Annotated in this window: 82 protein-coding genes, 1 other RNA gene and 2 riboswitches; of the genes, 64 read left to right on the top strand and 19 right to left on the bottom strand. The window is 36.5% G+C overall.

What is annotated here, in order from left to right; all coding sequences use genetic code 11:
• Positions 1–211 precede the first annotated feature (211 nt).
• From AC6HVZ_RS13785 to AC6HVZ_RS13740, 10 genes are all read left to right on the top strand, one after another.
• On the top strand, positions 212–817 hold the full coding sequence (locus AC6HVZ_RS13785) for an RNA polymerase factor sigma-54 (protein ID WP_497558753.1): 606 nt from the start codon (positions 212–214) through the stop codon (positions 815–817).
• An 8-nt stretch (positions 818–825) separates the two neighbouring features.
• Positions 826–1,068, top strand: coding sequence for a glutaredoxin family protein (locus AC6HVZ_RS13780; protein WP_497558746.1), 243 nt, complete (start codon positions 826–828; stop codon positions 1,066–1,068).
• A 195-nt stretch (positions 1,069–1,263) separates the two neighbouring features.
• Complete coding sequence (locus AC6HVZ_RS13775; RefSeq protein WP_497558745.1) at positions 1,264–2,289, top strand: sugar-binding transcriptional regulator; 1,026 nt, start codon at positions 1,264–1,266, stop codon at positions 2,287–2,289.
• 32 nt (positions 2,290–2,321) lie between these two features.
• Positions 2,322–3,329: a type I glyceraldehyde-3-phosphate dehydrogenase gene (gene gap, locus AC6HVZ_RS13770; protein ID WP_497558744.1), complete on the top strand. Its 1,008-nt coding sequence runs from the start codon at positions 2,322–2,324 to the stop codon at positions 3,327–3,329.
• Positions 3,330–3,503: 174 nt separating this feature from the next.
• The gene (locus tag AC6HVZ_RS13765; protein ID WP_497558743.1) at positions 3,504–4,685 is read left to right on the top strand and encodes a phosphoglycerate kinase; all 1,182 of its coding nucleotides are present in this window, start codon (positions 3,504–3,506) and stop codon (positions 4,683–4,685) included.
• A gap of 29 nt (positions 4,686–4,714) precedes the next feature.
• Complete coding sequence (gene tpiA, locus AC6HVZ_RS13760) at positions 4,715–5,473, top strand: triose-phosphate isomerase (protein ID WP_497558752.1); 759 nt, start codon at positions 4,715–4,717, stop codon at positions 5,471–5,473.
• The gene (gpmI, locus tag AC6HVZ_RS13755) at positions 5,470–7,014 is read left to right on the top strand and encodes a 2,3-bisphosphoglycerate-independent phosphoglycerate mutase (RefSeq protein WP_497558742.1); all 1,545 of its coding nucleotides are present in this window, start codon (positions 5,470–5,472) and stop codon (positions 7,012–7,014) included. The genes tpiA and gpmI overlap by 4 nt, the downstream gene beginning before the upstream one ends.
• A gap of 243 nt (positions 7,015–7,257) precedes the next feature.
• The gene (gene eno / locus AC6HVZ_RS13750; protein ID WP_497558741.1) at positions 7,258–8,544 is read left to right on the top strand and encodes a phosphopyruvate hydratase; all 1,287 of its coding nucleotides are present in this window, start codon (positions 7,258–7,260) and stop codon (positions 8,542–8,544) included.
• A gap of 385 nt (positions 8,545–8,929) precedes the next feature.
• Positions 8,930–9,904 carry a nucleoside hydrolase gene (locus AC6HVZ_RS13745; RefSeq protein WP_497558740.1) on the top strand — a complete coding sequence of 325 codons (975 nt, stop codon included), beginning with the start codon at positions 8,930–8,932 and terminating at the stop codon, positions 9,902–9,904.
• 84 nt (positions 9,905–9,988) lie between these two features.
• Entirely contained in the window at positions 9,989–10,576 is a 588-nt protein-coding gene (locus AC6HVZ_RS13740; protein ID WP_497558739.1) for a nitroreductase family protein, read from the top strand.
• 239 nt (positions 10,577–10,815) lie between these two features.
• Here the strand turns inward: AC6HVZ_RS13740 and ptsP are convergent, their stop codons facing one another.
• The gene (gene ptsP / locus AC6HVZ_RS13735) at positions 10,816–12,528 is read right to left on the bottom strand and encodes a phosphoenolpyruvate--protein phosphotransferase (RefSeq protein ID WP_497558738.1); all 1,713 of its coding nucleotides are present in this window, start codon (positions 12,526–12,528) and stop codon (positions 10,816–10,818) included.
• A 108-nt stretch (positions 12,529–12,636) separates the two neighbouring features.
• The gene (locus AC6HVZ_RS13730) at positions 12,637–13,551 is read right to left on the bottom strand and encodes an alpha/beta hydrolase (protein ID WP_497558737.1); all 915 of its coding nucleotides are present in this window, start codon (positions 13,549–13,551) and stop codon (positions 12,637–12,639) included.
• A gap of 172 nt (positions 13,552–13,723) precedes the next feature.
• Between AC6HVZ_RS13730 and AC6HVZ_RS13725 the strand changes: the two genes are divergently transcribed.
• From AC6HVZ_RS13725 to AC6HVZ_RS13680, 10 genes are all read left to right on the top strand, one after another.
• Positions 13,724–13,933, top strand: coding sequence for an Rpn/YhgA-type helix-turn-helix domain-containing protein (locus AC6HVZ_RS13725; protein ID WP_497558736.1), 210 nt, complete (start codon positions 13,724–13,726; stop codon positions 13,931–13,933).
• A gap of 247 nt (positions 13,934–14,180) precedes the next feature.
• Positions 14,181–14,411, top strand: a complete 231-nt coding sequence (gene secG, locus AC6HVZ_RS13720) for a preprotein translocase subunit SecG (RefSeq protein ID WP_497558735.1) — start codon at positions 14,181–14,183, stop codon at positions 14,409–14,411.
• 122 nt (positions 14,412–14,533) lie between these two features.
• Complete coding sequence (locus AC6HVZ_RS13715; RefSeq protein WP_497558734.1) at positions 14,534–15,280, top strand: alpha/beta hydrolase; 747 nt, start codon at positions 14,534–14,536, stop codon at positions 15,278–15,280.
• 48 nt (positions 15,281–15,328) lie between these two features.
• The gene (rnr, locus tag AC6HVZ_RS13710) at positions 15,329–17,497 is read left to right on the top strand and encodes a ribonuclease R (RefSeq protein ID WP_497558733.1); all 2,169 of its coding nucleotides are present in this window, start codon (positions 15,329–15,331) and stop codon (positions 17,495–17,497) included.
• A 375-nt stretch (positions 17,498–17,872) separates the two neighbouring features.
• Positions 17,873–18,682: a zinc transporter ZupT gene (gene zupT / locus AC6HVZ_RS13705; protein ID WP_497558732.1), complete on the top strand. Its 810-nt coding sequence runs from the start codon at positions 17,873–17,875 to the stop codon at positions 18,680–18,682.
• Positions 18,683–18,764: 82 nt separating this feature from the next.
• Positions 18,765–19,229 carry an SsrA-binding protein SmpB gene (gene smpB / locus AC6HVZ_RS13700; protein WP_497558731.1) on the top strand — a complete coding sequence of 155 codons (465 nt, stop codon included), beginning with the start codon at positions 18,765–18,767 and terminating at the stop codon, positions 19,227–19,229.
• Positions 19,230–19,346: 117 nt separating this feature from the next.
• Positions 19,347–19,713: a transfer-messenger RNA gene (gene ssrA / locus AC6HVZ_RS13695) on the top strand.
• Positions 19,714–19,964: 251 nt separating this feature from the next.
• A complete protein-coding gene (locus AC6HVZ_RS13690; RefSeq protein ID WP_497558730.1) occupies positions 19,965–21,008 on the top strand; it encodes an ArsR/SmtB family transcription factor in 1,044 nt (347 codons plus the stop codon).
• Positions 21,009–21,022: 14 nt separating this feature from the next.
• Positions 21,023–22,246, top strand: a complete 1,224-nt coding sequence (locus AC6HVZ_RS13685; RefSeq protein ID WP_497558751.1) for an MFS transporter — start codon at positions 21,023–21,025, stop codon at positions 22,244–22,246.
• An 87-nt stretch (positions 22,247–22,333) separates the two neighbouring features.
• Positions 22,334–22,789 carry a ClpX C4-type zinc finger protein gene (locus AC6HVZ_RS13680; RefSeq protein ID WP_497558729.1) on the top strand — a complete coding sequence of 152 codons (456 nt, stop codon included), beginning with the start codon at positions 22,334–22,336 and terminating at the stop codon, positions 22,787–22,789.
• A gap of 60 nt (positions 22,790–22,849) precedes the next feature.
• Here AC6HVZ_RS13680 and AC6HVZ_RS13675 read toward each other — a convergent pair whose 3' ends face one another.
• Both AC6HVZ_RS13675 and AC6HVZ_RS13670 read right to left on the bottom strand, forming a co-directional pair.
• The gene (locus AC6HVZ_RS13675; RefSeq protein ID WP_497558728.1) at positions 22,850–23,614 is read right to left on the bottom strand and encodes a hypothetical protein; all 765 of its coding nucleotides are present in this window, start codon (positions 23,612–23,614) and stop codon (positions 22,850–22,852) included.
• Between the two features lie 131 nt (positions 23,615–23,745).
• On the bottom strand, positions 23,746–24,297 hold the full coding sequence (locus tag AC6HVZ_RS13670; protein WP_497558727.1) for a DUF3967 domain-containing protein: 552 nt from the start codon (positions 24,295–24,297) through the stop codon (positions 23,746–23,748).
• A gap of 373 nt (positions 24,298–24,670) precedes the next feature.
• Between AC6HVZ_RS13670 and AC6HVZ_RS13665 the strand changes: the two genes are divergently transcribed.
• Positions 24,671–24,850 carry a YjzC family protein gene (locus tag AC6HVZ_RS13665; RefSeq protein WP_497558726.1) on the top strand — a complete coding sequence of 60 codons (180 nt, stop codon included), beginning with the start codon at positions 24,671–24,673 and terminating at the stop codon, positions 24,848–24,850.
• Positions 24,851–25,022: 172 nt separating this feature from the next.
• Positions 25,023–26,081 (top strand): M42 family metallopeptidase, encoded by a 1,059-nt coding sequence (locus AC6HVZ_RS13660; RefSeq protein ID WP_497558725.1) that lies wholly within the window; start codon positions 25,023–25,025, stop codon positions 26,079–26,081.
• A gap of 42 nt (positions 26,082–26,123) precedes the next feature.
• On the opposite strand, the gene trhA is transcribed toward AC6HVZ_RS13660, so the two are convergent.
• Entirely contained in the window at positions 26,124–26,771 is a 648-nt protein-coding gene (gene trhA, locus AC6HVZ_RS13655; protein WP_497558724.1) for a PAQR family membrane homeostasis protein TrhA, read from the bottom strand.
• A gap of 134 nt (positions 26,772–26,905) precedes the next feature.
• Between trhA and AC6HVZ_RS13650 the strand changes: the two genes are divergently transcribed.
• The 4 genes from AC6HVZ_RS13650 to AC6HVZ_RS13635 all read left to right on the top strand — a co-directional run bounded on the left by AC6HVZ_RS13650 (position 26,906) and on the right by AC6HVZ_RS13635 (position 30,032).
• Entirely contained in the window at positions 26,906–27,487 is a 582-nt protein-coding gene (locus AC6HVZ_RS13650) for a DUF1836 domain-containing protein (RefSeq protein WP_497558723.1), read from the top strand.
• A gap of 19 nt (positions 27,488–27,506) precedes the next feature.
• Positions 27,507–28,490 carry an LLM class flavin-dependent oxidoreductase gene (locus AC6HVZ_RS13645; protein ID WP_497558722.1) on the top strand — a complete coding sequence of 328 codons (984 nt, stop codon included), beginning with the start codon at positions 27,507–27,509 and terminating at the stop codon, positions 28,488–28,490.
• 39 nt (positions 28,491–28,529) lie between these two features.
• Positions 28,530–29,354, top strand: coding sequence for an aldo/keto reductase (locus AC6HVZ_RS13640; RefSeq protein ID WP_497558721.1), 825 nt, complete (start codon positions 28,530–28,532; stop codon positions 29,352–29,354).
• A gap of 543 nt (positions 29,355–29,897) precedes the next feature.
• Positions 29,898–30,032, top strand: a complete 135-nt coding sequence (locus AC6HVZ_RS13635; RefSeq protein WP_497558720.1) for a DUF6290 family protein — start codon at positions 29,898–29,900, stop codon at positions 30,030–30,032.
• Positions 30,033–30,109: 77 nt separating this feature from the next.
• Here AC6HVZ_RS13635 and AC6HVZ_RS13630 read toward each other — a convergent pair whose 3' ends face one another.
• Together AC6HVZ_RS13630 and AC6HVZ_RS13625 are read right to left on the bottom strand one after the other, a co-directional pair.
• Positions 30,110–30,271, bottom strand: coding sequence for a Spo0E family sporulation regulatory protein-aspartic acid phosphatase (locus AC6HVZ_RS13630; RefSeq protein WP_497558719.1), 162 nt, complete (start codon positions 30,269–30,271; stop codon positions 30,110–30,112).
• 247 nt (positions 30,272–30,518) lie between these two features.
• Positions 30,519–31,043: an isochorismatase family protein gene (locus tag AC6HVZ_RS13625; protein ID WP_497558750.1), complete on the bottom strand. Its 525-nt coding sequence runs from the start codon at positions 31,041–31,043 to the stop codon at positions 30,519–30,521.
• A 351-nt stretch (positions 31,044–31,394) separates the two neighbouring features.
• Between AC6HVZ_RS13625 and AC6HVZ_RS13620 the strand changes: the two genes are divergently transcribed.
• The 5 genes from AC6HVZ_RS13620 to AC6HVZ_RS13600 all read left to right on the top strand — a co-directional run bounded on the left by AC6HVZ_RS13620 (position 31,395) and on the right by AC6HVZ_RS13600 (position 34,980).
• Entirely contained in the window at positions 31,395–31,748 is a 354-nt protein-coding gene (locus tag AC6HVZ_RS13620; protein WP_497558718.1) for a lmo0954 family membrane protein, read from the top strand.
• Between the two features lie 18 nt (positions 31,749–31,766).
• Positions 31,767–32,402, top strand: a complete 636-nt coding sequence (locus tag AC6HVZ_RS13615; RefSeq protein ID WP_497558717.1) for a PspA/IM30 family protein — start codon at positions 31,767–31,769, stop codon at positions 32,400–32,402.
• Positions 32,403–32,583: 181 nt separating this feature from the next.
• The gene (gene liaF / locus AC6HVZ_RS13610) at positions 32,584–33,315 is read left to right on the top strand and encodes a cell wall-active antibiotics response protein LiaF (RefSeq protein WP_497558716.1); all 732 of its coding nucleotides are present in this window, start codon (positions 32,584–32,586) and stop codon (positions 33,313–33,315) included.
• Entirely contained in the window at positions 33,312–34,355 is a 1,044-nt protein-coding gene (locus tag AC6HVZ_RS13605) for a sensor histidine kinase (RefSeq protein ID WP_497558715.1), read from the top strand. Before liaF ends, AC6HVZ_RS13605 begins: the two co-directional genes overlap by 4 nt.
• Positions 34,348–34,980: a response regulator transcription factor gene (locus tag AC6HVZ_RS13600; RefSeq protein WP_497558714.1), complete on the top strand. Its 633-nt coding sequence runs from the start codon at positions 34,348–34,350 to the stop codon at positions 34,978–34,980. Before AC6HVZ_RS13605 ends, AC6HVZ_RS13600 begins: the two co-directional genes overlap by 8 nt.
• A gap of 42 nt (positions 34,981–35,022) precedes the next feature.
• On the opposite strand, the gene AC6HVZ_RS13595 is transcribed toward AC6HVZ_RS13600, so the two are convergent.
• Complete coding sequence (locus tag AC6HVZ_RS13595) at positions 35,023–36,042, bottom strand: aromatic acid exporter family protein (protein ID WP_497558713.1); 1,020 nt, start codon at positions 36,040–36,042, stop codon at positions 35,023–35,025.
• A gap of 717 nt (positions 36,043–36,759) precedes the next feature.
• Between AC6HVZ_RS13595 and aceB the strand changes: the two genes are divergently transcribed.
• The 3 genes from aceB to AC6HVZ_RS13580 all read left to right on the top strand — a co-directional run bounded on the left by aceB (position 36,760) and on the right by AC6HVZ_RS13580 (position 41,252).
• Complete coding sequence (aceB, locus tag AC6HVZ_RS13590) at positions 36,760–38,361, top strand: malate synthase A (protein ID WP_497558712.1); 1,602 nt, start codon at positions 36,760–36,762, stop codon at positions 38,359–38,361.
• Entirely contained in the window at positions 38,361–39,641 is a 1,281-nt protein-coding gene (gene aceA, locus AC6HVZ_RS13585) for an isocitrate lyase (RefSeq protein WP_497558711.1), read from the top strand. The genes aceB and aceA overlap by 1 nt, the downstream gene beginning before the upstream one ends.
• Positions 39,642–40,016: 375 nt before the next feature.
• On the top strand, positions 40,017–41,252 hold the full coding sequence (locus AC6HVZ_RS13580; RefSeq protein WP_497558710.1) for a murein hydrolase activator EnvC family protein: 1,236 nt from the start codon (positions 40,017–40,019) through the stop codon (positions 41,250–41,252).
• 77 nt (positions 41,253–41,329) lie between these two features.
• Here the strand turns inward: AC6HVZ_RS13580 and AC6HVZ_RS13575 are convergent, their stop codons facing one another.
• A complete protein-coding gene (locus tag AC6HVZ_RS13575) occupies positions 41,330–41,908 on the bottom strand; it encodes a YitT family protein (RefSeq protein ID WP_497558709.1) in 579 nt (192 codons plus the stop codon).
• Between the two features lie 371 nt (positions 41,909–42,279).
• Between AC6HVZ_RS13575 and AC6HVZ_RS13570 the strand changes: the two genes are divergently transcribed.
• The 9 genes from AC6HVZ_RS13570 (at position 42,280) to AC6HVZ_RS13530 (ending at position 49,327) form a co-directional block, all read left to right on the top strand.
• Positions 42,280–42,492, top strand: a complete 213-nt coding sequence (locus AC6HVZ_RS13570) for a CNNM domain-containing protein (RefSeq protein WP_497558707.1) — start codon at positions 42,280–42,282, stop codon at positions 42,490–42,492.
• A 50-nt stretch (positions 42,493–42,542) separates the two neighbouring features.
• Positions 42,543–42,881 (top strand): CNNM domain-containing protein, encoded by a 339-nt coding sequence (locus AC6HVZ_RS13565; RefSeq protein ID WP_497558706.1) that lies wholly within the window; start codon positions 42,543–42,545, stop codon positions 42,879–42,881.
• Between the two features lie 50 nt (positions 42,882–42,931).
• Positions 42,932–43,783, top strand: a complete 852-nt coding sequence (locus AC6HVZ_RS13560) for a methyltransferase domain-containing protein (protein ID WP_497558705.1) — start codon at positions 42,932–42,934, stop codon at positions 43,781–43,783.
• Positions 43,784–43,994: 211 nt separating this feature from the next.
• Positions 43,995–44,939 carry an AAA family ATPase gene (locus tag AC6HVZ_RS13555; protein ID WP_497558704.1) on the top strand — a complete coding sequence of 315 codons (945 nt, stop codon included), beginning with the start codon at positions 43,995–43,997 and terminating at the stop codon, positions 44,937–44,939.
• Complete coding sequence (locus tag AC6HVZ_RS13550; RefSeq protein ID WP_497558703.1) at positions 44,936–46,153, top strand: DUF58 domain-containing protein; 1,218 nt, start codon at positions 44,936–44,938, stop codon at positions 46,151–46,153. Before AC6HVZ_RS13555 ends, AC6HVZ_RS13550 begins: the two co-directional genes overlap by 4 nt.
• On the top strand, positions 46,143–47,342 hold the full coding sequence (locus tag AC6HVZ_RS13545) for a hypothetical protein (protein ID WP_497558702.1): 1,200 nt from the start codon (positions 46,143–46,145) through the stop codon (positions 47,340–47,342). Before AC6HVZ_RS13550 ends, AC6HVZ_RS13545 begins: the two co-directional genes overlap by 11 nt.
• A gap of 53 nt (positions 47,343–47,395) precedes the next feature.
• Positions 47,396–47,496: riboswitch (guanidine-I (ykkC/yxkD leader) on the top strand.
• 70 nt (positions 47,497–47,566) lie between these two features.
• Positions 47,567–47,908: a DMT family transporter gene (locus AC6HVZ_RS13540; RefSeq protein ID WP_497558701.1), complete on the top strand. Its 342-nt coding sequence runs from the start codon at positions 47,567–47,569 to the stop codon at positions 47,906–47,908.
• Entirely contained in the window at positions 47,908–48,222 is a 315-nt protein-coding gene (locus tag AC6HVZ_RS13535; protein ID WP_497558700.1) for a DMT family transporter, read from the top strand. The genes AC6HVZ_RS13540 and AC6HVZ_RS13535 overlap by 1 nt, the downstream gene beginning before the upstream one ends.
• Before the next feature lie 301 nt (positions 48,223–48,523).
• Positions 48,524–49,327 carry a VLRF1 family aeRF1-type release factor gene (locus AC6HVZ_RS13530; RefSeq protein ID WP_497558699.1) on the top strand — a complete coding sequence of 268 codons (804 nt, stop codon included), beginning with the start codon at positions 48,524–48,526 and terminating at the stop codon, positions 49,325–49,327.
• A 148-nt stretch (positions 49,328–49,475) separates the two neighbouring features.
• Here AC6HVZ_RS13530 and AC6HVZ_RS13525 read toward each other — a convergent pair whose 3' ends face one another.
• The 7 genes from AC6HVZ_RS13525 to AC6HVZ_RS13495 form a co-directional block, all read right to left on the bottom strand.
• A complete protein-coding gene (locus AC6HVZ_RS13525) occupies positions 49,476–49,925 on the bottom strand; it encodes an SH3 domain-containing protein (protein ID WP_497558698.1) in 450 nt (149 codons plus the stop codon).
• Positions 49,926–49,989: 64 nt separating this feature from the next.
• A complete protein-coding gene (locus tag AC6HVZ_RS13520; RefSeq protein WP_497558697.1) occupies positions 49,990–50,337 on the bottom strand; it encodes a fluoride efflux transporter FluC in 348 nt (115 codons plus the stop codon).
• A complete protein-coding gene (locus tag AC6HVZ_RS13515; protein ID WP_497558696.1) occupies positions 50,334–50,717 on the bottom strand; it encodes a fluoride efflux transporter FluC in 384 nt (127 codons plus the stop codon). Before AC6HVZ_RS13515 ends, AC6HVZ_RS13520 begins: the two co-directional genes overlap by 4 nt.
• Complete coding sequence (locus AC6HVZ_RS13510; RefSeq protein WP_497558695.1) at positions 50,714–51,127, bottom strand: Fur family transcriptional regulator; 414 nt, start codon at positions 51,125–51,127, stop codon at positions 50,714–50,716. The genes AC6HVZ_RS13515 and AC6HVZ_RS13510 overlap by 4 nt, the downstream gene beginning before the upstream one ends.
• Positions 51,128–51,201: 74 nt before the next feature.
• On the bottom strand, positions 51,202–52,035 hold the full coding sequence (locus tag AC6HVZ_RS13505) for a metal ABC transporter permease (RefSeq protein WP_497558694.1): 834 nt from the start codon (positions 52,033–52,035) through the stop codon (positions 51,202–51,204).
• A 17-nt stretch (positions 52,036–52,052) separates the two neighbouring features.
• Positions 52,053–52,808 (bottom strand): metal ABC transporter ATP-binding protein, encoded by a 756-nt coding sequence (locus tag AC6HVZ_RS13500; RefSeq protein WP_497558693.1) that lies wholly within the window; start codon positions 52,806–52,808, stop codon positions 52,053–52,055.
• A gap of 80 nt (positions 52,809–52,888) precedes the next feature.
• Positions 52,889–53,845 carry a metal ABC transporter solute-binding protein, Zn/Mn family gene (locus AC6HVZ_RS13495; protein WP_497558692.1) on the bottom strand — a complete coding sequence of 319 codons (957 nt, stop codon included), beginning with the start codon at positions 53,843–53,845 and terminating at the stop codon, positions 52,889–52,891.
• A gap of 561 nt (positions 53,846–54,406) precedes the next feature.
• On the opposite strand from AC6HVZ_RS13495, the gene AC6HVZ_RS13490 reads away from it, so the two are divergent.
• The 3 genes from AC6HVZ_RS13490 (at position 54,407) to AC6HVZ_RS13480 (ending at position 59,984) form a co-directional block, all read left to right on the top strand.
• Positions 54,407–56,806, top strand: coding sequence for a 3-hydroxyacyl-CoA dehydrogenase/enoyl-CoA hydratase family protein (locus AC6HVZ_RS13490; RefSeq protein ID WP_497558691.1), 2,400 nt, complete (start codon positions 54,407–54,409; stop codon positions 56,804–56,806).
• Positions 56,807–56,825: 19 nt separating this feature from the next.
• The gene (locus tag AC6HVZ_RS13485) at positions 56,826–58,001 is read left to right on the top strand and encodes an acetyl-CoA C-acetyltransferase (RefSeq protein ID WP_497558690.1); all 1,176 of its coding nucleotides are present in this window, start codon (positions 56,826–56,828) and stop codon (positions 57,999–58,001) included.
• Positions 58,002–58,199: 198 nt separating this feature from the next.
• The gene (locus tag AC6HVZ_RS13480) at positions 58,200–59,984 is read left to right on the top strand and encodes an acyl-CoA dehydrogenase FadE (protein ID WP_497558689.1); all 1,785 of its coding nucleotides are present in this window, start codon (positions 58,200–58,202) and stop codon (positions 59,982–59,984) included.
• A gap of 83 nt (positions 59,985–60,067) precedes the next feature.
• Here AC6HVZ_RS13480 and AC6HVZ_RS13475 read toward each other — a convergent pair whose 3' ends face one another.
• Positions 60,068–60,673: a Uma2 family endonuclease gene (locus AC6HVZ_RS13475; RefSeq protein ID WP_497558688.1), complete on the bottom strand. Its 606-nt coding sequence runs from the start codon at positions 60,671–60,673 to the stop codon at positions 60,068–60,070.
• A 317-nt stretch (positions 60,674–60,990) separates the two neighbouring features.
• Between AC6HVZ_RS13475 and AC6HVZ_RS13470 the strand changes: the two genes are divergently transcribed.
• The 14 genes from AC6HVZ_RS13470 to AC6HVZ_RS13405 all read left to right on the top strand — a co-directional run bounded on the left by AC6HVZ_RS13470 (position 60,991) and on the right by AC6HVZ_RS13405 (position 72,300).
• Positions 60,991–61,347: an arsenate reductase family protein gene (locus tag AC6HVZ_RS13470; protein WP_497558687.1), complete on the top strand. Its 357-nt coding sequence runs from the start codon at positions 60,991–60,993 to the stop codon at positions 61,345–61,347.
• Between the two features lie 63 nt (positions 61,348–61,410).
• A complete protein-coding gene (gene gcvH, locus AC6HVZ_RS13465; RefSeq protein ID WP_497558686.1) occupies positions 61,411–61,794 on the top strand; it encodes a glycine cleavage system protein GcvH in 384 nt (127 codons plus the stop codon).
• Positions 61,795–62,085: 291 nt separating this feature from the next.
• On the top strand, positions 62,086–62,442 hold the full coding sequence (locus tag AC6HVZ_RS13460; protein WP_497558685.1) for a toprim domain-containing protein: 357 nt from the start codon (positions 62,086–62,088) through the stop codon (positions 62,440–62,442).
• A gap of 12 nt (positions 62,443–62,454) precedes the next feature.
• The gene (locus tag AC6HVZ_RS13455) at positions 62,455–62,775 is read left to right on the top strand and encodes a thioredoxin family protein (RefSeq protein WP_497558684.1); all 321 of its coding nucleotides are present in this window, start codon (positions 62,455–62,457) and stop codon (positions 62,773–62,775) included.
• Between the two features lie 228 nt (positions 62,776–63,003).
• Positions 63,004–63,116: riboswitch (SAM riboswitch) on the top strand.
• A 116-nt stretch (positions 63,117–63,232) separates the two neighbouring features.
• Positions 63,233–64,261: a methionine ABC transporter ATP-binding protein gene (locus tag AC6HVZ_RS13450; protein WP_497558683.1), complete on the top strand. Its 1,029-nt coding sequence runs from the start codon at positions 63,233–63,235 to the stop codon at positions 64,259–64,261.
• On the top strand, positions 64,251–64,919 hold the full coding sequence (locus tag AC6HVZ_RS13445; protein WP_497558749.1) for a methionine ABC transporter permease: 669 nt from the start codon (positions 64,251–64,253) through the stop codon (positions 64,917–64,919). Before AC6HVZ_RS13450 ends, AC6HVZ_RS13445 begins: the two co-directional genes overlap by 11 nt.
• 202 nt (positions 64,920–65,121) lie before the next feature.
• Positions 65,122–65,991, top strand: a complete 870-nt coding sequence (locus AC6HVZ_RS13440; protein WP_497558682.1) for a MetQ/NlpA family ABC transporter substrate-binding protein — start codon at positions 65,122–65,124, stop codon at positions 65,989–65,991.
• A 240-nt stretch (positions 65,992–66,231) separates the two neighbouring features.
• On the top strand, positions 66,232–66,375 hold the full coding sequence (locus tag AC6HVZ_RS13435; RefSeq protein ID WP_497558681.1) for a YuzK family famiily protein: 144 nt from the start codon (positions 66,232–66,234) through the stop codon (positions 66,373–66,375).
• 428 nt (positions 66,376–66,803) lie between these two features.
• The gene (sufC, locus tag AC6HVZ_RS13430) at positions 66,804–67,586 is read left to right on the top strand and encodes a Fe-S cluster assembly ATPase SufC (RefSeq protein WP_497558680.1); all 783 of its coding nucleotides are present in this window, start codon (positions 66,804–66,806) and stop codon (positions 67,584–67,586) included.
• Positions 67,587–67,603: 17 nt separating this feature from the next.
• A complete protein-coding gene (gene sufD / locus AC6HVZ_RS13425; RefSeq protein ID WP_497558679.1) occupies positions 67,604–68,917 on the top strand; it encodes a Fe-S cluster assembly protein SufD in 1,314 nt (437 codons plus the stop codon).
• On the top strand, positions 68,917–70,137 hold the full coding sequence (locus AC6HVZ_RS13420) for a cysteine desulfurase (RefSeq protein ID WP_497558678.1): 1,221 nt from the start codon (positions 68,917–68,919) through the stop codon (positions 70,135–70,137). The genes sufD and AC6HVZ_RS13420 overlap by 1 nt, the downstream gene beginning before the upstream one ends.
• The gene (sufU, locus tag AC6HVZ_RS13415; RefSeq protein ID WP_497558677.1) at positions 70,127–70,561 is read left to right on the top strand and encodes a Fe-S cluster assembly sulfur transfer protein SufU; all 435 of its coding nucleotides are present in this window, start codon (positions 70,127–70,129) and stop codon (positions 70,559–70,561) included. Before AC6HVZ_RS13420 ends, sufU begins: the two co-directional genes overlap by 11 nt.
• Positions 70,562–70,626: 65 nt before the next feature.
• Positions 70,627–72,024, top strand: a complete 1,398-nt coding sequence (sufB, locus tag AC6HVZ_RS13410) for a Fe-S cluster assembly protein SufB (RefSeq protein ID WP_497558676.1) — start codon at positions 70,627–70,629, stop codon at positions 72,022–72,024.
• Between the two features lie 201 nt (positions 72,025–72,225).
• Positions 72,226–72,300 (top strand): universal stress protein, encoded by a 75-nt coding sequence (locus tag AC6HVZ_RS13405; protein ID WP_497558748.1) that lies wholly within the window; start codon positions 72,226–72,228, stop codon positions 72,298–72,300.
• 412 nt (positions 72,301–72,712) lie between these two features.
• Here the strand turns inward: AC6HVZ_RS13405 and AC6HVZ_RS13400 are convergent, their stop codons facing one another.
• Positions 72,713–74,299 (bottom strand): peptide chain release factor 3, encoded by a 1,587-nt coding sequence (locus AC6HVZ_RS13400; protein WP_497558675.1) that lies wholly within the window; start codon positions 74,297–74,299, stop codon positions 72,713–72,715.
• Positions 74,300–74,804: 505 nt separating this feature from the next.
• On the opposite strand from AC6HVZ_RS13400, the gene AC6HVZ_RS13395 reads away from it, so the two are divergent.
• A complete protein-coding gene (locus AC6HVZ_RS13395; protein WP_497558674.1) occupies positions 74,805–76,076 on the top strand; it encodes an MFS transporter in 1,272 nt (423 codons plus the stop codon).
• Positions 76,077–76,259: 183 nt separating this feature from the next.
• Here the strand turns inward: AC6HVZ_RS13395 and helD are convergent, their stop codons facing one another.
• Entirely contained in the window at positions 76,260–78,551 is a 2,292-nt protein-coding gene (helD, locus tag AC6HVZ_RS13390) for an RNA polymerase recycling motor HelD (protein ID WP_497558673.1), read from the bottom strand.
• A 325-nt stretch (positions 78,552–78,876) separates the two neighbouring features.
• On the opposite strand from helD, the gene AC6HVZ_RS13385 reads away from it, so the two are divergent.
• The 3 genes from AC6HVZ_RS13385 to AC6HVZ_RS13375 all read left to right on the top strand — a co-directional run bounded on the left by AC6HVZ_RS13385 (position 78,877) and on the right by AC6HVZ_RS13375 (position 81,028).
• Entirely contained in the window at positions 78,877–79,494 is a 618-nt protein-coding gene (locus AC6HVZ_RS13385; RefSeq protein ID WP_497558747.1) for a class I SAM-dependent methyltransferase, read from the top strand.
• Positions 79,495–79,666: 172 nt separating this feature from the next.
• The gene (locus AC6HVZ_RS13380) at positions 79,667–80,773 is read left to right on the top strand and encodes an Rpn family recombination-promoting nuclease/putative transposase (protein WP_497558672.1); all 1,107 of its coding nucleotides are present in this window, start codon (positions 79,667–79,669) and stop codon (positions 80,771–80,773) included.
• 78 nt (positions 80,774–80,851) lie between these two features.
• Positions 80,852–81,028: a hypothetical protein gene (locus AC6HVZ_RS13375; RefSeq protein WP_497558671.1), complete on the top strand. Its 177-nt coding sequence runs from the start codon at positions 80,852–80,854 to the stop codon at positions 81,026–81,028.
• Positions 81,029–81,177: the final 149 nt, after the last annotated feature.

The following is an 81,177-nucleotide window of genomic DNA, read 5'->3' as shown; positions in this document are numbered from 1 at the left end:
TGCGGGAAATCTGCACGTACGGTTTGATGAGAGGTCGGAGGGCGAAATCCCTCCTCCTACTCTACTTTTGATCGGACGTGATAAAAGCGATTAACATGCCGAAAGAAATCATCAGCGTTAATACATCATTCATATCCATAGGCTACACCACCCCCTTCCATAGGAAAGTCCTGGAAGGCAAATTGGTGTACCCAATCCCTCATGAGAATACATCTTACCAGAGGCAACTATTTATAAGGAAGAAGGAAAGTGGAAGATTTCCTTTTATAAGTGGAATTCGCCAACGATTGAAATTAATCAAGCATATATCGGCATCAAAGATTTTGAAAAAGAGGCAGCAGCTTATTTAAAGGAAAAATATAAGCAAATCAACTGGCTAAATCAGGCTATTTCCTATCGTACTAATACCCTGGAGCTGGTTATAAGGAAAATACTTGAAAAGCAATATATGTTTTTTGAGTATGGAATCTTTATGCTGCAGCCATTGACTTTACGGGAAATTGCTGTGGATCTTGATTTGCATATTTCCACAATCAGCCGAGCAATTAACCATAAATATGTACAGACAAAAAATGGCGTCTTGCCACTCAATTTTTTCCTGCAATCAGGAATTAGACAGAAAGATGGCAAGCAGACAGCAGCTTTTGCCATAAAGCAGCTGATACTTGAAATGATTCAACATGAAGAAGCCCCCTTATCAGATGAAGCAATAAAAGAGAAATTAAATGATGAGTTCGGGATTACAATTGCTCGACGTACTGTCATGAAATACCGTGAACAATTAAATATTCCCTCATCCTGGAAAAGAAAGAAGTGAAGGTAGCCATGTTAAAAGTTATTTTTTATACAAAAGAGATTTGTTCATTATGTGATGAGGCAAAGGCGTTATTATTAATGCTTCAGCATGAATATCCATTTGAACTGGTAGAAAGGAATATTTATACAAATGATGCCTGGCTTGAGGAATATCAGTTATTGATCCCGTTTGTCAAAATAAATGATACAACACTGGATTGTGAGCAGGTTAATGTAGATTCACTTGAACAGGCTTTGAAGGAGAATGTGTAAAAAAATTGGTGATGCTATAATTTTCTTATACGATAAAGAGAAGTTGTCTCTTATACAGAAACAATCATGCAAATAAATTGAATAATATTTGTACTGTGCTATAATGAATTTGTAAGAAAGCTTATTTTTTTATCCTTACCGGGACATAATATAACCATCTGGGACTTTTTATGTCCATCGAATAGGAGTATTTCCATGAGAGCTTTAATTGATTTACAGAAAAAACTATTACCTGATCTCTTGGAGGTTATGCACCAAAGGTATTCCATTTTGCATAGTGTTGATCTTTTTCAACCAATTGGTAGAAGGGGGCTTGCGGAGAATACAAATTTGACGGAACGTAGTGTAAGAAGTGAGATCGATTTCCTAAACGAACAAGGTCTTATCTTCGTTACATCAAAAGGAATGTATATTACAAAAGAGGGTAAAATAATTCTTGATCAGTTAGCACAATTTATGAGTGAAGTAGCAGGATTAAATGTTTTAGAAAAGCAAATCAAGGATAAATTACAGGTGAAGGATATTATTATTGTACCTGGAAACAGTGATAAGTATGAATGGGTAAAACAGGAAATGGGAAAAGCATGTATAGCTTTCCTAAAAAAAATTATCAAGCCAAACCATACAATTGCTGTAACGGGTGGTACTACAATGGCTGCTGTAGCTGAAGCGATGACACCATTAACGAATAACAGCTATTTATTTGTGCCCGCACGTGGAGGGATTGGTGAGAAAGTAGAAAACCAAGCAAATACAATTGTTGCTGAAATGGCTAGAAAAGCAAATGGAGAGTATCGTTTGTTATATGTACCGGATCCACTAAGTGAATCTACTTACCAAACGATTATCAACGAGCCATCCATTAACGAAACGTTAAACCAAATAAAAGGTTCTAATGTGATTTTGCACGGGATTGGTGATGCTTTTACAATGGCCGAAAGAAGAAAAACACCAGAGTCTATCGCACAGAAATTGATAGAAAATAAAGCGGTTAGTGAAGCATTTGGTTATTATTTTGATTCTGTGGGAAATATTGTTCATAAGGTTAGAACAGTTGGAATTCAGCTGGAGGACTTAGCCTCAATTGAATACGTCATTACAGTAGCAGGTGGAGAATCCAAAGGAAAAGCAATAGCTTCTTATTTTCAGCAAGGTAAAAGCGATTTGCTTATTACAGACGAAGCGGCAGCAAAACAGATTTTAAGGGAAAATCCCTTTTAAATAAATTTAAAGTAAAATTAGGAGGAATATTCATGGCAGTAAAAGTTGGCATTAACGGTTTTGGTAGAATTGGACGTAACGTATTTCGTCAAGCACTTAAAAATAATGATGTAGAAGTTGTGGCAGTAAATGATTTAACAGATGCAAATATGCTTGCACACTTGTTAAAATATGATTCCGTTCATGGAATATTAGAAGAAGAAGTATCTGTAAATGGAGCGAGCATCGTCGTTGGTGGTAATGAAATCAAAGTACTATCAGAACGTGATCCGGCAAACCTTGGCTGGGGAGATCTTGGAGTAGAAGTAGTTATTGAATCTACTGGTCGTTTTACAAAAGGTGAGGATGCCCAAAAACACATTGATGCTGGAGCGAAAAAAGTAATTATTTCAGCACCTGCAAGTGATGAAGATTTAACAATTGTTATGGGTGTTAATGAAGATCAATATGATTCAAGCAAACATAATATTATTTCCAATGCTTCTTGTACAACAAACTGTTTAGCACCATTTGCTAAAGTTTTGCATGATACTTTTGGACTTAAACGTGGACTAATGACAACAATCCATTCCTATACAAACGATCAGCAAATTTTGGATTTACCACATAAAGACTATCGCCGGGCACGTGCAGCAGCAGTAAACATTATTCCTACAACGACTGGTGCGGCAAAAGTAGTTGGGTTAGTGTTACCAGAATTAGACGGTAAACTTGATGGTATGGCTGTTCGCGTACCAACACCAGATGGCTCATTAGTAGATTTAGTGGCAGAATTAGATACAAATGTAACAGCTGAAGAAGTAAATAAAGCTCTTAAAGATGCTGCTGAAGGTCATTTGAAAGATGTTCTTGAATATAGTGAAGCGCCGCTAGTTTCAACTGATATTGTTGGAAATCCACATTCATCTATTGTTGATGGTTTATCTACAATGGTGATGGAAGATAATATGGTTAAAGTTGTTTCATGGTACGATAACGAAATGGGTTATTCCTCTCGTTGTGTAGACTTAGCTATATTTATGAAAGAAAAAGGACTATAAGGAATTACAATAAGCGGAGGGGGATAGCATTCCTTCTTCGCTTTATTTATGTTATGTTCAGATATAAAAAGTACTTGAGTTCATGTTAGGTTATAATGATTAAAAGAATACAATTAGGGGAAAACCTAATGTGGTATCTAGTTACATAAGTCTAAGATTTGGGAGGGTGTACAAATGAATAAGAAAACACTTCAAGACATTGACGTAAAAGGGAAAAAGGTCTTTTGTCGCGTTGATTTTAATGTGCCAATGAAAGACGGAGAAGTTACAGATGATACGAGAATCAAAGCAGCATTACCAACGATCAACTATCTGTCTGAGGAAGGTGCAATCATCATTTTGGCAAGCCATCTCGGTCGGCCTAAAGGTCAAGTGGTTGAAAAATTACGTCTGGATCCCGTTGCTGAGCGATTAAGTGAATTAATTGGAAAAGATGTTGTAAAAACGGATGATGTATATGGTGCAGAAGTAAATGAAGCTTTATCTCAACTGAGTGATGGCGATATTCTATTAATTGAAAATGTCCGTTTTGCAGCGGGCGAGGAAAAAAATGATCCGGAATTAGCTCAGAGCTTTGCGGATATGGCTGATTTTTATGTAAATGATGCATTTGGTGCGGCACATCGTGCACATGCTTCCACAACGGGCATTGCAGAAAAATTACCTGCAGTGGCGGGCTATTTGATGGAAAAGGAAATCGATATATTAGGGAAAGCTTTGGAAAATCCAGTGCGTCCATTTACTGCAATTATTGGTGGTGCAAAGGTTAAGGATAAAATAAATGTAATTGATAACTTATTGGATAAAGTAGATAACTTAATAATTGGCGGCGGTTTAGCGTATACCTTCATTAAAGCACAGGGGTATGAAATTGGAAAATCATTATTGGAAGAAGATAAGATTGATCTGGCCAAAGAGTTCATGAAAAAGGCGAAGGATAAAGGTGTTAATTTTGTACTTCCCGTTGATGCCGTTGTAGCAGATGACTTTTCAGAAACAGCGAACACGAAAGTAGTTGCTATTGATCAAATTCCTGCTGACTGGGAAGCATTAGATATTGGTCCTGAAACACGTGAGCAATTTAGTCGGATGGTAGCTGATTCAAAGCTTGTCATTTGGAATGGACCAATGGGCGTTTTTGAAATAAGTGCATTTGCTGGTGGTACAAAAGCAGTTGCTGAAAGCTTAGCAACCACAGAAGGATATACGATCATTGGTGGAGGAGATTCGGCGTCAGCTGTTGAGAAATTCGGCTTTGCAGAGGATATGGGTCATGTTTCCACAGGGGGCGGTGCTTCGTTAGAGTTTATGGAAGGTAAGATTTTACCAGGTGTTCAAGCTTTAAATGACAAATAAAAAATAGACTAAATTGGAGAGGTGATATGATGCGTAAAAAAGTAATTGCTGGAAATTGGAAAATGAACAAGATTTTATCTGAAGCAAATGATTTCGTGGAAGAGGTGGTTAATAAAACACCTAAAAGTGATAATGTAGAAGCAATTGTATGTGCTCCCTATCCCTATTTAGCATCACTCGTTGAAAAAACGAATGGATCAGATGTAAAAGTCAGTGCACAAAATATGCATTATGAAGATAATGGTGCGTTTACTGGAGAAGTAAGTCCGGTAATGCTCAAAGATCTTGGTGTCACACATGTTGTGTTAGGACATTCTGAGCGACGTGAATATTTTGCAGAAACCGATGGAACAGTAAATAAGAAAACACATGCTGCATTTAACCATGGATTAACACCGATTGTATGTGTAGGTGAAACACTTGAGCAGCGTGAAGCAAATGAAACGATGAATCATGTGGAAGATCAGGTGAAAAAAGCATTAGAAGGACTGTCCAATGAGCAAGTGGCAGAGACAATTATTGCTTATGAACCAATTTGGGCAATTGGAACAGGGAAAACAGCATCCAGTGAAGATGCTAATGAAGTATGTACGTATATTCGTAATGTGGTAAAAGGGGTAACATCTGAAGATACGGCTGAAAAAGTAATTATTCAGTATGGTGGTAGTGTGAAACCAGCGAATGTAGAAGAATTACTAATGCAATCTGATATCGATGGTGCACTTGTTGGTGGTGCAAGTTTAGAAGTAGATTCCTTTTTACAGCTTGTGGAGGCAGGTACAAAATGAATCAGAATAAATTAGCTGCATTAATTATTTTAGATGGATTTGCTATCCGTGATGAAGTGATTGGAAATGCAGTCAAGCAAGCAAACACACCCAATTTTGATCGTTACTGGAATAAATATGCTCATAATCAATTGACGGCAAGTGGTGAAGCGGTTGGACTTCCTAAAGGCCAAATGGGTAATTCAGAAGTTGGTCATTTAAATATTGGTGCAGGGCGTATTGTATATCAAAGCTTGACTCGTGTGAATTTATCGATCAAAGAAGGCGATTTTTTTGAAGTGGACGCTTTTCTGAAATCGATCCATCATGCAAAAACGCATGATAAAGCATTACACCTTTTTGGTTTATTATCAGACGGTGGTGTCCACAGTCATATTAATCATTTGTTTGCATTATTAAAATTAGCAAAAGATAGCGGACTGGAAAATGTATATGTACATGCATTTTTAGACGGACGTGATGTTGGACCACAAACGGCAGGTGACTACATTAAACAAACAGAAGATAAAATGAAGGAACTAGGCGTGGGCGAATTTGCTACAATTTCCGGACGATATTACTCAATGGACCGTGATAAACGTTGGGATCGTGTAAAGAAGGCCTATGATGCTATGGTTTATGGTGCTGGTCCAAAATACCGGGAACCGATGGAAGTTATTCATGATTCCTATGAAAATGGAATTTACGATGAGTTCGTTATTCCTTCTGTGATTACAGATGAAAATGGTGATCCAGTAGGAAAAGTACAGAGTAATGATTCGATTATTTTTTATAACTTCCGCCCAGATCGTGCCATTCAAATCTCTCGTACGTTTGCAAATGCGGATTTTCGGGATTTTGACCGGGGAGAAAATGCTCCTAAGGATTTAGATTTTGTTATGCTGACAAGTTTTAGTGAAACCGTTGATGGTTATGTTGCATATGAGCCTGTAAACCTTGATAATACGGTTGGTGAAGTGCTTTCACAAAATGGAATGAAGCAATTACGCATCGCTGAAACGGAAAAATATCCGCATGTAACCTTTTTTATGAGTGGTGGCCGTGAACAAGCGTTTCCCGGTGAAAAAAGGATTTTAATCGACTCACCTAGGGTGGCAACATATGACTTGAAGCCAGAGATGAGTGTATATGAAGTTACAGATGCATTGCTGGAAGAGCTTGATTCAGGTCAGCAAAATGCAATTATTTTAAATTTTGCAAACCCAGATATGGTTGGCCATTCCGGTAAATTACAACCAACAATCGACGCAATTGAGGCAGTGGATGAATGTCTTGGGAAAATTGTTGATAAGATTTCAACACTAGGTGGGACTGCAATTATCACGGCAGATCACGGAAATTCCGATGAAGTTATTACCCTTGAAGGAGATCCAATGACTGCACATACGACGAATCCCGTTCCTGTTATCGTGACAAAAGAAGGAATTGAATTACGTGATGGGGGAATTTTAGCAGATTTATCTCCAACATTGCTGGATTTATTACAAATAGAAAAGCCAATGGAAATGACTGGCAAATCATTAATTAAATCAAAAAGTTGACGTGGTGGAATTCTACGCTTTTCTTATCGGTTAAATAACTGTACAATTGTCTTACTTAAAGTAAAAGAGTGACTTCAAAAAGAAGGATAAAATGACCGAGAAGTTCGAGGCGGCGTAGTTTTTCAGTATCGGAACGTATGCAATTGATACGTGAGGAACGAAAAAGCAAGCCAACGAAGAAATTCGATGTGTCATTTTTACCGGACTTTTTTGAAAATCCACTAAAACAAAGGAGAGATTTTAATGCCATATATTACAGACATATACGCTCGTGAAGTATTGGATTCTCGTGGTAACCCAACAGTAGAGGTTGAAGTATTTACAGAATCGGGTGCATTTGGAGCAGCATTAGTTCCAAGTGGTGCTTCAACAGGTGAGTATGAAGCGGTTGAATTGCGTGATGGAGATAAAGAGCGTTATTTAGGAAAAGGTGTCTTAAAAGCTGTTCAGAATGTAAATGAAGTGATTGCACCAGAATTAATTGGAATTGATGTAACACGCCAAAATATCATTGATTCCCTAATGATTGAACTTGATGGCACAGAAAACAAAGCCAATTTGGGGGCCAATGCAATTTTGGGTGTTTCCATGGCGGTTGCTCACGCTGCAGCAAGTTATCTGGAAATTCCTTTGTATAACTATTTAGGTGGATTTAATGCAAAAACACTCCCAACACCAATGATGAACATTTTAAATGGAGGAGAACATGCTGACAACAACGTAGATATCCAGGAATTCATGGTAATGCCGGTTGCAGCACCAACATTCCAGGAAGCATTGCGTACAGGTGCAGAAATTTTCCATTCATTGAAGAATGTACTAAAATCAAAAGGCTATAATACTGCAGTTGGTGATGAAGGTGGTTTTGCCCCAAACTTAGGTTCAAATGAAGAGGCACTTCAAACCATTGTAGAAGCAATTGAAGCAGCCGGCTATAAACCAGGTGAGGAAGTTAAACTGGCGATGGATGTAGCTGCATCTGAAATTTTTGCGGATGGGAAATACAACCTTAAAGGAGAAGGGGTTGTCCGCACATCGGTGGAAATGGTGGATTGGTATGCGGAAATGGTAGAAAAATATCCAATCATTTCTATTGAAGACGGACTGGATGAAAACGACTGGGAAGGGTTTAAATTATTGACAGAACGCCTTGGAGACAAAGTCCAATTAGTAGGGGACGACTTATTTGTAACAAATACAGCAAAACTTTCTCAAGGAATTGAGCAAGGCGTAGGAAATTCTATTCTGGTTAAAGTGAATCAAATTGGTACACTTACAGAAACCTTTGAAGCAATTGAAATGGCAAAACGAGCTGGCTATACAGCAGTTATTTCCCATCGTTCCGGTGAGACAGAAGATGCCACAATTGCCGATATCGCAGTAGCAACGAATGCAGGTCAAATCAAAACAGGTGCGCCATCACGGACAGATCGTGTAGCGAAATACAACCAGTTATTGCGTATTGAAGATGAACTGGCAGGCATGGGTGAATATGCAGGTTTGAGTGCATTTTATAACTTAAAAAAATAAATAGTTGAATTTGATGGAGAAGAGGCAGAGTGATCTGTCTCTTTATTTTTTTGCTCTTATAGTAAAGTGTTGCAGTGGATATAAAGTGTGACGTAATATTGCGCTCGGAAAATACACTGCGTCGGCTTCTCTACCCCCGAACGCGGCTGAAACGGCTGCAACCAGTCGAATAGAACACCCTCATCGGTGAGATGAGCAAACACTTAACGTTCCGATCTTTTAGAGAACAGCTTTTTTAAAAGAAAATAAAAAGCGAAATAAAGCGATGATATTACTTTACATACCGCTTAAATCAAGCAGTACACAGCCAACTCTCTCCACAATCGGCATAGGACGAATTGATGGTGTAATACAATAAATAAGTACAAAAATTGGAGGGATCATATTGGTACAAAAGGTGCTGTTATTTGGTGATATTGGAATTGATGATACGATAGCACTGATCTATGCCTATTTAAATGACGAAATCGATATTGTTGGTGTAGTAGCAGACTATGGAAATGTTTCGAGGGAGAATGCGATCGCTAATATTAATTACGTCAGAAGTTTATTTGATTCAGTAGAGATAGAAGAAGTAAAGATAATCGTTGGTGCTGAAGTGCCGATGACAGGCGAGCTTCCTGAATATGTTCCGGAAATACACGGGGAGTATGGATTGGGCCCCATTATCCCCCCTATCAATAACCAGGGCATTATCAGTGAAAATTTTCTTGATGTTGTAGATATCATTAAAGAGCACCAGGATGAATTAATTATTGTTAATATTGGAAGATTAACCTCCCTGGCTACATTATTTATTTTATACCGTGAGTTAATGAGTAAAATTAAAGGAATTTATATGATGGGTGGAGCATTTTGGGTTCCTGGCAATGTAACAGCAGTATCTGAAGCAAACTTTCACGGAGATCCTGTAGCGGCACAGGTTGTATTAACCTATGCCGAAAACATCACCATCATCCCCCTGAATGTAACAGAACGGGCAATTGCTACACCACAAATGGTGGATTATATTGACAGTGTTGGTGAAATAGACATTGTGAAGCCATTAATCGATTATTACTATGATTTTTATAAGGAAAGAAATCCCAATGTTCAAGGAAGTCCACTTCATGATGTTTTGACATTAATGGCAACGATCCTTGAAGAAATGTTCACATTCCAAGAACTCCCTGTCCATGTGGTCCAAGCACAGCAAGGAACGGAACGCGGACAGAGCATTGCTGATATCAGACCGTTTGTAACGATTGATGATACGATGGAGCATGAAGAAGGAGTAAGAAGACATCGTATCGCTTTTAAATTAAACTATCAGAGGTTTTATATTAATTTTATGACGATTATGACAGGACAGCAGTTTTAATAAAATATTAGAAGCGAAAGAGTGATGCCATCATTGTTATCACTCTTTCTGTTGTGCTAAGCTAATACTATATTAGATGAAGAGGTGAGTTCCATAGATATTTTTAAAGCAATTAAAGAACGAAGATCCATCCATGCATTTAAAGAACAAGAAGTCGATCATAGGATATTAAGCGAAATTTTCACCTATGGATCTTACGCACCCACACATTATATGAAAGAGCCCTGGAATATTAAATTGTATCAGGAAAAGGGGAAGCAGGCATTGATTGATGCAATTATTAGGAGTTACCAGCGAATTGGCATGATAAAAAAAGATAATGATCCAAAAACTTTGAAAATGATTGAATCGATGAAAAAGTTCCTATTAGCAATTCCACATCATGCTGTTATTTATTTGAAGAGAGAAGATAATCCGGTTCACTATGAAGAGGAGTACGCTGCTGTTTGTGCGTTTATTCAAAATGCTCAGTTGGCGGCATGGGAGTATGGGGTTGGAATGCTTTGGACAATCACCCCCTATATGCATGACCCAGAATTTCTGCAGGCAATTGGATTGGACTCTGATGAAATGAAAATTGCAGCTGTTATGCAGATAGGTTATCCGGAAAGGGTGCCACGTGATAAGGGCAGAACTCCAATTGATGAAAAGATGGAAATTATAGTGGAATAAGCTGAAGCCTGTCTGCTAATGACAGGTTTCACTCTAAGTAGTGCAGTACATCCTCGAAGTCGTGCACTGCACCCACTTAAAGTCGCGCGCCACATCCCAAAAGTCGCACACCGCATCCGTAAAGTCATGTACCACCACTCTCAAGTCGTACGCACCCGACCAAACTCGTACACAATATCCCCCCCACCAAGCCACAAAAAAGCACCCGGCCCAATCTCGGACTAAGCGCTCAGGTACTGTTATTCTATTAAATCCTTTACAAATTCCACCACTTCTTCTGCCGTTCCCATTGCCAGTATTCTATCCTTATTCGCTGCCAAATTTTTCTTGGAAAGTTCACGTATTTGTGTTCGTGCAGGTAAAACAGATGTAGCACTCATACTAAATTCGTCTAATCCAAGTCCCAATAATATTGGAATGGCAATAGGATCGCCGGCCATTTCGCCACACATACCAGCCCATTTATTTTCACTATGTGCTGCTTCAATAACATTGTTTACAAGGTTCAATATAGCTGGATGATACGGTTGATAAAGGTAAGAAACCTGTTCATTCATACGATCCGCAGCCATTGTATACTGGATTAAATCGTTTGTTCCTATACTAAAGAAGTCAACCTCTTTTGCAAATTGTTTTGCGATTACTGCAGTTGATGGAATTTCGACCATAATTCCAACCTCTATATGATCCGAAACCTTCACACCTTCATTTTTTAGTGCTTCTTTTTCATCCAATAAAAGTGCTTTCGCTTGACGAAATTCTTCAAGTGTAGCAATCATAGGGAACATTATTTTTAGATTTCCATGTACACTTGCACGTAGTAGTGCACGCAGTTGCGGACGAAAGACATGTTCATTTTCTAAACAGAAACGAATTGCACGATAGCCTAAAAATGGATTAAGTTCTTTCGGCATGTCCAAATAATTTAATTCCTTATCACCACCAACATCCAATGTACGAACAACTACAGGCATGTCACCCATTTGCTCCAGTACGGATTTGTATGCATCATATTGCTCATCTTCAGTTGGTAATTCATTTTTCCCCATGTATAAAAACTCTGTACGATACAGGCCGACTCCTTCGCCCCCATTGTTTATTACACCTTCAACATCATTGGGTGTACCAATGTTTGCGGCTAGTTCTACCTGTTCCCCATCTGCTGAGAAGGTTGGCTCTTCTTTTAATTTAGCCCATTCTTCTTTTTGCTTAGCAAATGCTTCTTGCTTTTCGTGATATGCTGCAAGTTCTTCGTCCGATGGATTGATAAGTATGATACCTTCGTTTCCGTCAACAATTACCAGATCATTTTGCGAAACTGCCGCTGTGATTTCTTTTGTTCCGACAACTGCAGGAATTTCAAGCGAACGTGCCATAATTGCTGAATGTGATGTACGACCACCAATATCTGTTGCAAACCCTTTTACAAATTGCCGATTTAGCTGTGCTGTGTCAGATGGGGTCAAATCATTTGCAAGTACAATTACCTCTTCATCTATTAATGCAGGATTGGGAAAAGATACACCGAGCAAATGTGCCATCACACGTTTTGTCACATCCTGAATATCGGCAGCACGCTCACGCATATATTCATTTTCCATGTTTTTAAACATGTCAATAAACATGTTAGTAACTTCCTCTAAAGCTTCTTCTGCCATCACGTTATCAGATGAAATCTTGTCGTTCATCGGATTGATAAGCTCTGGGTCACTTAAAACCAGAAGATGTGCTGAGAAAATTTCCGCATGCTCGTCACCAAGTTCATCTTTAGTATGTTCCTTGATCTTTTCGAGCTCCTGCTTTGAAATTTCCAGTGCTTTATCTAGTCGCTCTATTTCAACGTTTGGATTATCTATGGATTTCTTTTCAAAAGATAAATCTGGTGATTCCAGATGGTATGCCTTTGCAATTGCAATACCGGACGAGGCTGCAATTCCCTGGATGTTTTTCATATCTATTTCCGCCTTTCAAATTATCAGATAAGCTGTACGCACTCTTACTCTATTTTAAACTTATTCATCGTCTTGTTCAAGGAATCTATCCAAGTCGTGCTCAATCGTTCACAATAGTTGTTTTTCCACCCATCCATAAATTGACGTATATACTTCATCTTTATTCAATTCATTTAATAATTCATGCCGGCGACCCTCAAAAAGCATCGTTGTAATCTTTTCAAGGCCGATCTTTTCGTAGAGATGTGCTGTTTTCCAAGTTCCTTTTGAATAATTGCCAACCGGATCAGCATCCCCGCTTATTATTAATAGTGGGAGGTCTTTTCGAATGGATCGATTTCGCTTTTGGTCATACATTGTTATTAATCCTGACATTAGATCATAGAAAAATCGTGATGTGGGAATAAATCCCGTGTGAGGATCAGCTATATAGGTTTGAACAGCCTTTTCATCACCGGAAAGCCAGTCAAATCCTGTGTTTTTAGGTTTTATTTTTTTATTATATTTGCCAAATGCAAGTGAATTCATAAGTTTGGATTCTTCTTTTGCAGGTAGCATTTCTGCTAATTTCCTACCAGCACGGGATTTTAGTGTTGGAAAATGACCAGTTCCAGACAAAATAGCACCATCAATTTCCGCGCTATATTCCTGCAGGTAATTTCTTATTAAAAAAGATCCCATACTATGTCCCAAGAGAAATATAGGGGTGTGTGGATAATCTAATTTAATTTGTCTTGTTATGGCATACAAATCCTCCGTTGTTTTTGCGAAACCATCCTCTTCGGCAAAATAACCAAGTACCCCCTGCTTTTCACCAGTATTGCCATGTCCCCGTTGATCATTACCATATACAAAAATATTTTTACTGAGCAAATACTCCGCAACCTGATTGTAACGATTTATATGTTCAACCATCCCATGAGAAAGCTGTACAATTGCTTTTGGCTTTTCTCCTTGAGTGAACCATTTTTTTACATAAATTTCGACATTGTCATCCATCTTCATCCAAAACGTTTTTTCCATTAGAGCAACCTTCCTATCCCTGTTGATAGCTTTATTTATAATGATAAAATTAATTAGGAGAAACGTCCAGTTTGTACCACTGGAAGTTTAAAAGCTCTAGCAATTCCCAATAGAACAACAAGAAGAAATGGAAAAAATAATAGATCGTGCAAATCCAAAGGAGGCGAAACTAATGATTTCAAACTTAGGCGAAAGTGTGCAAAGGCATTTGGAAAGATTGGAGAAAAGAAGCAGCGAGAGCAAAAAAGAAGGGATAAAAGAGGGTGAGATGGACAAAGCATTGAAAGTCGCAAAAAGGCTTTTAATGAAGGGAATGCCTATTGATGAAATTGCTGAAATAACTGAACTAAGCAGGGATGAAATCAGGAAATTAGTAACATGAAATTCTTGTACTCTGGAGTGAATAAGAAACTATTTTGGAGCTTGGGTCAAAAAAGGAAAAACTACCCTAAGAAACATAGCACAGGAATTATACGAAAAAATAACTTGCTTTATAAATCAGTATTATGCTAAAGTATTCAATAGGTATTGGTATGTCTGGTTTCTCAAGTGAATCTCCCATGTGGTAGAATTTGTAGGGATGGAACAGACATGTGCTTTTCTACGTATCAGGGGGTGTCTTAGTAATCATGGCTAGTTTAGTAAACATATTATTAGTGGTTGATGCAATTATCATGATTGTACTAATCTTATTACAGTCAGGAGCAAGTGCCGGTCTTTCAGGAGCGATTTCCGGAGGAGCGGAACAATTATTCGGTAAACAAAAAGCACGAGGTTTAGATTTGGTGTTACACCGAAGTACAATAGTTACCGGTGTCTTATTCTTCATACTGGCTTTTCTAAGTGGATATATTGTTTAATAGAAACTAAAAACCCTTATCACAAAAAAAGCGTGATAAGGGTTTTTAGTTTCACGAATGATGTACAATCTATTATAAAGGGTAATATAACTAGTAGGTAACAGCTAAGGAGATGAACTTTAATGAAAGTAGTGCAACCAAAACCTTTTACGTTTGAAGCAGGTCCACGTGCGGTATTGTTATTACACGGGTTTACAGGGCATTCCGCAGACGTAAGAATGCTGGGAAGATTTTTGCAAAAGAAAGGCTATACAAGTCACGCACCTATCTATAGGGGACATGGACTGCCACCAGAGGAATTAATAAAAGCGGGTTCTGAAGAGTGGTGGCAGGATGTGCTAACAGCATTTCAGCATCTTCAGGAACTTGGCTATAAGGAAATTGCTGTAGCAGGACTTTCGCTTGGCGGTGTTTTGGGTTTAAAGCTTGCGTATTCAAAGGGAATAAAAGCAATCATTACCATGTGCTCACCAATGTTTTTTGATAATGAAACACAATTAACGAAGGGCTTTCAATCATTTTCAACAGAGTATAAACAGCTGGAAGGGAAAAATGAAAAAGCAATTCAAGCTGAAGTAGCAGAACTTATGGAAAATTCAACAGACATGTTTAAACAATTAGGTGTGTTTATTACCGATGTGAAAAATGAAATTGATATGATTTATGCTCCAACTATGGTGGCCCAGGCCTGTAAGGATGAAATGATTAATCCAAAAAGCGCCAATTATATTTATGACAATGTTGAATCTGTTGTGAAAGAAATCAAGTGGTATGAAAATTCCGGGCATGTGATTACATTGGATAAAGAAAAGGAACAGTTACATGAGGATATTTATCAGTTCCTGGAAACACTTCATTGGAATGAATGATTATTTTTGGAAAAAAAGGAAAGAATAGGAAGGAAAGAAGGTGAACGAATGAAAGATAAAATACGAGATTTTTTTAAAGAAAATGGAACAAAGCCATTAGCCGTGGATGAACTGGAAGAGGTACTTGAGATAGAAGACGCAGTTGATTTTAAAGAATTAGTAAAAGCATTGAACGAACTTGAAGATACGGGTGAACTTGTACGAACAAGAAAAAATCGCTTCGGTCTACCTGAGAAGATGAATTTGGTTCGTGGCAGAATTCAGGTGCATGCAAAGGGTTTTGCATTTTTGATTCCTGATAATGAGGAACAAACAGATGTATATATACACCATTCTGATCTGGCTTCAGCAATGAATAAGGATAAAGTACTGGTACGTCTGGAGAAGAAGGATGATAATGGGAATCGCCCAGAAGGTACGGTGATTCGAATACTGGAACGTGCCACGCTGCAAGTTGTTGGTACATTTGAAGATAATCGTTCATTCGGCTTTGTGATAGCAGATGACAAACGAATTCCAAATGATATTTTCATCCCTAAAAATAGGGCAAATGGGGCTGTAAGCGGCCATAAGGTTATTGCGCATATTACCAAATATCCAGAGGGTAGAAAAAGTGCTGAAGGAGAAATTATTCACATTCTTGGTCATAAAAATGATCCTGGCATTGATATTATTTCTATTATTCATAAGCATGGAATCAAAATAGACTTTCCTGATGAAGTGCTTGATCAGGCAAAGAATACGTCAGAGATTATTTCCGAAGAAGAACTGGTTGGTCGTCGGGATTTGCGAAACGAGGTTATCGTTACCATTGATGGTGCAGATGCCAAAGATCTGGATGATGCTATAATGGTGAAAAAGCTTGGGAATGGAAATTACAAGCTTGGTGTATACATTGCAGACGTAAGTTATTATGTAGAAAAAGACTCCGCCATGGATAAGGAGGCATATGAGCGTGGAACAAGTGTGTATTTAGTAGATAGAGTTATACCAATGATTCCACACCGTCTCTCCAATGGAATTTGTTCATTGAATCCTAAAATGGATCGGCTGACTCTTGGTTGTGAAATGGAAATTACCGCTTCTGGTGAGGTTGTGAATCATGATATTTTTCAAAGTGTAATTAAAACCGCCGAAAGAATGACCTATACAGATGTAAATAAAATTCTGGTAGATAAAGATGAGGAAATACGAGATAAATATAAAGCACTTGTTTCCATGTTTGAACAAATGGAAAAACTCGCTTCGATTTTAAATGAAAAACGAATGGGAAGAGGAGCGATTGACTTTGAATTTAAAGAGGCACAAGTGCTTGTTGATGAAAATGGGAAGGCAAATGATGTGATTTTGCGTGAGCGATCGGTTGGTGAACGCTTAATTGAAGAATTTATGCTGGTCGCCAACGAAACCGTTGCTGAACATGTTCACTGGATGGATGTTCCATTTATTCATCGTATTCATGAAGATCCAGATCAAGGAAAACTTCAAAGCTTTTTTGAATTTTTAGCAGGACTAGGATATACAGTGAAAGGAACGGCAAATGAGATACATCCACAAGCTTTGCAAAAGGTTATCGAACAAGTGCAAGGTAAACCGGAGGAAATGATTGTATCCAAGCTGATGCTGCGTTCAATGAAACAGGCAAAATATGATCCGCAAAGTATTGGGCACTTTGGTTTGGCAACAGAATTTTATACGCATTTTACTTCACCAATACGCAGATATCCTGATTTAATTGTCCACCGATTAATTCGAACATATCTGATCAACAAACAAATGGATAAAAAAACAATCAATCACTGGAAGGATAATTTGCCTGAGATTGCTAGACATACATCTGAAATGGAGCGAGCTGCCGTAGATGCAGAACGGGAAACAGATGACTTAAAAAAAGCAGAATATATGCAGGGTAAAATCGGCGAGGAATACACTGGTGTGATTAGTTCTGTCACTAACTTTGGTCTATTTGTAGAATTGGAAAATACGATTGAAGGGCTTGTCCACGTCAGCTATCTAACCGATGATTACTATCATCATGATGAAAAAAGCCATGCCATGATCGGTGAGAGAACAGGCAATATTTACCGGATTGGTGATGAGGTAGAAGTCAGAGTAGTTAGTGTAAACACAGATGAGCGCACCGTTGATTTCGAAATGATTCGTGCTGAAAAGCCGAAGAGAAAACGTAAAAAAGGAAAAACAAAGCAGCGTAAATAAAATGAAAGTGAAATACAGAAACCGCTGATCAGTTTTTATAACTGGTTAGTGGTTTTTTTGTACGGGATTTATTTATAATTTTACTTAGGAAATTAGTAAAAGCTATTTTTAAGACTTTCGTCACTTATTGGTAATAAGCGTAAGCCGAAAATAAAACATGCATCATCCTAAGAAATAATGCATATGATTACATTAACTAAATTTGCCTCAGGTAAACTTTATTGTTGACATCAAATTGTTTGTTGTCTATACTACAAGTTAGCTGATATACAATAAAACTTAAATAAACAAGTTGCATTTTGTACAGCACATAAATAATATAGAAATAAATTTACTTCAAACAATCCGATCGATGGATACCGAAGGAGGATTTTCATGACAGAGGAAGTTATGCTTGCATTTTTATTTACCTTGTTTGCAGGTCTTGCTACAGGGATAGGGAGTTTATTGGCATTTTTTGCAAAAACAACAAATACGAAATTTTTATCTGTTGCATTAGGCTTTTCAGCAGGAGTAATGATCTATGTCTCGTTCATTGATATTTTTCCGAAGGCTCAAGAAGCATTAGTTGGGGATCTTGGTGATGAACGAGGTTACTGGGTAACAGTTATTGCGTTTTTTGCAGGGATGCTGTTAATTGCGCTCATTGATAAGTTTATTCCTAAAAATAAAAACCCTCATGAGCTTAAAAAGGTAGAGGATATGCAAAAATCCGGAGCAACAGCAAAGGATCCAGAACTATTAAAAATGGGTGTCTTTACAGCTCTGGCAATTGGTATCCATAATTTTCCTGAAGGTATCGCAACATTTGTTTCAACCCTGCAGGATCCAGCACTAGGATTGGCAATAGCAATAGCGGTGGCAATTCATAATATACCAGAGGGAATCGCAGTTTCTGTACCGATTTACTATGCAACAAATGATAAGAAGAAAGCTTTTCGCCTATCCTTTTTATCCGGATTGGCTGAACCAGTAGGGGCGATTGTAGCGTTCTTGATCTTGATGCCATTTTTGAATGATGTTGTGTTTGGCGTAATATTTGCGATGGTGGCAGGTATTATGGTATTTATCTCCTTGGATGAATTGCTGCCAGCGGCAAAAAAATATGACGAGACACATCTTTCCATCTATGGCGTTATTGGTGGGATGGCAGTTATGGCATTAAGTCTATTATTAATTATTTAGATGACGCATGTTCTAATTTAAATTGGAATAGCAGCGGGAATTTTGGTAAAATGGAGTTCCATGTAAGCAAGGAGGAAGTCTTATGCCAAGAGGACAAGGAAAAACAATCGCACAAAATAAAAAAGCATCCCATGATTATTTTATAGAAGAGACCTATGAAGCTGGAATTGTATTACAGGGAACGGAGATTAAATCACTTAGAAATGGGCGTGTTAATATAAAAGATTCCCATGCGAGAATTGATCGTGGGGAAGTGAAATTGATCAATCTGCATATTGCGGAATACGAACAGGGAAATCGTTATAATCATGATCCAACCCGTACCCGTAAACTTCTCCTGCATCGAAAGGAAATTGATAAATTAATCGGATTGACACAACAACAGGGTTTTGCACTTATCCCACTTAAAATCTATATAAAAAATGGATATGCCAAAATTTTGCTAGGACTTGGAAGAGGGAAAAAGAAATACGATAAGCGGGAAGATCTCAAACGCAAGCAAATGAAGCGTGATGTGGATCGTGCGTTAAAGGATCATATGAGATAGTTCTTGTAATTCCTTCCAGCGCTTGATTTAAGTGAGATTTCTGATATAATAAGAAGTGTTCGATAAGATATAATTAAATAAATGCTCAGCTACTACCGAGCGTTTCTCATTCTAAATGGGGGCGTTACGGATTCGACAGGGGTAGATTGAGCTCAAGGTTGCGCGTCGAGGTTACGGCTCGTAAAACGTTACTCGCCTAAATATAACTGGCAAAACTAATAATCAACCTGCTTTAGCAGCTGCGTAAGTAGCCTAAAGCGATCCTTCCTGCACTTGCCCGTGGTGCAGATCGAAGGGTCTCAAATGAAGCGGGCTATATTAGCATCCACCGTCTGAGGATGTTAATCGAATCCAATCAGACTAGCTACTTTGAAGCGTGTTGGTAGGCTGAAAAGGTTAGCGAATGATAATATACCAACTATGCGTGTAGAAGCCTGAGTGGCGATATCTCTGGACGTGGGTTCGATTCCCACCGTCTCCACCAATACATATGTTGGTGGTTTTTTTGTGCTTATTGTAATGTAAAGCGTCAGACCTGATGCAGAAAAATTGAAAGAACTAATAAAAGACGTTCTTTGATTTCATTTATTATCAAAGTGCGTTTTTTTATGCTTTCAAAAAGTTCTAATTTATATATTCAATATTTTTGAAACCTTATATTCAATAATTATTGAATTATTCATTCAGTTAACTTATAATAATTTCAAACAAGAAAATACTCTAAGAGGTGATTTTATGGAAATAATACATGCGACAAGTAGAAAAAGAGAAACGTATGATGTTCAGTTAGCTTATTCTCCACTATGGGAATGTGCTCTTGGGATTGCAGCAGTAACGAATTCCCGGTTAATTAACACATTAGAAAAACCAGCAACTTACTGGGAAGAACTTAAAGGAACACTTTCAACAGACCTTTTAAATCTTTTGGATTATGTGGAGAAGAACAATACTTGGAAAGCACTATTACAATTACTTCATCAAAATGAAGGTAATAACTTAAGTGAGTTTTGTTCCAGTGTCAAATTGTTGCAGGCTACTGATTTAAAATTCATTTGTCTACCTTTTATCGGGGATAAATTTCAACATTTAAGGGAAAGTGCTGCTCATGGAGAAGAGGGTGCTATCTTAGAACTGAAAAGAATAACATGTGAAAATCCCTTTTTTCCTCAGTACATAGAATTCATTAGTAAAGCTGATGCAAATGAGCTTAAATCTCATCTGATTGAGGTTATGACAGGATGGTACGAATCAGTAATTACTCCCAATCTAGAACAGACGCAACAAATATTACAAACCGATTATCAATCTAAAAATCAAATGAAAGAAAAAATGTCTCCCGAAGAACTTGTTCAATGGGCAACTGGGGGAGTCAACTATCTACCTGAACCAAGTGTTCATAAAGTTTTACTTATTCCACAGTATGTCTATCGTCCTTGGAACATTGAAGCAGATCTTGAAGAGACAAAAGTATTTTACTACCCAGTAGCAAACGATAGTTTATCACCAAATGATAAATATATGCCAAGCAATTTCTTAGTACAAAAGCATAAGGCACTGGGAGATGAGGTTAGGCTTCGGCTAGTAAAATTGTTATCGGAAAATGATCGTTCATTACAAAATCTAACAGAACAGTTAAATATGGGTAAAACGACAATTCATCATCACTTAAAAATATTACGGGCAGCTAAACTTGTTGAGATGAGCGGATCGAAATATTCCCTTAAAGCTAATGTATTGGGACTGCTTTTCAAGGAATTAGACCAGTACATCAAACAATGATTAAAGGAGAGCTTATGAATTCATCTATATTTAAAAACCGTTCGTTTGTTTCAACATGGTTAGGAAATGGAATATCCGAATTAGGCGGTGCCTTTGGAACATTTTGTAATTCTATTCTAATATACCAAATTACCGGTTCTACTTTAGCATTAGGAAGTATGTGGCTTTTGTATTTTATCCCATCACTAATTCTTCAACTATTCATCGGTCCCTATATAGACCGTTGGAGCAGAAAATGGATTATGGTTCTCTCACAATGGACAAGGGGAATTATATTTATCATCCCTCTTGCTGCCTTACTATCAGGCTATCTTGAGGTTTGGCATATTTATGCTGTTCAAGGGATAATTGGATTATTCACACCTTTCTATGTCCCAGCAAATCATGCGATTACTCCGACTATTGTAACAAAAGAACAATTACAGTCAGCGAACGCATACATTGATGGAACTGTCCGTTTAATGACCTTTTTATCTCCAATAATGGCTGGAGTAATAATCGAGTATATTGGTGTTCCATTTACCTTAATGCTCGTAAGTTTGCTACTTATTATGAGTGGGATTACATTACTTTTCATTCAGGAACAGAAAAACCAACTGCAAGTACGAAAAACTTGGGTTTCTGATTTTAGAGAAGGAATTTCTTTTTTCTTTACACAGGCGATTATTGTATGGTTGGGGGTTTTTCTAGCATTTGTTCAATTTGGAGTGGGAGTGACTATGGTTACAACACTTCCATATATTACGGAAGTTTTAGGAGGGACCTATGCTGAATATGGGTATTTTATGGCGGGCTTTCCCATTGGCTACATAATAGGTGCTATACTGGTATCAAAAATAAAATATAAAAGCCGCAGATTTCTCATGCTCGGTTCTCTTTTCATAGGTGGCATGACATTCATGGCACTTTGTATTATCCATAGTATCCCTTTAGCAATAACAACAGAAGTTATTGGTGGAATTGTAATGGCTATTTTTAATATTCATAATACGACTATCTGCCAACAAACCGTACCAAATCGCCTCATGGGAAAAGTATTTTCAGTTCGTTTATTAATTATAAGAGGAGCCATGCCAATGGGGGTGCTTATAGGTGGGATATTTAGTGAAATGTTGGGAGTAAGGCCATTGTATCTCTTAATCGGTCTAATCATTATTGTTGTATCAGGAGTAGGAATGTGTTTACCATATTTTAAATTCATTGATGAAGAAAATAGTCAAGAAAAAATAGTTTCTTAGTGGGGAAAGGTCTGTTGCTTTGAGGTTAATGGGTAGAGTTTCCCTAAACAAGAGATTGCACCCTTGCTCAATTAATGGTAAAGGATATTGAATAAGAATTTTTTTTTAAAGGTGTATACAAATGTATACAAAAGAGAGGTGATTGAATGGATAAAGATTTTCGTAACAAAACATTTCGGGGGGGCAAAAATTGAAGATGTTATTTTAGAGTTAGAAAAACTAAGTTTGATGTGTGAAGAAAAAGTTAAAAGTAGCGAACAGCTAGATAGACAACGCTTCTATGAAGGAATGGCGATTGCTTATACAACTATTGTGTTGAAGTTAAAAGGGGATTTTGACTATATTGAGCCAACTGTAATTGATGAATTATATAGTGCAGTTGAAAAAACATCACAACCAAATAACACTGAACATCTCGATACTTGTTCTTTCTGTCTCAGGAACAAGGAAGAAGTTGGAGAATTGGCAATGGGACCTGGAGTTTCTATATGTGGTGAATGTCTACAATTTGGAGCCGATGTTATTCATACAAAGATAAAGTGATTAAACAAACGAGGCATTACTGGAAGAATGGTAACATAAAAAAAGACGCTCAAGGCATCTTTAACGTTCACGTTCCTTTAATTTTTCATTTTGTTTCTCCCAAAAGTCTGGTGGAATGTACGAAATAAGGGAATAGTCTATTTCATTGCCCTTTTGTGTTGATAATTGAACAAGTAAATTTTCCTCTTTATCTAAAGGATTTATATCTGCTGTGGTAATTGTAATTACTTGTACACCATTTCTTTTTGGATTACCGACAACCACAACTTGATTTCCTTTTGTAAATACAGCGGTTACTTCCGTTTGAAAAGCGACAATATACAAATCGAGTGCCTTTTCATCCTGGAACATTGGAATGGAAAGGCCAATATTATGCTCAAAGTCATACAAGGAAGACATACCAATATCATATGTGGTAAACAATCGGTGAAGCGCATAGTGTATCCGGTCAGGAACATAGCTCCATCTTCCACCACTAACCGAACTGTGCCAATGTTCTTCATATACGGGTCTTTCATAATCAGGCTTATTCACTGTTACATCAAAAGGAATTTGATTTCCGTTATGAAGTACCTCTGCAGTTGATTCTATTTTTGATGGGAAAGGCAGCTCTTGCCACGGTGGGTCTTGAATAGTTACCGGATCAGGAGGTTCCAGGTTGTCAATTTGTTGCCTAAGTTTCTTTATTAGTTCTTTTAACTCCTCATTTGCCTTTTTTAAATCATGTGGAGTAACAGATGCTTCCACATTCGACAATGGAGTTATAACACAACTTACCATTAATAAACTAAGGATAATAACGAAACAACTTCGAAAAAAGTTCATTTTAGCACCTCAAAAGTATTATTTGATCTTGAGATAAAAAAATACATATTCATTGTTCAACTATTGTTCAATAAAGCAGCAAAAGCAAAAATAAAATTCGCCCCATAAACGGAAGCGAAAAGAGGCACTCGTTATTTTTTGAATAATCTATTGAAAAATGATTTCTTTTCATTTGCTTTTTCTTCTGCCTCAGCAGCGGCAATTTGTTTCTGTGTTTCCAAGCGTTCACTAATTGTTTTCATTAAAATTTTGTCCCGTTCATTGAGACGGAATTCAATATATTCATGCTGTTTGTCCATTTTTTTATGCAATGCTTCAATTTGTTCATTTTGATAAATGATTAACCCTTTTAACTCATCATATTGCTTACTGTATCGTTCAATATCAGGTGTGACGCTTGGCGCTTCGGTCTGTATTGGATCCTTATCAAACCGCTTCAATACAATGTTTGCGGCTTGTTCCACTGTAACGTTTGACTTATCTCGTAATTCTTTTAGATACCTTAACACCATAATGTCTTTTTCAACGAACAGTCTGGAATTGCTTTTCGATTTTAAAATGTCATAACCAACTGCTTCTAATTGCCGTGCATATTTTCTGACAGTAGGAACAGCTATTCCTAGCATTGCGGCAATCTCACTTGTTGAATAGGCCTTTTCGGTCGTTACGGCTTCACTACCCAAATTATCACCCCCATTTAATTAATTCAACATCTGCATGTGATTTTCCTCTAAATTTATTAGGAATTTAGCAACACAGTTCTTTGTATAACTTATTTTTATCGCACTGTAACTGGTTGTAAGACTTCCACTTCAAGAATTAAGGAAACATTAAAATTCTAAGTGGGAGATTCAACAGCTAGTAACGGCCCGATTGGTTCAAGGGCCTTTAGGTCATACCGTGCGGTGCTAACATTCAGTGGGGGAGAAAAGTAAACCCCCACTGAATGAAGTTTCACTTTATAAAAAAACATTTTACATAATTACTTTAAATAAGAAGAAAATAATTCAGGAGAAATCTTTTGCAGCATCAATTAATGAATAAGGAGGGTTTCCAGTGGGTGAATATAGTCACTTTCGTGTTGGGCAAAAAGCACCGAATAATGGTGTTTATATGGAAATTGGAGAAACAGGCAGTAATGTAAATGACCCCAAAATAATCGAGCTTAAAGCAGGAGAAAAGTTTCCACAAACCAAGAATCATAATAGGGTTTGGACATATGATAAAAATCATTAATTTTTATCCGTTACTCAGTAATATAAGTTTAATAACTGCGCTAGGAGAAAATTCCAATCTCTTAGTGCAGTTATTTATGTTTCCATATTTTCATAATAAATCATCATTATACTATTAATCCCTGTTTATAAGCGTTAAAATAGACATGTCCAAGATATAGAAAGGAGTAATTATGGTGAGTACATATCCAAATGTGAATGAAACGAAGGAGCTTATAAAGCAATTAGTTTTGATACCAAGTCCTACAGGCAATACTGGAAAAGTAATTCAATTTGTAGAGGATTATTTGAAAGAATTAAAAGTGGAAACAAAGCGTAATCGCAAAGGCGGGTTAATCGCAACATTGCCTGGTGCAAATAATCATGAACATCGAATGCTAACTGCACATGTAGATACACTTGCTGCCATGGTGAAGGAAGTAAAATCGAATGGTCGACTTCGCCTCGATTTGATTGGTGGGTTTAAATATAATGCGATTGAAGGGGAGTACTGTGAAATCCACACGACCAGTGGCAAGGTGTACACGGGAACTATTTTGATGCATCAAACATCTGTTCATGTATATAAAAATGCCGGTGAAGCAAAACGCAATCAGGAAAATATGGAAGTTCGTATTGATGCGAAGGTAGAAAATGCAGATGAAATTCGGGAGCTAGGCATTGAGGTAGGAGATTTTGTTTCCTTTGATCCTCGTATGCAACAGACAGATAAAGGTTTCATTAAATCCCGCCATTTAGATGATAAAGCGAGTGTTGGCATCCTGCTGCAGCTGATAAAAAGATTGAAACATGAAAATATTACCTTGCCATACACGACTCATTTTCTGATTTCGAATAATGAGGAAATTGGTTATGGTGGAAATTCGAATATTACACCTGAAACAGTTGAGTATCTGGCAGTTGACATGGGGGCAATGGGGGACGGCCAGTCAACGGATGAATATACCGTTTCCATTTGTGTGAAAGATGCAAGTGGGCCATATCATTACGAGCTCAGAAAACATCTCACCAAACTTGCAGAAACAAATGAGATTGGTTATAAATTGGATATTTATCCTTATTACGGATCAGATGCTTCTGCAGCTATCCGGGCAGGCCATGATATCATTCATGGATTGATTGGACCTGGGATTGATTCATCACATGCCTATGAAAGAACGCATGAAACTTCATTGAATAATACGGAACAATTATTGTATCATTATGTTCTGTCAGATATGGTTTCTTATTAAATAGAAAAACGAACTTACCAAACTGCTGGTAAGTTCGTTTTATTAAAGTACGTACAAATAAACACATAAAAAATGAAACAGGCTTCCAATTAATATAAATATATGAAATATCTCGTGAAAGCCGAAGTGTTTAAATGATAAAAATTTTGGTTTTAACCAATAAATAAGTGCACCAACTGTATACACTAACCCACCAATAATTAGCATAAGCATTCCATTGGTTCCTAAAACTGGTGCAAGGGAAGAGCTGAAGAAAACAACGATCCAACCCATCGCAACATATAAGGCTGTTGATAACCATCTGGGTGCATGGAACCAGACCAATTTAAAGGTAACCCCGATTAAAGCAATGCTGCTTATCACCGAAAATAAAACCCAGCCTGTTACTCCATTTAGGCTGATCAGACATAATGGTGTATATGTTCCAGCAATTAGCACGAAAATCATCGAGTGATCAATTCTGCGTAGAAACGCAATTATATGATCTTTTGCAACAACCATATGATATGTAGCTGAAGCAGCGTACAACAGGATCATACTTATACCAAAAATAGCGACAGCAGTAATAGCTAGTGCAGATTCTGTTACAGTTGATGCTTTCATTACCATGGCTATTAATCCCAGCGCAGATAGAACTGCTCCAAACAAATGAGTAAATCCATTAATAGGTTCCCGAATATAAGCTCCCAATTTATCAACACCTTTATATTATGTAGTTATTAAAACTATATGATCATGATATACTCATTTCAACATGTAGTCAATGTTTACCAAAAAAAGAATTTATCGTATAATAGACTCAAATAACTAATTGGAGTTTTAACATGAAAAATATGAATGAATTAATTGAAGAATTACACCTTGATACCCGATTATCCTTAGAAGATATACCGGATCTGGATTTGTATATGGATCAGGTAATTCAACTATTTGAAAAAAAGTTTTCAGCAACTAAACGCAAAGAGGATGATAAAGTTTTAACAAAAACAATGATCAATAACTATGCAAAAGGGAAATTATTTTTTTCAATCAAAAACAAAAAATATTCTAAAGACCATTTAATACTGATAAGCATGATTTATCAGTTGAAAGGTGCTTTGTCGATCAATGATGTAAAACAGACATTGGATAAACTGAATACAAAAATGATGAATCATGAATTTGATCTGCAAAGCCTCTATAACTGTTATCTTCAGTTGCTTGATATCAATATTGAAATGTTTAAAAAGGATCTTCATGAACATAAAAAAGAAGTAACTAACAAAGTCGTTAAACTGGAAGATAATGATGAACAGTATTTGGAACAGTTCTTACTTGCAGCAACGTTTACAAGCATGAGTAATTTTTACCGAAGGGCAGCAGAGAATATCATTGATGAACTGGGAACAACAAAAAAGGATGATTAATAGAAAGAAGGTATATGAGATGAAATTGAGTATTCTTGATCAGGCACCGATATCTACTGGAGCAACTCCTAAGGAAGCTCTGACTGCTACCATTGAGCTTGCAAAGCTTGCTGATGAATTAGGATATACGAGGTACTGGGTTGCTGAGCATCATGATTTACCAGGGTTGGCAAGTCCCGCACCTGATATCATTCTAGGTATCATTGGTGCCCAAACTGAAAACATCCGGATTGGTTCAGGTGCTGTATTACTGCCACATTATAAAGCTTTTAACATTGCAGAAAGATATAATATGCTGGCAACTTTATTTCCAGGAAGGGTAGATTTAGGGATAGGGCGTGCACCTGGTGGTTCTGCGGAAGTAACGATGGCTTTATCGGATAATTTTCTTGAGCAGGTACGTAAAATGCCGGAAACACTGGATGATTTATTAGCCTTTTTAGATCATCGTTTCCCGGCTGAGCATATGTTTTCAAAAATAAAACCGACACCTATTCCAGAAACTTCACCGGTTCCCTGGCTGCTCGGAACAAGTGAAAAGAGTGCGATTTTAGCAGCGGAAAAAGGAATAGCTTATGCGTTTGGTGATTTTATGACCGATCAGGATGGACCTTCCATTGTCAGAAAATACTTGGAAGATTCTCAGGCAAAACAATCACTTATCGCAGTTTCGGTTATTTGTGCTGAAACAACCGGGGAAGCCGAAGAACTCAGCACCAGCAGTCAGTTATGGAAGGCTCAACAAGCAAAAGGAGAAGGAAAAGGTGGCGTTCCTTCTATAAAAGAAGCTAAAGCATTTGATTACTCCAATGAGGAAAAATCAATGATACAGAACATGAAGAAAAACATGATAATAGGTAATCCAAGCGAGGTAAAGGATCAGCTTGAAGAACTCCAGGAAAAATACCAAACAGATGAGTTTATGATTGTTACGATAACACATAGCTATGAGGCCAGAAGAAAATCCTATGAATTGGTTGCCAGAGAATTTAAACTATTTTAGATTTTATGATAGAATAAAATCAAGAAGGGAAGCGATCTTATGCAATATAAAACACTAAATAATGAACTTAGAATCCCACAGTTGGGCTATGGTGTATGGAAAGTACCTAATGATGCGGCAACTACTGCGGTGGAACAGGCGCTGGAAGCCGGCTATCGATTGATTGATACTGCAAAAATTTACGGGAATGAACATGGAGTTGGAAAAGCAATTGCAAGTAGTAACCTGCCTCGTGCGGAGCTTTTCATTACAACAAAATTATGGAATAGTGATCAAGGTTATGAAAATACTCTGGAAGCATTTGACGCAAGCCTTGAAAAACTGGGTCTCGATTATGTAGACCTATATTTGATTCACTGGCCAACACCAAAGTTTGACACGTACGTAGAAACATATAAGGCAATGGAAAAATTATATAAGGATGGGCGCACAAAAGCAATCGGCGTCTGTAATTTTGATATCGAACACTTAGAGCGAATCATGGATGAGTGTGAAGTGAAACCAGCTATCAACCAGGTCGAGTGCCATCCATACCTGCAACAAAAAGAACTCAAGGCATTTTGTAGGGAACATGACATTGAAGTAGAAGCTTACAGTCCATTAATGAACGGTACCAAGGTGATGGAAAATAGCCTGATAAAGGAAATAGCAGAACAATCCGGAAAAACACCAGCTCAAGTCATTCTTCGCTGGCATCTTCAATCAGATGTTGTTGTAATTCCGAAAACAGTAACACCATCACGCATGGAAGAAAATTTAAATGTATTTGATTTTGAACTTAGTGAAGCAGACATGGAAAAAATAGCTTCCCTGGATCGTAACGAAAGACATAATGCTATTCCCAGTGAAAATCATGACCGCTGACCGTAAAAGTTGTTAGATTGTCTTTGAGTCTCAAACGAGTATTGAGGCTTTTGCTTTGACTTAGTGAATAGCTATAGCTTTGGAATAAAGGTTTGATAAGAATCCTGTTAAACGCAGGATTTTTTATTAGAAAACCAAATTTAAGAAAGTCCTCAAAAGGATTTTCTTAAATTAATGGTTTCGTGTAACTGAATTTATAGAAATGATTGAAATTGAAAATTATTTATAAAGAATCAAGCGAAAAACATTTTACAACACTATTAAGTACTCGGGCGTATCCCATCACTTACATGTAACCAAAAAGGAACTATTTTCTAATGTATTCGCACATTAAATGTACGAATACATTAGTGTAACACTATTTTAAAGGAAAACTCCTGCACTCCTGCTCAGTCTTTGTTTGTAAATGTATAATTGCATATTTAAAAGTAATAATAAACTGTATATTTAAATTAATATCACAATTTAACTGTAATGAGGGCAATATTTTAGATGATTTTTTCAGTTATGTGTATTGTAATGTAATACGAAGAAGGTAATTTAATGTCTATAATTTCATTACATTTGAATGATCAGGAAGAAAAATTAGTTAAAGAATATGCAAAAGTAAATAATGTTAGCATATCGGAATTATTCCGTTCCTCCGTTTTACAAGTAGAAGATGCCTGTTATTTATGATAGAACAAGTTCGTGAATAGGTAATTGGGTTAGAACCAAAATAATACGCTCTATTTTATGTGCTATTTTGTATCGCTCTATTTTTTCTGTTTTAAATTCATATACTCATTCAATAACCCATCTAGTTTTTGACTCACTTGGACAGTTAATGGATGATTAATGCCGTTTTCTTTTCCAGATTGAATCATTTTTGCCTTCAAAGATTCAATTTTATAGAGTAGTTCCTTTTTCGATTTCATAGTTAATAACCTCTTCTTTATTTTGTCACACAATTACAGAGGTTACTCCAATCTATCAAAATTTTCAATGGTAAGTTAAAAAGAAAATTAATTTTCGGTAAATCATAAGATATCTTTTCTTTGCTACAAAAGCATGTGAGCACCTGGCTGGTGATAATCAAAAAACATAAAAAAATCGGCAGAGTATAAGGGTTTTTTAAGAAAGCAAAACAGGCTTTCAGGATTCCTTTAGCGAATATTAAGTTTTCTAATATTCCTCTTCATATTCCTCAAAATCCAATACTTCAATCACATCAGACCAATGCAGTACGGTGCCAACAAAGTCTCTAATATCCAATCCCTTCATCTCATATGTTTCATCATTATTAACGGTTCCGGTTGCATCTTCAATAAATGTTACTTTAAAGCTACGGTCATATGCCGCAATTGCAGTGAACTGGCAGCAGAATTCCGTATTAAATCCTATTATAAATAGATGATCCACTTCCAATTCTTCAAGTCTCGCTGCAAGGTCTGTCTTGAAAAAAGCACTTGGTGTCTGCTTTTCAATTACATGATCAGCATATTGACGAAGTGAATTATGCAGTTCTGAGCCATCACCATTTTTATATAGTGGGCTTTCTTTCTGATCCTCCAAATGCCGAATGAAAATCACTGGCTCATCATTTTCCTTAAAATCCTGAATTACATTCTCCATTAATGATATTTCTTCATTAAAATCACCCAATTCAACTATTCCATTTTGCACATCAATAACAAGTAATGCTTTCATTTTCTCACCTCTATTTTTAACGTTCGACATAAATCATCTGTTTCCTGCTAAGTGTTAATAAATATTTAAGGCTCTTTTTATAATGAAGGCACAATCGTAATTTATGTTGCTTTAGATAAACATTACATTGAATATAAATTGCGATATAAGATACCGCTCCGGTAATTCACGTAGAACTTAGAAATCTCAAGGACAAAACTGTTTAAAATCAAGCATAAACCGGCTAATCAAAGATACATACCTACACCCCAATAAGTCCTGAGACCTAGTCCGAAATATTACTCAGGCTCATTACAGAGGCTTGGTTTTCCAGGTAAGATGGAATCAAGATAAAGAAAGGAGGCGGAATAAATGAAAAAATTCATGTTGTTTGTTGGAGGGTTAATTGCCCTATTCATTTTGTTGGCCAACCTCGGACCAATGATCCTGTTAGGCCTCAGCATCTGGTTACTGTATGTGATTTTCAAGAAATTCATAAAAAGTGATTCAACTTCAGGGAAAATCGGCTGGGTCATATTAGGATTGATTGTTCTCAGCATTACCTTTTCTAACATATTTGCCGTGATTGGCGTTGCTGCAGCATATGTATTGTATTTAATTTTTACAAGCTGGAAAAAGGATGATAGTGATCCAGTTGTATATGAAATGGATGATGATGATCCATTTAAAAACTTTGAGCGTCAATGGGCAGAAATAAATAATTAATTAAAAGGAGAGATACAAATGACTAATATATTTACACGTATGAAAGAATCCATTGCAGGTGATCTTCATGACATGATGGATAGAAAAGAACAAAAAAACCCGATTGCAGCATTAAATCACTATTTACGACAAAGTGAGCAGGAAAAAGAAAAAGTAAGAAAGCTGGTTGACCGTCAGTATAAACTAAAAGATGAATTTACGAGAGAATACCATAAAGCACAGGATCTTGCTGACAAACGGTTGAAACAAGCTGAAATTGCAGAAAAAGCTGGAGAAGAGCAAATGCATGAATTTGCTGTGAAGGAACATGAGGAATATCAGCTTCGGGCAGATCGGATGAAGACTTCTCGTGAAGAAGCAGTGGAGCAACTTGAATTGCTGGAGCAAAAATATGAGGATATGAAACATAAATTGAAGGACATGCACCTGCGTCGGATGGAATTAATGGGACGTGAAAACATTGCCCATGCCAATCATCAAATTAATAAAGTAGTAGAGGAAGCATCTGACAAGCCATTCTCTAAATTTGCCGAAATGGAGCAATATATCGAAGGATTGGAGTATAAAGTGAACAGCTCTTTTTACCGCAGCACCTTTGATAGCAAAATTGCCAAACTGGAAAAAGAAATGAATGAAAAGACAAACCAGGCTTAACTCGTCAAAAACCTATAGAAAAAAATTAAATAATGTTATATTTATTTACAGGCGCATTTAATTGCGTCTGTTTTACATAAAAAGTGGAGGCTACTTCTCCCGGGAGCCGACAATAGCGAATATAGCATTTTCTTGACTTCAGGAGCTTATGTTAACCAAAGAAGAAAGGTGGATCACCCATATGTTCAAGCGATTAGATACAGATACATTAAATTGGATATTGATCATTGGCGTGATCCTCTTTGTTATTGAGCTTGCATTTTTCCATGGTGGTATGATTGCATCGGCCTTATTTTCAGGTGCGCTTATTTATGTTGGCTGGAAAAAATTTAATCGCCTGTGGGGTAAAATTGTATTCTGGCTTGGTATAGTTGGTGCGGTATTTGCTGTCTTAAATATGCTTGCAGTACGTTTTCTAATTATTGCAGCGATTGTTCTATTTATCATTAATTACTCAAAATCAAAAAAAGAAGCAGAATTTATAAAACCAAATCTCTCAACCGGCCAGGAGATTATTATTGATCCAGTTGTAAAGGTGAAACCATTATTTGATCATAAATTCTTTGCTGATCAAACAACGGAAGATACAGCCTATCAATGGAGAGATATTAATATACATGGAGCATTTGGCGATCGGGTAATAGATTTGAGTAATACGGTTCTTCCAAATGATACAACTGTGATCTCCATTCGCCATCTTGTTGGGAATATTGATATTTATGTACCATACGAGGTGGAAGTGAGTATTCATCACAGTTCTATTTTTGGCCGTGCCCATATTTTAGGACAGCATAACTGGAAATTGATGAATCAATCACTCTTTTACCAAACTGAAAAATATGATTCGACTTTGCCTCGGGTAAAAATAATTACATCATTGTTATCCGGAGATATCGAGGTGAAGCGAATATGAATACCATTTTGCGTCAGGTTTTTACCGCAGTATTATTCAGCATCATAATTTCAATAACTATGGTAGGTATAACATTAGCCTTATTCATAGGGGATGACTGGTCAAGCGTATTGGCGTATAAAATTGGAGAAATTCCTTTTTTATTAGTGGTTTTAATTGTCCCCCTATCCGCCGGTCTCATCGTTGGCATCGTCACAGGAGTTTATTGGCGGCAGCGATTGCATCGAATTGAAAAACAAATGGGTGAAATCATGAAAGGGCAAAAATTAACAACAGATGATGAAACATATAAAGAACTGGATAATATTCAAAACTATCTGGAGCAAATACAGGAAAAAATTAGATTACAAACAGAAAATGCGCAACGGTTAGCTACAGAAAGAGCAAATGAACGGGAAAAAAGTCTTCAGGAAATTGTCGTTCAGGAAAGAAATAGACTGGCACGGGAATTACATGACTCTGTTAGCCAGCAGTTATTTGCTGCATCCATGATGATGTCAGCCATTAATGAATCAAATCCACCAAAGGATGCAGGTATGAAAAAGCAGCTGTTCATGGTGGAAAAAATGATTCATCAGTCACAGCTTGAAATGCGTGCATTACTGCTCCACCTTCGCCCTGTCGCACTAAAAGGAAAGTCACTGCAAGAGGGTGTCCAGGAATTATTGGTTGAGCTTACCCAAAAAGTGCCAATGGATATTGACTGGAAGGTTGAGCCTTTTACGGTTGATAAAGGAGTAGAAGATCAGCTGTTTCGTATCTTGCAGGAATCTGTCTCAAATACACTGAGACATGCTGAAGCAACCTCCTTTCATGTGATGTTAATCGAACGGGATGATACAGTGATTTTGAGAACGGTCGATAATGGAATTGGGTTTAATATTGAAAAAGTTAAAACCAGTTCCTACGGGATGCAAAATATGCGAGAAAGGGCATATGAAGTAGGTGGAAACTTTAAGGTAATCAGTTTACCAAATGAAGGTACACGTATAGAAGTTAAGATACCTAACCTGAAGAAAGAGGATGAGGCGAGTGATTAAAGTGTTATTTGCAGATGATCATGAAATGGTGCGAATCGGTGTTTCTTCTTATTTGTCAGCCCAACCTGATATTGATGTGATAGGAGAAGCGGATGATGGAGGACCTGCTGTTGACATGGCATTATCATTAAAGCCGGATATCATACTAATGGATCTGGTAATGAAAAAAATGGACGGAATTGAAGCAACCAGGCAAATTATTGAACAATGGCCTGAAGCTAAGATCATCATAGTTACAAGCTTTTTGGATGATGAAAAAGTATATCCAGCCCTGGAAGCTGGTGCAACGAGCTATATGCTGAAAACGTCCAAAGCCAGTGAAATAGCAAAAGCAATTCGTTCCACCCATAAAGGACAATCCATTTTAGAGCCTGAAGTAACAGGGAAAATAATGAATCGAATGCGCAGTCAACCAGAAGTAAACCTGCATGATCAATTAACAGAAAGAGAAATGGAAATTTTATTGCTTGTGGCACAGGGGAAAACAAATCAGGAAATTGCAGATATATTATTCATTGCACTTAAAACGGTGAAGGTCCATGTGAGCAATATTTTAGGAAAATTGGAAGTACAGGATCGAACACAAGCTGTTATTTATGCATTTAAGCATGATCTGATAAAATAAAACTTGCCTATAGATGATGGTCAAATGTCTATGAGACCAGATTTATATTGATTTCCCATAAAACTTTGCAACTAGATTATAAATTGACAATAACTCATATAAAACGATCAATTCGGGTGTGAAATTGGTTGGATGCTTCTCATTATTTTTTGTAATACTCTCATTATCCTCCCAAAAAATCTCCGTTAATTGATTTAATTGGTTTTTATGTTTTTCGGGGTTATAGAATGCAGGCTTTTGCAAACTATCCGCTAAATCCTTGACAGCTAGTAAGATGATATCTTTTTCACTTTTTGTCCATGAAATCGTTTGTAGTGGCGTGTTAATTAAATTGCCAATATGATAATTAATTAAACGTAAATTCATCAATTGATCCTGAGCATAGCTGAATTTTTCCTTTTCACTTCCAACAAGCGGATGATATTTTGCTTCGTCTTTTTGAAAACGAATCAAGGTTTCCGTTTGATAAATTTTTGTATCCAGTTGTTCCATCATTTCTTTTTCTGCGACATCTTGCTCGTGATTATTCTTGAGAATATCACGAAAAACTTTTTCAACAGCTGTGCCTGTTTTTTTCCCTATACCTTGAATGTTCTTTATGATATCGGCAGTATAATCGGGTGGTAAGACAAACATATTGACACCTGTTGAGACAAGAAGTCCAACAGTTGTTGTTCCTAATCGAATAAAAAATGAAATTAAATAATTACTGTGTATCACTTCTACCATTGCAACAGCAGTAAGTGTAGCGACAAGCAGCCCTGCATGTAGTTTTAGTCGAAAGCATGTTGCAATTGTTAACACAGCTGCAAGTGTGTACGTGAGTGGAGAGTTTCCGAAAATAGAAATAAAGAAAACAGCATAAGCTGAGCCGATGGCGGATGCTGGAAAACGGATCAATCCTTTTTTAATCGAATCAGCAACTGTGGGCTCCAATGTGACAATTGCAGTGATGACAGCAAATACCGGTGGCCAATTCAGTAGCTCACAAATCCATGCCGTGAGAAAAATGGCAACCCCTGTTTTTATAACACGTCCCCCAATAAAATCAAACTTCTTCAAGAAAACAGCACCTCCCACTCAATACTTTAAGTCTAATCAGCTATATTTTCCAGAAATAATCATTATTATATAAAAAGGCACGTATTGTAAAAGATCTTTTTTCGTCAGTATTGGGACTGCAGTTCGTTCTGTCCACCAAAATACTGTTGTACCATAATCTTCACAGTGGATTTAACTGCCATAGATCTGCAGGATGCTTTCTACTGCGAACCGTTGCTTTTTAAGCGGCACAGCTTCAGCCTGGGGCTAGCAGGGTCAAAGCTCTTTCGACAATGGCTCTCGATGGGACGAGCAGAGCACATACTCATTTTTTTAGAAAACAGCCTATATAAAGCTTTATGGAAAATAGTATAACAAAATAATTTACTAAATTAGTGGTAATTGCTGCTGGATCGTTATTAGACCATAATTCTGACTATTCAATTTAGGATATTTTTAAATATTTCTTAAAAAAAGGGTTGCAATTTTTTAAAAAGTCGCATAAACTGTTTTATAACAATAATATATATTATTATTCTGTTATATAAAAGGTGGTGAAGATATTGGCTGATACTCTAGTAACTTGTCCTGAATGTGGTAAAGAAGTAGATGCAGGGGATTATTTAATGGAATGTGAGTATTGCTTGTCAAAGAAGGAAGACTAATTTTTTTGTCTGGATTGTTATATAACAAATGATTAAATTATTTTCTGAAATATAACAGAGGGGAGCTGAGGTTATGCTTATGAAGAATACTGAATTACAAATTGAAAATGAAGAGCGGTTTGAAGAAATTTTAACACCTGAAGCATTGGAATTTTTGGAAAAATTACATGTTCACTTTGATGAACGACGTAGAAGTGTATTAGAAATAAGGACACAATTACAGCAAAAATTTAATGATGGAAAACAACTGGAATTTTTGGAAGAAACGAAAGCTATTCGTGATGGAGTTTGGGAGATAGATCCTATTCCGAAAGATTTGCAGGATCGCAGAGTTGAGATTACAGGACCTGTTGACAGAAAAATGATAATAAATGCTTTAAATTCCGGTGCTAAAACGTTTATGGCTGATTTTGAAGATGCAACATCCCCAACCTGGAAAAATATAATCCAAGGACAAATCAATTTAAAAGATGCAATCCGGGGGCAAATTGACTTTGAAGGAGAAAACGGAAAAAAATATTCTCTCCATGAAGAAACGGCTGTATTAATGGTAAGACCAAGGGGATTGCATCTTGAGGAAAAGAATATGACTGTAAATAGACGACCGATGTCAGCGAGTATTGTCGATTTTGGATTATATCTTTACCATAATGCAAAGGAATTAATCCAGAAAGGTACAGGTCCATACTTTTATGTACCAAAGCTTGAAAACCACTTAGAGGCCCGTCTTTGGAATGACCTGTTTGTTTTTGCGCAAAATGATCTTGGCATCCCGCAAGGAACGATTAAAGCAACTGTTTTAATTGAAACAATAACAGCTGCCTTTGAAATGGATGAAATTTTATATGAATTAAAGGAGCACTCTGCCGGGTTGAATTGTGGAAGATGGGACTATATTTTCAGTTTTATCAAAAAGTTCCAAAGTGATCCCAACGTAATTTTACCAGATCGTTCTCTAGTGACAATGGAAGTTCCGTTTATGCGAGCGTACTCACTATTGGCAATTAAAACATGTCACAAAAGAAATGCTCCTGCAATTGGTGGGATGGCTGCGCAAATTCCGGTAAAAAACGATGACAAAGCAAATAAAGAAGCGTTTGCTAAAGTTCGTGCGGATAAAGTAAGAGAAGTAAAAGACGGTCATGATGGTACGTGGGTGGCTCATCCGGGCATGGTGCAGCTTGTAAAAGATATATTTGATAAAGAAATGCCAACACCAAACCAAATTTCGAGAAAACGAAAAGACGTAAAAGTAACAGCAGCTGATTTAGTGCAAGTTCCAAAAGGAGTTATTACAGAGCGGGGGTTGAGGACAAATATCTATGTTGGAATAATATATGTTGCCGCATGGTTAGCGGGGCGTGGAGCAGTTCCAATTAATAATTTAATGGAGGATGCGGCAACAGCAGAAATATCCCGTGCTCAAGTGTGGCAATGGATCCGTCATCCAAAAGGAAAGCTGGAGGACGGAAGAAATATCGATTTAAAACTGGTTGAAGAACTATTGGATGAAGAACTGAAAAAAATAGAAATACAAATTGGGGAAGATGCTTTTGCTTATGGGAATTTTCAAAAAGCAGCCTCATTGTTCGATAACTTGATCAGGCAAGATGTGTTTACAGATTTTTTGACATTGCCGGCTTATCAACAATTATTAAAAGGAGGAAAAGAATAATGATTATGGATCGTGTCGAAAAGTTAAGAAATGAGTGGAAAAATCAGGATCGTTGGAGTGGTGTTAAACGTCCATACACTGCGGAGGAAGTCATTCGACTGCGTGGATCGCTGGATATCGAATACACACTTGCAACAAGGGGGGCAAATAAATTATGGAATCTTATTAATGGGGGGACTTATGTGAATGCATTAGGTGCCCTAACTGGAAATCAGGCTGTGCAACAAGTGAAAGCGGGACTGAAAGCAATATACTTAAGTGGCTGGCAAGTTGCGGCAGATGCTAATATGGCAGGACAAATGTATCCTGATCAAAGCTTATATCCAGCAAATAGTGTTCCAAATGTAGTTAAAAGGATTAACCAGGCATTACAACGAGCAGATCAGGTACATTATTCAGAAGGAAATGAAGAAATTGATTGGTTTGCACCAATTGTTGCCGATGCTGAAGCCGGCTTTGGTGGACAATTAAATGTATTTGAATTAATGAAATCGATGATAGAATCAGGTGCGGCTGCTGTACATTTTGAGGATCAGCTTTCATCTGAGAAGAAATGTGGTCACTTAGGTGGTAAAGTTTTATTGCCAACACAAACAGCAGTAAGAAATCTAATAGCAGCCCGGTTTGCAGCAGATGTTATGGGAACGCCAACTTTAATTATCGCTAGAACAGATGCGAATGCAGCTGATTTGATTACAAGTGATTTTGATCCATACGACGCCCCTTTTATAATTGGAGAAAGAACCGGTGATGGATTTTTCAAAACGAAGTCAGGAATGAAGCAGGCGATTGCACGTGGATTAGCCTATGCACCATATACAGATTTAGTCTGGTGTGAAACTGCCGAGCCGAATGTTGAGGAAGCGAGGCAATTTGCTGAAGCAATTCATGCAAAATATCCAAATAAATTATTAGCTTATAATTGTTCCCCATCTTTTAATTGGAAGCAAAAATTATCAAATGCCGAAATTACTAACTTCCAAAATAAATTAGGTGAAATGGGTTATAAATTTCAATTTGTTACATTGGCGGGTTTCCATGCGTTAAATCATAGTATGTTTGAACTAGCCAGAAATTATAAACAAGAAGGTATGACCGCATATTCGAGATTACAACAGGCTGAATTTGAAAGTGAAAAATATGGTTATAGTGCTACAAGACATCAACGTGAGGTTGGAACGGGCTATTTTGATGAAGTAGCCAAGGTTATCTCAGGTGGAACTTCATCAACTACTGCCCTAAAGGGATCGACAGAGATGGAGCAGTTTATCACGCATTAACGGGCTGTAATACCCCCACCTCCAAGCGTGAGAAATCCCAAACGTGAAGGTGGGGAATAAACAGCCCGTAAATTTCCTAATCACTTCATAAGGTAATATAAGAATACGATTTTCAACAAAAAGTGTTTTATCTTCTAGTGAGATAAAGCACTTTTTTAATGAAAGATGAAGTTTAATGTCAAAATTGAAATATAATTGTAATATTACTATAACACGCATGAAAATTTTCAATGTTATACTACAATTGTCCTAGATTAATAGAGTACATAGTATAAAATATATATCATCGACCTGCTAATTATTGAAACAATTAATGAAGTATACATACATAGAAAAAAATTGCAGTCGTGAAAAATGAAAGCGGGGAATAGAAAGTTGAAAAAAACATTAGTTGCGGTCACCACCGTTACAATTGTTGGTTTAGGTAGTGCTTTTTTTGGAACTACGACCCATGCGGATACGTTAGAAGATTTACATAATAAGCAAACTGAAATTCAAGATGAGCGCTCAAGCATTAAAGCAAATCTATCAGAAGCTGAGAGCGAAATTGCAGATATTTTAATAGACTTGGAAGAATTGAGTAAAGAAATTAATCGTGTAAATGAAGCATTAAAAGAAAATGAAAAAATGATGTCAGATACAGAAAGCGATATTGCTGATACTCAAAATGAAGTTGATTTACTGGAAGAAGATATTGTTAAATTAGAAGAAGCTATTAAAAAACGGTACGAAATTTTAAAAGATCGAATTGTTTCCTATCAAAAAAGTGGAGGAAATATAAGTTATTTAGAAGTGGTCTTTGATGCCAAGAGTTTTGGCGACTTTATCAGTCGTGTAACAGCAGTGAATAAAATTGCTGAATCTGATACAGCACTAATGGAAAAGCAAGAAGAAGATAAAAAAGAAGTAGAAGAAAAACAGAATAAAGTAATTAAGAAACTTGATGAATTGAAAGTCATGAAAATAGAACTTGAAAGCATGCAAGCAACAATTATAAAACAAAAAGAATTAAATGAAGAAAAGAAATCAACCTTAAAAGCAAAAGAAAAAGATTTACTGGCATTAAAAGAAGAATTACAAATTGAAGATAATAAACTGGCATCCCTTGAATCATCGGTAAAACAGAGTATTGCTGATGCGACTAGACCAGCACCGCCTGTTGCTCAAGCATCTTCAACTAATTCAGATGGCAATCTTACAACATTAAGTGAAAAGGATACAAAAGCGGTTGCTTCAAGTGGTTCTGGTGAGCTGTCTTGGCCGGCGGTTGGTGGTTACATTTCTAGTCATGTTGGTCAACGCTGGGGAAGGATGCATAAAGGTATTGATATTGCCCGCCCAAGCGACCGTACGATAAAGGCTGCGGATAGTGGAGTAGTAGTATCTGCAGGTTATGATGGCAGTTTTGGAAATAAAGTCGTAATCGATCATAATAATGGAATGAAAACAATTTATGCTCACTTATCATACATTAGCGTACAATCTGGACAATCAGTTGAAAAAGGGAGTAAATTAGGAGTTATGGGCGCCACAGGTAACTCAACAGGAGTTCATTTACATTTTGAAGTTTATAAAAATGGTGCATTGCAAAATCCGATGGACTACTTATAATAAGAAGGAAACGATTGATTCACTAAAAAAGTCTCCTGAATTTTAAAAAGATATAATTCCCACGTGTTTTAAGGGAATTATATCTTTTTTAATGTGAACTTATTAATGATAGTCGATGTGGTTACACCTATCACCCCAACCATAATACAGGAGTAGATAAACGTAACCTCCGGGATAAAGAACCAGCCTATTAATAAAATAATACAATCAATGATAAAAATATAAATTTCTGCGTTAACTGCAGTTAGTTGGGATAACATTAACGCAATTAAGTCGGTTCCGCCTGTACTGGTTTCAGCCAGCAGCATAATGCCGATTCCTGTTCCAATGAAAATGCCGCCAATGATTGAACTGACTACTATTGGTGCTGGATACCAAAAGGACATTGGATGAAATAAGTCGATTAAAAAAGAAGATACCAAGAGTCCATGGATGCCATTGTAAAAATAGGTTCGATTAAAATAGAAGGCAATCATATATAAAGGAATACTTAACACTATAATTGTAAGTCCCGCTTTAAGCCCAAATGCATATTTAGCTATCAGTCCTATCCCTATGATCCCGCCATCCAATAAATGATTTGGTATAACAAAATAATTGACCCCTGCTGCAATTAACAAACTTCCACCTAATATCGAACATATTTTTTTGATCACCAAATACCCACCTTGTCCAAATATCTTACATATAATAATATGATGATAATTTCAGATTCATGAGCGACAATCATAATTATTCAAAATATTTATAAACTCAAGTTTTTATATATAATATAATTAGGTTAGGGAAGTGAGTGGTTCTAATGGGAAGGTAAAACTATATAGTCGATTCAATTTTGATTCGTGCGTTTATTTTTACCATAGAGGTAGAATCATCAACGAACAGAGCGTATATTTTGATGTTTAGTTTTCAGAAAAACAGGAGGTGAAATCCTTGTGTCGATGCATAAGGATCTTAATTGGACATAAGTACCATAATTAATTTATTCGCAGTAGCTGTACTAATTATGTTAACCGCTTTCTTCGTAATGGCAGAATTTGCGATCGTGAAAGTGCGGAGTACACAGCTTGAACCCCTTATAGAAAATGGAAAAAAGTCAGCCATTCATGCCAAGCAGGTTGTAACACATCTTGATGAATACTTATCAGCATGTCAGTTGGGAATAACAATTACAGCACTTGGGATTGGACATCTGGCAGAGCCAATCTTTGAAAAAATGCTTCATCCGATTATCGGATAATTGGATTTAGCAATGCAATTGTAACAACCCTTTCAATTGTTATATCATTCATGTTTGCAACTTTTCTGCATGTTGTTATCGGAGAACTTGCTCCCAAGATTTTGGCAATTAAAAAGGCAGAACAGGTTACACTTTGGACAGCACGACCTCTCATGTGGTTTTATCGATTGCTTTTCCCGTTTATCTGTTTTTTAAATGGTTCTGCACGACTATTATCACGTTCTGTTGGGTTAAAGCCGGTGAGCGGACATGAGGAATCACACAGTGAAGAAGAGTTGCGTTTGATTTTAGCTGATAGCTCTCTTAATTGCTATGTGTTTTCGAATGTTTCTCCACCACATCAGAACTACTTATATTATATTTTTACAATCTTAACTTTCTTTATTTGATATCCATCCATTTCATCAATAATGTACTGATGGCGAAAGGGGGAGTTTAAATGAAAAATGAAATTATTGATTCAATTATTGAGTCAATGGCTACAGTTAAAGAGCTGTCATCCATTCAAAGAGTACAAACGAAACATCGACTTAAACTGGCTGAATTTTGGAATATAGAGGAAGGTAGCAGGGTGCTTGAAATAGGGTGTGGGCAAGGAGATACAACAGCAGTATTAGCACATATCGTGGGAGAAAAAGGATCGGTTCGAGGAATTGATATTGGGTCTCCGACTTATGGTAGCCCAATATCATTAGGTGATTCAGCTACGTTTTTGATGAAATCTAAATTAGGAAAGAGAATTAACATGGAGTTTGAGATAGATGTACTTTCTCAAGAAGTAGAATATCCAGACAACTTCTTTGACTATATCGTATTTTCACATTGTGCTTTGTACCTAGCATCTCATGAAGAGCTCTATGAAATAATGAAAAAAGTAAGGAAATGGGGGAGACAGCTTCTTTTTGCGGAATGGGATACAGGGCTTAAATCTTTAGAACAGTATCCTCATTTGTTATCTATTCTTATCCAAGCCCAATATGAATCATTTAAACAAAATAGTGACTCAAATATTAGGACGCTGCTTACGCCGAATGATATTAAATCAATCATAACAAAAGCAGATTGGAAAATTTTAAAAGATAAACGTATCTCTTCTGATGAACTCCAGGATGGAAAGTGGGAAGTTGATAAGGTGCTAACTGAAATAGAAACCGAACTTAAAGAATTAAAAAATCTGCCAAAGAAGTTTAAGAAACTAATACAATCTGAAGTAATGATGTTGGAAGACGTTGTAAATTCAACTGAGATAAAACCATTGTCCATATATGTTTTAAAAGCAATAAAAAATTAACTATACATAAACGCTTGGACAAAAACAAGCGTTTTTTTCTGCTGTTCTGCTATTAACCCCTTAATTATTTATAAAGTATAGGATTCACTTAAAAGCTGGATAGCTTTTTTTAAGTAATGATAAATATATAATTGTTAACAGTCGAAATATATGTAATAATAATTATAATTGTCCGAAAATTAATGGTTATTATCATGGGGGTTTTACAGAAATGGAACAGGTGAAACAAGCGAAAGAGACGCTAAACAATGTTATTTTTGGTAAGGAGGAAGTTGTTGATTTATTATTTATAGCACTGCTGGCACAGGGGCATGTTCTATTGGAAAGTGTTCCAGGAACAGGGAAAACTAAATTGGCTAAAAGCTTTGCAAAAGTAATGGAGGGTGACTTTAATCGTGTCCAGTTTACACCGGATGTTCTGCCAAGTGATGTGACAGGGATACGCTTTTTTAATCCGAAAACGCAGGAATTTGAGCTTCGAGTGGGTCCAGTGGTTTCAAACGTTCTGCTTGCTGATGAAATAAATCGGGCGACACCGAAAACACAGTCCAGCTTACTTGAAGTGATGGAAGAATATCAATCTACCATTGATGGGGAAACGATTAAAGTGGAAGCCCCTTTTATCGTGCTTGCAACACAAAATCCGGTGGAAAGCAATTATGGAACTTTTCCATTGCCGGAAGCTCAATTAGACCGTTTCCTCTTTAAAATTGATCTCGGCTATCCTTCCCATGAAGAGGAAAAAAGAATTTTACATACCTACCGGACTAATGACCCGTATGATCAAATAACTTCTTCACTGACACTTGATAAGATCCGCTTGCTGCAGAAGGAGATTAAACAAATAAGTCTGTCTGAGGAAGTTACCGATTATTTGTTAAGTCTCATACACGAGTCAAGGTCACATCCTGATGTAGAACTTGGTATCAGCCCACGGGGAATGCTTGCATTGATGCGTGCATCGCAAGCACGTTCCTTTCTGCAAAACCGTAAATATGTTACTCCAGAGGATATAAAGGATTTAGTTCCATATATCTTTGAGCATCGGCTCATTTTATCAATGGAAGGTTCCATAAAAAAAACTGCCCGACAAGTAGTAAACGAAATTATTCAACATGTTTCTGTACCAGTAGAAGCAGGAGCGGTTAGCGAATGATGTGGCTAAAGGAATTTGGGTCAGAATATTTGAAGAGTTTCGACTACATGCTTAGTGCTGTGTTATTACTCTTTTTGGTTGGGATTATCTTCCAGAATAAATTAGCTTTCATTGTTGCAGGGGTATTTGCAGCCTATCTGTTTATCCATAAAATGTATAATAAAAAAATCGGCACAAAACTGGAATTAAGCAATCCTAGAACAACTGTAAAACTATTTCCTGGTGAAGAAGCTAAAATAAAGTTTGAACTCCAAAATAAATCTACCTTTCCATTAATAAATGGTGAATTCCAATTTCAAACAGGGTCGGCAATAAACCCTTGTGAACATGTTGAAACGCTAGATGATTACGGGAATCAGATTAAAGTTCCATTATCCATATTCAGAAAAAGAAAAATAATGGTAGAATTCCCTGTTTTAGCTGTACAACGAGGAGTGTCAAAGGTTAATAATATTAAGTTGATTCTTCCACATCTATTTAATTTTGATATGCTTACATTAAAGTATAATTCATTCTATCGGACAGAATTTGTTGTTTTTCCCAAGCCATTGCCTGTACAGAATGTAGAGACCGTTTATCATCTGATTCCTGGAGAAAGAAGGACAAATATATCACCATTTGAAGATGTACAAAGCCCGTTAGGTACAAGGGATTACAGTTATAGTGATCCGTTTCATCGAATCAACTGGAATGCTTCGGTTAAAGTGCAAGCGCTGCAGACAAACGTATACGAAAAAATTGTGGATATGGCTTATGTTTTCATTGTAAACCTTGGAAATAAAGGTAATTTAACTATGGCAACGTTTAATAATAATTTGGAAAACATATTATCATATACAGCATATTTATGTGAACATGCTTCACGAAAAGGGCTTCCATATGAAATGTTTATAAATGCACGTAAACCAGGGAAGACTCCATATGTTCATCTACAAGAAGCCGAAGGAAACAATCAATATGCTCTAGCATTGGAGATGCTGGCGAGAATTCATAAACAATCAATGATTATGCCATTTAATCAAATGCTGCATCATTTAGGGAAGCAATTTTTTAAACCAAAAACAATTATTGTAATCGGAGAAATACCTTCAGGAGCTGCGCAAATTATGAATTCATGGAAAATGCCACAACAATCGGTGTTTTATGTCAATCAGGAAGAGGATGGAGCAATAATAAAGCCTTTAGAAAAGGATGCGAACACAAATGCGAAATAACCATCCAACGATTTCATTTGCCTATCATTTTATTAGTGAAGCAATCATCCTATTTTTATTCCTAGTACCAATAATGCATCATCAATTTTTCTCAATTCCTTATTGGAGTTATTTAGCAATTACCATGGTAATTACAATTCTATTTACTATGATTACAAGGTTTACAGTAAATTACATTTGGTATGCGCTAACCGCTCCTTTGATCTATGGCTTGTTTTATTTTTGGGACTATCCAATAGAAGCGGCAGTATTATTTCCGATATTATTTATCTGGAGATATATTGATATTCGAAAAGAAGAAATAATCAGCAGAGAAAATCAGTATATTATAATTACACTTGTGTTATCAGCAATTGTGAGCTTTATGATTAGAGATAGTCGAATCATGTTAGTTCCATTTTTACAAATTGTTATTTTAATTATTGGATACATCAGTAGTCAGCTGGCAGTCGTACCAAAACAAGAACGTAAGGATTTTAATGTTAAATTACCTTTTTATTTTATCAGTTTTTTTACTTTAAGTGCTGGACTGTTCTTTTTGATCTTCGATGGTACTCGTAGTGTATTTTTAACAATATGGCATGGTTTGCTGAAATTAGTGACTATTGCACTTAGTGGACTTTCAGGTCTGCTCGGCATTATAGAACTAAAGCAACAAGAAATGCCTGAACAGGATTCTTCGGGAAAGATCGGTTATCTGGGGGAATATCGGAATGAGTTTCAGGAAGGTTCTGTTATAGAGAATATGACTATCTTTGTGATCATCGGTGTTGCTATTGTACTTTTGGTGGCTACTGTTCTTTTGTTGAAAAGGCGTTTTCGCAGCTCACTAAAAACAAAAGAGCAAAACGTATTCATTTCACACAGTGAATTGGATAATGATTCGAATCAAAATAATCAATCGATAAAAAATAGATTAACAGGTTTATTTAGAAAACCCAAGCATCCTGTCCGAAAAATGGTTTTGCAATTTGAACGCTTCGCAGCAAAGAATAATAAGGGAAGAAAGCCGTTTGAAACGATAGAGGATTGGTTTTTGCGAATTGGCATGAACCCAGATATGACTGTTTATCAAAAGGTGAGATATGGTGAAGTGGATGTGAGCAATCAAGAAAAAGAACTGTTAAAAGATCAATTAGAGCAGATGGAAAAACAAATAAGTGATAGCGAAGCAGAGTCTGAAAGGTAATTTCTGTAAAGTTGACCATTTTAGAAACCAATGTTATTATTTGAGTAATTAAATGAAAAGTTTTCTAGGGTTCCGCAGTATTGAACGAAGTGCTGGTCTGGTCCAAGAGAAAACGCACGGTTCGTGTACACGGAGGGATAAAAGCCCGGGAGGATATCGATATAATGATATCTTCCCGGGCTTTATATATTTTTGGGAAGAATAGTATTGGAGGTATAATTTGAATGAATATAAACTGGATTAAAGTATTTATTGCAGCTTTTTTTGAAGTATTTTGGGTTATTGGTTTAAAACACGCTGAAGGCTTTTGGGAGTGGACCGGGACTGTGATTGCTATTTTCATTAGCTTTTACTTAATGATTATGGCTGGCAAAAAACTTCCTGTTGGAACCGTATATGCTGTTTTTGTAGGATTAGGTACTGCTGGAACTGTTTTTTCAGATATCGTATTGTTTGGTGAACCATTCAAAGTAGCAAAGGTTATTTTGATTTTGGTTTTATTGGCAGGAGTCATTGGTTTGAAATTAGTAACGAAAGACACCGTTAAAGAAGGAGCTGAATCTTAATGGCATGGGTTTCTTTGATTATTGCAGGTTTATTTGAAATGTTTGGTGTTTTTATGATAAATAAGTTGCATAAAGATAAAAATTGGCAATCGCTGGTACTACTAATTCTTGGATTTGGAACAAGTTTTCTATTTCTTGCATATGCAATGAAAACATTGCCTATGGGTACCGCATATGCAATTTGGACAGGAATTGGCGCATCTGGTGGGGCAATATTAGGAATGGCTTTATATGGTGAATCAAAAGATTGGAAAAGAATTGTTTTTATAGCAATGGTATTAGGAGCTGCTATCGGTTTAAAGCTAATTTCATAAAGCAAGGATTTAGTATTGAAGCATAGAAGTGACAGCATTTTAAATTTATGGTTCATTCACATTTTGCGGGGTAAGTTGGATCAGTTGGTTTATTCGGAATCGGTACAATGTGTATTTAAAGAAACAAACCTATTATCTTCCCCGTCATTTGTGAAAGATCCAGATTTATTATCTTACTTTTATTTTGTATGTAAAACAAAAAATAAATATGATCTTCATGTGATAAGTATGTTTATACCAACAGGATATAGGATAAACACTATTAAGAAATCGAATATGTCAGAAGGAGTGCCTATATCTAATGGATTTGAGTAAAGAACTAAAACGATTAGAAGGTGTAAGAAGAGAAGGTGCAAATAAAGTCTTTACGATGTACTTAAATACTGATCCATCAGATCCGGATCAACAGGGAGGTGAATGGAGAATTCACTTCAAAAATGGCCTACGGAATTTTGAGCAGTATTTAGAGGAAGATAATAACAAGGAAGAACTGAAGAACTTTCAATTAATTAAGCAGAAGGTAGATAAATTTGTTAAAGGAAATGAACTAAACTTCTTAAAAGGAATTGTAGTATTAGCTACAGCAGACGAGGAAGTGTGGTTTGCACACCGGGTGCAAATGCATGTGGAAACGGAATTTTATTGGCAAGAAACACCTGAATTGGCACAACTGCAGCAGCTAAAGGATAAATTTCCGAAATCCGGAATTATCCTTGTACAGCAAAGTGAAATTAAAGTGATAGAATCACATTTAAATGAAATAGAAGATACAATTTCGTATGAATTGGATATAAAAACGGATGATTGGCGACAGAAGCTTGGACCTCGCAAAGCGAATACTGCAATGGGACCAGGAACTACCAATCTGCAAAAAGGTAATTTTGAAGCACGCTATGAAGCAAATCAGCAGCGCTGGTATAAAAAAATCGCACCTAAATTGGACAAGCGCGCAAAAGAACAAAACTGGGAAAAAATCTATATTGTTGGTGAATCCGATTCTTCTAATGAATTAAAAGCACAGATGAATAAACCAGTTGATGAAATAATTCAAAAAAATATGCTGGATCATGAGGAATCTAAAGTACTCCAGGAAGTATTTGGATAGAGAAAAGTGGATCTTTCATAAAGTACGGGGAATTTAATGGGTTTGATTCTTCAAATACACATTATATCGGTTTCCAATAAAGCAACTGAACCAAACCTCCCAGCAAAATGTGATTGAACCAAAACAGTAAAAGAGCCAGTAGGTTCTTTTACTGTTCTTCAGATAAATATTTTTCATTCACATAACCGGTAAAATCCTCCGTCGTAACTTTTACCCATTCATCACCTGTATCTTCCACTTCCAGCTCCTGATCGACCGTAACAACACCAGCAATGTCATAGTCAACACCTGGACCACTGCGGACGTTTAATGTTTCAACTATAACAAATCTTGTGGAATGAGAGGTAGCTTCTAAAATTTCCTCCGATTTATTAATGGTTGATTCAGTAGTATCGGTATGATTTATTTCATCGGAATTATTTTCTTCGCTAGTATTATCACTGGTTTCCATTTCCAAAGAACTGTATTCGTTTCCCGATTTATTTTGAACAAAGTCCGGATTATTATTAAAGTTATATTGCATAATCACTACGAAAACTATAAAAACAGCGATTAAAATCGTTAATATTCCAATTATAAGTCCTTTACCTCTTTCCATGCTCATTTCTCCTAACCTTGATTATCTACAATGTAGTATACACGAAATAGATGGGAATTGGGAACTATATAAAGAAATATAAGATACTAAAAACAACAATTAACGACATGGATAAAGAGCTAATCACATAGCTCAATGCAACTTTATATTTTTTTGCGAAAAGCAGCTGTAACGTTTCATTTCCAAACGTAGAAAAGGTTGTAAATGCCCCACTGAAACCCACTCCCATAAAGATCCATACCCATTCAGGAATAACTTCAGAGATGAAAAGTACAAGCAAAATGGCTAAGAGAATGGATCCTGAAAAGTTAGCTATCCATGTGCCAATTAAATGCCTGTTTGCTTTTGCTGAGATATAAAACCGAAAAATGCTTCCTGCAAAGCCACCGAGTGCTACGAGTAATATATTCATGATGCCACTCGCTTTATTTTAGCAACTTTAAAGCCAGCATAACAAAATGCTATTCCACCAATTAGACTAAGGAAAACATAACTAATGGCTACTAGTAAATTGGAATTCCACAGCCCAATTGTTTCAATGGAGAATGTTGAAAAAGTAGTAAAGGAACTAACCAACCCAATGCTAGTTGCCGCAAATATTTCAGGTGAGAGCCGTTGTTTAATAGAATGATTATTTAATATGAAGCTAAGCAAAAAGCAGCCAATTAAATTAACTGTCAGGGTTGCATAAGGAAACCCATTCACAGCACCAAATAGGATGGAAACGCCATAGCGACCCACAGCACCTATCATCCCGCCAATGCCAACCGCTACATAAAGCCTGATATTCATGCACTTACACAGCCAGGGCATAATCCATAAATTTCAAATTTATGTCCCTCTATTTCATAATTACTCAGGGATTTGTGCACATCATCCATTGGACAAACCTTGATTTCCTTTGTTTTTCCGCATTCATTGCAAATAAAGTGATGATGGTGGTGATGTGTACAATTCATACGGAAATGTTTTTCCCCATTTAATTCAGTTGTTTCCAAAATACCCATTTCCTTATATAAATGCAGGTTACGATAAATCGTATCAAAGCTAATTCCTTCATGGATTTCTTCCAACTGCTTAATTAAATCCTTTGCAGTACGATAGCCATCTGCCTCCTCAAAAAACATAAGGATATCTTTTCGTTTGCCAGTAGCTTTGTAACCATTTTCTTTTAATAGATCGATTGCTTCATTTATATTCATTCCGCTTCCCTCACCTTTCTTACAGCATAAGTGCAACTAAGGCATACGCCTAACCTAATGCGTATGACAAGTTTTCAAAAAGTAAAAGTAAATCGCTTCAGACTGATTGACATTAGTAAAATAATAATGGATACCATTACAATTGTTCCCCCAGGAGGGATACTTAAATAATAACCTGATATTAACCCTATAATAACAGCTAACTCACCAAATACAATGGATAAAAACATCATTTGTTTGAATCCTTTAGCAAGGCGCATGCTTGCTGCAACAGGGAGTGTCATCAATGCAGATACGAGGAGAACCCCAACAATTCGAATCGATGCAGCAATTACCAATGCTGTTAAGACGATAAATAGTAAATGAATTCTTTTTGCATGTATTCCCGAAATCGTTGCATGTTCTTCATCAAATGAAAGGGTGAAAAGCTCCTTATAAAATAATCCGACAACAAGGATGATAAAGATGGAAATTCCTAGGATCGTATAGAAATCATTTTGACTAACGGCTGAAACTGACCCGAATAGATAATTAAATAATTCCGTGTTGAACCCATCTGCAATTGAAATAAATATAACACTTAATCCGACTCCGCCAGATAAGATAATTGGAATTGCAATTTCTTGATAAGCCTTGTAAACGCTACGGAGCTTTTCAATAAACATAGAACCGATAACAGAAAAAGCCATACCACTATATAAAGGGGTAACTAGAGTAAATGCAAATTTTTTTTCAAGCATTAATCCAAATGCAATTCCAGCTAAAGTGACATGGGATAGTGCATCTGCAATTAAAGAAAGTCGTCTCACAACAATGAAGGTACCGAGCAGTGGTGCAATAATTCCGATTAATAATCCTGTTAACAATGTATATTGTAAAAAATCATATTTTAAAAAGTCCGTTAGCATAACTGTTCCCCCAAGAGTTAGTGATTGTGAGTGACTTTATTTACTGGATGCCCATAAAAATTTGATAAATCTTTCTCAGCTAATGAAGCATATTCTTCGGGTTTGCCGTGGAAATGCAATGTTTTATTCAAGCATACGATATCTGTTGCATATTTTGTCATCGTACCTGTGTCATGGGTTACCAACAGTAAAGTAATCCTCTGTTCCTCGTTTAATTGATGTAATAACTCGTAAAACCGCTTTACATTTTCATAGTCTACACCAACAGTAGGTTCATCGAGAATTAATAACTCCGGATCATTTACTAAGGCGCGGGCTATGAAAATCCGTTGTTGCTGACCGCCTGATAGATTGCCAATATTTTCATAAGCATAATCAAGCATACCTACCTGTTCCATTGCCTGAAGTATTTTTGCTTTATGTTTTCGGTTGAAAAATTTCAAGTAACCTACCTTTGCTGTCAGACCCATCGAAACCACTTCAAATACTGTTGCCGGAAACCCTTTGTTAAAGGAGTTGGCCTTTTGTGAAACAAACCCAATTTTATTCCACTCTTTAAATTTGCCATTTGGCTGATCAATAAGTTGGACGGTTCCGCTATCTGGTTTTAGAAGGCCAAGAATGATTTTAATCAATGTAGTTTTTCCGCCACCATTTGGCCCAATCAGCCCCATAAACGCTCCACGAGGAATTTCAAAATTTATCTGATCAAGTACTGTTTTCTGGTCATAGGCATAACTTATATTTTTCATAGAAACGGCAGATTCACCCATCATCCTAAAGCTCCTTTCCACTTGTTTGTTACATAAATAAAGTGGTCTATTTTCTTAAAATTGGAGTATCTACATCAATTTTACTCCATTGCTTTATCTAGTACAGTCAGATTATCTTTCATTAATGAAAGATAATCCTTTTCCTTCTCGGTATCATTATCTGTTAAGACGGATAGATTATGAATGGTTAACGCTTCTGCGCCAATTTGATCCTGAATAATTTCCGAAACACGATTGGAGCTATTCTGTTCAAAAATAATATAATCCAAATCATATTCTTTTGCTTGATCAACAATTGCCACCAATTCTTTTTGTGATGGTTCACTGCTAGAGGATAGTCCATTAATGGCAATTTGCTTGATACCATAGCGTTCTTCCCAATACCCGTAGGCTGCGTGAGAGACTAATATTTCCTTTTTTTCTTTTGCCTGAAGTACTTTTGTGTATTGTTTGTCAAGTGCAATTAAATCTTCTTTCAGTGTATTAAAATTATCATTATATAATTGTTCGAACTCAGGGTTTAATTTGATTAATTCATCCTTAATAATCGCAGACATTTCCAGCATGCGAAGTGGATCTATCCAAACATGTGGATCATGATCGCCATGATTATGTCCGTCATGTGCGTGATCATCGTGATCTTCTTCTTGATGATTTTCATTAGTAGTATTAGTATGAAATAGTTCTTCATGTTGTCCCAATTCAATTAGGCTAACATTTTGCGAAGCTAGTGCATTGGCAGCACTTTGGGCAAAACCTTCCATGCCAGCACCCATATAAAAGAATGCATCACTGTTTGCAATTGATGTTATATCTTTTGAAGTAGGTTCAAAGGTGTGCGCATCTACCCCTGGGGGATATATGGATTTCACCGAAACCATTTCACCACCAATTACTTCAACAGCATATTGAATTGGATAAATCGAAGTATAAACATGAAATTCTGCATCGTTATTCGTTTCCTCATTTGTGGACGTACAGCCAGTTGTAATTATTCCTGCAATAAGTAATATCATAATTGCTTGTAAAATTTTCATACGCTTATTCCTTCCAGTTTTTTTGGGTTTTGGTTTTTGTACTTTTTCTATAATACCGTAATGATTACGATTTGTAAATAGGAATGGTTACGATTAATAAAAAAATATGGATCTGATTTTTCCCGATGAATAAAGGTATGTTTAATTGTATAATTGTGGAAATTTAATGAAGGGAATTTCTAAAATTTTCCTTTGAGTAACATGTATATCATGCGGGTATAGTTATGTAACAACTAAATATCATTTGTATCTTGCAAATATAAAAGATAAATTTAAATATATTTCGAAAAGGAATCGTTAGTGTAGTGTGTTTTCAGAGCAGTATATTACACCGCATTTTCTATCAACTGTAAAGATTAAAGAACAACATATTTAAGTCAGAAACACCCCTTTTACCATTACGGATTGATGATAAGTCAAGTTTTAAAAAAAGTTTCGTCATTGTTATTGCGAAATGTCAGAATTTAATTTATAGTAGTATTTAGAAGATAGGTGACTATCTATTTATTTTAACAATAAAATGAATGAGTATTCATTCAAATTATGATTGGGGGATAAAATATGAAGCAATCAATTAGACGTGTGGCTGTTTTAGGCTCGGGGGTTATGGGTTCAGGAATTGCTGCTCACTTGGCTAATGTGGGAATTCCAACAATAATGCTTGATATTGTGCCACGTGAATTAACAAAGAGTGAAGAAAAACAAGGGTTAACATTACAGGATGATGCTGTACGTAATCGTTTGGCAGCACAAAGTAAAAATGCACTATTAAAACAAAAACCATCGCCAATTACAACGAAGAAAAGTCTTGATTTAATTGAAGTTGGTAATATGGAAGATGACCTTGAAAAATTAACTGATGTGGACTGGATAATTGAAGTAGTAGTTGAGAATCTTGCTATTAAGAAAAAGGTTTTTGCCAATGTGGATAAATATCGTAGAACTGGATCGATCGTTAGTTCAAACACATCAGGAATTTCGGTGGAAGCTATGGCAGCAGACTTTTCAGAGGATTTCCGCAAGCATTTTCTTGGAACGCACTTTTTCAATCCACCACGCTATTTGAAACTACTTGAGGTTATACCAACAAAGGAAACAGACCCTGAAGTACTCGGATTTATGAAAAAGTTTGGGGAAAATATTTTGGGCAAAGGGGTTGTTGAAGCTAAGGATACACCGAACTTCATTGCCAATCGAATTGGAACATATGGCCTGCTTGTGACGGTACGAGAAATGCTTAAAGGAGGATATAGTGTAGGAGAAGTTGATTCTGTAACAGGGCCTATGATTGGTCGTCCGAAAAGTGCAACCTTTCGTACATTAGATGTAGTTGGACTGGATACATTCATTCATGTAGCAAAAAATGTATATGAACAGGTTGATGGTGCGGAAAAGGAAGTATTTGATGTACCAGAATTCATGAGAAAAATGCAGGAAAAGGGCTGGCTCGGTTCAAAAAGCGGTCAAGGCTTTTTCCTGAAGAAAAAAGGGAAAGATGGAAGCATAATCTATGAATTGAATCCAGAAACACTAGAATACGAGGATCAAAAAGCGCTAAAAACAGCTGCAACTGAGATCGCAAAACAGGAAAAAGGTTCACATCGAAAATTGAAAGCGCTTCTATCGGTGGAAGGCGATAGAGCAGGCGATCTTGTTTGGTCAATTCTTAAGCCGGTGTTAATTTATGGTGCTGATCAACTTGGACAAATTGCTGATGATGTTGTTTCCATTGACCAAGCGATGAAATGGGGATTCGGCTGGGAATTTGGTCCATTTGAAACATGGGATGCAATTGGTCTCAGGAAATCTGTAGAGCGAATGCAAAAAGAAGGAGAAGCAGTACCTGAATGGGTGCTTAAGCTACTGGAAAACGGAAATGAATCCTTCTATAAAAAGGAAAATGGGAAGGTTTATTATTATGATCAGGCTGAATATAAGCAGCAAATATTTAATAAAAAAGAGATCAATCTAAGAAATTTAAAAGAAGTAAATGGCGTTATTAAGAAGAATACAGGTGCTAGTTTAATAGACTTGGGTGATGGGGTGGCAGGTCTTGAATTCCATTCAAAGAGTAATGCGATAGGGCTTGATGTTATACAAATGGTTGATTTCGCTATTGAAGAAGTTGATAAAAATTATGAAGGTCTAGTCATCGGAAACCAGGGTAAAAACTTCTGTGTTGGTGCAAATCTTGCATTGATGCTAATGGAAGCACAGGATGATAATTTCTTTGATCTGGATATGGTTATCCGGAAGTTCCAAGAGATGGCAATGAATATCAAGTATTCCAATAAACCAGTTGTAACAGCACCGTTTAATATGGCACTTGGCGGTGGGGCTGAGGTTTCATTACCAGCAGCTGCAATACAAGCATCAGCGGAAACATATATGGGACTTGTTGAATTTGGTGTGGGGCTGATCCCTGGTGGGGGTGGAACGAAGGAGCTTTATTTAAAAGAACTTCGCAATTTGCCTCATGGGGTTCATTTTGATCTGACGAAAGTAGCGAATGATGTATTTGAAAAAGTAGCAATGGCCAAAGTCTCCACATCAGCTGCTGAAGCTAGAGAGAATGGATTTTTAGACAGTAATGATGGTATTAGTGTGAATCCAGATCATCTTTTACATGATGCCAAGGAGAAAGTTCTGTCATTAGCAAAATCGGGTTATCAGGCACCAAAACGGGAGCAAATCCCAGTTGTAGGTGATGCTGGATATGCAGCAATGCTACTCGGTGCAAAAACACTTAAATTCGGTGGATATGCATCTGATTATGACGTGAAAATTGCTGAAAAATTAGCATATGTATTATCAGGTGGACGGATAAAAGAAGGTACATGGATTGATGAACAAGTCATGCTCGATCTAGAACGAGAAGCATTCCTGAGCTTAATCGGCGAACCACTGACTCAAGCCAGAATGCAACACATGTTATTAAAAGGAAAACCATTACGCAACTAAATGAAGAGGGGGAAGAAATGTGAAGGAAGCAGTAATTGTTGCAGGTGCAAGAACCCCTGTAGGCAGAGCAAATAAAGGGACTCTAGCAAATACAAGACCTGATGATTTAGCCGCACTAACGATTAAAGAAACGTTAAAACGCGCAGGAAATTATGAGGGGAATATTGATGATGTTATTATCGGGTGCGCCATGCCTGAGGCAGAACAAGGAATGAATATGGCAAGAAATATTGCCGGACTTGCAGGATTAAAACATGATGTCCCGGGAATTACGATTAACCGCTATTGTTCATCAGGCCTGCAGAGTATTGCTTATGGAGCTGAACGGATCATGATTGGAGCAAGTGAGGCAATAATCGCAGGCGGAGCAGAGTCTATGAGTCTGATTCCGATGGGCGGCCACGTGATTAAACCGAATACAAAGCTCGTTCAGGATGCGCCAGGCTACTACATGGGTATGGGTCACACGGCTGAAGAAGTTGCAAATCGCTTCAATATTTCACGTGCAGATCAGGACGCATTTGCTGTACAAAGTCATGAACGTGCAGCGAAAGCCATTCAAGCAGGGAAATTTAATGATGAGATTGTTCCGGTAGAAGTGACCGAACGTGTAATTGGGAAAAAAAACAAGATTGATGAAAAGAAATTTATGTTTGAGATGGATGAAGGTGTACGTGCTGGGACTACTGCGGAAGTATTGGCAAAACTTCGCCCCGCATTCAATGTAAACGGATCAGTAACTGCAGGAAATTCATCCCAGATGAGTGACGGAGCTGCTTCCGTCCTTCTAATGGATCGTGATAAGGCTGTAGAACAGGGGTTGACTCCACTTGTTAAATTCCGCTCCTTTGCGGTTGCAGGGGTAGAGCCGGAAATAATGGGGGTAGGACCTGTCGAAGCCATCCCAAAAGCATTGAAAATAGCTGGATTAGAATTATCTGACATCGGATTGTTTGAATTAAACGAAGCATTTGCTTCACAGTCCGTTCGTGTGATACAAGCATTAGATCTGGATACAAGCATCGTGAATGTAAATGGAGGCGCAATCGCACTTGGACATCCACTCGGTATGACGGGTACCAAATTAACATTAAGCCTGATGCATGAAATGAAACGCCGCAGCGTACAATTTGGTGTGGTAACGATGTGTATTGGTGGCGGTATGGGTGCTGCTGGAGTATTTGAACTTATGTAATTTAGTAAGGAAAGCTAGAGTAGCGGGTAAATGCTGAAGTTCACAGTGAATACGCTGAAGTTCACAAGAAACTGACGGAAGTTCACATGAACAGGCTTAGAAGTTCACAACTTAAATATTGAAGTTCACAAATAAACTTCCAATAGACTAGTTCGTTATTAATAAAATGCAAATAAACTTGCGAAAGGGACGATCAAAATGAGTGAAATAAAAGATAAGATTTTTAAAGGTGGCGCATTTTTAATTGAAGATTTAACAGGGGAAGATGTTATTACTCCTGAGGATTTCACAGATGAGCATAAAATGATTGCCAAAACAACAGAGGATTTTGTTGTTGGGGAGGTACTACCAAAGGTTGATAATCTGGAAAATCATGAATTTGAATACTCTGTAGAACTCCTGAAAAAAGCTGGGGAGTTAGGTTTACTTGGTGCAGATATACCAGAAGAATATGGTGGTCTTGCATTAGATAAAATCAGTTCTTCCTTAATTACGGAAAAATTTTCACGTGCTGGTGGTTTCTCCGTAACGCATGGAGCACATGTAGGTATAGGTTCACTTCCAATTGTGTTTTTTGGTAATGATAAGCAAAAGGAAAAGTATTTACCAAAACTGGCTACAGGTGAATTATTGGCAGCCTATGCATTAACTGAACCAAGCTCAGGTTCAGATGCACTTGGTGCAAAAGCTACAGCTAAATTAAATGAAGCAGGAACACATTATATTTTAAATGGGGAAAAACAATGGATTACTAACTCCGCATTTGCAGATGTATTTATTGTCTATGCAAAGATCGATGGAGAACACTTCTCTGCATTTATCGTTGAACGAGAATTTCCTGGAGTTTCAACAGGTACGGAAGAAAAGAAAATGGGGATAAAAAGTTCTTCTACCCGTACACTAGTTTTAGAGGATGCAGAAGTTCCTGTAGAAAATCTATTAGGTGAAAAAGGGCGCGGTCACATTATTGCCTTTAACATTCTTAATGTGGGACGATATAAGCTAGCAATAGGTGGTGTGGGTGGTTCCAAACGAGCACTTGAACTAGCTGCGAAATATGTGAATGAGCGTAAACAGTTCAACACACCAATATCCAGTTTTTCATTAACACAGGAAAAACTAGCAACAATTGCATCTGAAATTTATGCAAATGAAAGTGCTGTATATCGCACCGTAGGATTATTTGAGCAGCGTATGGGTGCTTTAACGGATGAAGAGTTAAAAGACGGTCGTGAAATAGCACGGGCAATTGCCGAATATCAAATTGAATGTTCAATGAGTAAATATATGTGTACAGAATTACTCGATTATGCAGCAGATGAAGCTCTGCAGATGCATGGTGGGTATGGTTTCATGCAGGAATATGAGGTGGAACGCATTTATCGTGACTCGCGTATAAATCGTATTTTTGAAGGAACAAATGAAATCAACCGCCTGCTTGTACCAGGAACATTACTGAAAAAAGCGATGAAGGGCGAATTGCCATTACTACAGAAAGCACAAAGCCTACAAGAAGAATTAATGATGATGATGCCTGAGGAAGTTGCTGACGAAACATTAGCTCAAGAAAAGTATTTAGTAAAAAATGCGAAAAAAATGGTATTGCTTGGTGCAGGACTGGCAGCACAAAAATACATGCAAAAGCTGGAAAAGGAGCAGGAAATTTTAGTGAATCTTGCGGATATGACGGCAGAGGTATACAATATGGAATCAGCTATTCTTCGCACAGAAAAAGCAATTAACAAAACCGGTGAAGAAAAGAACAAACAAAAGCTCCTTTATACGCAAACCTATGTACAGGAAGCATTCAATCGCATTGAAGCTGACGCAAAAGAAACGTTGATTGCAGTAGAGGAAGGGGATACATTACGAATGATGCTCTCATCATTACGTAAATTAACACGCCATACACCAACAAATGTCATTGCAAAGAAACGCAAAATTGCTGTGAAAATTATTGAGGAAGAGAAGTATTTAGTATAAAAAAAAGCCAACCTTTATAAGCTTAATAGAGGTTGGCTTTCTTGCTAGTAAAAGCGGGCATGCATATTCCTCTCAAGGGATTTTCACTCGCTAATATCAGGGATATTTTCCATGATATCTTTCATAGAAAATGAAATACAGGGAATGTTTTGGGAAAATACTTTTTCATCTTCCTGAAATATATTTATAATTTCATAACGATTTTCTTGTAATATGTATTGTTCCAAAATACCACTGGATGGTTCTACTATCCAATATTCAGGAATTTTATAAAATGCATAGGAATTTAATTTATCAATTTTATCTTGTTTTAATGATGAAGGGGATAGGATCTCTAAAACAAGATCTGGCGCACCTTCAATACCACGTTCTCTCAAAATATTCAAGCGGTTCCGATGAACAAGTACCATATCAGGTTGTCGTACTTCAGTGGAAGACAAAATAAGATCGACAGGCGCAGACATAATAATATAATCAGATTTGCAACCTCTTTTGAAATGCTCTAGTATTTCAGAACTTACAATCTGATGGGTAACTGATGGTGCTGGGCTCATCAGCTCTAATTGCCCGCTAGCCAATTCATAACGGTTATTATCATCAATTGCTGCATAATCATCGTATGTGAGCCCGGTTTCCTTTATTATAGTACCATTGATTTTAGATTTATTTTTGTCATCATTAGCAACCATATCCTGAACCTCCATATATTTTATTACTTTAATTATAGCATATTATATGATACCAATCGATTTTATACTGAAATAAATTATATAATTTATTGATTATTCAAACTACTTGTTGTAATATTAATTTGTAGAGGTATGATCAAAATAATATTAATTTACCAACCATCATAAACAAGGCATGAAAATCAAATTGTACCAAAGAAGATGTTAGTGTTCTTGGTCAATCGTATATGGTGATGGATTAAAAGGCTATCCATTGCTAGGAACATAAAATTTGTTATAATGGAATTGAATTACAGAGAGATTCGGAGGTTTTGAACATGACGCTAACTTTTTATTGGTATCCCAACTGTGGTACTTGTAAAAAAGCTAAAAAATGGTTAGAAGAAAATAATATTGATTATGAAAGCATACATATTGTAGAAAATCCACCGTCACAGGAAGAATTGAAAAGTCTGATTGCGAAAAGTGATCTGCCTGCTAAAAAGTTTTTCAACACAAATGGGAAAAAATACCGTGAATTGAATATAAAAGATAAAATTAAAGAGGCGAACACGGAAGAAATGGCGAGAATTCTTGCTTCGGATGGCATGCTGATTAAACGGCCAATTGTTACAGACGGTCAAAAAGTGACGGTTGGTTTTAAAGAAGAAAATTATCATGAAAATTGGTTATAAACACTAGTAAAATATTTATTTAACTTGTATGATTAGATTGAAATAATATATGGAGGGATATATATGAGCTTACCAAAGGATTTAGTATATTCTAAGGAACATGAATGGATAAAAAAAGAAGGCGACAAAGTAAGAATTGGTATTACTGATTTTGCCCAATCAGAGCTAGGGGATATTGTATTTGTAGAGCTTCCTGAAGTGGGGGATGAAATCGAAGCAGACGAAACTTTTGGAAGTGTAGAATCCGTGAAAACTGTTTCTGAATTATATGCACCTATCAGCGGGAAGGTTGTCGAAGTGAATGAAGAATTAGAGGACAGCCCCGAATTTGTTAACGAATCACCATTTGAAAATGCTTGGATGATCGTTGTTGAGCCAGCGAATGAATCAGAACTGGATGAATTGTTATCAGCTGAGCAATATGAAGAGTTCATTAAAGAAGATTAATTAAAGAGCGTGTTCAAAAGGAGGGTAAAAAGGACCGAGAAGTTCGAGGCGGCGTAGCTTTGAGCATCGGAACGTATGCAATTATTACGTGAGGAGCGGAAAAGCAAGCCAACGAAGAAAGATGAACATTTCGATATGTCATTTTTACCGAACTTTTTGAACATCCTATGAAATGAAACAACAATTCGGGCTGACATACAATTTTAGGAAAGATTGTATAGTCAGCCTTGTTTACATCATATACTAAAGTAATTCAATCATCTTGCTTGATTTCCTAGGGAGTGCTATGTGATGATAACAGATGAATCCGAAATAGTTATTATTGTTGAGGGCTTGACAGATAAAAGGCAAATTGAAAAGTTAATTACAGATGATGTTACGATTCTATGTACAAACGGTACACTTGGTATTGAACGTTTTGATGATCTTTTGGAAGATTACGATTTGGATTACAGAGATGTCATTATTTTAGTTGATGAGGATACATCAGGAATGAAGCTTCGAAAGCAGCTGGCTCGGGAGCTGCCACATGCTGAGCATATTCATATCAGCAGTGATTATCGCGAGGTTGCTACAACCCCTGAAAATATTCTTGCGACTGCCTTATTGAGTAAGCGTATTTCCGTTAATCCAATTTTCTTAGTTTAGGGTGGTATTTTTTTGCAGCAGATTACAGAAGAACAAATAGATAATGAGAATTATTTACTTTATATTTATACCCCATTTTGTGGTACCTGCCATTTAGCGAGAGCAATGCTGACTAAAATTGAATCGGTACACAATGAGAATATTTTTTATGAAATGAATGCATCATTACATCCTGAATTTATGCAGGAGCAGCAAATAGAAAGTGTTCCCTGTCTTTTGATAAAGAATGGGAATGACATAAAGGAAAAGGTTTATGCATTTAAATCCATATCGAATATTTACACCTATTTAATGGAATATAAACCGGAGTTATTTGTTAAACATGAAGGATAAATCTATTTTGATTGACATGATAAATGGAGCATGCTAGTATTTAGCATATGAAATTTTTATCACGCATTAACGGGCTGTAATACTCCCATCTCCAACCGTGAGAAATTCTAAATGTGAAGGCGGGGGATAAACAGCCTGTAAAATTTCTGATTCTGTTCGACTAACATTCAGTGGGGGAGGAAGGGAAACCCCCACTGAATGTAGTTTCACTTTATAAATATTATTTATCTCTTATCTTGAGCGGTGGAGGGACTGGCCCTAAGAAACTGCGGCAACCTTCAAATGAATTATTATTTGAAAGGTGCCAATTCCTGCAAAGTGTTTACTTTGACAGATGAGGGAACGTGAAGATTTTAAAGTTTAACTTACGTCTTTCTGTTCTCTTACAGAAAGGCGTTTTTTGATGGTTTTTGGGTATACTGAAAATTGCGGGATCCGTGTAAGGAGGAAATAGCCAATGATTTCGATCGAGGGTTTAAGTAAAATTTTTAAAGCAAATAAGAATGACATTACAGCGGTTGATGGTATGACACTTGATATAAAAGATGGTGAAATATTTGGTGTTATTGGCTATAGTGGTGCAGGTAAGAGTACGTTCGTTCGTTTGTTGAATCGATTGGAAGAGCCTACAGGTGGGCGTATTATTATCGATGATCAAGAAATCACAGCATTAAATTCCAAACAGCTTCGTATGGCAAGACAGGAGATTGGGATGATTTTTCAGCATTTTAATTTACTTTGGTCACGAACAGTAAAGGAAAATATAGCATTCCCTTTGGAAATAGCAGGTATATCTAAGGGTGAACGAGTTAAGCGTGTCCATGAATTAATTGAATTAGTTGGGTTATCTGGTAGAGAAAATGCGTATCCATCCCAGTTGAGTGGCGGACAGAAGCAAAGGGTGGGTATTGCTAGATCTCTGGCAAATAATCCCAAATTACTACTTTGTGATGAAGCAACGTCCGCATTGGATCCGGAAACAACTAATTCCATCCTTGATTTGCTCGTGGATATCAATCAGAAATTGGGACTTACGATTATCCTGATTACCCATGAAATGCATGTTATTCGTAAAATATGTAATCAGGTTGCGGTTATGGAAGAAGGGAAGATAGTCGAGCAAGGGGATGTGCTGGATGTATTTTTACGTCCCAAAAAGCAGGTGACAAAAAAATTCGTGGAACAAATTATGGGAACAAATGAAGATGATAGTGTGGCACAATTGATTGATACGTACGAAGAAGGTAAAATTGTTCAACTTCATTTTGTTGGTGAAATGACCAACCAGGCACTAATTAGTCAACTAGCAAAAAGATTTGCGATTGATATTAATATACTACAAGGGAAAATCACTCAAACGCAACGAGGAGCATATGGAACATTGTATGTACAGTTAACAGGAAATTATGAGGAGATTGAAAAAGCAGTGAAGTCTATCCATGATGAGACCTCAGTAGAAGTGGAGGTTATCCGTGATGCTACCTGATTTATTTGCAAGTATAGATTCACAGGATTTAATAGAAGCTACATATGAAACGTTTTATATGACGATACTAGCTTTAATTGGTACATGTGTTTTTGGGATACTGCTCGGACTGCTTTTATATTTAACGATGAAGAATGGTATTTGGCAAAATAAATATATTAACTTGATTGTAGCGGCAGTTGTAAACATTTTCCGTGCTATTCCGTTTATTATTTTAATTTTATTATTATTTCCGTTTACTGATTTTTTAATTGGAACAATTCGAGGCCCAAATGCAGCACTGCCAGCATTGATAATTGGTTCTGCACCCTTTTATGGTCGACTTGTTGAAATTGCTTTAAAAGAAGTGGACAAAGGTGTTGTGGAAGCGGCGAAGTCAATGGGGGCAAAAACAAGGACAATTATATTCCGTGTTTTACTGCCGGAATCGATGCCAGCCCTTGTTTCTGGTTTAACAGTTACAGCCATTGCTTTAATAGGTTATACAGCCATGGCAGGTATAATAGGTGCGGGCGGTCTTGGAAACTATGCATATTACTTCGGTTTTCAACGACGTGACTGGGATGTACTGCTGATATGTACAATTGTCATTGTTATTATTGTATTTATTTTTCAATTTATTGGGGATTTTATCACGAATAAGTTGGATAAAAGATAGGAAATTAGTAGAAAGTTAATTTTACACTGATAGGAAGTATAACTTTTTTAGGAAATCAGTATAAGTGCATAAGTAATACTTCGAAGCAAATTCTGGTCACAGACGAAAACATTTTCGTTGAACTAAGGATTTCGCCATGAAGGCTTGGCGATAAGCCAAGTTTTCTAAAATATAATTAGAAAATAGAAGGAGAGAATACATCATGAAGAAGTTTTTAGTCTTTTTATCCGTATTATTCGTTTTAGTTTTGGCAGCATGTGGTGGAGGAGGTTCTGAGGAAGATACTTCCAATGAGAACACTTCAGGGGATAGTAATACAGATACCGAAGAAAATGTGGAACTTATTGTTGGAGCATCCAGTGTTCCCCATTCGGAAATTTTGGAAGAAGCTAAACCACTATTAGAAGAAGAAGGTATTACATTAACGATTGAAGAATATCAGGATTATGTTTTTCCAAATGATGACTTGGCAAGCGGTGATTTGGATGCCAACTACTTCCAACACATTCCATTTTTAAAACAAACAATTGGCGATACAGGATATGAATTGGAAAATATCGGTGGCGTTCATGTAGAACCAATGGGAGTATATTCTAAAGGAATTGAAAGTGTTGATGATATCGAGAAAGGAACAGAAGTGATTTTAAGTAATTCAATACCAGATCATGGGCGTATCTTGGCATTATTTGAATCAGAGGGATTAATTACATTGGATGAAAGTGTAGAGAAATCAGAAGCTACCATTGATGATATTGTTGAAAATCCAAAAAATCTGATATTTTCACCAGATTATACTCCGGAAATTTTACCGGAATTATATCATTCAGAAGAGAATACACTTGTTGTCATCAATACAAACTTTGCTATTGGTGCTGAGTTGAATCCTTTGGAAGATGCGTTATTTATCGAAGGTGAAGATTCCGAGTATGTAAACATTGTTGCTGTTCGGGCGGAAGATAAAGATAATGAAGCATTGAATACATTAGTAGATGTTCTTCAATCTGATGAAATTCAGGATTTCATTATTGAAAATTATGAAGGTGCGATTGTTCCGGTTGGTGGAAGTAATTAATTTTTGCAAAAATGGAGCATTTATTAGTATATGTCAGCAATAAGCTAAATGTTAATGAACGAATAGAGCTATATCAATTTCAGTCATCCACATCCGGATTAATTCACGATTAAACGTTTATAGCCACTTTGTGTTGGGAATTGTCCTTATGTTAATCTTATACTTGTATTCAAATTGAAAGGATGATTCACTATCAATAGTGGAATAACGATGAATTACACTCCAGAGATGGAGAAGGGAATGCAACAAACGCATAAGATTTGTTATGCGGAGTATGAAAGAAAACTAGATAAACGGCTTGCTGTTGAAAAGAAGCGACAACAAGAATATGAACAATGTAAACATTTAATTGCTGAAATTGATAGTCACATTCAAAGAGGATAAATATAACACTGGTACTGATGCTCGATTAAGGGGCATCAGTATTTTTATGATGGTTATAGATGCACGGCTTTAATGAAATATCACATTTTTTAGTTATGTTGCTTTTAAATTGTTGAAATGGATTCATAGCGCATTTTTTTGTAGTAAAAACACTGATTCTGTTCCCATGGATGATAAACCCTAGTTCCAACTTTTAGAAACCAATTTAATGAAAAAATCCACTTTTACCTTAAATTATGTAAACCATATATAATATAGAAGAAACACAGTTATTTTATACTAAATTACATAATATTCTATACAGCGGATAAGCAACCTAAAAAAGTTGATATTAAATTCGAAATGCTTTAAGATTGTAATGAGAATAGATTGAGAATGAATGTTTCATTCATTTGACATAATATAAATTAGTATTTGGAGGTATCGAAATGGCAGGATCAGTACTAGAAATTAAGAATCTTCATGTTTCCATTGAAGACGAAGAGATATTAAAAGGTGTAGACCTTACAATAAAGGGTGGAGAGTTTCATGCGGTAATGGGACCAAATGGGACTGGTAAATCAACACTTGCATCAGCCATCATGGGACATCCTAAATTTGAAATTACAGAAGGCAGCATTCATTTAGATGGTGAAGATGTGCTTGAAATGGAAGTTGACGAACGTGCACGTGCAGGTCTGTTTCTTGGAATGCAGTACCCTAGTGAAGTCAGTGGGGTAACGACATCTGATTTCTTGCGTTCTTCGATAAATGCACGACGTAAAGAAGGCGATGAAATCCCATTGATGAAGTTTATTAAAGAAATGGATTCCGTCATGGATTACCTTGAAATTGATAAAAACATGGCACAACGTTACTTAAATGAAGGATTCTCGGGTGGAGAGAAGAAACGTAATGAAATTCTGCAATTAATGCTTTTGAAACCAGAAATCGCAATTTTGGATGAAATTGATTCCGGGTTAGATATTGATGCATTAAAAGTTGTTTCTAAAGGAATTAATAAATTACGTAATGAAAACTTCGGTTGCTTAATAATTACGCACTATCAACGTTTATTAAACTATATTACACCTGATTTTGTACACGTTATGATGCAAGGACGTGTTGTGAAAACAGGTGGTCCAGAATTAGCACAGCGCTTAGAAGCTGAAGGCTATGAATGGATTAAAGAAGAATTAGGTATTGAAGACGAAACTGTAGGTCAAGCGTAAAAGTTAGGAGGGGTAATATGGCTGTTGAAACAAAGCTTCCATACGATAAGGATTATATAACGCAATTTTCACATGATAAAAATGAACCAGAATGGATGCAGGACTTACGCCTTCAAGCTTTAGAACAAGCTGAGGTACTTGAATTGCCTAAGCCTGATAAAACAAAAATAGGTAAATGGAATTTCAGTCGATTCCAGCATGTTGCCAAGGGCGAGACTGTTTCTGTTTCATCAATAAATGAAGTACCAAGTGAAATTGAAGATTTTCTTGATAAAGAAAATGTACCTGAAAACTTACTTATTCAACGTAATCATTCTGTTGCATATGCAGCACTAAGTAATGACCTTAAAGAAAAAGGGGTTATTTTCACAGATATTTTCACTGCACTAAAAGAGCATGAAGATTTAGTGAAAAGATATTATATGAAAGATGCGGTATCAGTAGATGAGCATCGTTTAACAGCACTTCATGCGGCTTTAATGAATGGTGGGATTTTTGTATATGTTCCAAAAAATATTCAAGTAGAGGTTCCATTACAAGTAATATTCTGGCAGGAAGATCCAGAAGCTGCACTATTTAACCACGTATTGGTTGTAGCAGATGAGAATAGTTCATTAACTTATGTGGAGAATTATATTTCAAATAACGTGGATCAGGTAACGGTTGCAAATATTGTAACAGAAGTGATTGCACAAAATAATGCTCAGATTTCCTTTGGTGCAGTAGATAACTTCGCTGCAGGAACAACCGTATACAATAACCGTAGAGGTGTAGCATATCGTGATGCAACAATTGATTGGGCTTTAGGTCAAATGAATGATGGCAATACGGTTTCTGAAAATATTACACATTTAGTTGGTGATAATTCAGTATCAAATGCAAAAACAGTATCAGTAGGTCGGGGGAAACAAACGCAAAACTTTACTGCAAAAATCGTGCATTTTGGTAAAAATTCAGCAGGTCATATTTTGCAGCATGGTGTAATGAAGGATAGTGCTTCATCCATATTCAATGGAATTGGGAAAATTGAACATGGTGCGTCCAAATCAAATGCAGAGCAAGAGTCTCGCGTACTGATGCTAAGTGAAAAGGCACGTGGAGATGCGAACCCAATCCTTCTAATTGATGAAGATGACGTAACAGCAGGACATGCTGCATCAGTAGGACGTGTTGACCCACTTCAATTGTATTATTTAATGAGTCGAGGTATTTCACAGCACGAAGCAGAGCGTTTAATTATCCATGGTTTCCTTGCCCCAGTTGTAAACCAGCTGCCAATTACTTCTGTTAAAGAACAATTAACTCAAGTTATTGAAAGGAAGGTATACTAATGGATGTCAATGCCATCCGGCAGCAGTTTCCAATATTAGATCAGGAAGTCAATGGCTACCCTTTAGTATATTTAGATTCATCAGCAACTTCACAAAAGCCTAGATCTGTAATTGAAGCTGTTGATACCTACTACCGACAGAATAATTCCAACGTACATCGTGGAGTGCATACACTAGGCACAAGAGCAACCGAAAAATATGAAGGTTCACGGGAAAAGGTTCGGCGTTTCATCCATGCTGATAGCGCAGCTGAAGTGATCTTTACACGTGGAACGACAACAGCGATCAATACGGTAGCCTATAGCTATGCACGTGCTAATATGCAGGCTGGGGATGAAATTGTGATTACGCCAATGGAGCATCACAGTAATATTATCCCTTGGCAGCAGGCAGCTAAAGCCACCGGTGCAACGTTAAAATATATACCACTACAGCAAGACGGCACAATCACACTGGAGGATGCACAAAAAACAATTACTGGCAATACAAAGGTAGTTGCGATTACGCATGTATCCAATGTGCTTGGAACGATAAACCCTGTAAAGGAAATAGCAAAAATCGCCCATGAAAATGGTGCCGTTATTGTTGTTGATGGTGCACAAGGTGCTCCGCATTTAAAGATTGATGTTGTTGATCTGAACTGTGACTTCTATGCATTTTCAGGGCATAAAATGTGTGCTCCAACTGGAATAGGGGTTTTATATGGTAAAAGGAAATTGTTGGAGGAAATGGAACCGGTTGAATTTGGTGGAGAAATGATTGATTTCGTAAATTTATATGATTCAACTTGGAAAGAACTGCCATGGAAATTTGAAGCAGGAACGCCAATAATCGCTGGAGCAATCGGGTTGGGGGCAGCAATTGATTTCTTAAATGAAGTTGGCATGGATGAAATTACTGCACATGAAAAAAAATTAGCAGTCTATGCTTTAAAGCAATTAAGGACGATTGATGGCATAAAGCTATTTGGACCTGAAGAACGTGCGGCATTGGTTACATTTAACCTGGATGATGTTCATCCACATGACACTGCTACAGCCCTTGATGCTAATGGTATTGCGGTTAGAGCTGGACATCATTGTGCACAGCCATTAATGAAATGGTTAGAGGTTACTGCTACAGCCCGTGCAAGTTTTTATTTATACAACACGGAAGATGATATTGATCGTTTGGTTGAAGGACTTTTGAAAACAAAGGAGTATTTTGGTGATGTCTTTTAATAACCTAGATACACTATACCGACAAGTGATAATGGATCATTATAAAAACCCGCGTAATAAAGGGGTTCTTGATGGAGATACATTAACTGTTGATATGAACAACCCAACATGTGGGGATCGAATACAATTACAGTTAAAAGTGGAAAATGACATGGTTAAAGAAGTGAAGTTCAATGGAGAGGGCTGTTCCATCAGTCTATCCTCAGCATCGATGATGACCCAGGCAATTAAAGGGAAAAAACTTGACGAAGCATTAAACATGTCACAATTATTCTCGGATATGATGATTGGTAAAGAAGTTGACATGGAAGCATTTGATCTGGAAGACATTGAAGCATTGCAAGGGGTATCTAAATTTCCAGCACGTATTAAATGTGCAACTCTTGCATGGAAAGCGATGGAAAAAGGTGTTCAAGAAGAATAAATAGCCAGATAATCCTGAGTACTGAGTGACGACACTGTACGAATATCTATTAGGAGGTATGAATAATGGCGAAAAATATACCTGAAATGGAAGGGTATCAATATGGGTTCCATGATAAAGATGTTTCGGTTTTCAGAACGGAAAGAGGCTTAACAAAGAAAGTTGTTGAGGAAATTTCACGCATGAAAGAAGAACCGGAGTGGATGCTAAATCAACGCTTAAAAGCATTGGATGTTTTTTATAGCAAGCCAATGCCGCAATGGGGTGGGGATCTATCTGAATTGGATTTTGATGAGATCGTATATTATGTGAAACCTTCTGAAAAGCAAGGTAGAACATGGGATGAAGTTCCTGCAGAAATTAAAGAGACGTTTGATAAATTGGGGATCCCAGAAGCTGAACAAAAATATTTAGCTGGTGTATCTGCACAGTATGAATCGGAGGTAGTTTACCAAAGCTTGGAAAAAGAATTAGAAGAGCAAGGTATTATCTTTAAAGATACCGATTCAGCACTTAAGGAACATGAAGAGCTTTTCAAAGAATACTTTGGTAAAGTAATTCCTGCATCAGATAATAAATTTTCTGCCCTAAATACTGCAGTTTGGTCAGGTGGATCATTCATCTATGTACCAAAAGGGGTACAAACAACATCCCCGCTACAAGCATATTTCCGAATTAACTCGGAAAACATGGGGCAATTTGAAAGAACACTAATTATTGTTGATGAAGGAGCTTCTGTACATTACGTAGAAGGCTGTACAGCTCCTGTATTTACAACAAATTCCCTGCACAGTGCTGTAGTAGAGATTTTTGTTAAAAAGGATGCCTATTGCCGCTACACAACAATTCAAAACTGGGCTAATAATGTATATAACCTGGTAACAAAACGTGCCACAGTTAATGCCAATGGTACAATGGAATGGATTGATGGTAACATGGGCTCTAAGCTTACAATGAAATATCCATCTGTTTTATTAAGAGGTGAAGGTGCACGCGGGATGACACTGTCTATTGCATTAGCTGGAAAAGGACAACATCAGGATGCTGGAGCTAAAATGCATCATTTAGCACCAAATACATCTTCATCTATCGTTTCGAAGTCAATCTCCAAACAGGGTGGTAAAGTATCGTACCGCGGAATTGTTCACTTCGGACGTAAAGCTGATAATGCCCGTTCAAATATTGAATGTGATACGCTAATCATGGATAGTGAATCAACATCGGATACGATTCCATATAATGAAATATATAATGATAATATTTCATTGGAACACGAAGCAAAAGTATCTAAAGTTTCTGAGGAACAGCTATTTTATTTAATGAGTAGAGGACTTTCAGAACAAGATGCTACAGATATGATTGTAATGGGCTTTATTGAACCATTTACAAAAGAGCTTCCAATGGAATATGCTGTAGAGATGAATCGTTTGATTAAGCATGAGATGGAAGGTTCGATTGGATAAAATTTTCAAAACCCTTGTCGCAATAGTGTTTGTGGCGGGGGATTTTTTTTGGTACAACAGCTTGTGTGCCTAACTTGTACCTATATAGTGAAACTTTACCATTATTTTCATTTCCTTTTGCTTTCTATTTCACGTTAATTTTAACTCCAGATTAAGTTCCACGCTATACGTGAGAGAATCAAATTGGAAGTGCCTTTACGTATGTCATTTATTCTAGGCAGTGTAAGTCATAAAGTTGTAATACATGTAGATTGTCCAGTTCTTATGGTGAAATAGATAAAAGCTATTGGTGATAAAAAAAGAAAAACCTTGCGTTCGGTATGATCGAATGCAAGGCTTTTCTTTTTATGTTCTCGTCTAGGAAATTATAAAATTTGTGGGTTGTGGATAACTAAAAAAAGAGTCAGCCACGTCCGTCTCCAGCGCTAAAGTCATAGCAGACTTCCTTCACCTCCGTACGATAAAAAAGACTTGCCGATTGGGAACCAGAGGCTTAGTCGCACTTATACCCTTGTGGTGAAAGTCAATATCGGCTTCCTCCGGTCGCCTGAGCTTCCTTTATCTCCTGCGGCTCAGTCCAGTCCGTACGTCGCTAAACGAGCGCGCCTTGCGCCTTTGTTCTATCCTATACAGTGTGGTGCTTATTAGAGTATTCCTTCTTTCTTCTTGAAAAAAGAAACAGTTAAAACTAATAACCTTGCTCGTAGCTGTTCACATCAAACAAATCAATTAATCCAACAGTAGGATTTTTATCTTGAAACCATCGCAAAGCAAAATCATTCTTAAATAAAACTAAATAATTTCCTTCCCTATCCTTAACGAGTAAATTTCGGTCATCAAAGAGTTTCTTATCTATTTGGTCTGTTTTCAACCACCGAGGAATTCTTTCCCCAATAGATTCCAACATTACTTCTATATTGTATTCATTTAACATTCTATACTTAAATACTTCATATTGAAGTTCACCTACTGCTCCTAATATATTGGCATCAGTTTGATATCCTTTATATAGCTGAATCGCACCTTCTTGTACAAGTTGGTCAATTCCTTTTTTGAACTGTTTCGATTTCATAACGTTTTTTGCTGTTACCTTTTTAAATAGTTCTGGAGGGAATTGTGGTAACTCGTCATATTCAAAATGCCTTTTTCCTTCAAGTAATGTGTCCCCAATGCGATAGATATTTGGATCATAAATTCCAATAATATCCCCGGCATAACCTTCTTCAATAGTATCTCTCGATGAAGCAACGAATTGCTGCGATTGAGAAAGATTAATAATCTTATTTGTCCTTGCTAACTTTACATTCATCCCTCGCTTGAACGTACCTGAGCATATGCGTAAAAATGCTACTCTATCACGATGAAATGGATTCATGTTAGCTTGTATTTTAAAAATAAACCCGGAAAAGTCTGGATTATCTGGGTGAATCGCACCTTCTGTTGACTTTCTTGGAGCAGGTTCTGGTGCCATGGAAATAAACGAATCAAAAAATGTTTGTACCCCAAAAGGTGCTAGAGCACTTCCAAAAAATACGGGCGTTTGTTGACCAGATAAAATTGCCTCAAGTGAAAACTGATCTCCGGCTTCTTCTACTAAGAAAAGTTCATCTTTAGCTGCTTGAAAAGTTGCATTGGACACTAACTCTTTATGTTCAGGCTTTTCCAAATCCTCATATCGAATATAAGATTCGTCCTCATTTCCGTTGTATTGAATAAATTGTCTTTCATGCCGGTTAAAAATTCCAAGGAATCGCTTGCCCATACCTGCTGGCCAATTCATTGGATATGTCTCTATATCTAAAACTTCTTCAATTTCTTCTAATAATTCGAGAGGTTCTTTTCCTTCACGGTCTAATTTATTGATAAACGTAAAAATTGGAATACCTCGCATGCGGCAAACTTTAAATAATTTAATCGTTTGTGCCTCAATCCCTTTAGTCCCATCGATGATCATGACAACACTATCTACCGCTGTTAATGTCCGGTACGTATCCTCGCTAAAGTCTTCATGTCCCGGAGTATCTAAAATATTTACATGGTACCCATTGTATGGAAAATTCATCACACTTGATGTAACGGAGATGCCACGTTGTTTTTCTATCTCCATCCAGTCAGATGTAGCAAATTTACCGGATTTTTTACCTTTTACTGTGCCGGCTGAACGAATTAGATTTCCGAACAACAGTAATCTTTCTGTTAGTGTCGTTTTACCAGCATCGGGGTGTGATATGATTGCAAACGTTCTTCGTTTTTTAATTTCATTTTGAAAACTCATAAATAATCCCTTTCTTTTTGTATATAGTTCCTTTTTTTGTCTCGTTAGGAGGGACTTTATATATTACATTGGAATAATTCTCCTTCATTTTTTAGTGCTGGGACGCCATCTGTGATTTTTCTTTTCCGTTCTAATCGATGTCGTCGATCTCGAAGTAGTGTAACGAAAATTCATCATAAACTGAAAGATATACTCCATAATTATCATTACAACTATTCCTTATCCATTTTACATTAATTATAACATAATTAAACTAGATATATTTATACAGTGGAAATAATTTTGGCGTTTATTCTAGTTTAAATAATGGCATTTAATATTAAAAATCTGAATCGTATATCCCGAATTCACAAGTTAGTTTCTTTGCTTAAATTATAAATAGTGGTATATTCTTCATGTAAGTTTATTTGACTCCATTAATTTTGATGAGAACTCCTCATACTATTTTCCCAATATTTATGTTGCTAAATACTTAAATAAATTTCAACTAGGTGGGTGCGTTTTTTTGGTTAGATTTAAATTTTTTCAGAAGTTTTATTACGGCTGGTTTATCGTTTTTATTGCGGGGTTAGGGGTCTTCTTTTCTGGACCTGGGCAAACATACTCTAATTCAGCATTTATTGATGAGTACATAAGAGATTTTGGTTGGTCTCGCTCTGAAGTGTCAGGATTATATTCTGTAGCTACTTTAGTAGCAGGATTGACCATGATATTTATTGGGCGGTTTATAGACAGGTTTGGTCAGCGAGCGATGATGGTTACAGTTGGTTCCGTTTTCGCTATAGCGTGTTTTTTTAATAGTATTGTATCTAGCATGTGGATGTTTGCCATTGGTTTCTTTTTGATCCGTTTATTAGGACAGGGAAGTATGTCACTTATTCCAAATACATTAATAGCGCAGTGGTTCATTAAGAGAAGAGGCTTTGCATTTAGTATTATGACATTAGGCAGTTTTGCTAGTGCGATGGTTTTTCCTATTGTTAATACATGGTTAATTGATACATGGGATTGGCAGTTTGCGTGGAGATTCTGGGGCGTTCTGTTATTAGTAGTTTTTGTACCGTTTGCTCTTTTTGGTGTGCGAAACAAACCAGAAGAAATGGGACTGGAACCAGATGGATTTATGGAAGGAAAGCGTAAGACGGTAAAGCCGATTATGGGAACTCCGATTAAAGAATCTGAACAAGACTGGACGTTGAAAGAGGCAATGAATACAAAAGCATTCTGGGCGATTTTAATTTGTGTTGGAATTCCCGCAGCGATCAATACAGGGATTATATTTCATATTACCTCTATTTTCGGAACAAATAATCTCTCACCAGAGATGGCAGCAATGGTATTAAGCTTGATGGCTGTTGTTGGAATTCCGATGTCTTTTGTTTCTGGTTATATAACTGAAAAAGTAAAAACCAATTATTTATTATTAGCAATTTTCGTGATTGAAATCATTTTATTGTTAATTTTATTGGTAACGACCAATTTTATAATGGCTATTCTGTTTGGAGCATTATGGGGAGTAGCAAATGGTTTTGAACGAATTGGGCTTAACGTTATTTGGCCCAATTATTTTGGACGGAAATATATTGGAAGCATAAATGGGGTGGGTACAACTATGGGAGTACTAGGGTCAGCTTTTGGACCACTACCTTTTGGGGTAGGATTTGATATTTTTCAAAACTATACACCTGTACTATTAGTTACATTGATTTTTCCGATCATCGGAATATTCTGTGCATTAATTGCAAAAAAACCTGATAAAGCTCAGTTGTCTATATAAAAAAGAACCCATGGGTAATTCAAAAAATACCTTTGGGTTCTTTATATTTAGTAGATTTTTTCCTGTTTTTTTAGCTCTTCATTTTACGGTGATTTATTCAGCTATGCCGATTGAATAAAAAATGAGCTACTTCTTTATTCATAGAGACAGCTCATTTTTATTAAGGAATATACATATTATCGATTAAACACGTTCTAAAAAATCAACGAGCATTGCAGTCTCACTATCTAAATGAAAGACAGAAGGGTGTTTTCCGATTAGATTTAAACTGTGCATTGCTCTGGTTATAGCTACATATAATAACTTTATATCCAATTCACTTTTTTCAAAGATCTCATCAAATGAAACTACTATAACAGAATCAAACTCAAGTCCTTTTGATAAATAAGCTGGTACAATTATAATGTTACTATCTAAATTATCATTCTCTTGGAGAAGCTGAACATTCATTTCTGGATATTTCCTTAATTCCTTGTTAATCCACTGACACTCAACTTCAGTTTTTCCAATGATAGCAATGGAAGAATAGTTTAATTCACTTATTAATCTTAGTAGCTCATCAATCGTATCTTGTTTTGAATTCACGATAGATAATGTAGGTGTATCACCGTGTCTAACAACTGGTTCAGCTGCTGGTGGGTTATTTTTAAGTTTCTTCAATAATTTGTTTGCTAAATCCATAATCTCAATGGTTGTTCTATAGCTCTTTTGGAGTGTCAAATAGTTTGCTTTTGGAAGAGCGTGTTTAATGATAGTATCCCAATTATTAGTTCCACGAAAGGAATGGATTCCTTGGGATAAGTCTCCCAAAATAGTAAGCAAATTAGTACCAGCAGCCTTTCGTAAGGCCCTGATTTGAAAAAGACTATAATCTTGTCCCTCATCTATTACAATATTTTTCATCTTTAAATCAGCTGGAATACCAAATAGGTATGTTTGCAGAAAAAGCAATGGTGCTAAATCTTCTATTTCAAGCAAATTTTTATTTAGTAACGTTTCAGTGTTAGAAGTGATTAGGTCTATTTGTTCGCTCGTTAGATCTGTTTCTGCATACTTCTTCAGTAAATTTGGATTTGATATTAATTCCTTGTAATAATCGATTGTTTTTTTATTTGGGAAATGCTTCATATAATCTGTAATAATACGTTTTGTATGACTTTTGATCTCTGCTACACTTTTTTCTTTATTATCGATAAGTGTTACCATTTTCTGTCTTCGTTCTTCAGGTTCTTTATAATGGGAGAGAATGCGATCATACTTTTCTTCAAAATTATTCTCAATTGCCTCAACGATTTTCTTTTTTCTATTGTGAAAGTTTGCTTTTAACAGGTCGTTGATTTTTTCTTTTCTTTTGATAAAAGGTAGGTAGCGATAATCTTTGATGAATAAGGTTTTTAATTTTTTCTTGCTATATAAACGGTATTTTCCAATGAATACATCCTGTTCTGGTACATAATTATTTCGAATATCCTTTAGATACCGTTTTAAGATTGTTTCAAAAAGCAGTGATCCTTTAAACTCAGAAACCCACATAATGTTATCCTTATTCTTGGTTGCAGGATCAATTAATCGTTTCAGCTTTTCGTTTGAGTCAGTCAATTTTAACTTTTTCCCTAAACATGCACTTACATAATCGGTGAATGTTGTTTGCTTGATTTTTTCCACACCTAATTCTGGTAAAGCCTCAGCAATAAAATTAATAAACATCTTATTCGGTGCTAGAATCATCATTTGATCAGGTGACACTTTATCGGCAAACGTATAGATGAAGTACGATAATCTATGTAATGCTATCGTCGTTTTTCCACTTCCAGCTACACCTTGTACAATCATTGGTTTTTGCAGTTCAGCACGAATGACTTTATTTTGTTCCTCTTGAATGGTGGCGACGATATCGTTTAGACGCTTATCTGCTTTCTCAGAGAGTGATTTTTGTAAGAGCTCGTCTCGTGTAGTGATATCAATGTCCCTTATTTCTTGTAGATCGCCTTCTTCAATGATGTATTGGCGTTTTAGTTCTAATTTTCCTTTTTGTTCACCATCCTCAGCATGATAGGAAACTTCGCCTAATCTTCCTTCATAATAAATGTTAGCGATTGGAGATCTCCAATCGACAATAATTGGTTCCTGATTATCCTTACGATAAAGGGAAACCTTTCCAATGTAATATTTATCAGTGTTTGTAGAACCTTCGCGGATAAAATCTACTCTGCCAAAGTAGGGTTTGTCTTTTATTTTCGCTACGTTTGTAATATCACCTTGAATCATATCTAAAAGACGTGCATTTGTTAGAATGTTTATATAGCTTAAACTACTATCCAGATAATCTAAATTTACAAAAGCATCTTTAATATTATCACGATAATTGCCTTGTGCTGACTCAGCAACTTCTAAAATAGACTGGATATGATTCTTTGTAAATTCTAACCGGTCCTTTTCATTTTGATAGTCGTAATGGTGTTGTACAGAATTCAATCATTATTCTCCTTTCTTTTTTTCGACAGTTCCAGTACCCTTTTTTCCCTATGAATAATTAAATGTGGGAAGTGTTTTTCATTTTATCCAAATCCTTTGTTTCTCTATCTTCTTTATATAGGTGTTTATATTTTTCCTAATCATTTTTAGACAACCCATCAAAAAAGCCTTCCATGAAAGATACTCCTATATATAAATTTCTCCATGGATTATAAAATCCAACCATAACTATTATAATATACTATAATCGAGTAAAATCTTCACATAATGAATATAATTAGTTATACTAACTTTGTACGACAATTTTAATTAAGCGGTGAAACAGATGCTAACAGATACTGGAGAAAGAGTTATACCCGAAAAAATGAAAATCACGAATGAGTTGTTACTAGAGCATATTGCAAGATATCACTTCGCTTCCCACTATGTACATGGACGTGTTCTTGACTTTGCTAGTGGTGTTGGTTATGGAAGCCATATTATAGCAAAAAAATGTAAGCAGAAGGTAAATGAAGTTATTGGCGTGGACATCGATCAAAAGGCGGTGGAATATGCTCGTCGTACATACTATCATCCTCTTACAACGTACCTTAATGAAGATGTAACAGATGCACAATTACCTGATAAATTAGGTCAATTTGATTCCATTCTTAGTTTTGAAACAATTGAACATGTGCAAGAAGAAACACAATTTCTATCCAATATTTATCATTTGTTAAAACCAGAAGGAACATTAATCCTATCTACACCTTTTGGAAAAGGCAGGGGAAAACCTTGTGGGTCGCCTTTTCATGTTCACCAATTAACAACGGATGAATTTCAAAATTTATTTCCGGAATACTCAACGACTACTTTTTATTTTCAAAAAGGCGCATTAATTGTACCAGCATCTTATGATACTGATGAATATTATCCACTCGGGATAGTAATTTGTCAAAAGTGAATAGATATGATGAGTAATTAGAAAGAATTTCTGTGTTCCTTTGCATCAATTTAATTCCCTATTATATTGAAAAAATAATGCGAGAACACTTGTTTGTTTTTGGATTATCTGGTATGATAGTCCTAGGTATACACCTCGAAAACTCTTCATTTATCACAAAGGATGTGCTGATATGACTCCAGCCAAATTAGTTAAAGAAAAACCTGCAATTTATTCTGCATTTAACGTTGTAAGAGAGGATCCCACAGATTATAATAAGCATAAGCGCAAACAGTCGAAAAGAGAGGATAAGAGATTTAAACTGCTGAAAAATGTACCGTTAGAAAAGTTAATGGATTTAAAAATTGATTATGCTTTCAAACAGTTTTTTGGCAATGAAAAGAATAAAGCGATAACCGTTGTATTCTTGAATGCAATTTTGCAAAAGACGGGTCGAAATCGAATCAAGGATATCTCCTTTGAAAATACGGATTCTGGTGGCGAATATGAAGATGATAAACAGTCAAGACTGGATCTATTAGTGTTAACGGATGCGGATGAATGGATCAATATCGAAATTCAGTTCACTAATAAATACGATATGATTAAACGCTCCATCTATTACTGGGCAGGTGCATACAGAGACCCTTTTCAAAGAAATATGACATACAGAGAATTGCGACCAGTAATTGCCATTAACATCCTTAATTTTGATCTTTTTCCACAAACAGACCGTTTTCATACCATGTACCACCTCTATGAAGATGAGGAGAAGTTCAAGCTGACCGATGTGATGGAATTCCACTTCATCGAAATGTCCAAGTTAATAATGGATTGGAAAGAAGATAAACTGGATCCGCAGAATGATATTTTAGCCAGATGGCTATTGTTGCTTGGAATGGTTGACAGGAGAAATGGGAAATACTATGAAGAAATTTATCTTGAATTGGAGAGGATTGCTATGAAGGATGAGACAATGCGAAACGCACTCCATAATTTGAAGGAACTTAGCATGACTCACGAACAATATTTGGCATATGAGGCACGTTCAAAACTAATCATGGATGAAGAGGCTGCCCAGCGAGAGGCTGAACTTCAAGCAATGGAAGCTATTCGGAAAGGCAGAAAAGAAGGCAGAAAAGAAGGCAGAAAAGAAGGAGAAATTAAGGGAAGAGAAAAAGAAAAAGAAACAATTGCCCGAAGACTTTTAACAAAAGGCGTTGAAATTGACTTTGTTGCTGAAATCACAGGCTTGACAAAAGAAGAGCTTCTGGAGATTAATGAGAATATGAAAAATTAAATCGTATCAAGTATTAGTATCAACTGCCAGTCCCCATTCAACAGTAATAGGGACTGGCGTTAGTTTTGAGGAGAAAATATGGAATCCAATAAAGCAATATTAGAAGATAATTACATAATATTTGCGTTTCTAAGCAATTATTTGAATCATGTACCTGACTTTATTGATAAAGAAGAAATTGATGGGATCGCTAATTTTGGTGTATCTTATGAATATGCCTTTTCTGTCATCATGGCTGCGGGCCTTTGGACTTGATATTATTGATAATGCTGATGACAAGGACTTGTTCAACAAATATATATTATAACAATCCCTACTACACTAAATATATTTTCTAAGAGCTAATTGCGATGTCTCAAAGTGCAAGTGTCCCAAGGTGTTAAGGACAAGGCTAATTTTATTTT

It is taken from the genome of Oceanobacillus sp. NCCP-135, assembly GCF_059698015.1.
This window is presented reverse-complemented; position numbering and strand designations above follow the sequence as displayed.

Bases quoted from the DNA above. Each gene is read 5' to 3' on its own strand.
- AC6HVZ_RS13780 (WP_497558746.1), top strand. From the start codon at position 826: ATGTTAAAAGTTATTTTTTATACAAAAGAGATTTGTTCATTATGTGAT.
- AC6HVZ_RS13775 (WP_497558745.1), top strand. From the start codon at position 1,264: ATGAGAGCTTTAATTGATTTACAGAAAAAACTATTACCTGATCTCTTG.
- gap (WP_497558744.1), top strand. From the start codon at position 2,322: ATGGCAGTAAAAGTTGGCATTAACGGTTTTGGTAGAATTGGACGTAAC.
- AC6HVZ_RS13765 (WP_497558743.1), top strand. From the start codon at position 3,504: ATGAATAAGAAAACACTTCAAGACATTGACGTAAAAGGGAAAAAGGTC.
- tpiA (WP_497558752.1), top strand. From the start codon at position 4,715: ATGCGTAAAAAAGTAATTGCTGGAAATTGGAAAATGAACAAGATTTTA.
- gpmI (WP_497558742.1), top strand. From the start codon at position 5,470: ATGAATCAGAATAAATTAGCTGCATTAATTATTTTAGATGGATTTGCT.
- eno (WP_497558741.1), top strand. From the start codon at position 7,258: ATGCCATATATTACAGACATATACGCTCGTGAAGTATTGGATTCTCGT.
- ptsP (WP_497558738.1), bottom strand. From the start codon at position 12,528: ATGAAAAACATCCAGGGAATTGCAGCCTCGTCCGGTATTGCAATTGCA.
- AC6HVZ_RS13730 (WP_497558737.1), bottom strand. From the start codon at position 13,551: ATGGAAAAAACGTTTTGGATGAAGATGGATGACAATGTCGAAATTTAT.
- AC6HVZ_RS13725 (WP_497558736.1), top strand. From the start codon at position 13,724: ATGATTTCAAACTTAGGCGAAAGTGTGCAAAGGCATTTGGAAAGATTG.
- secG (WP_497558735.1), top strand. From the start codon at position 14,181: ATGGCTAGTTTAGTAAACATATTATTAGTGGTTGATGCAATTATCATG.
- AC6HVZ_RS13715 (WP_497558734.1), top strand. From the start codon at position 14,534: ATGAAAGTAGTGCAACCAAAACCTTTTACGTTTGAAGCAGGTCCACGT.
- rnr (WP_497558733.1), top strand. From the start codon at position 15,329: ATGAAAGATAAAATACGAGATTTTTTTAAAGAAAATGGAACAAAGCCA.
- zupT (WP_497558732.1), top strand. From the start codon at position 17,873: ATGACAGAGGAAGTTATGCTTGCATTTTTATTTACCTTGTTTGCAGGT.
- smpB (WP_497558731.1), top strand. From the start codon at position 18,765: ATGCCAAGAGGACAAGGAAAAACAATCGCACAAAATAAAAAAGCATCC.
- AC6HVZ_RS13690 (WP_497558730.1), top strand. From the start codon at position 19,965: ATGGAAATAATACATGCGACAAGTAGAAAAAGAGAAACGTATGATGTT.
- AC6HVZ_RS13685 (WP_497558751.1), top strand. From the start codon at position 21,023: ATGAATTCATCTATATTTAAAAACCGTTCGTTTGTTTCAACATGGTTA.
- AC6HVZ_RS13675 (WP_497558728.1), bottom strand. From the start codon at position 23,614: ATGAACTTTTTTCGAAGTTGTTTCGTTATTATCCTTAGTTTATTAATG.
- AC6HVZ_RS13660 (WP_497558725.1), top strand. From the start codon at position 25,023: ATGGTGAGTACATATCCAAATGTGAATGAAACGAAGGAGCTTATAAAG.
- AC6HVZ_RS13650 (WP_497558723.1), top strand. From the start codon at position 26,906: ATGAAAAATATGAATGAATTAATTGAAGAATTACACCTTGATACCCGA.
- AC6HVZ_RS13645 (WP_497558722.1), top strand. From the start codon at position 27,507: ATGAAATTGAGTATTCTTGATCAGGCACCGATATCTACTGGAGCAACT.
- AC6HVZ_RS13640 (WP_497558721.1), top strand. From the start codon at position 28,530: ATGCAATATAAAACACTAAATAATGAACTTAGAATCCCACAGTTGGGC.
- AC6HVZ_RS13635 (WP_497558720.1), top strand. From the start codon at position 29,898: ATGTCTATAATTTCATTACATTTGAATGATCAGGAAGAAAAATTAGTT.
- AC6HVZ_RS13630 (WP_497558719.1), bottom strand. From the start codon at position 30,271: ATGAAATCGAAAAAGGAACTACTCTATAAAATTGAATCTTTGAAGGCA.
- AC6HVZ_RS13625 (WP_497558750.1), bottom strand. From the start codon at position 31,043: ATGAAAGCATTACTTGTTATTGATGTGCAAAATGGAATAGTTGAATTG.
- AC6HVZ_RS13620 (WP_497558718.1), top strand. From the start codon at position 31,395: ATGAAAAAATTCATGTTGTTTGTTGGAGGGTTAATTGCCCTATTCATT.
- AC6HVZ_RS13615 (WP_497558717.1), top strand. From the start codon at position 31,767: ATGACTAATATATTTACACGTATGAAAGAATCCATTGCAGGTGATCTT.
- liaF (WP_497558716.1), top strand. From the start codon at position 32,584: ATGTTCAAGCGATTAGATACAGATACATTAAATTGGATATTGATCATT.
- AC6HVZ_RS13605 (WP_497558715.1), top strand. From the start codon at position 33,312: ATGAATACCATTTTGCGTCAGGTTTTTACCGCAGTATTATTCAGCATC.
- aceB (WP_497558712.1), top strand. From the start codon at position 36,760: ATGCTTATGAAGAATACTGAATTACAAATTGAAAATGAAGAGCGGTTT.
- aceA (WP_497558711.1), top strand. From the start codon at position 38,361: ATGATTATGGATCGTGTCGAAAAGTTAAGAAATGAGTGGAAAAATCAG.
- AC6HVZ_RS13570 (WP_497558707.1), top strand. From the start codon at position 42,280: ATGGCAGAATTTGCGATCGTGAAAGTGCGGAGTACACAGCTTGAACCC.
- AC6HVZ_RS13565 (WP_497558706.1), top strand. From the start codon at position 42,543: ATGTTTGCAACTTTTCTGCATGTTGTTATCGGAGAACTTGCTCCCAAG.
- AC6HVZ_RS13560 (WP_497558705.1), top strand. From the start codon at position 42,932: ATGAAAAATGAAATTATTGATTCAATTATTGAGTCAATGGCTACAGTT.
- AC6HVZ_RS13555 (WP_497558704.1), top strand. From the start codon at position 43,995: ATGGAACAGGTGAAACAAGCGAAAGAGACGCTAAACAATGTTATTTTT.
- AC6HVZ_RS13550 (WP_497558703.1), top strand. From the start codon at position 44,936: ATGATGTGGCTAAAGGAATTTGGGTCAGAATATTTGAAGAGTTTCGAC.
- AC6HVZ_RS13545 (WP_497558702.1), top strand. From the start codon at position 46,143: ATGCGAAATAACCATCCAACGATTTCATTTGCCTATCATTTTATTAGT.
- AC6HVZ_RS13540 (WP_497558701.1), top strand. From the start codon at position 47,567: ATGAATATAAACTGGATTAAAGTATTTATTGCAGCTTTTTTTGAAGTA.
- AC6HVZ_RS13535 (WP_497558700.1), top strand. From the start codon at position 47,908: ATGGCATGGGTTTCTTTGATTATTGCAGGTTTATTTGAAATGTTTGGT.
- AC6HVZ_RS13530 (WP_497558699.1), top strand. From the start codon at position 48,524: ATGGATTTGAGTAAAGAACTAAAACGATTAGAAGGTGTAAGAAGAGAA.
- AC6HVZ_RS13525 (WP_497558698.1), bottom strand. From the start codon at position 49,925: ATGGAAAGAGGTAAAGGACTTATAATTGGAATATTAACGATTTTAATC.
- AC6HVZ_RS13520 (WP_497558697.1), bottom strand. From the start codon at position 50,337: ATGAATATATTACTCGTAGCACTCGGTGGCTTTGCAGGAAGCATTTTT.
- AC6HVZ_RS13515 (WP_497558696.1), bottom strand. From the start codon at position 50,717: ATGAATATCAGGCTTTATGTAGCGGTTGGCATTGGCGGGATGATAGGT.
- AC6HVZ_RS13510 (WP_497558695.1), bottom strand. From the start codon at position 51,127: ATGAATATAAATGAAGCAATCGATCTATTAAAAGAAAATGGTTACAAA.
- AC6HVZ_RS13505 (WP_497558694.1), bottom strand. From the start codon at position 52,035: ATGCTAACGGACTTTTTAAAATATGATTTTTTACAATATACATTGTTA.
- AC6HVZ_RS13500 (WP_497558693.1), bottom strand. From the start codon at position 52,808: ATGGGTGAATCTGCCGTTTCTATGAAAAATATAAGTTATGCCTATGAC.
- AC6HVZ_RS13495 (WP_497558692.1), bottom strand. From the start codon at position 53,845: ATGAAAATTTTACAAGCAATTATGATATTACTTATTGCAGGAATAATT.
- AC6HVZ_RS13490 (WP_497558691.1), top strand. From the start codon at position 54,407: ATGAAGCAATCAATTAGACGTGTGGCTGTTTTAGGCTCGGGGGTTATG.
- AC6HVZ_RS13480 (WP_497558689.1), top strand. From the start codon at position 58,200: ATGAGTGAAATAAAAGATAAGATTTTTAAAGGTGGCGCATTTTTAATT.
- AC6HVZ_RS13475 (WP_497558688.1), bottom strand. From the start codon at position 60,673: ATGGTTGCTAATGATGACAAAAATAAATCTAAAATCAATGGTACTATA.
- AC6HVZ_RS13470 (WP_497558687.1), top strand. From the start codon at position 60,991: ATGACGCTAACTTTTTATTGGTATCCCAACTGTGGTACTTGTAAAAAA.
- gcvH (WP_497558686.1), top strand. From the start codon at position 61,411: ATGAGCTTACCAAAGGATTTAGTATATTCTAAGGAACATGAATGGATA.
- AC6HVZ_RS13460 (WP_497558685.1), top strand. From the start codon at position 62,086: ATGATAACAGATGAATCCGAAATAGTTATTATTGTTGAGGGCTTGACA.
- AC6HVZ_RS13450 (WP_497558683.1), top strand. From the start codon at position 63,233: ATGATTTCGATCGAGGGTTTAAGTAAAATTTTTAAAGCAAATAAGAAT.
- AC6HVZ_RS13445 (WP_497558749.1), top strand. From the start codon at position 64,251: ATGCTACCTGATTTATTTGCAAGTATAGATTCACAGGATTTAATAGAA.
- AC6HVZ_RS13440 (WP_497558682.1), top strand. From the start codon at position 65,122: ATGAAGAAGTTTTTAGTCTTTTTATCCGTATTATTCGTTTTAGTTTTG.
- AC6HVZ_RS13435 (WP_497558681.1), top strand. From the start codon at position 66,232: ATGCAACAAACGCATAAGATTTGTTATGCGGAGTATGAAAGAAAACTA.
- sufC (WP_497558680.1), top strand. From the start codon at position 66,804: ATGGCAGGATCAGTACTAGAAATTAAGAATCTTCATGTTTCCATTGAA.
- sufD (WP_497558679.1), top strand. From the start codon at position 67,604: ATGGCTGTTGAAACAAAGCTTCCATACGATAAGGATTATATAACGCAA.
- AC6HVZ_RS13420 (WP_497558678.1), top strand. From the start codon at position 68,917: ATGGATGTCAATGCCATCCGGCAGCAGTTTCCAATATTAGATCAGGAA.
- sufU (WP_497558677.1), top strand. From the start codon at position 70,127: ATGTCTTTTAATAACCTAGATACACTATACCGACAAGTGATAATGGAT.
- sufB (WP_497558676.1), top strand. From the start codon at position 70,627: ATGGCGAAAAATATACCTGAAATGGAAGGGTATCAATATGGGTTCCAT.
- AC6HVZ_RS13400 (WP_497558675.1), bottom strand. From the start codon at position 74,299: ATGAGTTTTCAAAATGAAATTAAAAAACGAAGAACGTTTGCAATCATA.
- AC6HVZ_RS13385 (WP_497558747.1), top strand. From the start codon at position 78,877: ATGCTAACAGATACTGGAGAAAGAGTTATACCCGAAAAAATGAAAATC.
- AC6HVZ_RS13380 (WP_497558672.1), top strand. From the start codon at position 79,667: ATGACTCCAGCCAAATTAGTTAAAGAAAAACCTGCAATTTATTCTGCA.
- AC6HVZ_RS13375 (WP_497558671.1), top strand. From the start codon at position 80,852: ATGGAATCCAATAAAGCAATATTAGAAGATAATTACATAATATTTGCG.